The 115,343-nt window shown below is 42.4% G+C and carries 89 protein-coding genes, 5 tRNA genes, 7 pseudogenes and 1 CRISPR repeat array (2 of these 102 running past the window's edge); of the genes and pseudogenes, 63 read left to right on the top strand and 38 right to left on the bottom strand.

Translation table 11 applies throughout. The annotated features are described in order from the left end of the window. Positions 1-1,270: the 3' portion of a DNA helicase IV gene (gene helD, locus ACGF49_RS02690; protein WP_228899389.1), read on the top strand. Its footprint begins 785 nt before the window's first position; the window shows 1,270 of its 2,055 coding nt (coding positions 786-2,055); its start codon lies off the left edge, out of view; the stop codon is at positions 1,268-1,270. 123 nt (positions 1,271-1,393) lie between these two features. Here helD and mgsA read toward each other — a convergent pair whose 3' ends face one another. Further along, on the bottom strand, positions 1,394-1,852 hold the full coding sequence (gene mgsA, locus ACGF49_RS02695) for a methylglyoxal synthase (protein ID WP_113043251.1): 459 nt from the start codon (positions 1,850-1,852) through the stop codon (positions 1,394-1,396). A gap of 123 nt (positions 1,853-1,975) precedes the next feature. Here mgsA and ACGF49_RS02700 point away from each other — a divergent pair, with 123 nt between their 5' ends. After that, positions 1,976-2,389, top strand: a complete 414-nt coding sequence (locus ACGF49_RS02700) for a CoA-binding protein (protein WP_113043252.1) — start codon at positions 1,976-1,978, stop codon at positions 2,387-2,389. Positions 2,390-2,811: 422 nt separating this feature from the next. After that, positions 2,812-3,079: direct repeats of the CRISPR family, unit length 28 nt; unit sequence GTGCACTGCCGCACAGGCAGCTTAGAAA. A 37-nt stretch (positions 3,080-3,116) separates the two neighbouring features. Here the strand turns inward: ACGF49_RS02700 and hspQ are convergent. Then, complete coding sequence (hspQ, locus tag ACGF49_RS02705) at positions 3,117-3,437, bottom strand: heat shock protein HspQ (RefSeq protein ID WP_011146062.1); 321 nt, start codon at positions 3,435-3,437, stop codon at positions 3,117-3,119. A gap of 221 nt (positions 3,438-3,658) precedes the next feature. Here hspQ and yccX point away from each other — a divergent pair, with 221 nt between their 5' ends. Next, positions 3,659-3,937 carry an acylphosphatase gene (yccX, locus tag ACGF49_RS02710; RefSeq protein ID WP_113043253.1) on the top strand — a complete coding sequence of 93 codons (279 nt, stop codon included), beginning with the start codon at positions 3,659-3,661 and terminating at the stop codon, positions 3,935-3,937. 13 nt (positions 3,938-3,950) lie between these two features. On the opposite strand, the gene tusE is transcribed toward yccX, so the two are convergent. Beyond that, positions 3,951-4,280 (bottom strand): sulfurtransferase TusE, encoded by a 330-nt coding sequence (gene tusE / locus ACGF49_RS02715; RefSeq protein WP_036783230.1) that lies wholly within the window; start codon positions 4,278-4,280, stop codon positions 3,951-3,953. A gap of 184 nt (positions 4,281-4,464) precedes the next feature. Between tusE and ACGF49_RS02720 the strand changes: the two genes are divergently transcribed. From ACGF49_RS02720 to cas6f, 19 genes and pseudogenes are all read left to right on the top strand, one after another. Continuing rightward, a tRNA-Ser gene (locus tag ACGF49_RS02720) sits at positions 4,465-4,552 on the top strand. 167 nt (positions 4,553-4,719) lie between these two features. Continuing rightward, positions 4,720-5,245: pseudogene (locus tag ACGF49_RS02725) on the top strand (tyrosine-type recombinase/integrase); the annotation flags it as partial. Next, positions 5,232-5,607 (top strand): annotated as a pseudogene (locus tag ACGF49_RS02730) (primase-like DNA-binding domain-containing protein); the annotation flags it as partial. The pseudogenes ACGF49_RS02725 and ACGF49_RS02730, both read left to right, overlap by 14 nt. Before the next feature lie 615 nt (positions 5,608-6,222). Then, positions 6,223-7,248, top strand: coding sequence for an AAA family ATPase (locus tag ACGF49_RS02735; protein WP_229015576.1), 1,026 nt, complete (start codon positions 6,223-6,225; stop codon positions 7,246-7,248). A gap of 3 nt (positions 7,249-7,251) precedes the next feature. Next, on the top strand, positions 7,252-9,642 hold the full coding sequence (locus tag ACGF49_RS02740; RefSeq protein ID WP_387489511.1) for a S8 family peptidase: 2,391 nt from the start codon (positions 7,252-7,254) through the stop codon (positions 9,640-9,642). 379 nt (positions 9,643-10,021) lie between these two features. Next, the gene (locus tag ACGF49_RS02745) at positions 10,022-10,966 is read left to right on the top strand and encodes an IS1595 family transposase (RefSeq protein ID WP_228899403.1); all 945 of its coding nucleotides are present in this window, start codon (positions 10,022-10,024) and stop codon (positions 10,964-10,966) included. 5 nt (positions 10,967-10,971) lie between these two features. Beyond that, a pseudogene (locus ACGF49_RS02750) lies at positions 10,972-11,109 on the top strand (helix-turn-helix domain-containing protein); the annotation flags it as partial. Positions 11,110-11,302: 193 nt separating this feature from the next. Further along, on the top strand, positions 11,303-12,334 hold the full coding sequence (locus ACGF49_RS02755; RefSeq protein ID WP_113043256.1) for an IS630 family transposase: 1,032 nt from the start codon (positions 11,303-11,305) through the stop codon (positions 12,332-12,334). 198 nt (positions 12,335-12,532) lie between these two features. Then, complete coding sequence (locus tag ACGF49_RS02760) at positions 12,533-12,628, top strand: tail fiber assembly protein (RefSeq protein ID WP_075508992.1); 96 nt, start codon at positions 12,533-12,535, stop codon at positions 12,626-12,628. Between the two features lie 321 nt (positions 12,629-12,949). Further along, positions 12,950-13,846: a phage tail protein gene (locus ACGF49_RS02765; RefSeq protein ID WP_113044391.1), complete on the top strand. Its 897-nt coding sequence runs from the start codon at positions 12,950-12,952 to the stop codon at positions 13,844-13,846. A 963-nt stretch (positions 13,847-14,809) separates the two neighbouring features. Beyond that, positions 14,810-15,001 (top strand): hypothetical protein, encoded by a 192-nt coding sequence (locus ACGF49_RS02770; protein ID WP_146748152.1) that lies wholly within the window; start codon positions 14,810-14,812, stop codon positions 14,999-15,001. An 8-nt stretch (positions 15,002-15,009) separates the two neighbouring features. Further along, entirely contained in the window at positions 15,010-15,366 is a 357-nt protein-coding gene (locus ACGF49_RS02775; RefSeq protein WP_228903013.1) for a hypothetical protein, read from the top strand. A gap of 733 nt (positions 15,367-16,099) precedes the next feature. Beyond that, entirely contained in the window at positions 16,100-16,261 is a 162-nt protein-coding gene (locus ACGF49_RS02780; RefSeq protein ID WP_262977666.1) for a hypothetical protein, read from the top strand. Continuing rightward, positions 16,258-19,539, top strand: coding sequence for a type I-F CRISPR-associated helicase Cas3f (gene cas3f / locus ACGF49_RS02785; RefSeq protein ID WP_228903015.1), 3,282 nt, complete (start codon positions 16,258-16,260; stop codon positions 19,537-19,539). Before ACGF49_RS02780 ends, cas3f begins: the two co-directional genes overlap by 4 nt. A 93-nt stretch (positions 19,540-19,632) precedes the next feature. Then, the gene (locus ACGF49_RS02790; RefSeq protein WP_387489516.1) at positions 19,633-19,893 is read left to right on the top strand and encodes a type II toxin-antitoxin system Phd/YefM family antitoxin; all 261 of its coding nucleotides are present in this window, start codon (positions 19,633-19,635) and stop codon (positions 19,891-19,893) included. Positions 19,894-20,570: 677 nt separating this feature from the next. Then, positions 20,571-21,929, top strand: a complete 1,359-nt coding sequence (gene csy1 / locus ACGF49_RS02795) for a type I-F CRISPR-associated protein Csy1 (protein WP_228902918.1) — start codon at positions 20,571-20,573, stop codon at positions 21,927-21,929. After that, positions 21,926-22,894 carry a type I-F CRISPR-associated protein Csy2 gene (gene csy2 / locus ACGF49_RS02800; protein WP_228902919.1) on the top strand — a complete coding sequence of 323 codons (969 nt, stop codon included), beginning with the start codon at positions 21,926-21,928 and terminating at the stop codon, positions 22,892-22,894. Before csy1 ends, csy2 begins: the two co-directional genes overlap by 4 nt. A gap of 23 nt (positions 22,895-22,917) precedes the next feature. Then, positions 22,918-23,928 carry a type I-F CRISPR-associated protein Csy3 gene (gene csy3 / locus ACGF49_RS02805; RefSeq protein ID WP_387489519.1) on the top strand — a complete coding sequence of 337 codons (1,011 nt, stop codon included), beginning with the start codon at positions 22,918-22,920 and terminating at the stop codon, positions 23,926-23,928. Positions 23,929-23,937: 9 nt separating this feature from the next. Continuing rightward, complete coding sequence (gene cas6f, locus ACGF49_RS02810) at positions 23,938-24,492, top strand: type I-F CRISPR-associated endoribonuclease Cas6/Csy4 (protein WP_349010372.1); 555 nt, start codon at positions 23,938-23,940, stop codon at positions 24,490-24,492. Positions 24,493-24,815: 323 nt separating this feature from the next. Here the strand turns inward: cas6f and iolB are convergent, their stop codons facing one another. From iolB to ACGF49_RS02855, 9 genes are all read right to left on the bottom strand, one after another. Then, a complete protein-coding gene (iolB, locus tag ACGF49_RS02815) occupies positions 24,816-25,643 on the bottom strand; it encodes a 5-deoxy-glucuronate isomerase (RefSeq protein WP_323839970.1) in 828 nt (275 codons plus the stop codon). Positions 25,644-25,690: 47 nt separating this feature from the next. After that, positions 25,691-26,581 carry a myo-inosose-2 dehydratase gene (iolE, locus tag ACGF49_RS02820; RefSeq protein WP_228902196.1) on the bottom strand — a complete coding sequence of 297 codons (891 nt, stop codon included), beginning with the start codon at positions 26,579-26,581 and terminating at the stop codon, positions 25,691-25,693. 29 nt (positions 26,582-26,610) lie between these two features. Then, complete coding sequence (iolC, locus tag ACGF49_RS02825; RefSeq protein WP_387489523.1) at positions 26,611-28,515, bottom strand: 5-dehydro-2-deoxygluconokinase; 1,905 nt, start codon at positions 28,513-28,515, stop codon at positions 26,611-26,613. A 75-nt stretch (positions 28,516-28,590) separates the two neighbouring features. Then, entirely contained in the window at positions 28,591-29,724 is a 1,134-nt protein-coding gene (locus ACGF49_RS02830) for a Gfo/Idh/MocA family protein (protein WP_011146079.1), read from the bottom strand. Between the two features lie 199 nt (positions 29,725-29,923). Further along, on the bottom strand, positions 29,924-30,115 hold the full coding sequence (locus ACGF49_RS02835; protein WP_387489527.1) for a hypothetical protein: 192 nt from the start codon (positions 30,113-30,115) through the stop codon (positions 29,924-29,926). 130 nt (positions 30,116-30,245) lie between these two features. After that, positions 30,246-31,955, bottom strand: coding sequence for a solute:sodium symporter family transporter (locus ACGF49_RS02840; RefSeq protein ID WP_387489530.1), 1,710 nt, complete (start codon positions 31,953-31,955; stop codon positions 30,246-30,248). Positions 31,956-32,071: 116 nt separating this feature from the next. Continuing rightward, positions 32,072-33,058: an inositol 2-dehydrogenase gene (gene iolG / locus ACGF49_RS02845; protein WP_113042058.1), complete on the bottom strand. Its 987-nt coding sequence runs from the start codon at positions 33,056-33,058 to the stop codon at positions 32,072-32,074. Between the two features lie 365 nt (positions 33,059-33,423). After that, on the bottom strand, positions 33,424-35,358 hold the full coding sequence (iolD, locus tag ACGF49_RS02850; RefSeq protein WP_205068545.1) for a 3D-(3,5/4)-trihydroxycyclohexane-1,2-dione acylhydrolase (decyclizing): 1,935 nt from the start codon (positions 35,356-35,358) through the stop codon (positions 33,424-33,426). Positions 35,359-35,374: 16 nt separating this feature from the next. Then, the gene (locus ACGF49_RS02855; RefSeq protein ID WP_271866620.1) at positions 35,375-36,886 is read right to left on the bottom strand and encodes a CoA-acylating methylmalonate-semialdehyde dehydrogenase; all 1,512 of its coding nucleotides are present in this window, start codon (positions 36,884-36,886) and stop codon (positions 35,375-35,377) included. Positions 36,887-37,189: 303 nt separating this feature from the next. Between ACGF49_RS02855 and ACGF49_RS02860 the strand changes: the two genes are divergently transcribed. The 3 genes from ACGF49_RS02860 to ACGF49_RS02870 all read left to right on the top strand — a co-directional run bounded on the left by ACGF49_RS02860 (position 37,190) and on the right by ACGF49_RS02870 (position 38,964). After that, the gene (locus ACGF49_RS02860) at positions 37,190-38,023 is read left to right on the top strand and encodes a MurR/RpiR family transcriptional regulator (protein WP_112877881.1); all 834 of its coding nucleotides are present in this window, start codon (positions 37,190-37,192) and stop codon (positions 38,021-38,023) included. 212 nt (positions 38,024-38,235) lie between these two features. Beyond that, positions 38,236-38,592 (top strand): hypothetical protein, encoded by a 357-nt coding sequence (locus ACGF49_RS02865; protein WP_229015649.1) that lies wholly within the window; start codon positions 38,236-38,238, stop codon positions 38,590-38,592. A gap of 183 nt (positions 38,593-38,775) precedes the next feature. After that, a complete protein-coding gene (locus ACGF49_RS02870; protein ID WP_262977691.1) occupies positions 38,776-38,964 on the top strand; it encodes a helix-turn-helix domain-containing protein in 189 nt (62 codons plus the stop codon). A 153-nt stretch (positions 38,965-39,117) separates the two neighbouring features. Here the strand turns inward: ACGF49_RS02870 and ACGF49_RS02875 are convergent, their stop codons facing one another. Next, positions 39,118-40,656: a peptide MFS transporter gene (locus ACGF49_RS02875; RefSeq protein ID WP_113042054.1), complete on the bottom strand. Its 1,539-nt coding sequence runs from the start codon at positions 40,654-40,656 to the stop codon at positions 39,118-39,120. Positions 40,657-41,269: 613 nt separating this feature from the next. Then, the gene (locus tag ACGF49_RS02880) at positions 41,270-42,211 is read right to left on the bottom strand and encodes a Kdo(2)-lipid IV(A) acyltransferase (protein WP_113042053.1); all 942 of its coding nucleotides are present in this window, start codon (positions 42,209-42,211) and stop codon (positions 41,270-41,272) included. Positions 42,212-42,473: 262 nt separating this feature from the next. On the opposite strand from ACGF49_RS02880, the gene ACGF49_RS02885 reads away from it, so the two are divergent. Next, a complete protein-coding gene (locus ACGF49_RS02885; protein WP_011146092.1) occupies positions 42,474-42,710 on the top strand; it encodes a DinI family protein in 237 nt (78 codons plus the stop codon). A gap of 48 nt (positions 42,711-42,758) precedes the next feature. Here the strand turns inward: ACGF49_RS02885 and ACGF49_RS02890 are convergent, their stop codons facing one another. Continuing rightward, entirely contained in the window at positions 42,759-42,917 is a 159-nt protein-coding gene (locus tag ACGF49_RS02890) for a hypothetical protein (protein WP_158536539.1), read from the bottom strand. Positions 42,918-42,953: 36 nt separating this feature from the next. On the opposite strand from ACGF49_RS02890, the gene ACGF49_RS02895 reads away from it, so the two are divergent. Next, positions 42,954-44,012 (top strand): rhodanese-related sulfurtransferase, encoded by a 1,059-nt coding sequence (locus ACGF49_RS02895; RefSeq protein WP_228902915.1) that lies wholly within the window; start codon positions 42,954-42,956, stop codon positions 44,010-44,012. Positions 44,013-44,062: 50 nt separating this feature from the next. Here the strand turns inward: ACGF49_RS02895 and ACGF49_RS02900 are convergent, their stop codons facing one another. From ACGF49_RS02900 to ACGF49_RS02930, 7 genes are all read right to left on the bottom strand, one after another. Beyond that, positions 44,063-44,665: a response regulator transcription factor gene (locus ACGF49_RS02900; protein ID WP_113042051.1), complete on the bottom strand. Its 603-nt coding sequence runs from the start codon at positions 44,663-44,665 to the stop codon at positions 44,063-44,065. A gap of 203 nt (positions 44,666-44,868) precedes the next feature. Then, positions 44,869-45,123, bottom strand: a complete 255-nt coding sequence (bssS, locus tag ACGF49_RS02905; protein WP_228902916.1) for a biofilm formation regulator BssS — start codon at positions 45,121-45,123, stop codon at positions 44,869-44,871. A 200-nt stretch (positions 45,124-45,323) separates the two neighbouring features. After that, the gene (gene pyrC / locus ACGF49_RS02910; RefSeq protein WP_113042050.1) at positions 45,324-46,376 is read right to left on the bottom strand and encodes a dihydroorotase; all 1,053 of its coding nucleotides are present in this window, start codon (positions 46,374-46,376) and stop codon (positions 45,324-45,326) included. A 216-nt stretch (positions 46,377-46,592) separates the two neighbouring features. Continuing rightward, a tRNA-Asn gene (locus ACGF49_RS02915) sits at positions 46,593-46,668 on the bottom strand. A gap of 258 nt (positions 46,669-46,926) precedes the next feature. Next, positions 46,927-47,002: transfer RNA gene (locus tag ACGF49_RS02920), tRNA-Asn, on the bottom strand. Positions 47,003-47,025: 23 nt separating this feature from the next. After that, entirely contained in the window at positions 47,026-47,154 is a 129-nt protein-coding gene (locus ACGF49_RS02925) for a hypothetical protein (RefSeq protein ID WP_262405135.1), read from the bottom strand. A 137-nt stretch (positions 47,155-47,291) separates the two neighbouring features. Next, positions 47,292-47,367 (bottom strand) — tRNA-Asn (locus ACGF49_RS02930). Positions 47,368-48,079: 712 nt separating this feature from the next. On the opposite strand from ACGF49_RS02930, the gene ACGF49_RS02935 reads away from it, so the two are divergent. Next, positions 48,080-49,156, top strand: coding sequence for a hypothetical protein (locus ACGF49_RS02935; RefSeq protein WP_228902989.1), 1,077 nt, complete (start codon positions 48,080-48,082; stop codon positions 49,154-49,156). 146 nt (positions 49,157-49,302) lie between these two features. On the opposite strand, the gene ACGF49_RS02940 is transcribed toward ACGF49_RS02935, so the two are convergent. Both ACGF49_RS02940 and ACGF49_RS02945 read right to left on the bottom strand, forming a co-directional pair. Continuing rightward, positions 49,303-49,378 (bottom strand) — tRNA-Asn (locus ACGF49_RS02940). A gap of 144 nt (positions 49,379-49,522) precedes the next feature. Next, positions 49,523-50,029 (bottom strand): YlaC family protein, encoded by a 507-nt coding sequence (locus ACGF49_RS02945; protein WP_113042047.1) that lies wholly within the window; start codon positions 50,027-50,029, stop codon positions 49,523-49,525. A 484-nt stretch (positions 50,030-50,513) separates the two neighbouring features. Here ACGF49_RS02945 and cspE point away from each other — a divergent pair, with 484 nt between their 5' ends. From cspE to ACGF49_RS03030, 17 genes and pseudogenes are all read left to right on the top strand, one after another. Continuing rightward, complete coding sequence (gene cspE, locus ACGF49_RS02950) at positions 50,514-50,726, top strand: transcription antiterminator/RNA stability regulator CspE (protein ID WP_011146114.1); 213 nt, start codon at positions 50,514-50,516, stop codon at positions 50,724-50,726. Between the two features lie 454 nt (positions 50,727-51,180). After that, positions 51,181-51,879, top strand: a complete 699-nt coding sequence (locus ACGF49_RS02955; RefSeq protein ID WP_191214824.1) for an MgtC family protein — start codon at positions 51,181-51,183, stop codon at positions 51,877-51,879. A 902-nt stretch (positions 51,880-52,781) separates the two neighbouring features. Then, positions 52,782-53,015, top strand: coding sequence for a hypothetical protein (locus ACGF49_RS02960; RefSeq protein ID WP_113042044.1), 234 nt, complete (start codon positions 52,782-52,784; stop codon positions 53,013-53,015). A 2,353-nt stretch (positions 53,016-55,368) separates the two neighbouring features. Then, on the top strand, positions 55,369-55,719 hold the full coding sequence (flhD, locus tag ACGF49_RS02965; RefSeq protein WP_112895064.1) for a flagellar transcriptional regulator FlhD: 351 nt from the start codon (positions 55,369-55,371) through the stop codon (positions 55,717-55,719). Between the two features lie 3 nt (positions 55,720-55,722). Continuing rightward, positions 55,723-56,304, top strand: a complete 582-nt coding sequence (flhC, locus tag ACGF49_RS02970) for a flagellar transcriptional regulator FlhC (protein WP_112895065.1) — start codon at positions 55,723-55,725, stop codon at positions 56,302-56,304. Positions 56,305-56,440: 136 nt separating this feature from the next. Beyond that, positions 56,441-57,328 (top strand): flagellar motor stator protein MotA, encoded by an 888-nt coding sequence (gene motA / locus ACGF49_RS02975; protein ID WP_113042043.1) that lies wholly within the window; start codon positions 56,441-56,443, stop codon positions 57,326-57,328. Further along, on the top strand, positions 57,325-58,326 hold the full coding sequence (motB, locus tag ACGF49_RS02980) for a flagellar motor protein MotB (RefSeq protein WP_113042042.1): 1,002 nt from the start codon (positions 57,325-57,327) through the stop codon (positions 58,324-58,326). The genes motA and motB overlap by 4 nt, the downstream gene beginning before the upstream one ends. A gap of 2 nt (positions 58,327-58,328) precedes the next feature. Beyond that, a complete protein-coding gene (cheA, locus tag ACGF49_RS02985) occupies positions 58,329-60,368 on the top strand; it encodes a chemotaxis protein CheA (protein WP_387489544.1) in 2,040 nt (679 codons plus the stop codon). A gap of 57 nt (positions 60,369-60,425) precedes the next feature. Beyond that, complete coding sequence (gene cheW, locus ACGF49_RS02990) at positions 60,426-60,923, top strand: chemotaxis protein CheW (RefSeq protein WP_011146122.1); 498 nt, start codon at positions 60,426-60,428, stop codon at positions 60,921-60,923. Between the two features lie 182 nt (positions 60,924-61,105). Continuing rightward, positions 61,106-62,800, top strand: a complete 1,695-nt coding sequence (locus ACGF49_RS02995) for a methyl-accepting chemotaxis protein (RefSeq protein WP_113042039.1) — start codon at positions 61,106-61,108, stop codon at positions 62,798-62,800. 53 nt (positions 62,801-62,853) lie between these two features. After that, the gene (locus tag ACGF49_RS03000) at positions 62,854-64,488 is read left to right on the top strand and encodes a methyl-accepting chemotaxis protein (protein ID WP_113042038.1); all 1,635 of its coding nucleotides are present in this window, start codon (positions 62,854-62,856) and stop codon (positions 64,486-64,488) included. A gap of 6 nt (positions 64,489-64,494) precedes the next feature. Continuing rightward, positions 64,495-65,382, top strand: coding sequence for a protein-glutamate O-methyltransferase CheR (gene cheR / locus ACGF49_RS03005; protein WP_267479077.1), 888 nt, complete (start codon positions 64,495-64,497; stop codon positions 65,380-65,382). After that, entirely contained in the window at positions 65,375-66,427 is a 1,053-nt protein-coding gene (locus tag ACGF49_RS03010) for a chemotaxis response regulator protein-glutamate methylesterase (RefSeq protein ID WP_113042036.1), read from the top strand. Before cheR ends, ACGF49_RS03010 begins: the two co-directional genes overlap by 8 nt. A 196-nt stretch (positions 66,428-66,623) precedes the next feature. Continuing rightward, complete coding sequence (cheY, locus tag ACGF49_RS03015; protein ID WP_011146127.1) at positions 66,624-67,013, top strand: chemotaxis response regulator CheY; 390 nt, start codon at positions 66,624-66,626, stop codon at positions 67,011-67,013. 9 nt (positions 67,014-67,022) lie between these two features. Beyond that, positions 67,023-67,673: a protein phosphatase CheZ gene (cheZ, locus tag ACGF49_RS03020; RefSeq protein ID WP_113042035.1), complete on the top strand. Its 651-nt coding sequence runs from the start codon at positions 67,023-67,025 to the stop codon at positions 67,671-67,673. Between the two features lie 155 nt (positions 67,674-67,828). Beyond that, complete coding sequence (locus ACGF49_RS03025) at positions 67,829-68,614, top strand: trans-aconitate 2-methyltransferase (RefSeq protein WP_228900873.1); 786 nt, start codon at positions 67,829-67,831, stop codon at positions 68,612-68,614. 236 nt (positions 68,615-68,850) lie between these two features. After that, positions 68,851-68,988, top strand: a pseudogene (locus ACGF49_RS03030) (IS630 family transposase); the annotation flags it as partial. Positions 68,989-69,075: 87 nt separating this feature from the next. On the opposite strand, the gene ACGF49_RS03035 reads toward ACGF49_RS03030, so the two are convergent. From ACGF49_RS03035 to ACGF49_RS03060, 6 genes are all read right to left on the bottom strand, one after another. After that, on the bottom strand, positions 69,076-69,435 hold the full coding sequence (locus ACGF49_RS03035; RefSeq protein ID WP_113042033.1) for a nuclear transport factor 2 family protein: 360 nt from the start codon (positions 69,433-69,435) through the stop codon (positions 69,076-69,078). 51 nt (positions 69,436-69,486) lie between these two features. Beyond that, positions 69,487-72,684: an amino acid adenylation domain-containing protein gene (locus ACGF49_RS03040; RefSeq protein WP_387489552.1), complete on the bottom strand. Its 3,198-nt coding sequence runs from the start codon at positions 72,682-72,684 to the stop codon at positions 69,487-69,489. 28 nt (positions 72,685-72,712) lie between these two features. Beyond that, entirely contained in the window at positions 72,713-73,978 is a 1,266-nt protein-coding gene (locus ACGF49_RS03045) for an MFS transporter (RefSeq protein ID WP_113042031.1), read from the bottom strand. Continuing rightward, entirely contained in the window at positions 73,975-86,466 is a 12,492-nt protein-coding gene (locus tag ACGF49_RS03050) for an amino acid adenylation domain-containing protein (protein WP_387489555.1), read from the bottom strand. The genes ACGF49_RS03045 and ACGF49_RS03050 overlap by 4 nt, the downstream gene beginning before the upstream one ends. A gap of 147 nt (positions 86,467-86,613) precedes the next feature. Further along, on the bottom strand, positions 86,614-87,432 hold the full coding sequence (locus tag ACGF49_RS03055) for a 2OG-Fe dioxygenase family protein (protein ID WP_052760888.1): 819 nt from the start codon (positions 87,430-87,432) through the stop codon (positions 86,614-86,616). A gap of 302 nt (positions 87,433-87,734) precedes the next feature. Then, positions 87,735-87,923, bottom strand: coding sequence for a hypothetical protein (locus tag ACGF49_RS03060; protein ID WP_112877907.1), 189 nt, complete (start codon positions 87,921-87,923; stop codon positions 87,735-87,737). Between the two features lie 384 nt (positions 87,924-88,307). On the opposite strand from ACGF49_RS03060, the pseudogene ACGF49_RS03065 reads away from it, so the two are divergent. Beyond that, positions 88,308-88,430: pseudogene (locus ACGF49_RS03065) on the top strand (IS982 family transposase); the annotation flags it as partial. A gap of 119 nt (positions 88,431-88,549) precedes the next feature. Here the strand turns inward: ACGF49_RS03065 and ACGF49_RS03070 are convergent. Continuing rightward, on the bottom strand, positions 88,550-88,714 hold the full coding sequence (locus ACGF49_RS03070) for a hypothetical protein (RefSeq protein ID WP_228900862.1): 165 nt from the start codon (positions 88,712-88,714) through the stop codon (positions 88,550-88,552). Positions 88,715-88,863: 149 nt separating this feature from the next. Beyond that, positions 88,864-90,270, bottom strand: a complete 1,407-nt coding sequence (locus ACGF49_RS03075; protein WP_113042029.1) for a carbohydrate porin — start codon at positions 90,268-90,270, stop codon at positions 88,864-88,866. Positions 90,271-91,438: 1,168 nt separating this feature from the next. On the opposite strand from ACGF49_RS03075, the gene ACGF49_RS03080 reads away from it, so the two are divergent. The 8 genes and pseudogenes from ACGF49_RS03080 (at position 91,439) to ACGF49_RS03115 (ending at position 99,273) form a co-directional block, all read left to right on the top strand. Then, positions 91,439-91,588: a hypothetical protein gene (locus tag ACGF49_RS03080; RefSeq protein ID WP_262977676.1), complete on the top strand. Its 150-nt coding sequence runs from the start codon at positions 91,439-91,441 to the stop codon at positions 91,586-91,588. Between the two features lie 186 nt (positions 91,589-91,774). Then, positions 91,775-93,772 carry an alpha-ketoacid dehydrogenase subunit alpha/beta gene (locus ACGF49_RS03085; RefSeq protein WP_228900291.1) on the top strand — a complete coding sequence of 666 codons (1,998 nt, stop codon included), beginning with the start codon at positions 91,775-91,777 and terminating at the stop codon, positions 93,770-93,772. A gap of 9 nt (positions 93,773-93,781) precedes the next feature. Continuing rightward, complete coding sequence (locus ACGF49_RS03090) at positions 93,782-95,347, top strand: biotin/lipoyl-containing protein (protein WP_387489561.1); 1,566 nt, start codon at positions 93,782-93,784, stop codon at positions 95,345-95,347. Next, complete coding sequence (locus tag ACGF49_RS03095) at positions 95,340-97,190, top strand: type I polyketide synthase (protein WP_113042026.1); 1,851 nt, start codon at positions 95,340-95,342, stop codon at positions 97,188-97,190. The genes ACGF49_RS03090 and ACGF49_RS03095 overlap by 8 nt, the downstream gene beginning before the upstream one ends. Positions 97,191-97,622: 432 nt before the next feature. Then, entirely contained in the window at positions 97,623-98,045 is a 423-nt protein-coding gene (locus tag ACGF49_RS03100; RefSeq protein WP_113042025.1) for a cupin domain-containing protein, read from the top strand. Between the two features lie 690 nt (positions 98,046-98,735). Then, positions 98,736-98,843 (top strand): annotated as a pseudogene (locus tag ACGF49_RS03105) (hypothetical protein); the annotation flags it as partial. 29 nt (positions 98,844-98,872) lie between these two features. Continuing rightward, entirely contained in the window at positions 98,873-99,016 is a 144-nt protein-coding gene (locus ACGF49_RS03110) for a DUF4160 domain-containing protein (protein ID WP_387489566.1), read from the top strand. 5 nt (positions 99,017-99,021) lie between these two features. Further along, a complete protein-coding gene (locus ACGF49_RS03115) occupies positions 99,022-99,273 on the top strand; it encodes a DUF2442 domain-containing protein (protein WP_113042024.1) in 252 nt (83 codons plus the stop codon). A 108-nt stretch (positions 99,274-99,381) separates the two neighbouring features. On the opposite strand, the gene ACGF49_RS03120 is transcribed toward ACGF49_RS03115, so the two are convergent. Then, on the bottom strand, positions 99,382-99,639 hold the full coding sequence (locus ACGF49_RS03120) for a colicin E3-like toxin immunity protein (RefSeq protein ID WP_387489569.1): 258 nt from the start codon (positions 99,637-99,639) through the stop codon (positions 99,382-99,384). An 8-nt stretch (positions 99,640-99,647) separates the two neighbouring features. Further along, a pseudogene (locus ACGF49_RS03125) lies at positions 99,648-100,231 on the bottom strand (colicin E3/pyocin S6 family cytotoxin); the annotation flags it as partial. Between the two features lie 215 nt (positions 100,232-100,446). Here ACGF49_RS03125 and flhB point away from each other — a divergent pair. The 8 genes from flhB (at position 100,447) to ACGF49_RS03165 (ending at position 111,558) form a co-directional block, all read left to right on the top strand. Beyond that, positions 100,447-101,598, top strand: a complete 1,152-nt coding sequence (gene flhB, locus ACGF49_RS03130) for a flagellar biosynthesis protein FlhB (RefSeq protein ID WP_271858804.1) — start codon at positions 100,447-100,449, stop codon at positions 101,596-101,598. After that, on the top strand, positions 101,591-103,672 hold the full coding sequence (flhA, locus tag ACGF49_RS03135; protein WP_113042021.1) for a flagellar biosynthesis protein FlhA: 2,082 nt from the start codon (positions 101,591-101,593) through the stop codon (positions 103,670-103,672). Before flhB ends, flhA begins: the two co-directional genes overlap by 8 nt. Before the next feature lie 854 nt (positions 103,673-104,526). Further along, complete coding sequence (locus tag ACGF49_RS03140) at positions 104,527-104,970, top strand: hypothetical protein (RefSeq protein ID WP_113042020.1); 444 nt, start codon at positions 104,527-104,529, stop codon at positions 104,968-104,970. Between the two features lie 84 nt (positions 104,971-105,054). Beyond that, positions 105,055-106,626, top strand: coding sequence for an FG-GAP repeat protein (locus ACGF49_RS03145; protein WP_271858805.1), 1,572 nt, complete (start codon positions 105,055-105,057; stop codon positions 106,624-106,626). An 18-nt stretch (positions 106,627-106,644) separates the two neighbouring features. Next, positions 106,645-107,088, top strand: coding sequence for a hypothetical protein (locus tag ACGF49_RS03150; protein WP_113042018.1), 444 nt, complete (start codon positions 106,645-106,647; stop codon positions 107,086-107,088). A gap of 32 nt (positions 107,089-107,120) precedes the next feature. Further along, a complete protein-coding gene (locus ACGF49_RS03155; protein ID WP_349010638.1) occupies positions 107,121-108,455 on the top strand; it encodes a hypothetical protein in 1,335 nt (444 codons plus the stop codon). 69 nt (positions 108,456-108,524) lie between these two features. After that, positions 108,525-109,988 carry a hypothetical protein gene (locus ACGF49_RS03160; protein WP_387489575.1) on the top strand — a complete coding sequence of 488 codons (1,464 nt, stop codon included), beginning with the start codon at positions 108,525-108,527 and terminating at the stop codon, positions 109,986-109,988. A 58-nt stretch (positions 109,989-110,046) separates the two neighbouring features. Next, complete coding sequence (locus ACGF49_RS03165; RefSeq protein WP_262977681.1) at positions 110,047-111,558, top strand: hypothetical protein; 1,512 nt, start codon at positions 110,047-110,049, stop codon at positions 111,556-111,558. A gap of 156 nt (positions 111,559-111,714) precedes the next feature. Here the strand turns inward: ACGF49_RS03165 and ACGF49_RS03170 are convergent, their stop codons facing one another. From ACGF49_RS03170 to flgA, 4 genes are all read right to left on the bottom strand, one after another. Next, a complete protein-coding gene (locus ACGF49_RS03170; RefSeq protein WP_113042014.1) occupies positions 111,715-112,845 on the bottom strand; it encodes a hypothetical protein in 1,131 nt (376 codons plus the stop codon). Between the two features lie 346 nt (positions 112,846-113,191). Further along, complete coding sequence (locus ACGF49_RS03175) at positions 113,192-113,632, bottom strand: flagella synthesis protein FlgN (protein ID WP_113042013.1); 441 nt, start codon at positions 113,630-113,632, stop codon at positions 113,192-113,194. An 11-nt stretch (positions 113,633-113,643) separates the two neighbouring features. After that, a complete protein-coding gene (gene flgM / locus ACGF49_RS03180) occupies positions 113,644-113,946 on the bottom strand; it encodes a flagellar biosynthesis anti-sigma factor FlgM (RefSeq protein ID WP_113042012.1) in 303 nt (100 codons plus the stop codon). Between the two features lie 124 nt (positions 113,947-114,070). Further along, complete coding sequence (gene flgA / locus ACGF49_RS03185) at positions 114,071-114,730, bottom strand: flagellar basal body P-ring formation chaperone FlgA (protein ID WP_113042011.1); 660 nt, start codon at positions 114,728-114,730, stop codon at positions 114,071-114,073. A 251-nt stretch (positions 114,731-114,981) separates the two neighbouring features. Between flgA and flgB the strand changes: the two genes are divergently transcribed. Continuing rightward, a protein-coding gene (gene flgB / locus ACGF49_RS03190) for a flagellar basal body rod protein FlgB (RefSeq protein ID WP_113042010.1) crosses the window boundary here: on the top strand, positions 114,982-115,343 show its 5' portion. It continues 52 nt past the right edge of the window; only the first 362 of its 414 coding nucleotides appear in the window; it begins with the start codon at positions 114,982-114,984; its stop codon lies off the right edge, out of view.

Below are 115,343 nucleotides of genomic sequence, written 5' to 3' on the forward strand. Positions count from 1 at the left end.
GACGCGTCTTGGTGTGAATGAGATTAAAGTAAAAACGTTTCATACTTTGGCGTTGCATATCATTCAGCAAGGGAGTAATAAAGCGCCAAAAATCAGCGTGTTGGAAACAGATGGACAAAAAAGAAAAGATTTTCTGATTAAACACTGGCAACAACAATGCAGCGAGAAGAAAGCACAGGCCAAAGGTTGGCGGGAATGGCTGACAGAGGAGTTGAAATGGGAAGTGCCGGAAGGTGAATTTTGGCACGATAAACAGCTTGTTAACCGTTTGTCAGATCGGCTTGAGCGTTGGTTGGGGTTGATGCGTATACATGGTGGTAGTCAGAAAGCAATGATAGAGCAAGTTCAGGAAGAGTACCTGGATCGGTTTCAAAAATGTATTCGCCTGATGGGGCCTTTATTAAAAGCGTGGAAATCTGAATTGAAAACAGAAGGTGCTGTTGATTACTCAGGGTTAATCCATCAGGCTGTAAATATTCTGGATAAAGGGCGGTTTATCAGCCCGTGGAAGCATATTCTGGTCGATGAGCTTCAGGATATTTCACCATTAGGGGCCAAATTGCTCACTGCAATGCGAACCCAAAATAGCCAAAGCTGTCTGTTTGCCGTAGGGGATGACTGGCAGGCAATTTATCGTTTCAGTGGCGCGGAGCTGATGTTGACTACCGCATTTGCTAATTATTTTGGCAAAGGTGCTGAATGTGTACTGGATATCTCTTATCGGTTTAATGATAGGATTGGTGAGATTGCTAACGCGTTTGTGCAACAAAATCCGAATCAGTTAAGGAAGTCACTAAATGGTTTGACTAAAGGTAATAAAAAATCAATTGTTATCTTGCCAGAAGACCAGCTTGAACCTTTATTGAATAAAATGAGTGGCTATGTCACTGAGCAGGAAACGATTTTATTGCTGGCGCGTTATCACTATTTGAAACCTGAATTACTGAAAAAAGCAGCAACTCGCTGGCCTAAATTGAAAATAGAGTTTATGACTATCCATGCATCCAAAGGACAACAAGCGGATTATGTGATTATTCTTGGTCTGCATCAGGGGCAAGATGGTTTTCCTGCACCAGCAAGAGAATCTGTGATGGAGTGGGTTTTATTGCCACAGCCAGAAGATTTTTCGGATGCGGAGGAGCGTCGCCTTTTGTATGTTGCATTAACACGGGCGAAGAAGCAGGTATGGTTGATGCAAGACAAGAAGAATCCATCGGTGTTTGTACGTCAGTTAGAGCAGCTAAGTGTGCCTGTTCAACGTAAACCTTGAGATTTTGCGTTGGCTGAAATATTCAGTGCCATCATGGGATACCTTTCCTGGAAATCCCACTCTGTTTTTTCTAAGGATCTGACGTGGAGAGAGCACGTAGTTACAGGTATATATTATAAAGACTTATTTCAGACGTTCATTCAGGTAATGTTGATAATCAGGCACTTGAATATCTACTGAGTCAGAAAATAGAGGAGAACTAACAATAAAATCCGCAGACGCTAGATTAGTTGCAACAGGGATATTCCATACTGTAGCAAGGCGTAGAAGTGCTTTTACATCAGGATCATGAGGCACGGAATTAAGTGGATCCCAGAAAAATATCAACACATCAATTTTCCCTTTTGAGATTAGAGAACCAATTTGTTGATCTCCACCCATTGGACCACTAAGCATATTGGTAACAGATAATCCGGTTTCGTTCTGAATCAGATTACCGGTTGTGCCGGTAGCGTATAAATGGTGTTTCTTGAGTAAACTTTTATGTTTTTTGGACCAGGCTAGCAGCGAAGTTTTACAGTGGTCATGTGCAATAAGCGCTATATTTTTATAGGGAGACAGCGTACGGGTTGTTAATTCCATGCAGATACCTTTGATAATCGTTATTGTGTTTTCGATCGTAGTGAGTTCAATTGATAACAACGTTTATCATATACATTGCAATAAATAAACAAAGTAAAAATATCGTATTTTAAGGAGTAAAAAATGAGTGATCAGCAAATTGCGGACATACTGAAACGAGTAAAAACTATCGCGTTGGTAGGTGCGAGTGAAAAAACTGCTCGTCCAAGTTATAAAGTTATGGCTTATTTACTGGAACAAGGCTATCAGGTGATTCCTGTCAGCCCGAAGCTTGCCGGACAAACACTGCTTGGGCAACGAGTGTATGCACAATTGGCAGATATTCCACAGGCTGTTGATATGGTTGATGTATTCCGTAATGCTGACGCTGCATATGACATTGCGCAAGAAGCTATAGATATCAAAGCAAAAGTGCTCTGGTTGCAACTTGGTGTTATTAATGAGCAAGCAAAAATATTGGCAGAGGAAGCAGGTCTGGATGTTGTTATGGATCGCTGCCCAAAAATTGAAATTCTAAGATTGGGACTCGAAAAATAATATTTGTCAGCTTGTAATTATTTGGTTTCTAATTAGTGGATGAAGGGCGCCAGGCACCAATATCTAATGCAAACTTAAGGAGTTGGGTGAGAAGTGGTATCCGGGTTCCAAGTGTTCAAATAATGTTTGAGCTGGATATTAAGTTTACTTTTCTAGACATCTTATAAAATCTATTTTTACAGTTATTACAATATATTAAGGCAAGTTTAGTTGCTCTTATGGCTGCTCAATTTTGCCAGAATCTCCACTTTTATTGCTATAAGATATGGTGCTTTTGTTGTGCCCCAGTTTTGACCCTTTTTTATCATCAAAAAATAACCTATTGATTTAAAAGCAAAATAAAATATCTCCTGAAAAAAGGGTTTTTTCATTTTTTATCACTATATTCTTTAACTGTCAGCAACTTAAAGTTAATATGTAACGTGCACTGCCGCACAGGCAGCTTAGAAAATTCGCTGGATTCATAAATGTGAAATTTTCAGGTGCACTGCCGCACAGGCAGCTTAGAAATCCATACGTGCGTGTGCATCCGGTATTACCACGTGCACTGCCGCACAGGCAGCTTAGAAAATTACATATTGAAAGTCATTGATGATAACGATGTGCACTGCCGCACAGGCAGCTTAGAAATGGCATGTCATTCGCTCATATCCAATCACAGTGTGCACTGCCGCACAGGCAGCTTAAAACACGATAACTGCCTAGGTTGTTTGGTATAAATAGAGGATTAATTGCGCAGTCTTGGGGCCAGTAGTTGATGGCGGATGGATTCTGCTAGCTCATCGAGAGAAGGTTGCTCTGGATGTTCATCGGATGTTTCATAGGCTAATTGTGCTTCGGCCAGATAAGTATGTACAGGTTGACCATTGTCGTCTTCCATCACAACGTGATACCAGGGAGCGGAACGCAGGGTAGCATTGGATGCAATGTCATCCTCTTGGGGTTGTTCCAGCGAGTATTCCACATCAATATCCACGATGACTCCCAAATAACCCAGAAGTTTGTGGCGTACTTGTTGGCCGATACCGAATTTGCTGGCGATAATCATAGTCACCTCCAAAGAAGTCTTGTATTGACATTGATATAAGGGCAGTAAGGTGAATTACAAGAGCCGTACCCGTTGGTTGAAGTCTTTTTTTTGCTTTAATTGCGAGTGTGACTCCATCTATTTCAGGTTAGCTGTAGTAAATATAAAACACAACCAACAGTCGTATGCTTAACTATATATGTGAGCGATACCGCAAGGTGATTGGGTTGACAGGGGTAATTATGATTAAATATGGGATAACAATTTGTGTTTATGGACGGGTTCAGGGAGTTGGATTTCGCTATCAAACTTTTCGTTGGGCGAAATTTAATAAGCTGACAGGTTATGTCTGTAATTTGCATGACGGTAGTGTCAAAATCGTAGCTTATGGTGACAGTGAGCAACTAAATAAATTAACCCATTGGTTAGAGCAGGGTGGTCCACCGGGAGCACGAATAGATAATTTTTCATCTCAACCCTGCGCAGTGGAGGATGTTGTAGATTTTAGTGTCCGCCACTGAGCTAGTTTATTAATTAGATACATTTTACCGGTTTCGGCAGCCCGGCAATTTTAGTTGCCTGCTTTGCTGGCCCTTTGGGAAACAGACGGTAAAGATAGCGGCTGTTGCCTTTTTCTTCGCCATACTTTTGTGCGATTGCTTTTACTAACATACGGATAGCCGGGGATGTATTAAACTCCTTATAAAATTCCCGGATAAAACGAATGACTTCCCAATGCTGTTCAGTCAAAGTGATTTCTTCCTGTTCGGCGAGGAGTAAAGCAATTGCTTCCTGCCAGTCACTACTGTTTTTCAGATAACCTTGCGCATCGGTTTCGATTTCTTGACCTTCGAATACCAGCATAATCATTAATAACCATTAAAGAAAAGTAGCCGTAATTTAGCAAAAATCACTTCCATACCCAAGGATGGTATGCACATGTGCGGATAAAATAAGCCAACAACCATGAAAAAGGGTAAATTTACGGCAATCGAACAGAAGGATACTTTACATCTGTCTCGGTGCTGTTTATAGTGCACGCCATTGCGGAGGGGTGGCCGAGCGGCTTAAGGCAGCGGTCTTGAAAACCGCCGATGGGAAACCATCCGAGAGTTCGAATCTCTCCTCCTCCGCCACTTCTACTTCTCATCACGTCTTATAAATTCTACTTTTCCAATAAAATCAAAGAAAGATCCTTGGCAATCTCCATTATTGTTTACTGGCATCTATTCAATGTACCCCCATAGCTGTGAGGTGCAAGGATGCCAGAAATATGAAACTAACAGCTCGATAAGTTGAAACAATAAAACCTCAAGATAAAGATTTTAAGCTATCGGATGGCGGTGGCTTGTATCTGTTGGTAAAGACAACAGGTTCTAAATACTGGCGACTGAAATACCGCACGCATTGTAGGAAAAGAAAAATTACTCGCTCTTGGCACTTTTCCGCTTATCTCTCTGGCAGAGGCCAGAAGAAAACGTAATGAAGCCAAGAAACTGATAACCGAAGGTATTGATCCCAACCAAGATAAAAAACAGAAGAAACTTGTGGCTCAGGGAGAAATCAGTAACACCTTTGAAAGTATTACGCGTGAATGGTGCGAGGGAAGAAAATACAGATGGCCTGTTGGTTATCGTGAAGATATGATGGACGCTTTCGAAAAAGATGTTTTCCCTTATATTGGTCATCGCCCGATTGCTGAAATAAAACCCCTCGAATTATTAGACCTCCTTTCTATTATGGAAAAGAGAGGCTTTACCGATAAATTAAAGAAAGTCCGCCAACGCTGTGGTGAAGTTTGGACATATGCAATTATTACTGGCAGGGCAGCAGAAATCTGCGGAGGCGCTGGATATCAAACGCGGTACAGATCCACTGGTCGATTTTTGCGGTTATCTTAGCTTCCCATGAAGCTGATGGTCTGTTAATCGGCAATGCGGAGATTGTGCCGTTCAACCCTCGTAAGTATCTTTATCACACCTATCTTGCTTATATGAAAGGCAATAACCTGAACAAGCCTGTTTCTGTGACTCGCTTTGGCATGGATATGCTGGGCGCACTGGCAGAGTACAGCCAGCAATACTTACGCAAGAAAAGCAAACAGGGCATTCGTAGCAATCTGAGCCTGAATCTTGATACCGCTATCGAATGGATGCCGAAACTGACAAGGAATAGCCAGCCAGAAGAATAATTTTTTTCTGATGACAGACATTTTTCAAAGAAATATAAAAAAGTGTTCACCACTACAGTTCACCTTTTTTCTGATTGGAGGTGAACGGTTGGGTGAAGAGTAGTGAAGAGTTTAATTCCAACTCATTACCCTTTAACCGAATGAATTTAAATAGAATTATTCAAAGGTGAACAGTTTTATCCATAATTCTTTAATAGGGGGGTAGGTAAAAATGTTTTCTCTGGAAGGTGATCTTTCAGATCTTCGAGTTGCCGGGTTAATGTATTAGCCCGGTAACTCGGAGAAGACAAGCGTAGCGCGTCAGTGTGGGGTTGAACTATTACATCTAAATCATTGGAAATTACCTTTAGCCTGATTCTGGACAAAAGTGAGCTAGTTGTAGCAATTTGATTACCAAATAAGGCTCGATCTGACGCTATTGATGATCTAAATGAAACCTAACCAAATAGGTGGCTTTGTGCCAGGTGTGGACATTATTCATATTAATCTACGGGGGAGAACGTCACAAATATAGGGCGTTTCGAGAGTTCTTTCTAAAAAAACGAAAAAAGTATAACAATTCAAAAAATCTAGATAAAGCTAACTTCTTATAAGGCCGTGGCGATGCTAAACTGAATGCAAGATTTTATGCACGTTGATTTGTTAGGGAAAAAAATGGCAAACGGTAAGGTTCTCAGACAGCTTATAAAAGCTGGGGCGACAGGTGATGTCGTGGCCTTCCGTCGTGTTTCGGAAGTGATCATTGAGGAAGAACGGCAAAAACAGCATCATCTTCTTGCGAATGATCTTGAACATATCCTTTATGGAGATCACGTCGTACAGACCTCCCGTGTGCCTGCTGTTCCCCAGATACCTGTTGATAAAGAGAGATGCCTCCCATTACTGGATATTAAACAGCCAAGCCGTTCTCTGAATGAAATCGTACTACCTAAATCAAGTTCAGATGCGATCGAAGAGATTCTTGAAGAAAATCGCAGAGCTGATGTGCTACGCAGCTATGGAATGAAAGCTGTTAGTAAAGTAATCTTTTTTGGTCCTCCGGGATGTGGTAAAACTCTGGCAGCAGAAGTAGTTGCTTGTGAGTTGGATATGCCCTTGGCAATCGTCAGGCTTGATACTCTTGTTTCTTCTTATCTTGGTGAGACAGCTGCTAACCTGCGCCAAATATTTGATTTTATCTCTCAGTATCCAATGGTTGTACTTTTCGATGAGTTTGATGCTATTGGTAAAGAACGAGGGGATAGTGGGGATCATGGCGAATTAAGACGGGTCGTGAATGCAGTTCTACAGATGATGGATGCATATCAGGGGAAAAGCTTGATTCTTGCGGCAACGAACCATGAGCATATTCTGGATAGCGCTATTTGGAGGCGGTTTGACGATGCAATCGAATTCCAATTGCCCGACAAGCATCAATTATTAGAGTTGATGAAGCTAAAACTTCGTGGCATACGTCGCCAGTTTGAGCTTGAAGATGATGCCGTTCTCTCACTATTTATTGGAAAAAGTGGTGCCGATTTAGAACGGATTGTAAGACGTGCAATCAAAAGAATGATTTTACGTAGCCAAGAGTTTTTAACTCTGAAAGACCTTAAGAATGCACTCTTGCGGGAAAATGTAGATAAAACTCGTCAGGGATAATAAATGACGGAACAATATAAACATCTTAGTATCGCGAAAGAATCTCTTCAGAACCCTAGGCGCACACGTCAGTTTAGCATTCCTACAACATCACGTGCCGATTTGCGTCTGCATGGAAGCATGTTGTCTGAGCAATTACGGGGTATTACGCAATTAGCTACCCCGCAAATTCCAGGAAAAGATAAAGATGGCCGGTACATGCTTAAATTACAATATACTGGGATGTTAGATATTGCTCATCTGGACAGGCATGGTATCGAGTTCGTTAGCCAAGAAGACAAAACGATCTGTATTGCTTTTGCTGATGAACGCGGAATTGCCCTCTTTGAGGAGCATCTGTCACAATTGGGACATGGGCATATTACCTACCAGCAGATCCTAACAGCATTAGACAGTGTTGATATTTGGTCTAGTGAGGATCGCAAAAGCTGGTCAGTCAGGCATTATGGTTTTCCTGAATTAGAATCATTCGGTCTAGATGTTGAACTTTGGCCGATAGAAACCACACGACATCCTTCACGAGAACGGATCTGCGAAGAATTTGAAAACTGGCTTCAGGAAAATATGATTCACTGTTTGGATCGAATTAATCTTGATAGCTTGTTGATGTATCGGGTTCGAGTAAATTGCGAGCAAGCTGAAAAACTACTAACCCATCGTGATGTCCGTATGGTTGATCTGCCTCCTTCAAGCGGTATTTCTTACGAAAAACTGAACAAAGATATCAACATTATTCCTGCAAACATCCCTTCTCCACCTCCTGACGCTGTAAAGATTTGTATCCTTGATAGTGGAATTAATACAGCACACCCATTATTGCGTAGTGCAATAGCTGAAAGCGAAAGCTTTGTGGTTAATGAGGACGAGTTTGACCATTGCGGACATGGTACTGCTGTTGCAGGTATTGCGCTATATGGTGATGTTGAAGCCTGTGATGCCAGTAATTTCTGGCAGCCGTTAGTGTGGTTATATAATGGAAAAATCCTTAATTCTGATGGGGAATTTGATACTTCTACGATCGGAACAACCTTGACTCGGGCAGTAGAATATTTCGTAGATTTAGGATGTCGTATATTTAACTTATCACTTGGTAACGCGAATGCACCATATGATGGTAAGCATATCAGAGGAATTGCTTATGTTCTTGATGTGTTGGTTCGTCGTCATAACATCCTGTTCGTTGTTTCTGCAGGTAACTTTAATGGAAGTAGTGATCCTGAGGTTCCAGAGGAAAGTTGGCGTGCTGAATACCCCAGTTACTTAATCCATAACAGTTCCATTATCATCGATCCAGCCCCTGCACTCAATGTTCTCACGATAGGAAGTTATGCTAAGCACAATGCAACATTTGATGCTCAACGTAGGGCGAATGAAATTAGTCATTTAAGTCCAGCGGGAGAATTTCAACCCTCGCCATTCACACGCCACGGGCCGTCAGTGAAAGGAGCTTTTAAACCGGAAATAGTAGCCCATGGTGGAAATTTCGCTGCACCCATGCGTAATAACGGAGGTCAATGGCGACCATATGCCAGAGGGCTTGGCGTTCTAAGTTGTCACCATCAATTCCAAGGAAGCACACTTTTCTCTGAACAAAGTGGAACTAGTTTTTCTGCACCGTATATAACGTATCTTGCTGGACGTTTACTAAATGAATATCCAGATATGTCAGCCAATATGTTGCGAGCGATGCTGGTCAATCATGCAGTATTGACTCCTCAGATGGAAAATACATTTTCTAGAGAAGTTGTTGAGTGTTATAAAGCAGAGTTAGCAACTCGAAACCGTAGCATTATTCGGGATATTGTTGGATATGGAGTAGTCGAGGAAGACGGTTTATACCGTTCATCAGAAGAAGTAGTTGTTATGATGTGTGAAGAACAAATTGTAAATAATACACATCAATTTTTTGAGCTTCCATTACCCGCTTCCTTTTTAAGAACTCAACGGGCAGTGCGAGAACTGCACATTACTTTAGCTTATTCACCAGCCGTCAGAACGACTAGGCTGGATTATGCGGCTACGCAAATATCCTATAGACTCGTAAAAGGAACATCGTTACAGGATGTCCAGCAGTATTTTAATCATGATGTACAGGATGGCATAAAATCCAGGAATGAAGATGCGACAAGTAACCGTTCTGTTACTGCACAACAACGTGACCACGGTACAGTGCAATCATCTAGTTGGGTATTTAAGCGTCGCTCTCCTAATGAAAAGTGGTTTGTAGTTGTAACCAGAAATGATCGTGAGTGGGGGGCTCCACTCAATAATCAACACGAATCATATGCTTTAGTTGTTACTGCAACGGATAGAGAAAACGCAGAGGCTAATCTTTACACCGAAATTGAGGCCCGAATTCGTGAACAGGAACGTTCTAGAGCACGAGTAAGCTAAATTGAATCCATCTCAGCTAATTTAGACATTTCAGCATGAATGGTTTCTCAGGTATTCGCCCGAAACTGATCAAGGTCTTTCGTATGGGTAGCTCAGTGCCAAATAATAGTCATTCACACCCTGAATGACGATTTTAGGGCAACTAATTCGGTTTATCTATTAATGAAGTATTTTCAAAAATATAACTTACTGATAAATAGAAGTAATATTCTATTGCAAGCACTAGTAAGTGAGTGTAGGTTGTATGTGCGCTTGAGATGATTATTGAAATAGATAGTAAAATATTATGGAGATGTCTATATTAACTTTCCTGATTACCACTTAAATTCAGCTCCCATAGGCGTATACTTAAAATAAGTCTGCGTGGAGGTAAATGAAAATGGCTAAAAATCAGATTCAATTCCAAAAAGGCATTTCTATTCATGAGTTTATTTCATTATATGGTCATGAAGAACAATGCCAGAAACAGGTGTTCGATATGCGCTGGCCTACGGGGTATCACTGCCCTCATTGTGGGCATGATAAGTATTGCCAGTTAAAATCTCGTCTCCTTTATCAGTGCAATCAATGCCATCATCAGACATCTTTGACGGCCGGCACATTGTTTTCTGCGTCAAAATTACCTTTAACTGTGTGGTTTTTGGCGATTTATCTCATGACTCAGGAAAAAAATGGGATTTCTGCACTTGAAATGTCACGTCAACTGGGCATTTCCTACAACGCTGCATGGCGTATGAAACACAAGCTAATGAAAGCGATGAAAGAACGGGATGACGAAAAGCCTCTCGGCGGGTTTATTCAGCTTGACGACGTCTACTGGGGAGGGGCTCAGCATGGTCCCCGAGGGCGAGGGGCAAAAGGGAAATGCCCTTTCGTTGCGGCGGTTTCAATGAATGAAAAGGGCCACTCTATGTTCATGCGTTTCAGCGTTGTGAAAGGGTTTAAGACCGAGGAACTTACTCGTTGGGCTAAAGTGCATCTTAAACCAAAATCCCTTGTTATTTCAGATGGATTAGCTTGCTTTCGGGGGATTGAGCAAGCCGGGACTTTCCATTTGCCCCTCGTCACCGGCGGTGGAGCGCAGAGTGTTAAGCTTCCTTATTTTCAGTGGGTTAACACAATGATTAGTCATGTAAAAAATTCGATACGCGGAACATATCATTCGATTAGCAAAAAGTATTTACCTCGTTATCTTGCCGAATTCTGTTTCAGGTTCAATTGGCGCTTTAACCTTAAAAAAACATTCGAACAGCTTATTTATTCATGTATCCGGGCAGCACCTATACCTGAGTATTTACTCAAGCTAGCTGAGATTCGATGGTAATCAGGTTATCAAATGCACTCAGTAGGCAGTGGATAATTGCGGATTATCTCGGTATACATCCTTCTGAAATTTGGCCTAGCCGTTACTTCGATATGTATGACCGATTAATTGAGCGTAGGGTTCGCGATAAACCACAGGAATAATCCGCTTTAATTTGTGATCTAATTCGTAAAAATGATAAATGTTTATATGAAGCCTTGAGCGTGAAATGGCAGTCAAGTTTGACCATTTTCAAATCTCATGGCTTTTTTGCTTTAACACGATGATTAAACAGTTATATACCAGTGCTCAATGAAGATGCTTGATTTTCTCTGAAATAAGGATCATCCTAACAGTATGACTATTTATCTCAGCGAAGAGCAAAAGCAACAACTCATCAACCTGCATCGGACGTGCAGGGATCGTCATATCTGTGATCGCATACGATGTGTTTTGCTCTCTGCTGATGGATGGTCTCCCGAGATGATCGCCCGTTCGCAACTTATCCACGAAACCACTGTCCGACGTCACCTCAATGACTGGCTTAATGAAGCTAAGCTGAAACCCGAAAATGGCGGCTCTCAGAGCTATCTCAGCGAAACACAGACTCAGGCACTTATCGCTTATCTGACCGCCAATCTTCTGCCCACCACACAGGCGGTTATCCGTCTTGTCGAAGAGTGGTGGAATATCCGTTACACCGTTCCCGGCATGAATAAATGGCTGCACCACAATGGCTTCAGCTATAAAAAACCGACCGGCGTGCCCCACAAGTTCAATGCGGAACAGCAACGGGTTTTTATGGAAGCCTACGGGAAACTGAAGCAGGAAGCCGGAGACCATGAGCCCATCCTGTTCATTGATGGCGTCCATCCCACGCAGGGGACGAAACTCGCTTATGGCTGGATGCGCAAAGGTCAGAAAACCGCGGTGAAAACCACGGGAAGCCGTACCCGTCTGAACCTGATGGGCGCCCTGAATCTGGCCGATATCAGTAAAACGGTGGTGCGCGAATATGACCGTATCGACAGTTATCACATCGCCGAGTTCTTCATTGCCATCCGTGAGACCTATCCGATCAGTCAGAAGGTTCATATTATCCTTGACGGAGCCGGTTACCACCGAAGCAGGCTGGTGAAAGACTGGGCTTATGTAATGAATATTGATCTTCATTACTTGCCGCCATACAGCCCGAATCTGAGCCCGATAGAAAGGCTGTGGAAGGTGATGAATGAACAGGTCAGGAATAACCCTTATTTCGCCTCGACAGCCTTGTTCAGGCAGGCAATACATCGTTTTTTGACGGAAATATTACCGGAACTTGCCGGGAACCTGTCGTGCCGTATTAATGACAACTTCCAGGTTCTGAATCCTGCATCTTCAAGTTAAGCGGGTATAAATCTAATTTCCACGTAAAATCTACTAGGTTTGATGTAGCAAAGTAATGTGGGGGTATTATTGGGTGTATGTAACTTTTTTAATAAAATTAATTTATTAAATATTAATATGCCAGTATTGCGCTCCCTCCCAAGCAAATTAAACACTCTCATTGCTACAAAACTCTGTTGATTTAGAAGTTGTCGCGGAATAGAGAAAGCCTCTCTACTCGAATGGAAAAGATACCGGCTATTACTGATTCGCGTTGACGTTCTGCAAGCGTCTGATGTTCAGAGGTTGGAATAGCCAATAGCCTGAATAAACAGGTCGTTCATACAATGGTTTTGTTGATGTTTGAATTAGGATATTGAAAGAGATTCAGTTTATAACCTGAAATAGAAAAATTATAGTCAGAAATGAAAGAAGAGAGATAATAGTAACTGCTTGATATTGAATTGCTTATTGTAACCAATTATACAAAATTAGTTAACCTTATAAGGAATAAGAACAACACATTATTATTTTTCTAAACTAGACTTTGATTTGCATGAGTTGCAAGGGGATTGTTTTTACAATGATTTAAATATACTGATTATGAAATAATGTTATTTGATTTAAGGAAGGCATATGAATCAAAAAAATGATTTTAAAGCATTTTCTATTAGTGATGATGCTAATGTAGTGAGTCAAGAAAAATATGAAGAAAGTCAGAATTTACAGACGGGGTTTCCACCAGAGAATGTTTCTACTCATGTGTTAAATAAGGTATTACGCCAATCTTCAATAATATCATCTGTTGTAGCTAATTTTATTGCGGAACAATCTGGCGCTGATGTTTTGGATAATGGGGGCATAGCCAAACTTACTGCACAATTAAATCGAGCGTTAGAACAAAAAATTGCAACAAACGTTCCTTGCGCTTCATTAACACAAAAAGGTGCTGTCCAGCTTACAAATGTGATTGGCGATAGTGACACATTGGCAGTTACACAAAAGCTTGCTCAGGAAATAGCAAATTCATTGCGTGAATATACAGATAATCGAATTAAAACCGCCAATGAAGTTCCTGTTGGTTCTCCTATTCCTTGGCCATTGCCCAATCCACCTGTTGGCTATTTCACTTGTAACGGTTCAGCTTTCGATAAATTACAGTACCCAAAGTTAGCAGAAGCTTATCCTGACGGTAAATTGCCCGATTTAAGAGGGGAATTTATTCGAGGTTGGGATGATAAACGAGGTGTTGATAGTGGCCGTAGAATTTTAACTTCTCAGGGGGATGCCATTAGAAATATTGAGGGTTCATTCGCCGGCATGATAGCACCAAACTATCATTTGGCAACAAGAGGGGCTATTTATGCTAGTCAAGTTCTTGGAATAGCCACAGATGGCAGTTTCAAATCAGTAAATATTTCTGACACGGATACTCCATATGGTTTTGGATTCCTGGCGTCAAGGGTTGTTCCTGTAGCCTCAGAGAATCGCCCTCGCAATATCGCATTTAACTACATTGTAAGGGCGGCATAATGATAGGGCCATTTGGCCCTTATTGCTCACAGCGATAGCAGCTTACTTTCCCATTGTTCAATAATTTCTCCCTTTTCTTTCAGATAGTCGTAATTTCATGATGATATTTTTTTATGTGTGGAGATGTGTATGGTTTTATTTTTTTAATTATATTGGAGTGAAATGACAAGGTAGGGATGTAAAATTCACTATTGTTTTAAATTTCAAAGACTTAGCCAGCGTTTATATATAAGATTTATTCTATTTTTCCTTATCATTGCAGTTATTTGGTAATATATATTACAAGCGATTTTATCTGTGAAATTTAATTTAATATTTATTCTGAGTGGTTAAATGTTTAAATTTATTAGTGATGTAAAAGGAGTTTAGTGAATATAATTGGATGTGGAATATATTCATGAACCACCAAATATAATATTTGGTGACTTAATTGATTGGCTCTTAATTAATATATTTAATATTGAAATATGCACGTTGTATACAAAAGTGGTTAATGCTGAGTTGCCTCATAATGAAAAATTGGCGCTTGATAACTGCTTGTTCTATTAATCCTTATGTGCGATAAATATCAAATAATCTTTTTATAATTAATTTTTAATTGGAATGCATGTGATTTTTTAGAATTAAAAACAATGATTTATAGGTTTTTTAATGCAAAGGATTAATTTGATTTCATATGAAAAATTAATTTATTTAAATGATTTTTATTTGCAATAATATGAGTAATTTAAAGTTGTCTTTTTAAAATATCAGGATTTAGTAAAGTTTCTTGTTGATGGATAAATTTATTTATAATCAGGTTAAATAATTGACTATAAAAAATATGGAATGGAAAAACTAATGAATTATTTAAAGGAATATGAAATTATTTATTCATAGAGTAATAATATTGCATTTGTTAGTTAAATCCGAAGTGGTTGAATTCTATTTTCATACAGTAATTATACCAAAGGGGATTGAAACATGATGTATTCAGTTAAAGGTGTTCAATATCAAACGTTGGTAAATATTCCTAAAAATATTGGGTTAGGATATTCGAGATGGAGTGACGGTAAAATTCACCTTGTGGATGGTGAATTCTTATTTTATGGTTCTATACCCTATGGATTTCAATATGCATCACGGTGGCAAGGGGGCGAATCCCCGGGAGCATAGATAACTATGTGACCGGGGTGAGTGAGTGCAGCCAACAAAGAGGCAACTTGAAAGATGACGGGTATATTGATATTAAAGGTGAGAATGGGCCTATCGATAAAGAAATGGAAGTTGATGCTAACTGGACAGTGAAATTTAATGAAATGTCTTGTGATAGTCAGGGTAATATCTTGATCAAATCGTACTGGTTTAGTCCGGCAAGCAATGATAGTTGGCTTATAAAAGACAAAATGCGACTTATGATTCTTTGCTCAAAAGAGCCAACTCATCGATTGATTATTGAGACTGGTGAAATCATTGATAATAAATTTGACAACGATTATCTTCGTAACATGATATTTTCTTACACCATACTACGGCGATAATAGCAAGCAATGCGTTTAATTTAAAAAATGCTCTGATATTTTCAGGGCATTTTCTTAATTATAGAGATAATCCACCATTGTTCAGATGGAGTGAAATATTAGATATATGAGAAAACAACCTGATGTTTTTATTTAATGATAGGAATGGCTGCTGAAATGGTTTATATAAACGATTGATATAATGGTGGTGTATTCTGGAGGTGAATTATTATAGGATTATTAGCTAATAAAATAGATGAATGAAAATAAAATAATTCATGAGTAGATGAGTTTGATTGAATTGGAGACTTGGTAAATTGGGTAACACTGAAACTTTCAATATTTAAATGCATGGTGAAATTAGTGCAACTGTTGGCGTATTGAATGATGTCATTATTGAAAAAGGCTACGAGATAACAGGTGCTAGTTTTTGTTTATGACAGAGTTCAGTGAATGGTTCCATCATAATTGAACATTTTACAGGCAGTAATTCTCACTTACTGTATAGATCTTAGGACATACGACTTAAGTATGTGATGGTATTTTTGTTGCTACCTTATTTTTACCCTTTTTTTGAGGTGAGTTGTAATTGATTGATTTTATGTATAAATTAATTATCTCTTATAAAAAGGGTTTTTCATTTTTTAATAGTTATGCTATTTAAAAATCAACAAGTTAAAGTTAATATGTAACAGTGCACTGCCGTACAGGCAGCTTAGAAATTAGCAAATTCACGCATTGCTGCCTGAGTAATGTGCACTGCCGTACAGGCAGCTTAGAAGCGGCAATGGCTGGAGAAGATGAACAGGAATTTCGCCAACGCTGTATTAGTGGATTTCAGAAAGCTGAGGCATTGGACACTATGATTGATGCCTTGCAAACAACGGCTCAACAACTGAGTCAGGTGGCACGATGAATATTCTTTTAGTCTCTCAATGCAACAAACGTGCGCTAACAGAAACCCGCCGAATTTTGGATCAATTTGCTGAACGTAAAGGTGATAGAACTTGGCAAACGGCTATCACACTGGAAGGTTTAAATACTTTGCGTAAGCTATTGCGTAAAACGGCGTGTCGTAATACGGCGGTGGCTTGCCATTGGATAAAAAGTGGCGGCCAAACTGAGCTGTTATGGATAGTCGGGAATTTGCGGCGCTTTAACTCACGGGGAGTTGTACCCACTAATACGACGCAACGTGATGTGCTGAAAAGTCAGGATGAAAATCACTGGCATAGTGTAGAAGCTATCAGCTTATTGGCAGCGATTGCTGGGTTATTTCATGATTTTGGTAAAGCTAATGCGTTGTTCCAGCAAGGTTTACGAGGAGATGGGCGGTTTCAACCGTATCGACATGAATGGGTATCTCTGCGTTTATTTCAGGCATTTGTTGATAAGCAAGATGATAAGGAGTGGCTGACTTCGTTGAGTCAGATTGAGCCTAGTGATGAGGATAAGATTCTTTCCCGTTTGGTTAAGGATGGTATCGATAAAAAATATACAAACCCTTTTACTAATTTACCGCCATTGGCAACCACTGTCGCTTGGCTAATCCTCTCTCATCATCGTCTGCCTGTTTATCCTTCCTATCACAGTGATTATTCAAACGAGCCGCAACTGGAATACATTGATAATTGGTTGACTAAGCAGTTACAACCGTCGTGGAACTCAGTCAACATGGATAAGAAGGATTGGAGTAATCAGGATAAGAGTGATGTTTGGACATTCCCAAATGGTACACCTATCCGCAGTCAGACTTGGCGTCAGAAAGCACAAAAATTTGCGCGAAGAGCGCTGCAATCAACGTCATTATCGCAATATGGCAATCTGAACCAGCGTTTCACCAGTCATATGTCTCGACTGGTTTTAATGCTGGCCGATCATCATTATTCATCGTTGCCTGCAACTTTGGGTTGGCAGGATGTCAACTATGATGTGTTTGCTAATACTGATAAGACCACCGGTAAGTGCAAGCAGCGATTAGATGAACATAATATTGGTGTTGGGCAGAATGCTTTATTACTAGGGAGAAACTTGCCACATATTCGTAAAACGCTGCCTGCGATTACTCGGCATAAAGGATTTAAACAACGCAGTAAAGATGAAAAATACCGTTGGCAGGATCAGGCGTTCGATATTGCATGTGCTTTACGTGAACGTTCAGTAGAACAGGGCTTTTTTGGTATTAATATGGCTTCTACTGGTTGTGGTAAAACTTTTGCTAATGCACGCATCATGTATGGATTAGCTGATGAAAAACAAGGATGCCGTTTTTCTATCGCGTTAGGATTAAGAACGTTAACGCTACAAACCGGTGATGCATTACGTAAAAGACTACATTTAGAAGAAGATGATTTAGCGGTACTGATTGGTTCGCAGGCAGTGAAAGAATTACATCAACTTCGCCAAAAGGCGCTGGAGCCTGATGTGGGCAGCATATCTGCGGAAGCGTTATTTGCTGAACACCAGTATGTCAGTTATGACGGTAGCTTAGATGATGGGCGTCTGAGTCATTGGCTACGTAAAGATAATAAACTTAATAAGCTGCTTAGCGCACCTGTGTTGGTGGCAACCATCGACCATTTAATTCCCGCCACTGAGGGTATTCGCGGTGGGAAGCAAATCGCACCCATGCTGAGATTACTCACTTCTGATTTGGTGTTGGATGAGCCGGATGATTTTGATATTAACGATTTGTCGGCTTTATGTAGGTTAGTGAACTGGGCAGGGTTATTAGGTTCGCGGGTATTGCTTTCATCTGCCACATTACCGCCTGCATTGATTCAGACATTGTTCAATGCTTATCGGGCTGGACGCCAAGATTATCAATTAGCATGTGGTCAGCCAAATGCCCCGGTGAATATCTGCTGTGCTTGGTTTGATGAATATGATGTGGCGCAACTGGATGTTACCAATGCGCAACAGTTTAAAGATCAGCATGATGCCTTTGTCGTCAAGCGCGTGGGTTGCTTGGAAAAAAAGGTGCCATTATGTAAAGCAAAGTTGGTGCCTGTAACGGCTGAAAAGCATAAAACTGAGGTTGTAATCCAGGCTATAGCAAAGGTAATGCATCGTTCTATGTTGAAACTACGTAGGGGACATCATCAAATTCATCCATCAGGCAAAACTGTTTCTATTGGTTTAATCCGTATGGCAAACATCAACCCATTAGTTGCTGTAACACAGCGGTTGTTGCAGATACCATCTTCTAAAAATGTACATATTCATTATTGTATCTATCACAGCCAGCATCCATTGGCGATACGTTCCCATATTGAACATCGGTTGGATTCCACATTAACGCGTTATGATGAAAAGGCGTTGTGGCAGGTGGCAGAAATCCGCAAGGCATTAGAGGAGATGCCAGAGAAGCACCATATTTTTGTCGTACTTGCTACATCTGTAGCTGAAGTTGGTCGGGATCATGATTACGACTGGTCCATTGCTGAACCCAGTTCAATGCGCTCTCTTATACAACTTGCCGGTCGTATTCAACGTCATCGGCAAAGAGAACCACAGGTACCAAATTTGCATATTCTGGCGAAAAACTATAAGGCACTTAAAGCGATTGATTTAGAACATCCAGTTTATTGTCGGCCAGGGTTTGAATCAACAAGTTATCGCCTTGCCAGCCATGATTTATGTGAATTATTGGAACCTTATCAATATGAGCTAATTAGTGCATTACCTAGGATTAGGGAACGGCATGACGCAGGGGAACGTTCACCTTTTCAGAACTTAGTTGATCTTGAACATCAACGTTTGTGGGATGAACTTCAAGGTGATCCTGATGATGAATATCGTTATTGTGCTGCTTTTTGGTGGCGCGAACAGGTTTCATGGTGTGCAGAATTACAGCGTCATAAGCCATTTCGTCAGTCAGAGCCTGACGAATTACATTATTTGTGGCTTGAGGAAGAGGGTGAAGAAGCGGAGTTTATGGCTCTGGACAGCGGCTTGGCGGGGATAAAAGAAAGCGGAGCGTTTGACTATGTGCCAGAATTAGAGTTCGCACCAGGTGTGAGTGCTTGGATTGAACTTGATACTGAGACGATTTATCAGCATTTGGCTGATACTTATGAAATGGAGTTAAAAGACGTAAGCCAACATTTTGGTGAGATTCGTCTTAGGAAGAAAGATGACGGAGAAGCATGGCGTTACCACCCGTTTTTAGGGGTGTTTAGAGAAGTTAGTTGAATAATATGCGATGTTTTTAGGTAATGATCGTGGTGATTGTCGTTCGATTCGATCAAAATAAGCGAATCGAACGATATTTGCGAGACTACAAATATGTATGCACTTTCTGCCAATGAAGCTAAAACTCACTTTGGTGATATGCTGTTAAGAGCGCAGCGTGCTCCAATCCAGATTAATAAGAACGGCAAGCCTATTGCTGTTGTTCTATCAATAGATGAATATGAAAACATTGAAGCTCTTAAGATTCAGCTTTTGAAATCCAGAGCAATCCAAGCCAAAGCTGATATTGAAGAAGATAACCTAGTTGATGGTGAGGCGTTTTTCGATGAACTAGAGACAGGTAAGTACGACTAATATCGATTCTCTATCGTTTAACACCGGATGCCCAAAGAGATCTGTTCGAAATCCTCCGATTCGAGTGAGAAGTGATTTAATGTGGCTGATTGTTTTGAATTGAGGTTAGAGATGGAAAACATTAAATGTATTTGCCTGTTATCACGTATGGTAGTCGAAGAATTTTATGCTCGTCTGAGCTTAATGCCTATGGATAACGCCCAGTGTTTTGTAGTAAGCCTATTTAGAACGAGCAGTACTATGAAAATTCTATATAAAATTGCGAGTTACCCCTGCAAAAGAACTTAAAATAGGGAGACTTTTTTAAAATAAATTGAACGTTTAAAGAGATAAACTATCCAATGAATATGTCATTGATGATGAAATGTTTCATGGGTATATTCATCTTGAATTGGCAGAAGAAATAATTTTTATTGTTAACCAATACCATGACTTGATTGATACCCTATTTCTCATTACTACAGAGATACATTAGGGTGATTTTTAGGTATTTTGTTGTGGAATATACATAGGCAAAATCTTGGCAAAGGGAATGAACGGAGTAAATTAAAATACCTTGGTTAGGGTGATGAGCTCAAAGCTGAAGTATTTATTAGTTGATGATGTACAAGATCATGTTTTCGCGCTAAATTTAGCAGGCAACCAAGTAATCATTTTGATAAGGTAGGTAAGAGCCTATGAATGAAAATGGATTGAGTCGATTTATTGTCGATTATATTGAAAGCCGTAAACAATCAAAGCTGGAGGCTTTTGATAAAGAGGCTGAAAAAAAATTGTCAAAACTAACCTCTATGGAGGATATTACGCTAGTTAAACAAAAGTTAGCTGAACAGCGTAAGGAATTGGAAGAGCACTATGAAGTTAGAAATTGGCTGGATGATGCGGTTAGCCGAGTAGATCAAATCCGCTTAGTGACACATGTTCTGAAATTTACCCATACTTATGCAAGAGGTAGCAGTATTTTCGCGGTACAATCAAAAGCAAATGTAAAAAAAGATATTAAATATCTTACCACGGCAGCTTTAGACAAACCTGCTATAGATGCGGCGGGAAATGCGGCTGCTCTTGATATTGCGAAATTATTATTAACAGAATATCGAGAAGGTGATTCATTACTGGCAAATATAAATCGGGCAGACTATTCAGCACTAGCTGAACTGGCGAAAAATGAGCAGCAGCTTGAATTATGGGTCAATGGGTTTAGGCAAATTTTATCAGATAAACGACTTTCTTCACATAGACTAGCAAAACAGCTTTATTTTCCTGTCGGCTATGATAAATATCACTTATTAGGCCCACTATTTTCTTCATCTCTGGCGCATACCATGCATCAGCGTATTACTGAAGCACGCTTTGGTGGATTATCTAAAGAAATTAACAAAGCGAGAAAGGAAGAATCTTGGCGTTCTGAAACTATCATGATTTATCCTAATACTGCTGTGCAGTATTTTGGTAGCACTAAGCCACAAATTACCTCTTATCTTAACAATATGCGGGGTGGACGAGTTTATCTTTTGCCATGCTCAGCTCCTGAATGGAAAAATATAACTAAACCACCTATGAAGCACAGGTCTATTTTTGATCTGGGCTGTGAGTTTGTATCATTAGTCCGTAGCACTATTTGGCAGATGCAACGGTATTTGTTGAGTGTACAAAAATATGAAAACACGTTAGAGATCCGGCAATGTCGTCAGGAATATGTTAATGAAATTATTGATATTTTGTTTAACTATGTCGTCGGTATACAAAATTTGATTGAGCTTAAAGGCTGGAGTGCTAATGAAGATTGTGAGTTAGAACGTGCTCAACAACTTTGGCTTGATCCTTATCGTTGTCAGCAAGATGAAACGTTTAAATTTGAACGCGAAGGTGGTGACTGGAAAAAAGAGATAGCCGCAGATTTTAGTTATTGGCTGAATCAGAATTTAAAGCATGAGCGGTTAGAAATGGAATTATCTGAACGTCGTGAGTGGGATTCTGTGTTTAAAGAGCGGCTACGTGAATTTGAGGATGAATTGCCAGAGGTACCGTTATGAGCCATTTAATTATTTTACATCATATTCGAGTAGAGAATGCTAATGCTATTACTGGCTTAACCTATGGTTTTCCGGCAATCACTCATTTTCTTGGCTTTACTCATGCGCTTTCACGTAAGTTGCAACAAAGTCATAATTTAAAATTGGAAAATTGTGGTGTAATTTGCCATAACCACCAACTTCATGCATATCGGTCCGATCCAATTAAAGATAAAGTTTTTGCATTAACTCGCAATCCGTTAACCAAAGAAGCAAAAACGGAAACGATTAATGAAGAAGGTCGTATGCATATGACAGTTTCTTTATTAATAGAATGTTCTGGTGAAATTGCTGGCGATACAGAAGCTGACGTATTGGAACAATATTTACTAGAAATATGTCCAACTCAGAGACTAGCGGGTGGTACTATTACTGAAATTGCTAAAGTTAATGTTATTGCTTTTCCGCAGGAAGGGCAGGCAACCCGTAAATTAATGCGTCGTTTACTGCCGGGGTTTGCTTTGTTGGATCGTTCTGAGTTATTAACTAAACACTACGAAGAATTAAAACAGGATAATCCTCAAGCAGAAATGATTGACGCCTGGCTTGATTTTTCCGCTATTAAAATGCGGGCTATTCCTAAGCAGGATGATAAGCAACCTGAAATTGGTGACCCGGCATATTGGGAGTATGTTCCCAAACCTGCTTCGGGATATTTAGTCCCCTTGATGACAGGTTATCAGGCAATATCGCCGCTATATCCCGCCGGGAAAGTAGATAAAACCCGTGATCCTAATGCTCCATTTTGTTTTGTTGAAGCAATCTACGGAGTAGGTGAATGGAAAAGCCCGCACCGTATTGACGATATTCGCCAGTTACTCTGGTGTTATGACTATCAAGAAGGAGAGGGTGTCTACAGGTGTTGTAATCAACAGACTGCTTCCCGTCAATCCAAACCCAATAAGAAAGTAAGAATAATCGACTGATTAATTTAAAGAAGGATATCTACATGTCTAAATCAACTATTAAAACGGCTTCTGTACTGGCATTTGAGCGTAAACTTTCTAATTCTGATGCTTTAATGTTTGCTGGAAACTGGAAACAAATCGACGGTGAATGGAAACCTATTGCTATTCAGGAAAAAGCTGTTCGGGGGACGATTTCCAACCGCTTGAAAAACGCTTTAACTAGCGATCCAGCTAAGTTGGATGCGGAGATTCAAAAAGCAAACCTGCAACGTGTCGATGTTGCCGCATTGCCTTTTGATGCTGATACTCTAAAAGTCAGTTTTACATTACGGGTCTTAGGTAATCTTTCAACACCATCAGTATGTAATGATCAGGATTATCAAGCTGAACTGGCAAACGTGATCAACGGTTATATTGCTGAACATGGTTTCAAAACGCTTGCAGCACGTTATGCAGAAAACTTGGCTAATGGACGGTTTTTGTGGCGTAACCGGGTTGGAGCAGAAGAAATTAAAGTTCGCGTAAGTGGTAAGAGTGGCAAATGGTGGGAGTTTGATTGTGAAGATTTCAGCTTACGTGAATTTGGTAAGGTAGAAGGTAACTTAGCTAAACTTGCTGCTGAAATTGAGGAAGGATTGTCAGGTAACGGATCAACATTATTCAATGTTGAGGCATTTGTTCGTTTAGGGCATGGGCAGGAAATTTTCCCTTCTCAAGAATTGGTTCTCGACAGTAACAGTAAAAAAAGCAAAGTGTTGTATCAGGTCAATGAGATCGCTGCATTGCATTCGCAAAAAGTGGGTAATGCGCTCCGCACTATTGATACGTGGTATCCAGACGCTACGGAATTGGGTCTTGGCCCAATAGCGGTTGAACCCTATGGTTCTGTCACCAGTCGCGGTAAGGCTTATCGTCAGCCTAAAGTGAAAATGGATTTTTATACTTTGTTAGATAACTGGGTCGTTAAAGGAAAAGCGCCAGAAGTAGAGCAACAACACTATGTTATGGCGATGCTAATTCGTGGCGGTGTTTTTGGTGAAAAAGGTGAATAAGGGGATCAGATGGATTATTACTTTGAAATCCGTGTTCTTCCCGATCTTGAATTTAGCCAGCAAAAACTGTTGGAAGCGCTATTTGCTAAACTGCATCGGGCTTTGGGGCAGTTAAGTAATGGGCAGGTTGGGGTCAGTTTTCCTCGTGCAGGGAAAACGTTGGGGAACACGCTGAGAATGCACGGTTCAAGCGAAGCGCTGAATGATTTACAAGCATTACCGTGGTTAAAAGGGCTCAGGGATTATACTGAGGTGATTGATATCAAGCTGGTACCTAAGGATGCTCGATATCGTCGTGTTAGCCGAGTGCAGGTAAAAAGCAATGTTGATAGGATTCGCCGTCGTTCGATTAAAAAAGGATGGTTAACGGAGGAACAAGCCTTGCAACGCATTCCTATCAGCAAAGAACAACGTACTCATTTACCGTTCTTGTTTCTCAAAAGTTTGTCATCAGGTCAAAGTTTTCTGTTGTTTATCAAACAAGGGCCAATACAAGACAAACCAACTCCGGGAGTTTTTAGCTCATATGGATTAAGTTCATCAGCTACCATCCCTTGGTTTTGACCCTTTTTTAGCGGCTAATTATAACTTATTGATTTATTTAAGGGATTAGCCGCTGCTAATAAAAAGGGTTTTTCTGCTTTTTATCATTATGTTCTTTAATAATCAGTAAATTAAAGGTAGTATCTAACGTTCACTGCCGCACAGGCAGCTTAGAAAGCAATGATTTTGCTAAGAAACTTCATGAGCAAGTTCACTGCCGCACAGGCAGCTTAGAAAGACATCAGGAGTTTTTAGCTCGTATGGATTAAGTTCACTGCCGCACAGGCAGCAGCGCACTTGATTGAGTGCGCTAAAAAAGCAACCTTTTTTCTTCTCGATATGCATCAATTGTTGTGCTTTTGTGCATATTCTTCACTATTAACCCATTGGTGGTCTTTTTCCCAGGTAAATAGCCATTTACGAGTTGGTCCGGCCATTACGTTGAGATAATAGTTGTCGTAACCGGCAATGGTTGCCACTGGGTGGTAGCCTTTGGGCACCATTACCACATCTTTATTGTAAACAGCCATTGATTCATCCAGTGAACGGTCATCGGTATAGACACGTTGCATGCAGAACCCTTGAGAAGGGTTCAGGCGATGGTAATAGGTTTCTTCCAAATAGGTTTCCTGTGGTGCATTGTCGGTATCGTGTTTATGGCTAGGGTAGGAGCTGGTGCAGCCTTCATCGGTAAAGACTTCAACCACCAACAAGCTATCAGCAGGTTTATTATCCGGTAGGATGTTGTGAACATAGCGTCGGTTGTAACCATTGCCACGTTGTTCTGCATCAATATCCTGTGGCGTAATCAGTCGAGTTGGGGAGCTTCCTTTACCCGGTGCTTGGCATACCGCGAGTTCAAGAGCGGTATCGGCAATAATTTCAACAGATTCCCCCGCAGTGATGTAAACAGCATAAGGTTTTTTGCGTTCAAATGGCTGCATGCGATCGCCAATATGCTCAAACCGTTGATGTGGCGTAGTCACTGTGGCTTTGCCTGCCACTAAAACCAGACAGGTTTCATTTTCTGATGCGGGCAAGGTGATTTTTTCACCCGAAGCCAACTCATAAACATCGAAGTGGACATACTTCCAGTTTGCTGATTCCGGCGTGATATGTTGAGTTCGTTTGTTTTGATCCGGTGCATGATATTTTGATAATAATTTGGACATATTATCTACCCTCAGTACTATTTTTGCATGAATCAGATTGTGATTAATTAAAACAATCCGGCATCTCTGGCAAATTTGCGTAAATTGTTATAACCCATCGTGGCGTAGGTCAGTGGGTGAGCAACAGCAGGATCTTGTTCTGCTTCAACTACCAGCCAGCCTTTATAATTTTGTTTTTTCAACACTTGAAAAATTGCCGGATAATCAACACAACCATCTCCCGGTACTGTGAATACACCACTCAGCACAGCATCAAGGAAACTGGTTTTACGGTTTTTTATATCGTTGAGTACGTCAGGACGGATGTCTTTACAGTGAACATGATTAATGCGTTTTGCCCAGCGTTCTGCAACAGCCAATGGATCAGCGCCGGCAAAGGTTAAATGACCGGTATCCAGCAACAATCCAACTTCATCTCCGGTATTTTCCATCAGATGATCAACATCTTTCTCAGTTTCAATAACCGTTCCCATATGGTGGTGATAAGCAATCTGAACACCTTGTTCTTGGGTGTAACGGGCAAATTCAGTCAATTTTTCACCGTATTCTTGCCAGCGGTTAGCTGGAAATTGAGGACGAAGATGGACTGGTTTATTTTGATCGCCGTGAATGCAGTTTGTCACTTCCGCAAATACCATGACATTAGCTCCCAATTCGCGTAGCAGGGTCAGGTGAGATTGTACCGCTTTAATCTCTTCTGCTACTGAACGGGTGAGTAATTCGCCAGAGTACCAGCCAGATACCAGTACGAGATTGTGGGCGGCAAGTATGGGACCCAATACGTTAGCCTGACGAGGGAATTTGTTGCCCAATTCAAAACCGGTAAAACCTGCCTGGCGGCCCTCGGTTAAGCAGGTTTCCAGAGGTGTATCTGCGCCGAGAGTGGGTAAATCATCATTAGTCCAGGTCAGAGGGTTGATACCAAGTTGAACAGCCATGATGGTGCTCCTAGTTGAATAAAATAATGCTATCCGCGCTGACGCCACAGGCTAATCAGGTTGTGATAGTTGGTTTTTATTTTCTGGATCAAACGGTTATCATCAATCTCATTTTTTAGCCATTTTAGGGATGGTTGACCAAATAGGGTTCTTCCGACAGCAAAACCTTTGACGATAGACTTGCCGGCTGCGGCATTAAAGCCCATTTCCAGCTCTTCTTGTGGAGCATCAAGGCCAAGAATAACGACGCCACGGCAATAGGGGTCTCGCTGCTCGATGAGATAGTTAATGTTGTCCCAACTTTCAGAACTGAGAGGTGGGAGTTTCCACCAATCCGGTTTAACGCCAAGGTTATAAAATCGTCTAAGTGCGCGAATATAGAATTCATCTGAGTGTTTCATTTCCGCAGGTAGAATCACTTCCAGTAAAAGTTCGTGACCAGATTTACAGCATGCGGCATAAATTTCCCGAATTTTTTTCTCTTGCTCCAGGCGGAGTGGGTGAGCATCTTCTGGATGGAAAAACACCAGGCATTTGACGATGTGTTCCAGTGGCCAGTCAATAAGTTGGGAACCTATGTTGCCATGTTCCAGACAAAGTGGGCGAGAGCCGGGTAGCTCAATTGGGCGGCCTATCCACCAACCTTGACCGGTAATTTCGTTTAAAACATCCTGACCAAACGTGCTGTCACATAACAGGCCTATTTTTCCTTGTAACCCTGCTTCTGTGGCAACTTCCCGGCTGGCGCGTAATAGAAGTTGTTTTAATGATGAAATACGTTTGATACTGGCATTTGCTTGTCGGGCTAATTCGATAAATTGAATACGATGATCAAATGCCATGACGCACAGTTCGTCCCATTGATTTTTACGGGCGCTGATACGGTGAAGGTGATTAAGTGTTTCATCCAAATCAGGGCGTAGTATTTGATTGGCGCGTGATAGATAGTTATCAAGCTCTGTTTTATCTGGCATTGCCGGTGCGCAGCCATGACGAGAAACAACTAATGCGCCACAGGCATTAGCGTAAGTACAGGCTTTTTCCCAACCTTCGTTATTTAGATAGCCGCGTAGCAGGCCGGACATAAAAGCATCCCCGGCGCCGAGAACGTTAAGCACATCGACAGAAACGCCCTGTATAGTGATGCTGTCATTCAGATCATTAGGGATTTCAGCGGTAAAAACAGAGCATCCCAGTGATCCCCGTTTGCAAACCAATGCAGCAGATGTGAGTTTACGAATGTTGCGTAGTGCTTCGATAGTATCTGTGGAACCACCGGCAATATGGAACTCTTCTTCTGTGCCAACGATGAGGTCAAATAGCGATAATACTTCCTGTAGCTGAGCTGTTACCTGTTCCGATGCGATATAACGTGTTTCACCATCTCCCAAAGAAGTTAACCCCCAAAGTACCGGGCGATAATCAATATCCATGACCGTTTTCACACGGTTACGGCGGGCGTAGTTGAGGGCCGTCAGCACCGCATCGCGAGTGTTAGGATGAGAAAGATGTGTTCCGGTGATAGCCAGACAACGAGCGGATGCAATGTATTCTTCACTGAAATCATCACCGGTAATTGCCATATCGGCGCAGTTATCACGATAGAAGATCAGGGGAAAAGTGGTTTTATCTTTGATTCCTAGCAGCACCAGTGCCGTAAGGCGTTCTTTATCCGTGGTTAGATGGCTGGTATCACAGCCAACACTTTGCAACTCTTCCCTAAGGAAACGTCCCATATGCTCATCACCGACTCTGGCTAGCATGGAGGATTTAAGCCCCTGACGAGCGGTACCATAGGCGACATTACCGGAAGAACCCCCAAGATATTTTGCAAAACTTCCCATGTCTTCCAGACGTGCTCCGATTTGTTGGCCGTAAAGGTCAACGGCGATTCGTCCCATGCAGATGACATCAAATTTTTTTTGCTGCTCCATTGAACAACTCCTTATTAAGTACAACATCAAGCGTTGCTATGATGAGCTCCGACAGTGGAAGATTGATAAAAATAATTAATTAATTTCAGTGACATTCACCCAACGTTGCTCTTGATAAGAATGAGCAATGGCATCCAGAATACGTGAGACTTTCCAACCTTCGGTGAAATCTGGCCATATCGCTTTATTGCTGGCGATGCCATTGATCAAGTCTCTGATTTCCACTGTTTTTTGATCATTGAAGCCGATGCCGTGACCTGCACCGAGACAGAATGGCGCATAGTCAGGATGTTCTGGTCCAATAAGAATAGTTTTAAAGCCTTGGCGGTTTGCTGGTTCATCGTGACGGTAAAGTTTTAGTTCGGCCATTCTTTCTTGTGTAAAGCTCAAAGCACCTTTTGTTCCTGTAATGGTGTAGCTCAAACCCATTTTGCGACCGCAAGCAATACGGGAGGTTTCAATAATACCCCTTGCTCCGCTGTTGAAACGTACCATAGCATGTGCTTGATCTTCGTTTTCTACCGCAACCATAATGCTAGAGCCGGTTTTTTCCGGGCGTTGTTTGATAACAGTGGTCATGTCTGCGCAAACAGTTTGGATATCCCCAACCAGGTACTGCGCCATATTGATGATATGAGCAGCAAGATCGCCTAATGCACCTAATCCAGCTTTATCTTTGAAACAGTGCCAGTGGATAGGAGTGAATGGATCGGCCATATAATCTTCGTTATGAGTGCCGTAGAAGTGAATAACCTCACCTATTTCACCATTCGAAATGATCTCTTTAGCCAGTTGTGCGGTAGGGTTTTTCATATAGTTAAAACCGACTAATGTTTTCACTCTGGCTTTTTTGGCGGCTTCGACCATTAATTTTGCATCATGTGAGTTTAGTGCCAGTGGTTTTTCACAATAAACATGCTTGCCATGTTTGATCGCTTCGAGAGCCATCTCTTTATGAAGGAAATTTGGTGAGCAGATATCAACAACATGAATATCGGGATCTGATACTAATTTGCGCCAATTATCAGTAAAACGCCGGAAACCTAATTGCTCAGACCGTTTTGCGGCGAGTTCAGCAGAAACTTCCGCTACCATTTCACAAACTAGTTTGCCTGCCAGAGGGAAAACAGTCGGCGCTTGTGCGTAAGCAATGGCATGCGTCCGTCCGATGTAACCAGTACCGATTAGGCCGATACGAATCTCTTCCATATAGCTATTTCTCCGAATAGAAGCGTGTTGTTGCAGTAAGTTCTTTAGTGTTTGTTAGTTAGCCTTGGTTGTTGTCGTATACCTGTTATAGGAAATATTTGTTTCATTTTCAACTGAAATAAAAACATTAGTTCCAAGTTGTGATCTGATAAGGATTTTTAGGTAACATCTCGTTATATAGGGTTAATTTTCTAATGAGTTAGGTACTATTCAGAGGTAAGAGCAGAAAAAGTAGAATATTAGAATTTTTGTTCCATTTATGGTTTGGTATATATGAAGTGTGTTGGTTAGCAAAGGGAGTTGTTATATCTCCAGGATTTCCTCTTTCGAATATATACCTGTTATCTTTCAAGTTGCCTCTTTGTTGGCTGCACTCACTCACCCCGGTCACATAGTTATCTATGTTCCCGGGGATTCGCTCCCTTGCCGTCGCGATCCATCTTGAAATCCATTGGGTATAGGGAGCAGGGAAATCCTGGTAGTAGGTTATTCTGATAATAATGTTGGAGTAATAAAGTCAGTTAGTTATCTTTATTAGGTTTTTTTTGCGTACTATTTATTACAAGTTTCCTGAATAGCATTTTACCTATCTGGTATAGCGCATAAGATAGTATTAGTGCAGCAAATAGGTAATAAATAATCATAATTACCTTGGGAACATTATGTGCGAGAAATATGTATATGGAAATTGAACATAATGTAATTAACCATGCAACCGGCTTCACCATAGACCACGGCGTAATATTTACCTGTTCGGTATAAACATCTGTAAATGGTTTAGCTGGAAAAAAGTAGCCAATAGTCAACATGAAAATAACATTGAGAACAAATAAAATACCAACCAGATGAAAAAAGTGCAGGTCAATTTTTAAAATGAAATTACAGATAATGTAGGCGGACATACCAAATAATAGGCCAAGTTTAGCGGCAATAGGCGGCACTCGTTTAGTCATCAGACCAACTAATACCACGCTGAGAATTGGCGCGTTAAAAATCCCCTGTAATTGTTGAATGAGATAGAACAGACCATCCGGTGCATTAGCGACTAACGGTGCGACGATCATAGTGATTAACGCTAGCCCGATCCCCAAATATTTACTCATAGCGACTGTTTGCGTTTCGGTGGCATTTTGGTTGATTCGCTGTTTGTAAATATTGACGATAAACAGTGTTACAGATGAATTAAGTCCGCCGCTGAATGTGGAAAATACCGCACCAACGACCACAGCGGCAAAGAAACCAACCAATACTTCCGGTAGAATTAAATGTACTAATTCTGGGTAAGCGTTATCTGGATTATCTATTTGTCCTTTGAAAATATGGAAAGCAATAATGCCCGGTAGAATAATAATAGACGGCATGATGAGTTTAAGTAAAGCACACAACATGACGCCTTTTTGTCCTTCTGCTAGATTTTTCGCACCAAGGGCTTTCTGAACAATGGATTGGTTGGTACACCAAAAAAACATATTGGAAACAATTAGGCCGGTAAATAGCGTAGAGAAAGGAACCAGAGAATCTTCACTGCCGATGGAGTTAAATTTATCAGGATTAGATTGATAAACTTCAACTAATCCTTGCCAGGCATTGCCATTGCCAACATAGAGTAGGGAAAAAATAGTTACCATTAATCCGCCAACGATTAAGCCAATGCCGTTAATAGTATCCGCGGCAGCAATGGCTTTAATACCGCCAAAGATGGCATAGACCGCACCTAATCCACCAACGCCCCAAACCATAACCCATAGCGCTGTAGTTTTATCAATCCTGAATACATTGGAAACCTGGAATAGACTTTCCAATGCAATTGCACCGGTATACAGCACAATGGGGAGTAGTGAAATGATATACATAGCCAGGAAAAGAATTGAGGTAATGAGCAGCGTATTTTTATCAAATCGGCGTTCAAGATATTCCGGGATGGTTGAAATACCAAGTCTCAGATATTTAGGCAGGAAATAAATAGCGAATAGAACGATTGTCACAGCGGCTATTACTTCCCAAGCCATAACGATAAATCCGGTTCGGAATGCTAATCCATTCAAACCGATTAAATGTTCTGTGGACAGGTTCATCAATAACATAGAGCTACCAATATAAACACCTGTGAGAGATCGTCCGCCAAGAAAATAGCCTTCAGTAGATTCTGTCAGACGAGCATTATGGGTTTTGTAATAAGCGAAGCCAGCCACTAATAGGGTAAAACCAATAAATGAGAGAAAAGCTAACATACTATCCTCCAAGCCTGATTGACTGTTTTCAGGCAGCAATATGCTGACGGGAAAGTGGCCTTTCCCGTTTTTAGGGTGAAAATAAATGTGAGTTAGTTAGAGATAATAGGGCTGCTTTATAATCTGATTTCTTTACCTGAATGTAGGGATTCGAGAGCTTTATCGGCCAGATAAAGTGCCTGTTCGCCATCAGCGCCACTGCATTCTGGTGTGGCGCGACCAGCCATGACATCGACAAAATGATCCCATTCAGCAATGTAGGCTTCCCGGTAACGTTGCAGGAAGAAATGCTCTGGCTTGGCGGTTAAACAACCGCTGTTTTCCCAAAGCTCAACGCTGTTTTCTTTGATGTTACCGGCGCTAAGCAGCCCTTTTTCACCATGTAATTCAATCCGTTGGTCATAGCCATACCCGGAACGGCGGCTGTTGGTAATGGTTGCCATTGCTCCTGATGGGAATTTCATAACAATAAAGGCAGTATCGATATCACCTGCTTGCCCGATAGCTGGATCAACCAGGTTACTGCCTTGGGCGTAGATCGAGCAGGGTTCCTCACCGATAATAAAACGCGCCATATCGAAGTCATGTATTGTCATATCCCGGAACATACCACCAGAAACTTTGACGTATTCAGTGGGGGGAGGAGAGGGATCGCGGGAAATAATCAGCAAAGATTCAGCTTTTCCTATCGTACCAGCATCAAATAGGGTTTTTACTCGACGGAATTGCGGATCATAACGACGGTTAAAGCCAACAAATAGAGGCACCTGATATTGTTTAACGGTTTCAAGGCAATGACGAATACGTTCAATATCAAGATGAACCGGTTTTTCACAGAAGATTTTTTTATGATGTTTTGCTGCGAGTTCAATTAGGTCTGCATGAGTGTCTGTTGCTGAGGCAATAAGAACACCATCTATTTCAGGGTCAGACATTGCCTGTTCAATAGTTTGTCTTTTTGTTTGGTATTGCTGTACTAAAAGTTCAGCACTTTTCTGATCGGGATCGACAACCGAATAAAGACAAGTTTTTTTATGATGAGAGATATTCACTGCGTGTACTTGCCCAATTCGTCCCGCGCCAAATAATGCAATATTGAACATGGATGCTCCTTGATACCTAAGTATCTGCTTATGAGATACTTTAAAATATATCAAATAAAATATTTATTTCAAATTATCAATATTTGGAAATTATGTTTTTGAGTGCGGCGTAGCATTTTGTTAATAACAATATTAAATTTGTGTTAATTAGATCACGTAAAGTAAGATTGATACTGGATGGAATGGAATATTTGTCCTTTAAAAACAAATTATAATATGCATTCGACTAAGTATATGGTTACGCTTAGTGATAGAGATTAATGAAAGGAAAAGAGTCACTTATTTTCAGAATAAAAATTTCAAAAATGGCATTGAAAACGATGAGGAAAGGGAAAATGGCCTGCAAGATAACAGGCCACCAATTTCTAGTACTGACGTACTTTGGTTGCAACCATCTCCTTTATTTTCTTTGCGGCAGATTCTATAGCTGGGTTTTCCGCGACTTGTGCTGTGCCTACTCGCCACCATGATTCATAATCATGCGTCATTGTTTTAGGTAACACTTTGATATCTATGAGTACTGGTACCGTCTGTTTTTGGGCTTCCTGTAACGCACAAAGCAGTTGTTGCTCATCGTGGACTCGGTAACTTTTGCAGCCGTAGCTTTCTGCATTTTTGGCGAAGTCGACTTTAATCAGTTTGCCATCCATGTTGCCGCTTTCTGGGTTACGATAACGATTTTCTGTTCCGAAACTGCCCATCCCTTGGCTCATTTGCAGATTATTGATGCAGCCAAATCCCGCGTTATCAAATAGCAACACGGTGATTTTGATATTTTCCTGTACTGCGGTTTGCAGCTCTGAATGAAGCATCATATAAGCGCCATCACCGACTATGGCATAAACCGGTTGGTTGGGGCAGGCTAGTTTAGCGCCAATAGCAGCGGCTATTTCATAGCCCATACAGGAATAGCCATACTCAAGATGATAGGTATCCGGTTGTTTGGGTTGCCATAATCGCTGTAAATCGCCAGGGAGGGAACCTGATGCGCCAACAATAATCGCTTCGGGCTCAAGATATTTGTCTAATAATCCCAATACGCTAGTTTGTGTCAGGCGGGTTTGTAATGTTTGGCTGTACTCTTCCAATTTATCATCGAGATGACCGGGAATTTCTGGTGTGAAATCTACCTGATACTCAATGTTGAACAGACGATTTAACTCTTTTCTCCATGTTTCCCGTGCCTGATGAATCTCATCTTGATAACCACTGCGATAATTCAATTGAATAAGTTGTTCTGCAATAGCGTTTAACCCTGCTTGGGCGTCTGATACAACGGGTATTGCATCCAGTTTGCAGGCGTCGAATTCCGCTACATTGATAGTGAGAAATTCAACTTCTGGGTGCTGAAATAGCGATTTGGATGCAGTGGTGAAATCAGTAAACCGGGTGCCAACGCCAATAATCAAATCGGCCTCTTTGGCGATCAGGTTGGCCGCAAGACAGCCTGTTGTGCCTAAGCCACCACAATTAAGGGGATGGTCGGCAATTACGGCGCTTTTACCTGCTTGTGTTTCAGCAAAAGGAATATTGAAGTGTTCTGCGAACTGACGAAAAGCGTTATGAGCTTCTGAATAGCGCACTCCACCACCACAGATAAGTAAAGGTTTTTTCTTGCGGTTTATGAGTGCCACCGCATCGTTAATCATGGCGACAGAAGCAGGACGGCGTTCAATGCGGTGAATTCGTTTTTGGAAGAAATAGTCAGGAAAATCCCAAATCTCGCCTTGAACGTCTTGTGGTAGGCAAATTGTGACGGCACCAGTATCGGCTGGATCGGTCAGAACTCGCATCGCATTAATCATAGCGCTCATTAGCTGTTCTGGTCTGGAGATACGATCCCAATAACGAGAAACAGGGCGGAAACAGTCATTGGTGCTGATAGTATGGTCGTGGAACTGTTCAACCTGTTGTAAGACTGGATCAGGTTGACGGCAGGCGAAGAGATCACCGGGTAATAACAGCAGAGGAATGCGATTAGCTGTGGCAGTTGCCGCAGCGGTTACCATATTGGCGGAGCCAGGGCCAACAGAGGAGGTTACGGCAAAAATCTGTTTGCGCTTTTTCTGTTTAGCAAAACCTGTGGCGATATGGGCCATACCTTGCTCATTGCATCCTTGGTAAACGGTCAAGTGACCAGGATCTTGCTCCAGTGCTTGCCCCAATCCAACAACATTACCGTGACCAAAAATGGTAAAGATTCCTCTGATGAATGGGTATTGCTCTCCGTCTGCTTCCACATATTGCTGGTTCAGGAATTTCACCAATGCTTGAGCTGCTGTCATTGTTGATTTGTTCATGTTACAGGACTCCATTTTATTCCATTGTTGGCATCACAAAATTGCTGGAATGATGTTCTAGCCTGATACTTGCTGGCCAGCGGCTGGTAACAGTTTTCATGCGGGTGTAGAAGCGAACGCTATCATTACCGTGAACGTTAAGTGGGCCAAAAATTGAGCGTTTCCAGCCCCCGAAGCTGTGGAAGGCCATTGGTACCGGAATGGGAATATTGATGCCTACCATACCCGCTTGTACATCTTCGCTAAACTGGCGAGCTGTTTCTCCGTCGCGGGTGAATATCGCGGTACCATTACCATATTGATGGCAGTTAATTAATGTTAGCGCGGTGGCATAATCGGGTACACGGACAATTGACAGAACAGGACCGAAGATCTCTTCTTGATAGATTTTCATCTCTGGCGTGACATTATCGAACAGCGTCGGGCCAATAAAATAGCCATTTTCATAACCGGGAACCTTGAGTTGACGGCCATCAATTAACAAGCTGGCCCCCTGTTTTTCGCCACTATCGATGTAATCACAGATTTTAGCTTGGTGTTGGGCGGAGATAACGGGACCCATATCGTTTTCTGTAGTTGCGACAATACCGGGACCGACAGATATTTTGTTGATCTGTTGACGTAATTTTTCAATTAATGCATTTGCCGTTTCATCCCCAACCGCTAATACAACAGACAGTGCCATGCAACGTTCACCTGCTGCACCAAATGCTGCACCTGCAAGAGCACTGCTAGCCATATCGAGATCGGCATCTGGCATCAGAATACAGTGATTTTTTGCGCCTCCCAACGCCTGACAGCGTTTCCCGTGAGCTGAGGCGGTAGTGTAGATATATTCAGCGACAGGCGTTGAACCCACAAAGCTGACAGCTTGCACGTGTGGATCTGTTAGTAGTATATCGACGGCTTCTTTATCGCCGTTGATAACATTAAATACGCCATTGGGTAAACCGGATTGTTTAAGTAGTGATGCTAATTCAAGCGCGAGAGAGGGATCTTTTTCTGAAGGTTTCAATACGAAAGTATTCCCTGTCGCTAATGCAATAGGAAACATCCACATAGGAACCATTGCCGGGAAGTTGAAAGGGGTAATGCCAACACAAACGCCTAAAGGCTGCATTAATGAATGGCTGTCCACTCCTGTCCCGGTATTCGCGGAATGTTCACCTTTTTGTAGATGAGGGATGCCACAGGCAAACTCAACGACTTCCAGACCACGAGTTAATTCACCGATAGCATCTGAATAGATTTTTCCGTGTTCTTCTGAAATCAATCGTGCCAGTTTGTCTATATTAGCTTCCAGTAATGTTTTGAACTGGAACATGACACGAGCACGTTTCAGTGGTGATATTTTAGACCATTCTCTGTAAGCTTGATGAGCGATTTCAATTGCCTGTTCAACTTCATGGGCTGTGCTTAGTGCTACCTGACGTATCTGTTTTCCTGTTGCTGGATTGAAAACCGGCGAAAAACGGGTGCTATAACTGGGAATAAGTTGCCCATTAACATAATTCTGTACCTGTTCCATTCTGAGCCTCTTTTGCGGATTTGATGTTAGTACTGAATCGGAAACTTTGATAATAGATATATGAAATATATGTTTTATTTTCAATATGATTTGGAACAAAAGGCAATTAATGTGATCGGCGTAAAGTTTCTATGAATTACCGATAATTAGGTGACTAATTAGATGTTAATCAATATAGTGGTAATAATAAATCATTACAATGAATGGATTATGTATTTCATTTTTAACTATAAAAATGAAATATGATTCAGCTTATACGGTAAAACGATTACAATTGCGGGCGATAAATTTTATGGGGGATTTATGTCTGTCGCATCGAATCTGAATGAATTTCAAGAACAAGTCCGTTCACGCTATAGTGAATTGAGTAAACGCCTGCAACAAGTAGCTCGATATGTGCTGGATAATACCAATAGTGTCGCTTTTGATACTGTTGCTGTGATTGCCAGAGAAGCTGATGTTCCTCCATCAACATTAATTCGTTTTGCTAATGCGTTTGATTTCAGTGGTTTTAATGAAATGAAACAGCTATTTCGTATGCATATGGTGGAAGAAACCGCCAGTTATGCAGACCGGGCCAGATTATTTAGAGAACTGGATGGCGAACAGGAACTGCCAGAAGACCCTCAGCATATTTTGCAGGAATTTGCTCGTTCAAATGTGCAGGCTATGCAACAGTTAGCTGCCAGAACAGCCCCCGAAGATTTAAGGAACGCGGTAGACTTATTGGCTCAAGCTAAGAATATTTACATTATTGGGCTGCGTCGTTCTTTTAGTGTGGCGGCTTATCTTTCTTATACATTGAATCACCTGGAATGTCGCCCTTTACTCGTGGATGGTTTGGGGGGAATGTTCAGGGAACAGATTAATTTAATTGGGGAAGAAGATGTTGTTGTTTCAATCAGTTTTACCCCTTATGCAGAAGAGACACTGATGGTCAGTGAACGGGCGGCAAAAGCCGGGGCAAAACAGATTGTGATTACAGATAGCCAGATTAGCCCGCTTGCCAGTTTTAGTGATGTTTGTTTTGTGGTTAAAGAAGCACAGGTGGAAGCATTCCGTTCTCAGTCTGCTACTTTGTGTTTAGTGCAATCTTTGGCGGTTTCTCTGGCTTATCGGCAAGGAAACTTGATTTAATTGTGTATATTCCCGATGAACCTCTAATGACTATTGACCCGCAAATTACGGCGGGTTAATGCTTTATCAGGTCAGTAGAAAGCACATAATTTAAATAGAGTGTAAACCTGATATTGATAACTGGTTTGTTAGACATAAATGTTGTTGATTCTTATTGGTGATAATTATTTAATAATTATTCTGAGTTATGGTTTTGAAAAGGGATCAATATGATGAGTAAAGGATCGCGTTATATTTTTGTCATTCTATCTGCAATTTCTTTCCAGGCATTTGCCTCAAATTTTGACTACAAAAGTGATATTCCTGCTGATAATAAGCCATCTGCGGAATATTTGAAGAAACGGGAAAATCTTCAACCTAAGCATTGGGATGTGGATAAACTCATTACGGATAATAATGCGGTGGAGAAGCGGGAACTGGCAAGACAGATGAAAGAAGATGAACTTAATCGGAAGAGCCGAGAGTTTAATGATCGTGTCAATGAGAAAATCCGTCAGGATCTTGAGCGTACTGCGCGTATTAAAGAGAATAACGGTATGACCAGAAGTAACTTTTTTGATCGGGAATAACCGTGACTTAAAGCAACTCGACAGTGAATTGAATCCTAAAGCTAGCAAGCCTGCCTATAAATTACAAATTGATCTTGGCGTGTTGGGCGTTAAAAGCTCAAGCGCCCAGATAACTGTGCATTACACACCTGAATAATTTTAATGCAACAGGGATGACCAATGGCTTATTTGAAAACGTGTCGGATGGAATTTGCCTACAATTTGTTGGCTTACAGTGATAGGACTTTGGCTGACATTGCTTTTCTGTCTGGTTATGCCTCCCAGTCAGCTTTTACCTTTGCATTTAGTCAACATTATGGTTGTATTCCAGCAATGTATGTGTTTCTAAGAACACGAAATTTACGCGTTGAAATACGTAAAGCCATCTTATGATGAGATGGCTTTACGTGAGTGATATACCCAATGGATTTCAAGATGCATCGCGACGGCAAAGGAGCGAATCCCCGGGAGCATAGAGAACTATGTAACCGGGGTGAGTGAGTGCAGCCAACAAAGAGGCAACTTGAAAGATAACGGGTATAAATATTATTGAGCTTTCGCTTCTGATTTATCAGCACTATTCAGCAGGCGTCGAATAGGGACAATTAATACCATTAATACGGCTGCACAAATAACCAGAGCAAAAGATACACGGGAGAATAGATCAGGTAGGTTGTCCAGTTGGTCAGCGCGCACATGTCCACCAATTAAGCCGGCAGCTAGATTACCCAAAGCACTTGCACAAAACCACAAGCCCATGACCTGACCACGCATTCGGGATGGGGCCAGTAGCGTCATCGTTGCGAGCCCAATGGGGCTAAGGCACAGCTCACCGAGTGTCAGAAACAGAATACTTGCGACCAGCCAGAGTGGAGAAACAGCTTCACCTGTTGCTAATACATTCTGGGCCGCTAGGATCATTAGACCAAAACCACCGGCACCGAACAGAATACCAATAATGAATTTACTGATACTGCTTGGGTTAATATTACTTTTGGCCAACGCAGGCCAGAGCCAACTGAATACGGGGGCCAGTAGGACAATGAATAGTGCGTTGATTGATTGGAACCATACTGTTGGGATCTCAAATCCCATCACTAAGCGATTAGTATAATCATTGGCAAACAGGTTAAATGAGGTTGGTTTTTGCTCGAATGCAGACCAAAAGAAAGCAGCAGATACCAACAGAATAAAACAAACTAACAGGCGGGAACGGTCACTACTACTCAAACCAGCAAACAGGAACAGATAGATAAAGTAAAGTGTTACACAGGATGAGATGACATAGACCATCGTGCTGGCTACGGCCACTGGATTAAATGGAATGATACCGAGGGCAAGTAGGGCAATGATCGCCATCATAGCGAGAATAGCGGTAAAAACCCATTTGCCGACATTTTTACGTTTGACTGTAGGGCGATCCCAGTTTGAATCCAATCCACCCTCTTTGTCATAACGGCGCATCAGGGGAACCGCGTAGAAGCGGAATATCAGTAGAGCAACTAGCATTCCTAGCCCACCAATACCAAAACCCCAATGCCAGCCATAGTCTTGAATTAATAAGCCGGTAATTAATGGAGAGATAAAGGAGCCGAGATTAATCCCCATGTAGAATAGGGAAAAACCGCCATCACGGCGTGGATCATCTTTTTTATATAGTGTGCCGACCATCACGGTGATACAGGTTTTAAATAGTCCTGTTCCTAATACGATCAGTAGTAAACCGATAAAAAACAGGTGATGACTCAAGAAAGCGGAAAGAGCGATAGACAAGTGCCCTAGTGCAATAATGATTGAACCATACCAGACTGATTGACGTTGACCTAACCAATTATCCGCCAGCCAACCACCGGGTAGTGCAGTCAGATAAACACTGCCTGCAAAGATGCCGACAATGGCAGCGGCCTGTTCACGAGGAATACCCATACCACCATCATAGATGGTTGCAGCCATGAATAAGATCAGCAGTGGACGAATGCCGTAGTAAGAGAAACGTTCCCACATTTCTGTGAAGAACAAAGAACTTAATGGATAAGGATGCCCAAAGAAAGTTCTGGTTTTCGTATTGTTAATGGAAGATTGCATCTAAGTTTTCCTATAAGACTACACTCTAAGAGTGCAGTGTGTTTGACAAGTAAAGCTTTTAACAAGCTCTTTCAAATTTAGGTTTAGAGCAAACAAAAAAGCCACGTTTTTATTAAATGATGTCCTGTTTTGTTAATATGTTTTTAACATATTTTTCGGCCAATTTTATTAACAATTAAGATATCTCTTACTTTATATTTCATTTTTCAGAGCAAAATCCGACATAAATCTCATTTCTCATCATTGATTGGTTAAAATTAGGATAAGACCTATTGACTTACTTCTATTTATATTTGATGTCTTTTTATGGGGAAAATATTTTAAAATAATAAATTAAGTAATAACTATAATAATATATAAGACATCTTTTCAAAGGCTAGATATTAACGGTGATAGTGAAAGGTAAGAAAAATAACGTGATTTGATTGTCAACTTGGTGTTTATTTTTAAATTCTAGATTAATCTTTGTTTTTTATATAAAAATTGGAAAGAAATTAAATTAAATTAAATTAAAAAGTATAATCTCAGCATTGAAATGAGATAGTCAGTTATTGGGTTGTATGCGAAAGCAATTATGGCTGTTTCCTGGATGAAGAAACAGCCATGAATAAATTTAATGGACTTTATCAGCTTGTCCGTACAGAGAAGGCATACCCTTAGGCCGGGTTTTAAAGCGACGATGCAACCACATATATTGATCAGGTGCCTGTAAAATTTCCTGTTCGACAACTCTATTCATGAAAGCAGCCGCTTTCACTTCATCATCTTTTGGAAATCCTGCCACTGCCGGTTGAATAATCAGTTCATAACCTTTTCCATCAGGCAGACGACGGGGAGTAAATGGGATCATTGCCGGATCAGCGAGGCGCACAAGTATCGATGTGCCTGTGGTGGTTGCAGCGTGTTCTACAGCAAATAGTGGTGCAAATACGCTTTTTCGTGGGCCGTAATCATGATCGGGGGCGTACCAGACAACTTCGCCATTTTTCAGACAGCGGATCATGCCTTTGACATCTTTTCTATCCAGCATATATTTGTTGGAGCGCAGTCGTCCCCATGTTTGTAGCCAATCCATAGCTGGATTATCATTTGGTCGGTAGACTCCAATTCCAGGATTGAGCAAACCGAGAATGCGGGCACCGAGTTCCAGCGTCAGGAAATGGATACCAATAACAATAATTCCTTGCCCGGTAGTTTGAATTTTCTGAATGTTTTCTCGCCCAGTAACTTTAAACCAGCGTTCTATCCGCCAGTCAGGCCAAAACCAAGCCATACCCGTTTCAAATATTCCCATTCCGACGGATTCAAAGTTTTTTATTAATAGCGCGTTGCGCTCCTCTTGTGGCATATCAGGAAAACATAGCTCAAGATTTCTTTCGGCAACTTTGGCACGTTTTTTCAGAAAGCGCATAGAAAATCTGCCCAGACGAGTGCCTATCCGGTAAATAATGGGGTAGGGGAGCAGAACCAGTAAGTAAAGCAGACCGATACCAAACCACGTAGGCCAATAACGGGGATGAAGTAGTGAACGTTGAAAAGAAGGTGCTTGTATCATGGATTCTCAGGTTTTTATAGTTCCAATAAGATGGACAAAACAATTTCCTTATTGTGACATTTTTTGACGGGATATCGAAGTTTTCAAGTATGAAATGTTTATGATCTCGATTTTAGTGCACTTAGCTTTTGTCATTGGTAAAGAATGATAGCTCATAATTTACTGATAAATAAAAATTAAAATAGTTTTACAGCGCTATTTACAATTCATGTAGATAATATTACTGTTTATATGAACAGTATTGTTTGTGGAGGGAAAAATTATGCATGTAGAAGTCACTATCGATAAATCTAAAAAACTGCCAAAAGGTGCTGTCCCTGCGCTTGCTGTAGAACTGGATAACCGTCTTAAACGTCGCTGGCCTGATATTAAAACCAATGTGAAGTTGGCAAGTCATGATGGGCTATCTGTTCGTGGTGGCACTCCTGATGACAGGAAAGCCGTTGAAGAGATTCTACAAGAAACATGGGAAAGCGCTGATGATTGGTTCCAGCCTTGATAGAGAGTTACAAATGACTACTCGTTGAAAATCATTTTCGTTATCATATTACGCTTGATAGCGGAGGCTATCACTTATATACCCGTTATCTTTCAAGTTGCCTCTTTGTTGGCTGCACGCGCTTACCCCGGTCACATAGTTCGCTATGCTCCCGGGGATTCGCTCCCTTGCCGTCGCGATGCATCTTGAAATCCATAGGGTATACATCCCTATTTTATGACTTGAAATTCAGGAAAGTACACCATGCCAGTGTTACACAACCGCATTTCTAATAAAGAGCTGAAAGCACGTATGTTGGCGGAGACCCAACCTCGTACGACCATCTCTTTTTACAAATATTTTAACATTTTAGATCCTCTGGTTTTTCGCAACAGCTTGTATCAACAATTTACTGATCTTTCAGTATTTGGCCGGGTTTATATTGCTAAAGAGGGCATTAATGCTCAGATAAGTTTACCAACTCATAATTTAGAAGCATTTAAAGCTTTGCTGTACAGCGTTGATCCTGCATTGGATAATTTGAGGCTGAATATTGCGCTTGATGATGATGGGAAATCTTTCTGGGTTTTGCGTATGAAAGTACGTGACCGCGTAGTGGCTGATGGGATTGAAGATGAAACTTTTGATCCATCAAAAACCGGCGAGTACCTTAAAGCTGAGCAGGTCAACCAGATGCTGGATGATCCTGATACGCTATTTGTTGATATGCGCAATCACTATGAATATGAAGTCGGGCATTTTGAAAATGCAATCGAAATTCCTTCTGATACATTCCGTGAACAGCTGCCAATGGCTGCGGAAATGTTGCAGGATAATAAGGATAAAAATATTGTAATGTACTGCACCGGTGGTATTCGCTGTGAAAAAGCCAGTGCTTATATGCTGCACAATGGCTTTAAAAACGTCTATCACGTAGAGGGCGGTATTATCGAATATGCCCGTAAAGCGAGAGAACAGGGATTACCGGTACGTTTTATTGGTAAAAACTTTGTCTTTGATGAGCGGATGGGAGAGCGTATTTCAGACGATGTGATTGCTCATTGCCATCAATGTGGTGTGTCTTGCGACAGTCATACTAATTGTAAAAACGAAGGTTGCCACTTGCTATTTATTCAGTGTCCAGAGTGTGCAACTAAATTTGAAGGCTGTTGTAGTGAAATGTGCAGAGAAGAAGTCAGGTTACCGGAAACCGAGCAGCGTGCTCGCCGTACCGGTCGTGAAAATGGAGCAAAAATATTTAATAAATCCCGGCATCGTCTACAGGATGGGTTGAACAGTACTTCACTACAGTCTGTTGAATAACGAGATTAATCGCTGGCACAGAAATCAATGTGCCAGTTTATTTGATTTAGTTAATAGAGATATTTAAATACATTGTAAATAAAGCAGAGTTCAATTCTATTACGCACATTGATTTTTTCAGTAATGTGTCTTTTATGAGAATAGACTGTGCTATTACTGATTTTTAACTTTTGGGATATCTGGTAATTAGGGATTTCTTTCATCCAGTAATCGATAACTTTATGCTCTTGAGGGCTGAAAATAGAACAACATTGGTCGAATGTTGCTCTGTGTCTCTGAATTTCTTTCAATGTAGTTTTGCTAAGTTTATTAAGCAGATAGGTAAGATTTCTCTTTGCCAGAATAACAGCATTATCTTTCAATGTAATATAATTGTCACAATAAGGATAGGCGCTATTAAGGTATATATAAATACGAGTGTTATCTATAAGAGTTATAAATTTCTGTAAATCGGAACAGTAACTGGCATGATGACAATAATGTGTCAAATTAGCTAAAACGATATCAGGAGCAAAATGAGTTACAATATTTATAGCCTCATTAATTGACGGTGAGTCAACAATTTCAAGATCTTCGGCATTATCATTTTTCTTTAAAAACTCTCTGATACCTGAACGGGTATAATAGCACTCTTCAACAATCAAGATTTTCATTATTGCACATCCCTGTTCCTGTTTGGCCAAACTCACAATAAACGCCCTATCTATCAGTAGTCAACTCGGCAAATTTGATGATTAAGTTAGCTTAATCCGAAATTATTATATAGTGATATGGTATTTCAGACAAAATCTTTGAGATGAATCGATGTGTCTCCTAACCGGACACCCATTTATACGGGTGTCCGGGTTTAAGATTATTAATGTTTTGTATGGTTTAGATCACTGTATTCTGAAGATTCGATCTTTTCAATTCCTGCTTGGAGGATGTATATCAATTGCTTTGCAATGTCAGTTGTCAACCATAGGGTTCGATCTACCATGACAAGTTCTGGTGTTTGATCTTGGGAGGACAAATAGTGAAGGCGTAGCATCACTGCATCATATGTATCAACGGTACAGACATCCCAACCTACTACAGGATGCGTTTGAATAACCTCATCTTTACTGCCCATAAAACCTCCTAATCAGATCACTGCATTATTTATTAATATCATTGACTAAGAGCAAACTACCTCATTCTTGAATGAGTCATTAGTTAGTATATGCTTTTTAATGAAAGTAAGAAGGTTTTTTGTTAGGAATTGTAAGTCAATTTGTTGGTGTGTTGATAACTATGCAAATTAATGGGGATGATGACCATCCCCATGTTATATCAGTCTACTACTTTCACATCCCAGCGGGCATCTTCGCCAGCCAAAAATGGAATAAGTTTTTCATTATTGCAATCAATGTGTTCAATTACGGTAGAAGGTTTGCGAGTCAGTTCGATAAAGTCTTCATTGACAGGTAGCCCGTAAAATTTAGGGCCATTAAGTGAACAGAACGCTTCAAAATGCGGTAATGCATTCATCTCCTCAAACACTGTTGCATAAGCAGGCAACGCTGATGGTGCGTTAAAGACGCCGGCACAACCACAGGAGGATTCTTTCTTGTGTTGTGCATGTGGCGCTGAGTCTGTGCCTAGAAAGAAGCGATCACAGCCACTGGCGACGGCTGCCCGTAAAGCCTCTTGATGCACATTGCGTTTCAGTACAGGCAGACAATATAGGTGTGGCCGAATCCCACCAACCAGCATATGGTTGCGGTTGAACATGAGATGCTGTGGAGTTAATGTCGCTGCCAGATTGTCATCGCTTTCCAGCACATATTGTGCAGCTTCTTTAGTAGTTATGTGCTCAAACACAACTTTCAGTGCAGGGAACTGATTACGTAGTGGTTCCATAACTTGTTCAATAAAACAGGCTTCTCGATCAAAAATATCAATATGAGAAGCAGTAACCTCACCGTGGACGAGCAGAGGCATCCCCAGTTTTTCCATCACGGCTAATAGTGGATAAATATTCTTTATATCAGAGACGCCGTGACTTGAATTGGTTGTGGCATTGGCAGGGTAGAGCTTACAGGCGGTAAAAATGCCTTCTTTATAACCCATTTCTATCTGAGAGCTTTCAGTAGTGTCAGTAAGATAACAGGTCATCAGGGGCTGGAAGTTATGCCCTTCGGGAATGGCTACCAATATTCTGTCTCTATAGGCCTTGGCTCTGACCACTTCTGTAATCGGCGTAAGCAGATTAGGCATGACGATAGCTCGGCCAAAGTAATGACTGGTGTAGGGAACGACAGTTTTTAGCATTTCACCATCACGAAAATGGATGTGCCAGTCATCAGGGCGGCGGATTTTTATTGTGTATGATTCAGTGGTCATGAGAAACCGGCTCCAGTATATATGATAGGAACGAAGATGCTGAGTTCAGCATATCCAGGCCGGGAATGGATGATAAAGCTAAAATGGTTGAATAGCTATTAATGAATATAATTTTTAGAAAAAAACTCAGCCAAATCAACTAGATTAGGGTAGTCAGAGGTGGATTTTCTTACAACAAAGGAAAAATGAAACATGAGGGTAAAAAAGAGATGAAGTTGGCTCCTCCAACTGGACTTGAACCAGTGACATACGGATTAACAGTCCGCCGTTCTACCGACTGAACTATGGAGGAACTCCTTCACAACGGGGCGTATATTAGTGATATGTTTCGGCTTTGTCAAAGTAGAAAACAATAAAAAAAGTTTGTTTGCTGGCAAAATGCACGTGTTGTTATATTTTTATGCTAATTACTTGAGATTTGATGGAATTTTATTCCATTAACGTAAGTTGAATAGAACTACCGTGCTTATGTTATGAGTAAATAGTTGGGAGAATTAAGTAAAGACGTCAGAATAGCAAAAATCCCGCATTAAGCGGGATTTTCATAATTTGGCTCCTCCAACTGGACTTGAACCAGTGACATACGGATTAACAGTCCGCCGTTCTACCGACTGAACTATGGAGGAATTCCTTCACAACGGGGTGAATATTAACGATATGCTTTTGCTTTGTCAAAGCAGAAAATAACAAAAATGGTCTGTTTGCTGTCAAACCGAACTTGTTGATCTATTTTTATGCAGAATAAGGCTTGTTTGCTGCACTCTCTCACCCCGGTCACATCGTTATCTATGCTCCCGGGGATTCGTTCCCTTGCCGTCGCGATGCATCTTGAAATCCATAGGGTATATTACGTTGTAAGTGACTGGTGGAATTAGGAATGCAAAAAGCCCGCATTTGGCGGGCTTCTTATGAATTTGGCTCCTCCAACTGGACTCGAACCAGTGACATACGGATTAACAGTCCGCCGTTCTACCGACTGAACTATGGAGGAATTGTCCTTGACAACGAGGCGGATAATATCTTGGTATTTTGGGCTTGTCAAAGGGGAAAAGTAAAAATTGAGTTTGATTGGTTAACTGATGTTCAATAATGATGTTTTTTACCATTTTTTATCAATTAAATTTTTCAGCTCAAGAATCGCGAGAGTTAACTGATATTTACCCATGATAATTAGATGGTGAAAATACCATCTATATTTTTATTTAGAAAATAATTAATCATGAGCATTAAAAATATAATTAAATATATATTAGATAATTTTTTCTTTGTGTTATTTATGACATTTTTATATTTCATGGTAATTTTCCTATTTTATCTGTTTTAACAGATCACTTATTGTATTTTGATATTTATTAGCGGATTTACTCGTCTATAATTATTAACTGAAAAAGTAATTTGTTATTTGATATCTGGTTTGGCAAACATGATATTAATCCACGCCAAAGCGAATGATAAAGAGTTTGCCATTAATAATGAAATCTCATTTTCTGCTAGTATACTAAGATATTCTCGATCTAATAATATATTTGTATATGCATATAAAATGCAATGAAATGAATAAAAACCATTTCAGAAAATATTTTAAATTAAATAATTGGTAAGGAGGTGGAAATAATTTTAAATATAAAATAAGCAGATAATATTTCCCCCGAAAAGAGTGGTTAATTTTCTGGTGATTTTTATAAAATAGATGAGGAAAAGTCATGAAGTTTTTAATTAATACTGATGTAACTAATTGGGTTTCACATAAAGACTGGTTTAACGTTCCATTACGATTGTTTGTAGTTCTACAGGATGATGATGGTTCTGTATCATTAGAAAATTACAAAAGTAAAATCGTGGTGAATGGCTTGAATGAGGGCGAATATGAAATCGTAAATAACAATAGCATATTTGATCCCATTAGTAGAGCATCTGAAATATTAGTAAAAATCAAGACAGATCAGAGAGTTAATGCAACAATTGGTTTTGATGCTGAAGTAACGGATGCGAGTGGTGGTGTGGTAGCGAAAGCCGCTCTAAGTCGATTTAAACTAAAGTCAGTAGGATTGGCAGCACCTGTATATCCGGCACATTATGATAATGTTATTAGCGGTGATGATATAAAAGCAGGAGTTAGAGTACTTTTTACTGATTCTAATATTTTAGATAAATATGAACTGAAATTTGTTTTTGATAATGATAATGTTGAAGTTGTTCCTGGTGTACAAAATAGCGGTGATATTCGTAGTTTGCCGGTGAAAAATGATCTCCTTACTGAAGGTAAACATGATAGTCTTTATTATACTATTAGCGAAAGCGGTACTGCTAGATTTTCTGCTATTCAACGTGTACTTGTAGAGCTTGATAAAGATTCTGCAACAGTCCAGGTCCGTCGTGATTTAGAAGTGCCTTATATTGAAGAGTATGATGAAAATAGGGGCCGACCAATTGGTGAGAGTATTATTGATTATGACATCAATATTTTGGTCAACGATGTAAAACTTAAAGATAAGGAGTTGAAAAAAGGTACAGTACATATAAGAGGGTATTCTGCTGACAATCGAGATACAGGGGAATTAGTATTAAAGATAGATTCTTTACAAGGTAGTGAAGATAATATTTTTCGGTTAACTATAATTAAGCCTGAAGAAAATGCAGATGGTCAACCGGGTGGAGTTGATTTCTTTAATTATATAGGTAATGGTCAGGTAAGAATTCACTACGAAATATCATTTGTTGGTGAAGTGAATATATTGCATAAATCTAAAGAGAAGATTTATAAGGTAGTTCTGGATTGATTATTTTGGTGTCGGCGAATGTGTTGTTGCTTGCATAGAAAAAAAGCCCAATTCTTATTGGGCTTTTTTGCATGCTAGCCATATTTTTGTATACTAGCTATTCCATGCGTACTAGAGATTCTTTTTAGTATCTCCAGGCTTGAATTTGGCTCCTCCAACTGGATTTGAACCAGTGACATACGGATTAACAGTCCGCCGTTCTACCGACTGAACTATGGAGGAATCGTTCTTGAGAACGGGGCGGATATTAGCGATCAATTGAAACACTGTCAACGCAAAAAAGCTTACTAGTTTATTATTTGCTTGCCATATGAGCGTATTGTCTTATAACTGTGCTATTTCACTGAAATTGAGTACTTTTGTTCATTATCGGCTATTCATGATCGGTAACGATGTTGCTATATGTGATTGTTCAGGAAACACCATGATATAAACGTCATAAAAATGAATTTCACCTTTCATTTGTATAATGCGCTTGATTTCATCTTTTATTACCAATGGAACATGAGGGTGGGAACAAAGCTCTTTGATTGCACCGTCTGAGATTTTTTCGCTGACGAACCATTCGCCGTTGTAACATACCCGTAGATCAAGTACGCCGATATCGTCAAACCGATACACAGGTTTGATTTCGAGTAATAAAACCGCCGACATAATAATGAAGAGTACTGTAAAAGCTAGCAGTGAAAGTAAACTAAAATATGGGGCGTACCAGATAAGTGCAGCGAGAAACAGGTAGGATACAAGCATAGCCAGGCAGAGATAAGGATGGTTGCTGATAAATTGGCTGTTAAAACGGGGTTTACCATCACGTTGTTCTTCGATGTTGATTCGTTCAAGATCCTGAATCAGTATCTGTTTAATGATATTCATATATTGACCTGATTAAGCAAAAGAAAAGTGAAATATTTTCATAACTATATTGCTCTTAAGGTTAGCATGGGGGAGGTGATCTTACGTAGATCAGTTGTTTTATTTTAATCTGCAAATTGTTATTGATTAAGATTAACTCTAATGCTTTCATTAAGATAAAGGTTGAATAAATCAAAAAAATTTGTAACTAATGACATTGTTTGTTAAATTATTGCATTAATAATGAGCATAAATATTTTTTTTAAAACACCAATGCATAAAAAGGTTGCTATTCCTTTTCTATCATGAGTTAATGCAGCCGGCCTGATAAACAGACCTACTTTATGTACGACATCTTGAGTTAATGAGTTATGTGTAAGTGTTATCCTCAGATAGCCTTTGTTGACGCGTTTCCTTCTTAGTGCCTCCATAAGTAATAGCTGATATAACTGGCCAATACATGCCCAATGGTGGCAAAATTTTTTTGATATATAGGAAAGTCACAATGTCTGACAAAATGAAAGGTCAAGTGAAGTGGTTCAACGAGTCTAAAGGCTTCGGTTTCATCACCCCAGCTGACGGTAGCAAAGACGTATTCGTTCACTTCTCTGCCATTCAGGGTAACGGTTTCAAAACTTTAGCAGAAGGCCAGAACGTAGAATTCACCATTGAAAATGGTGCTAAAGGTCCAGCAGCAGCAAACGTAATGGCTATCTAATTGCTTGGATGATTTTGAAGCCCGTCACTATTTTCCCCATAGTGGCGGGCTTTTTGTTTGCTAAAGTCATATCTTTCTTTACTTATTAATTACTCCTGATTATACTTTGTACGAATTTTATTGGAGAGATAGCCATTGGATAGTCAAAGTTTTCAGCTAAATAGACAATAAAACGGCAAGCTATTTATTTCCTTTCGATTTGCTGCTTGCCAAATAAAGCGGGCAGTACCACTCAAAATATCTGAGCTGTACTTACTCAAAGAATGGTGTTATCCGGTACTTGGTCAAGTAGCCGGGATAGTATATTGGGTTTTTATTATGCTGTTATATATTTACGCTTTGTTACCTCCTGGTATGGACAGAAAGTAGGGCTGAATTAAACATTCAGCATACGTTTCTGTGTGCAAAATAAATGCACATGATTATTTATCCATTCTGTTGTATGGAGAATGTCATGTTAATAACTCCTTTTGTCTTTCATTTATTATCGGCTATGTGCTTTGGCGCATTAATTGGTGCTGAGCGCCAATGGCGTCAACGTATGGCAGGTTTAAGAACCAATGCATTAGTTGCGACCGGTGCAGCAGTTTTTATCCTCAGTTCAATAACAACTTCACCCGATAGTGCGGGTCGTATTGCTGCACAAGTTGTTTCAGGCATTGGTTTCCTTGGTGCGGGTGTCATTATGCGGGAAGGTATGAACATTCGTGGATTAAATACCGCAGCAACCTTATGGTGTTCTGCTGGAATTGGTGTGCTGTGTGGTCTTGGGCAATATTGGCTAGCTGCGATAGCAACTGCCATTATTCTTTGTGCAAATATATTGTTACGTGAGGCAGCCCAACGTATTAATTTACAACCCAGGCAGCAGGCTATTGATCAAGTACAGTGTTATAAAATTCACGTAGTGTGTGACAATGATGACGAAATTCTGGTGAGAACTTTGGTATTACAGGCTCTCAATGGAGTAGCTGTGAGGTTAAAATCACTGAGTTTCGCTGATAGAGTTCAATCTGGAAAATTTGAAGTGTGCGTTGAAGTGTTAGCAACACTGGATAAGCAAAATGAGATAGAAGCAATTGTTTGTCGTATAAGTCTGGAAAAGAGCGTTAGCTCAATAAACTGGAAAATTGCTTCTGAACTACCGATCTGAAAATCTTTTGTGTAAAACAGTAATCACTAGTTTGATAAGGAATCACCGTTGACGAATGGCGTTTCGTCATAAGAAACAAACAAAACGTTGCCTATGGTGTGTTCTTTCGGTTAGGCAACGTCAATTAAGAAATCATTTAGCACTGTGTTGTAATTTTGCAGATCCTGGTACTAAGAATGACTGATCGAATATCTTGTACCAGGAGAGATGATGTTCTTGCTGATTAACGCTTCTCTAGGTAAAAATCGTTCGATGCGGTATTTTTAGCCTTGGTTTTGTCACTGGACTGATTGTTGAACATTGCTATTCTCATATCAGAATTTAGCCGTGGTAAACCTGATATAGGTATCATACGTGGGTACAGAAAAATTGATGAGTTGATATTTAATTTGGTTCTCCATCAGTTGTTCATTATTGTTCAGAATTTTCAGTGAAAATATCAATTATTTTCAAAGGTTAAGTAGAAGAAGTGATCTAAGTTTGTTCTTATATAAGAGTAAAATAGATAATAATTCTGCTTGATGGAGAATGTCGTGAAAAAATAATGGAAGTGGCTGATGGTTACCATCAGACAAAATTTTAGAGTATTAATTTAACAGTTCGATATTTATCCGATGATAAAGTAAAAACGTTTGTCATCTTTATGGTGATGAAAGAGTGATGATATTACAGGAGTTGCTAACTTTTCGTGATCCAGTGGAGGGGAGTGTGGTCCCTATTATTTCTGTATTAAGAAAGGGTAACACAGCAGCAGGAGTTCTTACCGGGGATAATTCTGCTATTACCGTCAGGATTTGTCATGATGTAGGGTTAGAATTCAAAGTTATTTTAGCATTCTAACAAACAGAGTTGATGGTGACTGAAATCTTGAGAAATGAAATCAGATTGGTATTTAGCAAATTGTGTATCGTAAAAATCCTGTATTGCAAAAGAAACGGGCATACAGTTGGTTTCTTGATGATAACGTTAATGGTGCTGTGGTATTGAGATACGCTGATGTAGGATTTTTTGTTAGCAAAGGTACAGATAGTGCAAAAAAAGCGATAGATATTACTAGGCTTGATAAGAATTTAGGGGTGTCAAATGAAGGGCCGTTAAGAGAAGAGAGGCGAGTGGGAGTATTATCAACTGCTTGAATATAACGGCAAGTTTGAATTTTGGAATGTTTTTTCAATGTTGGTTACCAGAGCCTTTATTCCATTCTTTTTGGCGCAAAATATTCATTTACTAGTACAAGATCTGATATGTGATATTTCTTGGTTTTTTTACATTGAGGTAAAATGGATTAAACCGTTCCTGAGAAGATCATTATAAATGAGGTATTAAAAATGTTGGATATTCTATGGCACTGGTGGAGCTAGTTTGTTTCATTTTTATTTTATAGATATATATGTTGATATTTATAATTTTTTAGTGAAAAATTTTGTTCATTAGGTTTTATTTTAGCCAGATTAGTGTATTGAATTGTTATTTTTTCAGGTATCTTTTGTTTATATATTGTTCATATAAAGGATGTGTTTTGTCCAAAAAACAGATACATTTCCAGTGTTATTGATTACATAATTGATAATGATTCTCGATAGCTATATTCCTTCTTGTTTGATGAACTATTGGGTTTAGTGCCTTTGTTCTGAGAGTGTTTCTGTGATTAGGTTAGGTTGTAATCTGTTGTTGCATTAACTGTCATATTTGAGGAATAGTTATAATTACTCGGAAAATTATCACTATTATTTATATGGTAAAATAAATTTCTTATCAAAATCCTATTTTTTTCATCTTTTTTATGGAATATCAGGATATTTATATCACCAATGATTATTGATTTCATTATTCTGGCAGGAAATGATATTGATTTTTATCTCTATTCCTATTAGTTATTTCTGCGGTAAATCTCAATTAATTATTTTGTTCCTATAGAGTTAATTGTTTTATCTATTCTTATCATTTAAGAAAATGACGTTTTTGATATATGTTAATGACATTATTAGCTATGTTTTTTATGTGTATAAATAATGTTTTTGGGATGATGGTCGTAAATATTACATGAAATAATGAAAAATGGAAAAAATAACTTTTAATATTTCACTTGATTTGTATCATAAGAATATGAATTAGGAAATAGCGTGTGTTTTTATTTAAATATTAATGTGTAAACTATTCATTTCTTGTATTATATAAAGAGTGGTAATTTAATTTATGATAGATATTTAACAAAGTTATATATTTATGTGGGTTGGAAGTTTTATTTCTGGAATTGTATCTCTTATAGAATTTTAAAGCAGATTGTAAGGATAATAAATCACATTCAATTAGTTTAAAATACCTAATATATTTAAAATATACCGAATGAACTTCAAGATGCTTGAGTCGTCAGATATAAAAACATTTAAATTCAACAACATAATCGTTTTTCAAACATGCACTTTGAAGTATCTTGAGTATATATATATTGCCAATGTGTGAATTTAATTAATGATTAATTTGAGGTATGAAGACTAAAGATGAAAAAGATAAAGTAATCAATAGAGGGGTTTTGCGTATTATTATATTATGAGATACAACATTTGATAAGTTTTTCTAATTAATTTTATTGCTATTTGGGTTGTCAGGAGTCGAAATAGACCAATTTTTCTGGCTATCTCTATGCTGGATATTGATTGTTATGTAATCAATAAAATGTTGTTATAGTTGTTTTTTTATTCATTATCTTACTGTATTTTATGCTATTTTTGTATGGTTAGTGTTATCTGTGCATGGTGGTATGCATTTTCAGTTAAGCCTTTTGGTTAAAAAAGGTACAAATCTAAACGAAAAGTGATCATACCAGTATCTTTTTTGCAACCAAATTTTACATAAACTTAATCTGTTTTATCGTACAAGCGGAGATGCTGAATCTCAGAATAAGATTATTGTTTACACTTATTACTCAGGGATAAAACTGTCTTTTTTAGTGTTAGTTTGACTCAGGATAGGATTTTTTATCGTTATTTTAAATTTATAAGTTTAATAGATCGTATAAAATCAAAAAATATATCTAATATTTTTATTTAGATAATTTAACTTATTAAAATTGAGAATTCGGATTTTATTTAATTGTTTGAATAGTTAATGAGCAATTTATCGATTAAATGCATATTAAAAGCCCTTGTTTTTGTGAGTTATGTCACATAGTATTTAAAATTGCGCCCTCTTTCCGTTGTATAAGTTGATGATTCAGGAGTAAAGTTGTTCTGCATTAAGAATATTCTTAATCGCTAATGAAAAATGTTATATCAGGTAACGCAATAATACTTTTTCAACTCACTACCGTAATATTTTTGAAGTAAGATGAATCAAAAGTAATACAAAGGATGGTTACTGCTCTGACTAAGCCTGTATATTTTAGTTATGTAAGAGATTATTAATCCCTAAGCTATTTTAGGAATTTTGTCACGAGTGGTTTTTCGAACACTTAACTGATTTTTTAATGTAATCGGACGGGATAGAGAAATGAGTACGGTTGAATTGCTCAAACATATTTATGACATAAATTTATCGTATTTGCTTTTAGCTCAGCGATTAATTAACCATGAAAAAGCGTCAGCGATGTTCCGTTTAGGTATTAGCGATTCTATGGCTGATACGTTGTCTGAATTGACATTACCTCAGTTGGTCAAGCTCGCTGAGACTAATCAATTAGTCTGTAATTTCCGGTTCGAAGACAGTGAAACTATTCAGCAGCTTACTAGGGAATCTCGAGTGGATGATTTACAACAAATACATACAGGCATTTTGTTATCTACTCATTTGTTTCAGAAGTTATTTTCGAAAGACGATACGTCAGTGAAAAAAAGAGCATAAAAGATGGCCGAGAAAAGTATAGTTCAAGAAGCTAAGGATATACAATTGGCGATGGAACTCATCACTTTGGGGGCACGGTTACAAATGCTTGAAAGTGAAACACAATTGAGCAGAGGGCGACTAATTAAGCTTTATAAAGAATTGAGGGGGAGTCCCCCGCCCAAAGGGATGCTGCCTTTTTCAACAGATTGGTTTATGACGTGGGAACAGAATATTCATTCATCGATGTTCTATAATGCCTATCGTTTTTTACTCAAGAGTGGTTATTGTGGAGGTGTAGAGGCTGTTGTTAAAGCGTATCGACTCTATCTTGAACAATGTCCTCCTGTTGAAGGGGACGCACCGGTTTTGGCGTTGACTCGTGCCTGGACGTTGGTACGTTTTGTGGACAGTGGCATGTTGCAACCTTCACAATGTCGGACCTGTGGTGGAACTTTTATTACTCATGCTCATCAACCTGTGAATAGCTTTGTTTGTAGCCTTTGCCAACCTCCATCACGTGCAGTAAAAAAACGTAAACTTTCCTTTGAGTCTGCCGATACTAATTCACAACTGCTGGATGGACTTGCTCAGCACGCAGTGTGAATTTAAATGGGAAAATTATTCCTACAGGTTACAGATTTTACTTTTTCCTCCTGTAACCTGTATTGAAACCACAACCATTCTGGATTCAAACTGCTCAACTTCCCATCCGCTCACCAACTTAGCTAAAGGATATCGCGTGTTAGTACTTTTAGGATATATCGTAGTTTTTGGTGCGGTAATCGGTGGTTACCTGATTGTAGGTGGTCATTTGGGCGCACTTTATCAACCCGCTGAATTTTTAATTATCACTGGTGCTGGTATCGGTGCTTTCATTGTTGGTAACAACGGAAAAGCGATTAAGGCAACATTACGTGTTTTGCCAAAGGTAATGCGTAGATCTAAATATAACAAGGTGATGTATATGGATCTGATGGCGTTGCTTTTTCGGTTGTTAGCAAAATCTCGCATGCATGGTCTTTTAGCATTAGAGCGAGATATCGAACATCCTCAGCAGAGTGATATTTTCACCCAGTATCCGCGTTTGCTTAAGGATAAGCATTTGATGGATTTTATCACTGACTACATGCGATTGATTGTGAGTGGCAATATGAATCCCCATGAAATTGAAGCTTTGATGGATGAAGAAATTGAAACTTATGAGCAGGAAAGCGAGATTCCGGCAACCAGCTTGATGATGGTTGGAGATTCTCTTCCTGCTTTTGGTATTGTCGCTGCTGTTATGGGGGTTGTTAATGCTTTGGGTTCGGCAGATCGCCCGGCAGGAGAACTTGGCGTGCTGATTGCTCATGCAATGGTTGGGACATTCCTCGGTATTTTGCTGGCATATGGTTTTATCTCGCCATTGGCAACATTGTTACGTCAGCGCAGCGGTGAACATCTTAAAATGATGCAATGCATTAAAGTGACATTATTATCCAGCCTGAATGGTTATGCTCCACAAATTGCGGTTGAATTTGGCCGTAAGACACTGTACCTCACAGATCGCCCTTCTTTCACTGAGTTGGAAGAACATGTTCGCCGGGTAAAATCACCTGTTCAACAAGAAACTGAAGAACAGGTATGAAGGCGCGTAACGTCTCTGTCATTAGGGTAAAAAGACGTAAAAGGAATGGCATCAAACATCATGGTGGTTCATGGAAAATTGCTTATGCTGATTTTATGACCGCCATGATGGCATTTTTTCTGGTTATGTGGCTGTTGGCAATTTCCAGTCCACAAGAATTGACTCGAATTGCAGAATATTTCCGTACCCCGTTACAAGTTGCAATTAATAAAGGGGAGCGTAGCAGTGATAGCTCGAATCCTATTCCAGGAGGAGGGGAAGATGTGCTTCATCAGGAAGGCGATATTCTGCGTCAGGTTGAAGTTGTTGAAGCTAATGATGAGGCTCGCAAATTAAATAGGCTGCGTGAGCAACTTGATCAATTGATCATTACGGATCCTCGCCTTAAAGCATTACGTCCACATCTGTTGATTGACATGATGGATGAAGGGTTATGTATCCAGATTATTGACCGGGAAAACCGGCCAATGTTTATGGTTGGCAGTGCAAAAGTTGAAAGCTACATGAGTGACATTTTGCGGGCTATTGCACCAATCTTGAACGATATTCCCAATAAAATCAGCCTATCAGGTCATACCGATGACTTGAAATATGCTAATGGTGAGCGTGGTTACAGTAACTGGGAACTCTCCGCAGATCGGGCGAATGCATCAAGGAGAGAGCTGTTGATAGGTGGGCTGGATGAAGTAAAGATATTGCGGGTGGTTGGTATGGCTTCAACGGTTCGTCTGAAACAGGAAGATGCCAGTGCACCGGTTAACCGTCGCATCAGTATTTTAGTGCTCAATAAACAAGCGGAAGAGCGGATTGAACAGCAAAACACCGGCAGCGATTCCTTGATTATTAATGATAGTAAGGAAATTCACGAGGTGATTGGAAAGGATTCGGCTGAAAGTAGGCCAACACAACAGTCCAATGAAATCACAGTATTGGCCCAGCCAACACCAGCATCGCTGGGTGCTGAGCCTAATCGTGTACCGACCAAGGTGACAAAGTAACGATGGATATTACCGCGTTTTATCAGACTTTTTTTGATGAAGCAGACGAATTGCTGGAGGATATGGAGCAGCATCTATTGCAGCTCGATCCTGATGCGCCAGATCAGGAGCAATTGAATGCTATTTTTCGTAGTGCTCACTCAATAAAAGGTGGCGCTGCGACTTTTGGTTTTATCAAACTACAGCAAACTACGCATGTTCTGGAAAATTTGCTGGACAGCGCCAGACGAGATGAAATGAGTCTGACGACTGATATTATCAACCTGTTTTTAGAAGCGAAAGATATTATGCAGCAACAGTTGGATGCCTATAAAAGTTCTCAGGAGCCGGATGAAAGTGCGTTTACCTACATCTGTGAGACTTTGCGCCAGCTTGCATTGGAAGTACAGAGAGAGAATGAAGGCGAGGTTGAGTCTGTCATAGATGCGGTGATGCCAGAGGTGACTGAATCTGAACCAGAATTAAAATCGGAGCCTATTGCGACTGAAAATCAGCAAGGTAGAGTTCGGGTTCATCTTTCTGGTCTGAAAGAGCGTGAAGTTTCTCTGATGCTTGATGAGCTGAGTAATCTGGGGGAGGTTTATGATGCTGAACAGACTAGGGATAGTGTTGAAGCATCATTGGTAACATCAGCCACAGAGGATGATATCACGGCAGTTCTCTGTTTTGTTATTGAACCGGAACAGATCACTTTCTTGCCGGTAGCTGAACCCAAAGGCAAAGTTAAAAATAAAGATACAGCTAAAGTCGTTAAAACAACTACGCCGGAGAAAGGTTCCACATCGCCTGCCGGGCGTCCTGCGCCGATACCACCGGCTGGATCGCCACGTCAACGGGCAGAATCTTCCAGTATTCGGGTTGCGGTTGAGAAGGTTGATCAACTGATAAACCTGGTTGGTGAATTGGTTATTACCCAATCTATGTTGGCTCAGCACTGTAACGTTCTTGAACCGACTTTGCATGGCGATTTGCTAAATTGCATGGTTCAGTTACAGAGAAATTCCAGAGATTTGCAAGAATCTGTGATGTCTATCCGTATGATGCCGATGGAATATGTGTTCAGCCGTTACCCGCGTTTAGTCAGGGATCTTGCTAGCAAGCTGAATAAAAAAGTGGATCTAACTTTGGTTGGCAATTCCACTGAATTGGATAAGAGTTTAATCGAGCGCATTATTGATCCGCTGACTCATCTAGTCCGTAACAGTCTAGATCATGGTATTGAAGAACCAGAAGCTCGGCTTGCTGTGGGCAAATCTGAAACGGGCAACTTGACACTTTCTGCTGAACATCAGGGCGGGAATATTTGTATTGAAGTTGTGGATGATGGCGCCGGGTTGAACCGTGAAAAGATTCTGGCCAAAGCGACATCACAAGGGCTATCAGTCAGTGAAAACATGAGTAACGAAGAGGTTGCGATGTTGATTTTCGCGCCTGGTTTTTCCACGGCTGAAGTTGTAACAGATGTATCTGGCCGCGGTGTAGGAATGGACGTAGTTAAGCGAAATATTCAGGAAATGGGAGGGCAAATCCAGATTAACTTCCAAGCAGGTAAAGGGACAGTAACGCGGATTTTGTTACCTCTGACACTGGCAATCCTTGATGGTATGTCAGTGAAAGTGAATGACGAAGTGTTTATTTTGCCGTTAAGTGCGGTAGTAAGTTCTCTTCAACCGCAGGAAGAAGATATTTATCCCTTGGCGGGAGATGAAAAATTATTGCATGTCAGAGGAGAATACTTGCCACTCATTAAGTTATATCGAGTTTTTGATATTCCTGATGCAAAAACAGATCCGACGAAAGGGATTATTGTGATTGTACAAAGTGCTGGCCGTCGTTATGCCTTGCTGGTTGATCAATTAGTTGGGCAGCATCAGGTGGTTGTGAAAAATATCGAAAGTAACTATCGCAAGGTACCCGGGATCTCCGCTGCCACAATTATGGGTGATGGCAGTGTGGCGTTGATTATTGATGTTTCTGCCTTGCAGCAACTCAATCATGACCAATTGGCATTCAACAAAGCTGAGTTATTAGCAAAAAAATAAGCACTGAATGGGGGAGCCCCATGAAAAATCGTCAATCTCACAGTAAAAGGTAAGATCATGTCGGCCATAGAAGCGTTTAATAAATTGTCAGGAGAAACTGCCGGGGAAGGATATTTAGTTTTTACCCTAGGTGATGAAGAGTATGGTATCGAAATACTGAAAGTACAGGAGATACGGGGCTATGATCAGGTTACCCGTATTGCAAATACGCCGGCATTCATTAAAGGGATAACCAATCTGCGTGGCGTTATTGTGCCTATTATTGACCTGAGAATTAAATTTGCTCAGGAAACGGTAACCTATAATGATAATACCGTTGTTATTGTTTTGAATCTGTTAAACCGGGTGGTGGGTATTGTAGTTGATGGTGTTTCGGATGTTTTATCGCTCAAAGCTGAGCAAATCTGTCCGGCACCTGAATTTGCAGTAACATTATCTACCGAATATCTAACAGGATTGGGTTCACTTGATGATCGCATGCTGATTTTGGTGGATATTGAGAAGCTGCTTAACAGTGAAGAGATGGCTCTGGTAGATTCAGTAGCTAAAAGTTAATCATTAAATATCACTGCCATCATCGACATCGACATCGACATCGACAGATGGCAGCTACTTTTTGTCTATCCCTCGTTAATTTCATCAGAAAAAATATTCAAATTTATTTTATACGACCAGTAAAGTTTCCTTTGATGATGCCGATAACAGAGCCATGCTGATCTATTGTAAAAAGGGAAAACATGTTTAACCGAATGAAAATAGTGACCGGACTGATGGCGGTCATCATATTATTTGGTGCTCTGCAATTTATATCTGGAGGGCTTTTCTTCCATGAGTTGAAAAGTAACAAGGAAAATCTAGAAATACTGGATAAAATGCGGGAACAGCAGACATTTTTGAATGACACTTGGGTTAATTTGTTACAGGCCCGTAACAACTTGAACCGTGCTGGCATTCGTTACATGATGAAAAAAGATGAGGGAGTCGATAATTACTACACATTGGAGCAGTTACTGACAGATGCCAGAAGTAACCTCTCTATCGCAGAGCAGCGTTTTGAACAATACGAACAGACCGCTAAATTGCCTATTCATGAATCAGAAAGTCTTAATCGCCTTAAAAAAGCCTATGATGTTTATATTTCAGCGCTTCATGAACTTATTGTTCTGCTTGAACATGATCGGGCGGTAGAATTTTTCAACCAGCCAACGGGCAAATATCAGAGTGCTTTTGAGGAAGAATATAACTTCTATTTGACCCAAAACGATCATCTCTATTCTGATGTGGTATTTGATGCAAGTATCTCTTACAGAAATGCGGTGATTATGTTGGGTATTATCATGCTGATTCTGGTTTCAGCCATGATTTTTAGTTGGGTTAGCATTAAACATAGTTTGCTGAATCCGTTAAACAAATTATTGGAGAACATTAAGGCACTTTCTACCGGTGATTTGACACAAAATGTGACTGTTTCAGGCAGAAATGAGATGAGTACGCTGGCTGTTGGCTTGAAGCATATGCAAAAAGAATTTATCACTACTGTCAGTAGTGTTCGTCAAAGCAGTGAAAGTATTTATAACGGAACCAGCGAAATTGCTGCTGGAAATAATGATCTTTCTTCTCGCACTGAGGAACAGGTTGCTTCTTTGGAAGAAACCGCCGCCAGTATGGAGCAATTGACAGCAACTGTACGCCAAAATGCGGAAAATGCTCGTCAGGCAAGTAACTTAGCTGATAGTGCTTCTGAAGTTGCACGCCAGGGTGGAAAAGTCGTGGCGAATGTTGTACAGACAATGCGTGAAATTGCCGGTAGTTCTCAGAAGATTTCCGATATTACCAGTGTTATTGATGCTATTGCGTTCCAGACTAACATTTTGGCGCTGAATGCCGCAGTGGAAGCAGCACGTGCCGGTGAACATGGGCGAGGTTTTGCTGTTGTGGCAGGAGAAGTGCGTAACCTTGCACAGCGTAGTGCCGAGGCAGCAAAAGAGATCAAAACATTAATAGAAGATTCAGTAAGCCGCGCAGATACCGGTTCTGTCTTGGTTGAAAGCGCCGGTGAAACAATGAATAACATTGTCAGTTCGGTCACCCGTGTAACTGACATTATGGGTGAAATTGCATCTGCATCCGATGAACAAAGCAGAGGGATAACTCAGGTTGGTCTGGCTATCTCCGAAATGGATCGTGTAACACAGCAAAATGCTGCTTTAGTTGAGCAATCCGCGGCTGCTGCTGCTGCACTGGAAGATCAAGCTGCTGGATTGAAGAAACTAGTTTCTCTGTTCCAATTGCCGAATCTTGACAATAAATCTCAACCCGAAATGAAAATTGAGCATTTGCCTGTGGCTAAGACTTCTCCTGCTAAATCGAATCCACTGGTGTTGAAGAAAGCCAACAATGTGGAAGAACAAGCTAATTGGGAAACATTTTAAAACACTAAGCGATAACTACGGCTGCACATGCAGCCGTTAACAGAGGTGATTACATGTTAGGCAGGCTTCGTATATCAACCAGTTTATATCTGTTACTGATGATGTTTTGTGTAATGCAGATAATCTCAAGTGGTTTATCACTTGGAATCATTCGCGCAGATCAGTCTTATATTGAACGGATTGATCTGGGAACACAGAAGAGGGATACCTTAGGGTTGAGCTGGGCAGCTTTGCTGCAATCGCGTAATACACTTAATCGAATCGCTGTGGGGAAAACGCTGCAACAATCTGAGGATCATATTGGCAGTATGGTTGCTAATGTTAAGGAGACCTTAGATAGGGCTGAGATGCATTTTGCTGAGTTTATTGCGCTGCCTAAATTGAATGACGAGGATGGTAGTAGTGTATTGCTGGCCTCGGTAGAAACCAGTTATAAGGAATATATCAAAGCCCTTAGAGAACTCTCGGTTTTTTTAGAAAGTGGTAATTATGATGCATTCTTAGACCAGCCGACAGAAAAGTATCAGCAGCAACTTGAATCTGATTTCAATCATTATATGCAATATATCGGTGAGGAGATTACAACCGCCGTTCAAGATGGTCGTCTTTATTACCAAATTTCAGTTGCCATGTTTGCAGGTGCGATATTAATGGTACTGGTTGTTGCCTGGGCGGCTCATTGGTGGTTGAAAAAGAATCTGCTCAGACCTTTTGCCAATATGCGTAGCCACTTCCAGAATGTTGCGGAAGGAAAACTCAATAAAGAAGTTTCTGTTTTCACTCAAGATGAAATTGGTGAAGTGTTCCTAAAATTACGTGAAATGCAACGTTCACTGGTTAATTCCATTACTTTGGTAAAAGAGAATACTAACTTGATGTATAACGGTATTCAGGAAATTACTCAGGGTAATACCGATCTCTCTTCCCGCACTGAAGAGCAAGCTGCATCACTGGAAGAAACGGCAGCCAGTATGGAACAACTGACTGCAACTGTGCGTCAGAATGCGGAAAATGCTCGCCAGGCCAGTGAATTGGCGGTATCTGCATCGAAAACAGCCTCTAAAGGGGGCGAACTGACAGTTGATGTTGTGGAAACAATGGATGCAATTGCCAATAGCTCACAGAAAATCAGTGCCATTATCAGCGTCATTGATGGTATTGCATTTCAGACCAACATCTTGGCATTGAATGCGGCAGTAGAAGCCGCACGGGCAGGTGAACAAGGCCGAGGTTTCTCTGTTGTTGCTGGTGAAGTGAGGGATCTCGCTCAGCGAAGTGCTGAAGCAGCGAAAGAGATTAAGACATTAATTAGTGAATCCGTTCAGCGGGTAAGCCAAGGTTCCGAGTTGGTTAGTCATGCAGGGAAGACCATGAATGAATTGGTCGTTTCTGTAAATCAGGTCACGGATCTGATGGCTGAAATTGCTGCGGCATCTGATGAACAAAGCCGGGGAATTCATCAAGTAGCACAAGCTGTTACACAGATGGATCAGGTTACTCAGCAGAACGCGGCATTGGTTGAACAGTCTGCGGCGGCGGCGGCGGCACTTGAAGATCAGGCCGATATTTTGGTGCAAATAGTGGCACAATTTGAGTTACCCAATAATTCAGAAAATAAGCTTGAAAATGAACTTTCACTGACGCTGAAGTCTGCGGATAGTGAAGGGGCAGTCAATCAGACTCGCTGAGGCCAGATGAAATCAAATTTAATTGCTTCAGTGACAAGTTTGCCATCTTCGCCACTGCATCACATGATTCAGCGTTACACCATGTCAGATGCGCATTTTGAGCGCATCTGCCAGCTCATATATCAACGTGCGGGTATTGTGCTGGCTGCACATAAACGGGAGATGGTTTACAACCGTTTAATTCGGCGTTTGCGTACCCTTGAAATACGTGATTTTGGGCAATACCTGTTCGTTCTTGAAAATGACATGAATAGTGAGGAGTGGCAGGAATTTATCAATGCATTGACAACTAACCTGACGGCGTTTTTCAGGGAAGCTCATCATTTTCCTCTGTTAGCTAAACATGCAAGTAAAAAAAATGGATCGTACCGGGTATGGAGTGCAGCGGCATCGACAGGAGAAGAGCCATATTCGATTGCAATGACGCTAAGTGATGCCTTAGGGGAGCGCTTTCACCGGGCAAAAATTATTGCCAGTGATATTGATACCCATGTTTTGGAAAAAGCACGCAAAGGGGTTTATCGACTGGATGAGTTGCGTCAACTGACCGATCAACAGAGAAAACGTTACTTTTTTAAAGGTATTGGATCTTATGAGGGTTATGCTCGTGTCCGGCCCCAACTTGCTGACATGGTGACATTCCAGCATCTAAACCTGTTAGATCCCAATTGGCCATTTGAAGAGAAGTTTGATGCCATCTTTTGCCGTAATGTTATGATTTATTTTGATAAAAAGACGCAGGAACGGATACTGCGCCATTTTGTTGCTTTGTTAAAACCCGATGGATTGCTCTTTGCAGGGCATTCTGAAAATGTCACTCAAATAAGCCGGGAATTCTACTTGCAAGGACAGACCGTTTACGGTGTAGGCCGGGCAAGGAGAGGTCATGAATAAAATAACTGTTCTTTGTGTCGATGATTCAGCGCTTATGCGTCAAATCATGCGAGAGATCATCAATAGTCACCCGGATATGGAGGTAGTGGCTTGTGCGCCAGATCCACTGGTAGCACGTGATCTCATTAAAAAGCATAATCCACAAGTACTCACACTGGATGTTGAAATGCCACGCATGGATGGTATTGATTTTCTGGAAAAATTAATGCGCTTACGGCCAATGCCGGTGGTTATGATCTCTTCCCTAACAGCCAAAGGTTCTGAAATCACATTAAGGGCATTGGAACTTGGTGCTGTTGATTTTGTAACCAAACCTCAATTGGGTATTCGTGAAGGCATGCTGGCTTACAGTGAACTTATCGCGGAGAAAATACGGACAGCAGCACAGGCTAAATTATCTGTACCAGTAATCACACCCGTAAGTTCTGCTCCTTTAAGTTTTAAACCTTTGTTATCCAGTGAAAAACTGATAGCAGTAGGCGCTTCTACTGGAGGAACGGAAGCAATAAAGAATTTGTTGCAACCGTTACCTGTCACTAGCCCGGCACTACTTATTACTCAACATATGCCACCTGGTTTTACCCGTTCTTTTGCTGAACGACTGAATAAACTTAGCCAAATTACCGTAAAAGAGGCTGAAAATGGTGAACGGATTTTGCCGGGGCATGCTTACATTGCTCCGGGTGATCGCCATATGGAACTATGTCGTAATGGTGCTGATTACCAGGTTCTGATCTCCGATGCACCAGCTGTTAATCGTCATCGTCCGTCTGTAGATGTGTTGTTTCGATCAATTGCTAAATTTGCCGGGAAGAATGCTGTCGGAGTGTTACTGACCGGCATGGGCAGTGATGGCGCAGCGGGTTTACTAGAGATGAAGCAAGCGGGAGCGTACACATTGGCGCAGGATGAAGCAAGTTGTGTGGTATTTGGTATGCCAAGAGCGGCAATACAAATGGGGGCGGTAGATGAGGTGATGGATATACTCAAAATGAGCAAGAGAATGCTGGCAAAAATAAGCTCGGGGCAAGCTGTCCGTATTTAACGGCTATCGGATATACACTAAAGATTTCAAGATGCATCGCGACGGCAAGGGAGTGAATCCCCGGGAGCATAGCAAACTATGTGACTGGGGTGAGCGAGTGCAGCCAACAAAGAGGCAACTTGAAAGATAACGGGTATAAATTTAATATTTTTTAAGCGGCTCTGTGCTGACTGGTAAATAATTTCAAGGAGTTTTTATGGCGAATAAGGATCTGAGATTTTTGGTGGTTGATGATTTTTCAACCATGCGTCGCATCGTTCGTAACCTTTTAAAAGAATTGGGCTTTAATAATGTAGAAGAAGCTCAAGATGGGGCAGAAGCTCTGGCTAAGATTCGTGCATCGCAATTTGACTTTATCATCTCTGATTGGAATATGCCCAATATGGATGGTTTAGAGTTGCTAAAAATCATTCGTGAAGATGCCCAATTGGCTAAGATACCGGTTTTGATGGTGACCGCAGAAGCGAAGAAAGAAAATATCATTGCAGCCGCACAAGCCGGGGCCAGTGGCTATGTTGTTAAACCTTTTACCGCAGCTACTCTGGAAGAAAAGCTCAACAAAATATTTGAAAAACTGGGCCTCTAAGGAGACATAATGAGTGTAAATCCAGTCATGCCAAGGGATGAGACCATTAGTGCCAGTGAAATTATCAGCCGTATCGGCCAGCTTACGCGTATGTTGCGTGATAGTTTACGTGAATTGGGATTGGATCAAACCATTGCCCAAGCTGCTGAGGCAATACCCGATGCGAGAGAACGCCTGGACTATGTTGTGCAGATGACAGCGCAGGCGGCGGAAAGGGCGCTTAATTGCGTTGAAGCGGCGCAACCTCGTCAGAATGAGTTAGAGTCATCGGCAATATTACTGAAAAAACGTTGGGATGAGTGGTTTGAAAACCCAGTTGAGATGCCTGTGGCACGCTCGTTGGTTATGGATACCCGGAATTACCTCAATTCGGTACCTGAACATACTGCTTTCACTAATGCTCAACTGCTGGAGATCATGATGGCACAAGACTTTCAGGATCTTACCGGTCAAGTTATCAAGCGGATGATGGATGTTATTCAGGAAATAGAAAAACAGTTGGTGATGGTATTAATGGAAAACATACCGGCTGACCAGATGGCGAAAACTAAGAAAGAGGCTGACAGCTTACTAAATGGTCCGCAGGTGAACCAAAACGGCGTGGGCGTTATTGCTAATCAGGCTCAGGTTGATGATCTACTGGATAGCTTAGGTTTCTGAATAAACGTGGCAAGAGGCCGCTGAATACATGTACACTGAGCCAGCTCAACTGGCTCTTCATCTGTTTGAAAACCGGTTTACTGAGTTTGTCTCAATTACATTTTTAATCAATTGCCCGAAACTCCATCACTCAAAGAGAAGGAGCAGAGGATAATATGACACAGCATAAAGAAAAATTTGATGGTTTGGCTAAAGGTTATGATCGCTACCGCCCTCGTTACCCGCAGGCACTTTTCCGTGAAATTTGCCACTGGCTGCCTAAAGACAGGGCACTGTCTGTTGTCGATATTGGTGCTGGAACCGGCATTGCTCTCGGGGGGCTGGCAAATCTGCTTGGTCAGCAACACCACTACACTGCCATTGATATTTCGCAGGATATGATCGACACCGGTAAACAGAAACTGCCATGGGTCAGTTGGTTACATGGCAGTGCTGAACAGCATCTCGCCAATGTAGGTAATCTTGACCTGATCATGGCAGCACAATCTTTTCAATGGATGGATCGGGTAACGGTATTAAATCTGGTCAGAAACAGTTTGGCGGATAATGGCATCATAGCGATCCTGCAAAATAACCGAGATTACCGGCATAGTGAATTTCTGAATGAGTATGAAAATCTGCTGGAAGAATTAAGCCCTAACTATAGCCGTCACTATCGGGATTTTGACTATGCGCAGGAATTGAATACGGCATTCCTGCATGAAAATGCCCTCCGTATTACACTCAATACCCATTGGAGTATGCCTATTCCTAGCGAAGCTTTTATCGGGATGAGTCGTTCATCGACTCAAGTGCAACGTGCTTTAGCTGTTCACGGTGAGTTATTTATCGAAAGATTAAAAATGCTGGTGGATAAATATCAATTTGAGGGGAAATTGGCAATTTTATATGAAAGCCAACTGTTTATGGTTGTTAAGCAGGTTAATTCTGGAAACGAATAATGTCAGAAATAGCGATCAGCTTCTCTATACCAACTGAGGAAGATATCAAGGGAGTATTATTTTGCAGGCTTTTCAGGAACACCCCTGGTTATTGAATTTATTAACTCATGCACAAAGCCGAAAACTTAATGAGTATCAACTTGAAGATACACATCAGTGGGAAAATGTACATGTTTATGATAATTATACAAAGATGCAGCGGTATTGATCGATATTAATCTTATTCTCTCTGACGGAATAAAATAGAATGGTTGTGGTTATCTTTGCATGAAACGGTTACACTCAATCATCCATGTTATTACATGTGGCAACTGTTACTAAAGGTGAAACAGCTTATAGCCGCTGTTTCACCTTCTCCTTGCAAGCCAGACTAATACTAATAAAACAAGAGAGTAGCGATAATATCTAAACCAAATACAATATCCAGAGTGCTCCAAATTTTTATTACAGCGATATCCTACTTAATGAGGCACTTCAAATTTAAAGTAATCGCTGAGGAGAACTATTTTGTCGTCCATAATTTCTATTAATGTTACGCCCATATTGCTATAAATATCACTATTTTTACGACGCCCTTCATTTTCCCAAATAACGCAAGCCTGGCTATTACTAGCAATGAAACCAGTTTGCCTAAAATGTAAATATTCAAAATTTGAGAAAAGTTTCTTGAGAAAAATAATCGACATCTTTTTACCTACCATTGGTGGAAGGCCCGGATAATAAAGTGAAATATCTTCAGAAAAAATATTATCCAGTCGTTTAAGGTCATACTGATTCATTGAGCTAAGAAGTTCTGCGGTTAACTCATCTATTCGGTTCATTATGTTTTGTCCTCTGTTTTATTTACTTGCCAGCATAATCGCGTTAAAAATTTAGGTCTGGCTGATGACTTCATTTTCCTGCTGCAAAACGTTTAATCGTTGCGCCAGTTGACGGACCCTCGGTGCGTTAAATAGATCGCGTAACGTTATTTCAACGCCGAAGTCACTACGCACTCTTGCTATTACCCGCATTGCAACTAAAGATTCGCCGCCGAGCTCAAAGAAATTATCCTCTGGAGAGATATTTTCTAATCCCAATAACTCGGCAAACAGACGACAAAGCGAGAGTTCTTGTGGGCTGGAGGCACCACTTTCATTGACTACTACACTGTTCCACGTGGGTTTCGGTAACGCTTTACGATCTAACTTTCCGTTAATGGTCAACGGGAAGTGATCAAGCTGCACTATTGCCGCTGGAATCATCGCTTCCGGCAAGCATGTGGTCAGACTGGACCGTATTAACTGTGGTTCAAGCGTAATACCTTTATGAGCAATGACATAACCCACCAACCGCTTCTGTTGACCTTCATCTTCACGCACAATGACCTCAGACTGCACGATATCAGGGTGCGCATTTAACGCTGCCGCCACCTCGCCCAATTCAATACGGAAACCGCGGATTTTAACCTGATCATCAGTACGGCCAAGGAAGTCCAATACCCCATCCCGACGCAATCTTGCCAGGTCACCCGTGCGATACATACGCGCATCTGTGCCGATAAAAGGATCAGCAATAAAGCGTTCAGCAATGAGTTCAGGACGATTCAGATAACCACACGTTACCCCTGCACCGCCCACATATATCTCACCCACAAAACCTACCGGAACCGGGCACTGAGCCTCATCAAGAATATAAATACCGAGATCATCAATAGGTTCACCAATAAGACTTGAAGCAGGCTGAGCAACGACTTCACGTGAAAGAGGGAAATAGGTCACATGTACAGTGGTTTCAGTAATACCATACATGTTGATCAACTGAGGTGCGTTGTCATCGTGCCTTTGATACCACTCCTCCAGAATATGCGCATTCAGCGCTTCTCCGCCAAAAATCACCGTGCGTAGCACCAAACTCTGCCCAAGCTCAGGGGCTTCGCGATCAGCATGGATCAGCGCCTGAAACGCTGAAGGTGTCTGATTTAACACCGTCACTTTTTCGCTAACCAAAAGCTGCAAAAAATCTGTAGGTGAACGGCTGACTTCCCAGGGAACGATCACCAATCTTCCGCCATTCAACAATGCTCCCCAACACTCCCAGACAGCAAAATCAAAAGCATAAGAGTGAAACATTGTCCAACAATCAGTTTCAGAGAAATTAAACCAGCGCTGAGTACTTTGTAGCAAACGCATCACATTATGATGAGTCACTACTACGCCTTTGGGCACACCGGTGGAGCCAGAAGTGTAAATGATATAGGCAGGATGTGCTGAAATCAGCGGTTGCAAGCGCTCTTTGTCAGACAGATCAGCAACACTTTGCATTTCCAGATGGGTGATCAATTTGGGATCATCTAGCAATACCATGGGGGTATTGGTTGTCAGGCGTTGCGCAATTTCACTGGTGGTGATCACACAAGCAGGTTCTGCATCGTCAATCATAAAATCAAGACGACTTTGCGGATAATCCGCCTCCACTGGCACGTAAGCAGCACCAGCCTTGATGATAGCCAGCAGTGTCACCATCATCTCAATAGAACGAGGTAAGCAGACCATAACACGTTGTTCCGGGCCTATTTGCCGTGATACCAGATAGCGCGCCAGTTGGTTAGCACGTTGGTTCAATACCGTATAACTAATATTCTCCTGCCGATAAGTCAGCGCCACACTATCTGGCTTTGCAATTGTTTGTTGTTCAAAGCGCGAGGTCAGAGTTTCCTCATTTAATACTGTGCGCCGTGCAGGTAATAGGCTGCCTCCTATGTGCCAACCTGGCAATGTTAGTTCACCAATGGGACGTGATATATCCGCCAGCAATTCAGTGATGAAATGCTGAAAAAGAGATTTTTGAAGGTTAATATCGTGGGGAGTGTAGAGGTTATCATTGGTATCGAGCGTAAACTGCAAACTGTCGCCTTCGCCATGATAATAAATGGTTACAGTGAGGTCCTCTACCGGTCCACTGGACAAATTTTTGGTACGCCCAAAATTACCCGCAAAGCTCACATTGCTGTTAAACAGCATCACATTGATATTCTGGGCAAACAAGCGGGGGGCAGAACCATTTCGCTGTAAATCACGATAGATATCTTCAGAACGATACTGCTGATGTTTGAGTAACTGGCGGATTTCTTGGCTGACCTGCTTACTAATGTCACCTATGGAATGAGCAGGATCTATTGTCAGACGCAGAGGTAATACATTGGATACCATACCTGGAATACTACGTAACATACGCCCTGAACGCGCAGTTACTGGCATACCCAAAGTAATATCCTGCTTATCGGTCATACGAGAAATCCAGGAAGCAACGATTGCAATAATAATTTGAGCCATACTACTTCCACTCTCTTCACTCAGAGTACGCAGAATATCATTGACCTTTGCCGGGATTTCACACTGAGTGCAACTGAACGAACCCAAGTCGGCAAACTGACCGGGTTTCGCCCCTACGGCAAGGCTCTGTGGCTCACTTCGGCCTGCCATATACTGTGACCACCACTGACGGTCATGTTGAAAATTTTCCGAGCGGCGGTACTCTTCATCAAAAGCCAACAGATCACTAAGAGGCCCGAAAGGATTTTCCAGCTCAGCAGCGCCAGTCAATTTCTGGGTATACAGTTCAGCAAGCCGCTGAATCAGCAGTGTAGTGCCAAAAGCATCACTAGCCAGATGATGGACACGGATAAACAAAAAATAGTGGTCATCACTGATTTTTAGCAGCGCAAAACCAAACAACGGCCCCTGTGTTAACTCCATCGGCTGCACCAATTCAGCCTTCATCCAGATTTCAACTTCTGTTACCGCATCCACATGGTTAGATAAATCAATAAGCGGACATTTCCATTGCAGGTTGGTAACAATCTGTTGTTGTAGTTCTTGTGGGTGCGGTACAACCACCACTCGTAAACATTCAGCTTCATCTATCAATTGGGACAATGCCGAGTTAAGTGTCTCAATATCGATAGCGCCTGAAATATCAATATAACAACCAGTGTTATAAATTCCTGCGCTTACATTTAATTGTTCAGCCAGCCAAATTTCCTGCTGTGCTGCGGTCAGGGGGTAATAGCTCCCTTGATGTTGTTTCATAATTAATCCTCACAGGCTGGTGATATTTTTATTTATATAAATTGCGTAATGTGATGTCTGCCTGAGAACCACGCAGCAAAATCAATATGGCGCAGAAGCAAACAACGACAGCAATAACAAAGGGAAGCCCTTGAAAATAGAGAGATTGTCCCTGGCGAGATGAAAAATGCAGCAATAACGCCCCCAACAGCGGTGAAGCAGTGATAGCCAGACCCAACATACAGTTCTGTGCTCCCAGATATTCCCCTTGTCGCTCATTGCCTGCACGCAATGAAATCAAAGCACGAAGCGTTGAATCGCTGATCAACGCCAGTGCATGTAAAGCAATTGCACCAGCAACAATAAGTGGTGATACCGCCAGGCTATAAGCGATAAACGCCAACATATAGAGTCCGTAACCGATGATCGCTGTGCGGTATTCGTTACAGTGCGCCACGAACATTTTTAGCAACCAAGTTTGCGTTATGATGATCCCGACGCCGAGCCCGGTGAGAGCCAGACCGTTTTCACGTGGTCCCCAGCCCAAACGCATTTCATTGAGTAAGACAAAACAGGCCAGAAAAATGCCATAAGCCACCATGCCAAGAGCCGAAGCATAAACCAGTCGTCTCAGTACCCCATCCGTCGCCAGTAGTTTCAGGCTGCCCAAAGGGTTGGCACGGCGCCAGTCGAACGAACGCCGGTTCTCCTTGGTCAGACTTTCGTTCAGAACGAACATAGCGGCAATAGCGTTCACGGCTGCCAGTGAGCCAGCAATCACAAACGGAAGGCGCGGTGCAATCATGCCCAATAGCCCTCCGAAGGCTGGCCCGGCAACCATGCCGAAGCCAAGAACACCGCTGACCAGACCGAAACGCGCTGCCCGCTGTGCTTCTGGTGTCACATCTGCTACGTAAGCTGATGCAGCGGAAGTACTGGCGGCAGTGGAGCCTGAAAGAAATATACCGGCCACCAGCCATCCTAATGACGGTGCTGTCGCCACCAGCGTATAGCTCAGCGCTGTGCCAAACAGTGTTGAAAGTAATACCGGCCGCCTTCCCCAAGCGTCGCTAAGCGCCCCTAACAACGGGGCGAAAAGGAACTGTGCAAAAGCATATAGTGAGACAAATAACCCGATTAACGGCACACCCGCTTCCGGTGGTTGAGGGGCAATCTCCCGCAACAGATCGGGTAAAACCGGGAGTACAATCCCGATACCCAAAGCATCCACAGCCAATGTCATTAGGATCACGGCCAATCGGCGTTTATGCTGGCGGTTTTCAGGAAGGTGAACCGTTGGGGAAGAATCACTCATACCTGTCCTCCTTTTATTATTGACGGAAAGTGATGGATTATCGCCTGCGATACATGTGCTACGTGCTCTTCCATCAGACAGCTATAATGATTCCCCGGCACTTCTGCGATACGAATGGGAAGGCTGGAGAACTTCTCCCAACCCCAGGCATTGGTCTCCCGGATCTCCGGCACAACAACCCCTTTCGGTAAGGGTTCTACCGCTTTTACTAACAGCATAGGAATTGGCAACTGTACGGGTATTGGACGATATTTCGGTGACATATCCGACGCAGCCCGATAGACATTGAACAATCCGTTAATTGAGCCCATATCATTCTGCGCCTGAATCAACGAGAAACGTTTTAGCTGCTCTTTGATATAGCTTAGTAACGCCTCGCGGGGTAATGCACGCATTTCATCGTCATCCAAGCTGTCGATCATTTCCAGTCGGTCAGTGTAGTAGGCAAAAATACCAAGAATAACTTTGGCAATATCAGCATCTTCCTGATACGGAACTGGTGCATAGGGTGGCGCGGCAGAGTCGAGTAGCACTAGAGAACCGATGCTTTCTCCTTCAGCATGAAGCTGCCGTGCCATTTCATAAGCTACTTTTCCACCTAATGAATGACCGCCGATATGATATGGTCCCTGCTGCTGAACCGATCGCAAACAGGCAATATAATGTGTTGCTATCTCTGCCACCGATTGGTGCGGCGCAGTTTTTCCATCAAGTCCCAAATATTGCATACCGATAAATGGCAGTTCTCGTGGTAATGCCGCGGCCAGGGGCATAAATTGGGTAACATTGCCACCCATACCCGGCACACAAAAGAAGGGTGAATAATTACCATTACCGCCGTGATTAATTGGCACCAGGCAGTAGCGGATGTGGGCATTCTCAGGAGCCAGGCTCTTTTTATCGTCAGATAGTGAACGGACAACACGTGCCATTGTCGGCTGTTCGAGAAACTCCGCCAGCGTCAGACAGTACTGGAAATGGTCACGCAAACGGGAGATCATCTGTGTTGCCAACAGTGAATGACCGCCCAGTTCGAAGAAATCATCTTCCAGGTTAATCGTCTCTTCACCTAGTAACTCATACCACAATTGACGAACGGCTTCCTCTGGGCTGGCGGAATCAGATATCACTGATAAATCCTGTAATTGTGTGCGCCGAACAGGAGTAAATTTACTGACAACGATCTGTGCTTCCATTCCGGCGATAGCCAGATCGAAAATAGCGCAGCCCTCTTGATTACTGAGACCAATCACACTTTCTTGACGGCGTGCAGCATAATCCACGGCCATTCCCACTTCTGCCCAGGTATCCCAATTAACTGACGTTACCGGTATAGCCTGCTGTCGCCAGTAGTGTGCCACGGCATCAAGATAACGGTTCGCCGCCGCATAGTCTGCCTGACCCATTCCACCTACCAATGAGGCAAGTGAAGAGCACAACAGAACAAAGTCGACAGAGTCCTGACTCATCGCCGTCATCAGTTGCTGTGTACCACTGACTTTTGCCGCCATCACATGCCGCCAGTCCTGCGACGTGCCATGCTCCAGCAATCCACTGGCTTCAATACCTGCTGAATGAATCACACCGTTGATAGCACCAAATCTTGCTCGCATCTGTGCCAGTGCTTCATTTAATGCCACACCGTCAGCAACATCAGCGCACAACATCATGACTTCAGCACCAGATTTCTGTAACACATCGAGTAAAGCTTCACTTGCCGCATTAGTTCCCCGGCGGCTCAAAATACCGAGTTTAACCTTACTGCATTTATTGCTGATGTGACGCGCCAGTGACTGACCGATACCTCCCAGCCCACCAGTAATTAGATAAACACCGCCATCACGCAGAATTTGCTGGTGCGGGATCTCATCAAGTTCAGTCAATGTCTGCAATTCACGCTCACCTTGCTTAAGCGTAATGCTGGTAACCGGTATTCCTTCTGCTGCTTCTTCCGGTTGCATATCCGTATACAGTTCCGCAATCAGCGATTGATATGTAGCAAAAGTGTCATCATCCAGATCGATATGACGTGCAGAACACCCCGGATACTCGGCCGCCAATATTCCGAGCAAACCAAGCGCGGGTGCGGCATTACAGGCTTCCAACACTCTGGCTGCCTGTAACCCACGGGAAATTAGGGTAATATTAAAAACCCTGTGATGACCGGTAAGCGCTTTAATTGCAGCCGCCAGTTGTTCAAACGCGGCCTCTGGTTGAGAAATCCCTGCCGCAGTCCAGCACCAGATGATACGTTCTGGTAGCATTTGTTGCTGTATCAGGCAATCTATCAGCCGTTGATAATCTTCGGGCTGATCCTTACGCAAACGAAAGCGGTAGGTACTCTGTTGCAGAAATTCATCAGCATCTTCAACAACGATACTGCCGGGCGCTGCTGCTTGCCATAAATCACTCAGTTCAGCGGCTTGGGCACCAAAAATCAACCACGGCGCACGATTCTGTTTTGCTTCACCTAGAGGCTTCGGTAACCATCGAGGGTAACGACACCACCGTACTACATTCGACTCACTTGCTGGCTGGAATGGTAAGGAATTGAACTGGCGTAAATTGTAACCGTGGATTTCAACCAGCACCTGCTTGCAATTCTGGCTCTCGTCCCAACTAAATAGCGTTATGTCATAAGTCCGTGGAGCCGTTTCAACCGCCAGACTGTAAAATTCGGCACATAATGGCTGGTGCAGCGTCAGCGAACCGTAATGGAATGGTATTGAAGCATCACCCGGCAACAGACAGGCATGTAGGAACACCGTGCCCAAGTCGAGTAAAGCCGGATGTAATGCAATATCAGGCAAATCATCGATAAATGCCTGGTTGAGTCGCAACTGCGCCAACGCACAGCGATCACCCATCCACACACCTGCAATGCATTGCCAACGCGGTCCATAGTCAGCAAATGCCTGATTGAAACGCTCCGGCGCCTCTGCAACTTCTTCAAGCTGCAAATTCCGACGTAGCTCATAAGGTGAAACAATCTCTGCTGGTGGAGAGCATATGGCAGTAATATTGCCGTTTGCATGGAGTTGCCACATGTCATTACCATCGTCGCGAGACTCCAGCGTAAAGGCAAAGCTGCGATCAATGGCGGTCAAGCTGATGCGTATCTGACGCTCAACACCTGACGATAGTACCAATGGTGAGGGGAAGTAAACTTCACTGAAAGTAGCTGTGCCACCGGGTTGCAATTCGTTAAAAGTACGACGCACTAATTCCAGACAACCTGTGCCCGGTAATACACCTTGCCCTGCGAAAATGCGATGTTCATCAATAAACCAGACATTATCATCTAGCTTACAAGTAAATTGTGTGACCCCCTCTCTATCCGATAACTGTGTGAAAATCGGTAGTTTTCTCTGTTGTGTACTTATAACCGTGGCTGATGTAGTGACAGGATGTTCCAACCAGAGATGTTGGCGTTGGAGGGGATGCACTGGCAGCATAACCCGATGTAATTTGTGTGAATGACTAAATGCAGCCCAATCGATAGCGACACCTTGCTGCCATAACTGCCCGACAGCATTGAACAATACCTCTTCATCCAGTTTCTGCTGGTGAGTATGGCGCATCGTGGTTAGTATCTGAGCCTGGCCTTTCTGCTGTAGATCTTTCAGCATGCTGCTCAGTGCACGCCCTGGACCGACTTCAAGCAGGATTGGATTGTCATAATGGTTCAGCAACGTAAGAATACCATCATAAAAGCGTACTGGCCGACGCAGATGATCTCCCCAATAACCAGAATTATCGCGATCTTGTTCACTGAACCAACTACCACTGATATTGGATATTATCGGAATGGTACTGGATTGTAGCGTGAAGCCTGCGCTGAATTCCCGCATCTGTTGTGCGGCAGCATCCATCAATGAACTATGAAATGCATGTGATGTCGTTAGTCGCCGGCAAGAAATACCTGCCTTGTTGCATTGCTCTTCCAGTATCGCAATATTGTCATGGCTGCCAGTTATCACGCACTGTTCAGGCCCGTTGAGCGCTGCAAATTCACACTCTGGTGCCAGCGAAACCATACGTTCAGATGATGCCTGTACCGCCAGCATTGCCCCTGTGGGCTGGCGCTGCATGATTGCAGCTCGATTTGCTACCAATGCCAGTGTATCTTCCAGTTCAAGCATACCCCCTACACAGGCCGCAACCAGTTCACCGAGGCTATGACCAATCATTGCTTGGGGGGTAATACCCCAAGCTTGTAGCTGGCAGGCCAGTGCATACTCAACAGTGAACAGCGCAGGCTGAGTATAACGTGTAGCATTTAACCGGCTGACAGCATTGTCGCGTTCCGATTGCGGATAAATTAACTGCCTGATATCCAGTTTGATGTGTGGCTGTAGCAGTTCGGCACAGCGATCAAATTGCTGGCGGAATACACCATCACGCAGATAGAGCGATTGACCCATTTCAATAGACTGACTGCCTTGTCCCGGAAACATAAAAATCACCGATCGAGGCTGTTGTTTGCGACTCATAGTCTTAGTCTGTGGTGATAGTCGGCGTAGTTGATTAATTAATTGCTCCCGATCTCTTCCCACAACAAAAGCACGCTCACTGAAAGCGCTGCGTCCTTGTTGCAAAGTCCCGGCAATATCCGCCAATGGCTCATTACCGGTAGTCAGTGCGACTGCCAAGCGTTCCACTTGCTGAATTAACGCTTGTGGCGTTTTCGCTGAAATCGGCAGCAGATGCCAGAGCTCGTCATCTAATATACGGACATCTTGCTGGCGCGGAGCTTCTTCCAGAATAAGGTGCGCGTTAGTGCCACCAATGCCGAAAGAACTTACACCGGCACGACGTGGCTTACTTGTTTGCGGCCACGGGCATGCTGTATTGATTACAGAAAACGGGGTCTGTTCGAAGTGGATTGCAGGATTGGTTTGATGATAGTGAATACTTGGCGGCAAAGTCTGGTGACGTAGCGCCAACACGGTTTTGATTACACCGGCTATACCGGCAGCCGCATCAATATGTCCTATGTTTCCTTTCACAGAACCTATTGCACAACTCCCTACAGGTAATACTTCACCATCAGATTGCTCCAGGAAAGCCTGAGTCAGCGCACGTATTTCTACTGGATCGCCTAAAGAGGTCGCCGTACCATGTGCTTCGATATAACTGATGCTGGCAGGCGATACCCCGGCATTACGCAGCGCGTCTTTGATCACTGAAGATTGACCGTCAATACTTGGTGCCGTGTAACTCACCTTCTGTGCACCATCATTATTGACAGCAGAACCTTTAATTACCGCATGGATGGTATCGCCATCCTCCAAAGCAGCGGACAGACGTTTTAGTAATATCATCCCACCGCCGCTGCCGCTGGCTGTACCGTTGGCCGCCGCATCAAATGGTCGGCAAAGGCCATCTGGAGACATAATTCCACCACTGACATGGACAAAGCCAACCTGTTGCGGGTCCAGCGCTACAGCACCTGCCAATGCCATACCACATTCACCACGCCGTAGGCTTTCGCAGGCAAAGTGAATAGCGGTGAGTGATGACGAACAGGCGGTGCCAATACTGACAGCCGGTCCGCTAAGGTTCAGCTTGTAAGCAGTACGTGTAGCGATAAAATCCTTGTCATTACCTATTTGCCACTGACCGGGGTCGAGGTGCATCCGGTCTTTATTTGGCATGACGTTTTCCAGCAGGTAATAATTGAAGCCACTGCTACCAAAGACTCCCACTGAACGCGGTGTACTATCATTGCCATAGCCAGATAGTTCCAGCGTTTCCCATGCCATTTCAAGAAACAACCGCTGTTGCGGGTCCATCACCTGCGCTTCACGTGATGAATAACCAAAGAAACGTGCATCAAACTCCGCACACCTCTCCAGCAAACGTGCGCGTCTGACAAACTGTGGGTGACTTAACAGCGCTGGATCGACGCCACGTTGTAACAATTCCTCGTCAGACAACTCCACACTAGCATCGTAACCCGCCAACAACCTCTGCCAAAAAGTGTCGAGATCTGGCGCTTGTGGGAAGCGGCCCGTCATACCAATAATTGCAATAGCATTGCTATCCAGAGTCGAAACATCCAACGTTGGTCTTGCTCTCTTTTCAGTGACTATCAGCGGTGTGGCTGCAACAGGTGTTTTTTGCTGCGACAGCGCATCCAGTAGTTGAGCCTGTTGTCGAATGGTGGGATGAGCGAAAATATCGGTCACAGACAAGCCTCCACCAAACGCCTCATTCAATTGCTGGAATAGCGCCATAACCCGTAGTGAGTGGCCGCCAGCATCGAAAAAGTTTTCGTCATAACCGATCTCATCCCTCTCCAGCAGTTCACGCCAGATAGCTTCAACGCGACTGAGTGATGACACAACTTTGGCTGGCAAAGGAGAAGATTGATGCTGACCGGCACGTGTCAGTTTCATTTCAGCCAACGCTTTCAGATCGATTTTTCCCGTAATACCGGTAGGCAGAGCATCAAGGAAGAACAGCGCTGTCGGCACCATCACTTCATTAACCTGTTGGCGTAATTCGCTCAGGATCTCACTGCGGCTGGTTTCGCCGACAATGTATCCCGCCAACTCTTTATTCCCTTTGCTATCGGTGATCGCCAGCGCTTCGGCCTGACGTACACCCGGTAACGCACTTAGGGCGGCACGCACAGCATTCAGTTCAATTCGGTGACCACGGATTTTTACCTGACGGTCAACCCGACCAACAAACTCCAGTGCGCCATCCATGCGTTGGCGCACCATGTCGCCGGTACGGTACATACGAGCTTTTAATTGTGGTGCAAAGCTATCGGGTAAAAACACCTCAGCGGTTTTTTCATCCATACCCAGATAGCCCTGTGCAACACAGGTTCCCGCTAAATAAAGTTCACCCATTTCCCCCGGTGCCACGGGCTTTCTCTGTTCATCAAGCAGATGGAAGCGAACATCGCCCATTGGACGCAGCACTAGATTTTGTCCTTCGGCATGATAATCGGTAAGGGATACCACAATCGCACATTCAGTAGGGCCGTATCCATTCATCAGCCTACGCCCTACAGACCAGCGTTGGGCGACTTCGGGCATACAAGGTTCACCGGTTACGATAAGCACCTGGAGATTAGGCAGCGGTACTAACGGCACTATCGTCAACGCGGAAGGTACAATCCACATATGCGTAATCTGTTTATGTGCCAGCCACTCTGTCAGATCACTGCCAGGCAACAGTTGCTGTTTCTTACCGAAGACCACACAAGCACCCGCTACAAGCGCTGGAAAAATTTCTCCCAACATCACATCAAACACGGGCGAGGAGTACTGCACTATGCGAGAAGAAGGTTCAAGCCTCAGCTCATCGCGGATTGCCAGAATGTTATGGCAGACACTGCGGTGGGTGACAGCAACACCTTTCGGTTTACCCGTTGAGCCAGAAGTGTAAATAACGTAAGCACAATCATCCGGCTGACAGATCGCCGCCATAGTCATATAGGGTGCATTGGCTATATCTAACTCATCGATATTAATTGCCGCCAGACCAAGACGCTGGCACAGAGGCGCTGTTTCATTTCGGCACAATATCGCTTTTACTTCCGCATTATCAATCACATACCGATTTGCTGGTTCGGCGTTATCAGGAGCCAATGGCACAAACACCGCACCAATCCGGTTAATTGCCAGCATTGCCGTGACATTATGTGGATGGTGCCCCATCAGAATGCCAACTCGATCACCTCGGCTTACATCTACTTGTTGAAGTTGCTGCGCTACATATGCGGTCAATGTATCAAGCTGCTGATAACTCAGACTTAATTCATCACTTTCCAGTGCCACATGTCCGCCATACCGGGACAGGTTCTGTTGAAACAACTGAAACAATCCCTGTGGCTTATCAGCCATGAGTTCTGGTTGAGTACTACGGCCAGCATTAACCGTCAACAAATCCGCCAATGCAATATCTGGTTTTTCAATGAGTTGTGGCAACATAGCCAGTAAATACTCACTCATCCGTCCTAGAGTGGCGGCAGATAATCCCCCCGGCATTGCCATAAAATGAGCGTAAACCTGACCATTTACACGATTAATAGCCAGCTCCAAATCAATTTTGGCGCGATAGTCCCCCAACTCAACGTCTGAAACCTTCATGTCTCCTAATGTTGCATCGTTTGGTTGATCCAGTTCACAGGAGAAAATAGTTTGGAAAGCAGGATTTTTACCCGCCACACGTGGCAAATTAAGTGTTTGTACCAAATAATCGAACGGTAAATCACGATTTTCAAGGATGTCGAGACTAACCTGTCGCGTATGCATTAAGAGTTGCTGAAAAGTGTGTAACTCACGGCTATTGATACGTACCGGCAAAGTGTTAGCAAAGTAGCCAATCAGCGCATCCCATGCAGGTATGGTGCGCAGCGACACCGGTGTTCCGACTATAAGATCCTGCTCATTACTTTGCTGGCGCAGCAGGAGTGCAAATAAACTCAACCAGACCATAAACGGTGTACAGTTTTGCTCGCGAGCCAATTTCTCTACACCTTCAACATACACTTGGGGAACAACACAACTTATTGCAGCCGCTTCGTCAGTTGGTGCAGCCATCTCATTCAGTATCAGAGTAGCTGGCGCATCCGCCAATTGTTGACGCCAGAAATGAATCTGTTGCTGTACCGCCGGTTCAGTCAGTCGAGTGCGCTGCCAGGTAATGAAATGCCCATAGTTTGCTGCCAACACGGGTAGCATGGGTGCTTTACCGGCCAGACGTACCTGATAGCAGTGCCGTAACTCATCAAAAAGTATTGCCAGCGAGCGGCCATCGGAAATAATGTGATGCAGAGTAATACAAAGCACATGCTCTTGCGGAGACAATGTAAACAGTACCGCACGGATGAGTGGTCCATTGGCGAGATCGAAACTTGCCATCATTTCTTCTCGCAACTTCGATGCCAGCGCAGATTCGCCGCCGGAGATATTCTGTTGGCGCAGGGTTAGCGTTAATTCAGGCGAAACCTGATAACTGGGTTCAAAACTGGATGTTCCATCCGGCTTGTTTACTTTGCTGACTTGACTGGAGAATGTGGTACGCAATACATCATGACGTTGCACTACATCATTCAGCGCCTGCATTAACGCATTAAAATGCAGATTACCATGCAGACGCCATGTGACAGGTACGTTGTAACTGCAATCATCCGGCCGTTGCATGGCAATCAACCACAAACTGCGCTGGCCGAATGAGAGTAAATCACTGGCCTGCGAAACGTGCTGCACAGCAACACTCTGTTTCGTACTGCTCTTTTCAACGCTGTCCTTTTCAATACCGTCCAGTAACGAGGCCAACCCGGCGATAGTTGGATGATTGAAAATAGCGGAAAGTTTAAGCTGAACACCAAATGTCTTATTGATCTGCGTAATCAGATTGGCAGCAATTAATGAATTGCCACCACAATAGAAGAAATTATCTTCCGTACCGATAACCTGAACCCCTAATGCCGTTCTCCATAATGCCAGCAATTGTTCTTCACGAGCGTTAGCCGGTTCTGTCATAGATTCCTGATTTTCTGGTAGCGAAAAATCTGGAACCTGCAAGCGCTTGCGATCAACCTTCCCATTGGGGGTAGTTGGTAATTTATCGAGAAACACGAAAGCACGCGGCATCATATGTTCGGGTAGCCGCAGGGACAAATAACCACGTAACTTGTCAGTATCAGCCGATGACACAACATAGGCGACCAACACTTTATTATTTGTACTGTCATTACAGGCGACAACCGCGCACTGGCGCACATCTGCGTGTTCCAATAGCGCGCTCTCCACCTCGCCTAACTCGACGCGAAAACCGCGAATTTTAACCTGATGATCACTGCGTCCCATGAAATCAATAGTACCGTCAGCCAGGAAACAACAAATGTCCGAGGTGCGATAGAATCGCGTACTACTATTATTGTTATTGTCTGCCACAAAACTGTCTGCCACAAAACGGCCTTGGTTATCGAATTTGCCGGTAATAAATTTCTCTGCCGTGAGTTGAGGATTATTGAGATATCCTTTTGCTACGGTAACACCTGCAATCAACAATTCACCACTAATGCCAATCGGCACTTGTTGCAGGTGTTTATCAACAATGAATAGCTCACAGCTAGCCAGCGGCCTACCTAATGGAATTACTCGCCCGGCCTCCAATGGATGTGTTTCCGGATCAAAAACAGTGCTATCAATGGTTGCTTCAGTTACACCGTAAGAACCCAGAATACGCGCGTCTGGGCGGCACAGCGCTTGTGCTGCGTGCAGCTCATGACCAAACCAGACATCAGCCCCACATACCAGTGTTGATAATCCATCCAGACGTTTCCCATTATCCTGACAGAACTGAATTAATTGACGCAGTACCACAGGAGGAAAATCACCGAAGGTCACGCCTTCGCTCATCATTAAGCGGTGCATTTCAGCTGCATCTAGCAACCACTCACGCGGACACATAACCAAGCATCCACCACAGCCCAGAGTACGACTGAAATCCCCTATACTGAGATCGAAAATCGGTGCAGCAAGTTGTAGTGATACCGGCTCCCCGGGTTGGGTGAAACGATAGTCATGGCACCAGGCATGGAACGATGCATGCAGACTACCGTGGCTTACCTCTACTCCTTTTGGATTACCGGTTGAACCAGAAGTGTAAATAACATAGGCTGAGTCACTCTCCTGAACTGACCAGATTGGCGGCACATCCGGCGGCGCTGGTTGACGAAACAGCCTATCAACTTCCAGCACAATGGCATGAAAATCAAGCAAACCAACAGCATCCTGTTCACTGGTGAGGATCAGTACTGGCTGTGCATCATTTATCTTATCGGCGAAGCGAGGATCAGAGGGGGACAACGGCACATAAACCGCACCGGCAGAGAGAATAGCGTAAAAAGAGATGACAATTTCTGGCCGGTAGCTCATCAATACGGCAACCCGGCTACCCGGCCCAACGCCACACTGGCGCATCTTCGCGAGCAGGCATTGTGCGTACTCATCCAGTTGAGCATAGGTGAAACGTTGATTACGCCAAACAATAGCTCGTGCATCTGGATTATTATGCACTTGTGACTTGATGCGCTCAGCTACTGAAATAAACGCCAATACCGGCAGAGGTTCTGCTGGCCGGGAGAAGCGAGCCAGTGTTTCCAGCTCTTCTGGTGGCAACATGCTACATTTGGCGACAGAACGCTCAGGTTCACTTAACAATGCATCCAACAATTTCTCATAGTGATTCACCATGCGAGTAATGGTGAGGTTATCAAACAAATCGGTATCAAATTCAACCAGACAGAGTAGTGAATTCGGGGATTCTTCTATCGATAACGTCAAATCATATTTAGCAGTACCAGAATGGATAAATTGTACTTCTGCTGCTAACCCATCCAGTTGTAATGCTTGTCCCGGACTCTTCAAATAATCAAACATAATCTGAAAAACAGGGGGATGACTCAGAGAACGCAGGGGTTGTACCACATTGACAATCTCATCAAACGGCAAATCAGCATTTTCATATGCATCAAGCAATATATCGCGCGCTTGAACCAATAGATCACTGAAACTTATCCCTTCGTTAAAGCGAAAACGCAACGGTAATAAATTGATAAAAAAGCCAAGGCGGACATGTTCATCAATATTGTGACGATTCGCAAATGGACTGCCAATAACGATGTCGTCATCATGTGAATAACGATTCAGCAATACTGCAAAAGCGGAAATTGCCACCATATAAGGTGTCAATCCATAACGTTGGCAGATTTTAGAAATACGTCCAACGAGAGATAAAGGAAGTGACTTCTGATATACCGCGCCCCGTCCCCGTTGTTCTAATAGCCGTGGTCGATCGGTGGGTAATTTATGTAGTTCAGGCAATTCCGCCAGCTGTTTTCCCCAATAATCGCGTAAGCGTTGCCGACGAGCGCTATTCGTATGAATATCTATTACAGAGTCACTGGCATGCGGGTAGGTAATTGTCGCCAACTTAGGCTGTTGGCCTACTTTATACTGGTTATAGGCATGGCTAAAATCATTAAGAAAAACGTGAGTCGACCAATCATCAAATACGATATGGTGAAGTGTAAATATCAACTGATGATCGTTCTCTTGCCGGCGAAGCAGTAAATAACGAAAAGGCAAATCGTTATTGAGATTAAAACAATATCTGGCTTCGTTATCACAGATAGACTGTACTTTGGTTTCGCGTTCCTCCGGGGAATAATCGCTGAGATCACTGATACGTAATTCAGGCCACTGCGGATTCAATGCTATCTGCAATTCTCCATTGAGAACATGAAATTGTGAACGCAACACCGGATGGCGCTCAATCATAAAAATAATAGCTTGTTCAAGCGCTTCCTTATTTAACAAACCATGCAAACGTAACGAAAATGGTACGTTATATAATGCTAAGTCCATATTTCCTTGGCTGATGAACCATAGCCTGCGTTGAGCAGGCGTTGGCAATAAGAATGGAACATTCGATAAGGTGTTTGAATAATTACTCACAAAATTTTTCCTAAGATAAAAAGATTTTTGCAGCTTAGTGATTGCCGTAACAACTATCATTTCTGGCACTCCTGGCACTCCTGGCACTCCTGGCACTCCTGGCACTCCTGGCACTCCTGGTTGTCAGCTACTTTCATGGCAAAAGAGCTATTGGGAACGCCTATCACTCTGTTCTAGCGGGGTGAAATCAATCAGAATGATAGTGCGAACGCCAACGCTGGCATTTTCATCGCAAGTTACGGGATTGATATAATGACAAATCGCTGCATCATCGATGATGTAGCTATCAAGGGGATCATTAAGGAGAAAACGAGTTATCTCATGAGCAGGGACTTCTTCAAGCTGGCAATTTGCATAAGAAGGCGGTGCGATATGTGTTGCACCGCCTTCGACATTATAACGTTCAATCAAATGTACAGCGGTGAACGGCTGACCGTCACGATGAAAACAGTTAGGCGTAATTTTTGCCGGTTTACCCGGTAGTGCCTGCATTCGGATTAGATGCACCCCACACAGCAAACGGGAATAATGCTCTGCCATGCCGGTTAGACTCAGATCGTGCCAAATGAGTTTATTAAGTAGCCCTTTATTAAGTATCTCATCAGACATGCGCAGGAATTTGCGTACTACACCACCAAATTCAGGTTGATATTCACTTCCCTGATGATAATCAATCTCTATGCTATCATCGGGCTGCGGATAACCTGTTTTCCAATGAATAGTTTCTGTTTCACGGCTCCATACTCCTTCACAATAACTGCGGTGACGACCATCTTCACCAAATCGATCTAACGGCAGTGACTTCGATAATTCACACAGAGAGATAAGATCGATTTTTTCACTGTCAGAAAGGTCAAGATCGGTGGCATTGAAAGTGGCAAACCCTTGTTGCTGCAAGCTGTTGTGGATATGTGCGGTAGTAAGACGGTAACTATTTGGTGCGTTAATAAATATATTCCAGCCCATTGTAATATCTCTTTATTAGGGTGAACTACAATGACATCGTATTAAATTAATTACGATATCTTAGGAAAAACCAGTTAATACTAATTAACTCAAAAAATTATTTAGTTATATTTAATGATTTTAAAAAACACCTATAAATAAGAATATCTCGATTTTGCATAGTCAGTGCAACAACATTGCCATGCTTTTTGTCGATCTACAAAATCAATCAATCAATTTCTGACAAGTCAGATAGTAAAGAATATTGCTAGATAAATGAGAGAGATAATTTTAAATCAATAGGCCATTAGACCATTAGACCATTAGACAAATCTACTATAGTATAACAACCGTTTTTTGAGTGAATTAATCACCTCAATAGCATTGCCTTTCTTGCTGGGTGAAACAATCGCATCCTCCGACAATACTTTGACATCCATCTTTCCTTTATCATCCCTGGCTAGCAGCGCATAAGGATTAGTAAAGTCAATTTTTTTATCTAAATTCTTCACTGATCATTTCATGACTAAAAAATTCTAATCCATTATTAAACATCATTATTTTAACCCTTTTTTAATGAGTGAAACGCCTTTACTGTAACTTCCGCCAATCATATAAACAGCCTAACAATAAAAATATTTTCACTAAAATTTAATTAGAAAATAGATCGCAGAGTATACAATGTCAACTTGGGGTTTTATTTTTTATTTGGCAAAGAAATTTTACATATAAAGAGGCATCAGAATATTAAATTTAATTGATTTTAAATCTAGTATATTATCAACCGCTTTTATTGATTCGGCCAAAATTGCCGTTTGTCACAACCTCTATATACCCAATGGATTTCAAGATGCATCGCGGCGGCAAGGGAACGAATCCCCGGGAGCATAGATAACGATGTGACCGGGGTGAGTGAGTGCAGCCAACAAAGAGGCAACTTGAAAGATGACGGGTATATTCCCCGTCATAGAGTATTTGAGAGAGTTGCGCAGCGAGGAAAAACGAGTATGGGCTGGTTTTTATGACTTTTTAAACGAAACCGAGGTTAATTAAGACAAAGTGCCGGAAAAAAAACAGCACTTTGTCAATGAGTTGAAGAAAATCCGTAGAGCGGGTTTTCTTCCTTAAAGGTAGAAAGCTATGCGCTTACCTGTTGGAAGACGGCCAATTCTGCTTGTGAAATTTTTAGCTCATCACGCAGTTGGCTAAGGGCGAGCTGGATACTGGCTTCTTCGACCCGTTCCGCGACTCGTGCCTGCATTTCAGGACTTTCTTTAGCCAACAGTTCTCTGTAAGTAGCCATGATTATTTCTCCAGTTTCGCAAGATGTTTACGGTACTCGGAATCAGCCAGCTGAGTCATATTCCTTCATAGAAGCGTTTCTCATTTAATTCCGTTGTGGATAGTTGGAGACATTGCTCGTCTTGGTCCTGCACACCCATTAGTTTGCAATTAGAAAAGAAATTTAAATCTGGCGCGTGCGCCGTAGCGTCGGTCATTATTACTGTTGGCAATTTTGTTGTTGGCATTTGCCTCCAGCATAGAGACGTAGGCGCCAAGATAGAGATTAAAGTTTTTCATATTCATAATATTAGGAATCTGATATGACATATGGATGGTATTTATATCGTATTTACCCGGTTCATTGAATGGGTGATTAATATATGCGGTTGTATCGTCAGTATTGAACGTTTTGATATTGTTATGGGCATAGATATAACCCAGTTCGAAACGATGCCACATCACATTAATGCCGGTAGTGAAATTATGTTCATCTGAGGCATCCAGATAGGCGGTATTCAGGTTAGCAACAATGCCATCATCAGGATCGGCCTCCAGACCGTTCCAACTTAATGTCATGCCGTAACCATTGCGTCTGGATTGATCGACCCATTGCCCTTGATTATTCTGGTAGCCATAGGCGTTATTGACGACATTACTCTCCATCGCTATGGCTGCACTAAATTGATCTTTTTTCCAGGCTGCTACCGGGCGCAAATAGGCGACATTTTTTTTATTTTCCAGTGTGTTGCCGTGGTAAGTGTTATCTCGGAATAGTGAAGTGCCATCTTCAAGTAGGGTATTGAGTTCGAAATACCAGTTACCTGCGTATTTGCTCAGCATCAAGTTACCACCGCTGTTACTGCGGCCACGTCCTTCTTTCATCATGTAGATATAGCCGAAACCGTCGGCATACAAATCATTGGCGGTATTACCAGAATACTGAATAAAAGTATCTTGGTTGAGTGGGAACATATCGTAAGCTTCAAAACGCCCGATTTTTACCTGCCAGTTTTTCTCATTGCCGAAAAAGAAAGCGGCGTCGTCAAGATTCATTTTGCCAGTCATGTCTGCTAATGGTTGCACTCTAAAGCCGGCAAAGTTGTTGTTTTGATCACGGCGGTAACCGTCCAGTCCGATCAAAATGCGGCCATTAACATTCCAACGCTCTTTGTCGCCAGGTTTCCAGTCTTTATTATCGCTGGTTTTAAGTGAAGTAAGCTGACCGGTTCGGCTGGCGCTATCGAGATTGAATTCTACATCGCCGTATAATTTTAGATCGCCAAAATCATTCAATTTCAAGTTGTTGGTTGATGAAGCACTGTTTTCCAGCGGAGTGGTGCTTTGTGCTATTTGTATGGTCTGTTGTTTGGTTTCGATAGCGTGCTGTTCTAGTTGCTGCGCGCGTTGCTCGGCGGCAGTGGCTCGTGCTTCAGCTTGGGCAGCCCGCTGTTCTGCTTGTTGCAGTCGCTGCTCCAGTGCATCCAGGCGTGCTTCGATGCTATTGGTGGGTGAAGCGAGGGCAGAGGCTGAAAATATTAATCCTGGTGTGACAATCAGATAGTGAAGGTTTTTCATGATATGCTACCCTTTTGGGATATGAGTTATTATATCGTAGTTAAATTATCAAGCTGGTTTTTGGGCTAAAAGATAATTGAGTTGATTAGCAGATCGCAATCAACTCTACTCACCAGATAAAGCTATTGTGATCGAATACTCAAATTCGGTATGAAAGATAAGTAACGGTGGAATGGATTTCCACCACCGGGGTGGTCAGGGTTGCGTTTTCAAGATCAACAGGAATGATTGGCATGGTACGAAAGTGTTGGAATTGTTTGTCAATGTTAAACAAAGGGGGCTGTCAAAGTTGTTGTTATTTGAAATGAGAAAGAGTATCTGAAGTAGAAATAATTGCATGAATTAATCATCTTTCGAAGTATGAAAATGACGCATTTAATTCTATTATTTATAGAGATAAATTCATTAAAATCAATCTGTTGGGAATTATATTTTATCTTATCATTTTTTTAATTTACTATTTAAATGATTGGTAATATATTCAAAAGGTTATGAAATATATTTTTATATGTTGATATCCTACTAATTGCATTATAATATCAGCGTTGTTTGGGATGATAACTTCATAATAATCATATAGTTAAATTTTTTGCTACCCTTTTTGTGATCATTCCCGCATTACTACAGTTTTTTTTATGATAAAACATAAGAGATAATAAGCTAAATTTTTATAAAATATCAGGATTGATGCTGGATGACGTCGTCAATTCAGCTATATCTATTGTTTGATATGAGGAGGTCATTATTGATATTCATCACAAAACATAATGAATTCTAATGTGAGCATAAAGGCTCAAGTTCGATTGATATAATACGTGTTATTATTTAGGCTATGTCTTGGTTAAACATAAAAATACCTAATGAAGAGCTTGTCGAAAAAATCTGATTATCAAAATAATTTAGCAAAGTAATGAATTATTCCTATGTCTTATCATTGCAGGACTCAAAGATATAGGTAACAACCTGTTTTTTAATTGTATTGTGATTATATTGTATTGTAATCATGTAAATGCTGGTGCTTGTTGGCCCTACTCTATAACGAATGGCTGTTGTTCATCGGTTGGAGTTTTTTAAATGGTGTCACATTATGTTCAGGACAATGCTAAAAATTTAGGGAATACCATGACAGCCGAAGCCATTTATGGTTATGGAGATAATTTTTCCCTCCATGTTAGGTGCATATACACTATGGATTTCAAGATGCATCGTGACGGCAAGGGAGCGAATCCCCGGGAGCATAGGTAACTATGTGACCGGGGTGAGCGAGTGCAGCCAACAAAGAGGCAACTTGAAAGATGACGGGTATAAACGTAATTAAAAATTGTGACCGTATACCTCTATCTTTTGCAATTCGTGTAGGCAATAGCCCTACATTCACTTCTTATATCGGGATCTATAGTCTCTCAAGTAATCATGAACGGGACTACCCCGTATTCGCTTTTTTATCAAGCATTAAGCGCAATAACGACAACTACCACGTTAACTATTTGTGAGGAAAAAGAGAGTGATAGACGTACAGATCAATGAAGTACCTCTTAAGGAACACAGCCCTTCAATTAATGATTGTTTGGATGAGCAAAAGTTACTTTATGACATGCTGCTGTCACGGGAATTTGATAATCGTAGTGCGATAGTCACACGACAAGGTCGAGCTTGGTTCCATGTGTCGGCTGCTGGACATGAAGGGTTGGCTGTGTTGCCTCAGCTTATGGAAAAGAATGATGTACTGGTTCCTTACTATCGTGATCGGGCATTAGTATTAGCGCGTGGTATGTCTATTGTTGAAATGACAAGGGAACTTATGGGTAAGGCCACTTCTCACTCGGCCGGCCGAACCATGTCGAATCATTTCTGCTCCAAAGAGCATAATATCTTCTCGGTAGTCAGCTTGACCGGAACCCAATGTATTCCCGCGGCTGGAGCCGCCTGGGCAAGCGTGTTGGACAATAAAAATGGGCTTGTCGTGTGTGGTGTCGGCGATGCGGCGACCCGGCAGGGAGAATTTTATGAAGCGGTCAGCTTTGCAGTTGAAAGGCGTTTGCCGGTAGTCTTTGTGGTTTCCGATAATAAATTGGGTATTAGTACCTCAACGGAGAAGATGGCTCCGTATCGGTTGGGAATATTTAACGAGTGTTTGATTCGCCGCGTTGATGCCCGCAAACCGGAAACTTTGTTTCCTGTTGCACAGGAGGTATTCAATAAGGCGAGATTTGAGCGGACTCCTTGCATATTGGTTTGTCGTATGGATCGGTTAGATTCTCATTCCAATTCAGATTCTCACAAACTGTACCGTACCCCGGATGAGCTGGAGGTGCTACAGGACCCTATTGAAAATTATGTCGCTTATTTAAAGGAAAAAGGAGCGATTACCGAGCAAGCTCTGGCTGAACAAAAAGAGCGCATTAAAGCGGATGTCGCGGAAATATTTGAGCGTGTTTACCACGAAGAAGAGCCTGATCCTGCAAGTGTCAGTACCTATTTATGCAATCGTGAAGGAACGCCTACCGTACATGTTGAGATGGAAGCCGAAGAGACACAGGTCAAAGCGGTAAATCAGGTTTTGGACGAGGCATTGAGTCAGCATCCGAATGTGCTGTTATTTGGTGAGGATATTGAAGATCCTAAAGGTGGTGTTTTTGGTTTCACCCGTGGTTTATCCACTCGCTATCCTGATCGTGTTATTAATGCTCCCCTTTCAGAAGCCACGATTATTGGCTCGTCTGTTGGATTGTCCGCCTGTGGTTGGCGTCCGATTGTTGAACTGCAATTTATTGACTTTGTTGGGCTAGGTCTCAATCAATTACAATCACAACTTGGCACTTTAAGTTGGAGAACGGTAGGAAAATGGCGTTGCCCGGTGGTGATATATGCTCCTTATGGCGCTTATCTCCCTGGTGGTGGTATATGGCACAGCCAAAGCTCGGACGGTATCCTGGCGCATATTCCCGGTATTAACGTTCTTGTTCCAACGACACCGGCTGATACCGTCGCGTTGTTCCGTACCGCGTTAAGTCTGGACATGCCGAGTCTGATCCTGATCCCTAAACACCTTATGAGAGAGCGCCATGAGCGTCGGTTAGTGAGTCCAGTGTCGCTTGGGCAGGCAAATATTGTCAGGGCAGGAAAGGATATTACACTGGTTGCTTGGGGAAATACGATTCAGCTTGCGACTATGGCGGCTCTTCAGGCGGAAAAAGACAATATTGACATTGAAGTGATTGAATTACGTAGTCTGGTACCTTGGGATAAACAACGGATTGCGGAATCTTTACGCAAAACCGGGCGGCTTATCGTTGTACAGGAGGATACCCGGACGGCCAGTGTTGGTGCATCCATTATTGCTGATATTTTGGATGAGAATGACAATTTCTTCTCTTTATTGGCACCTCCGCGTTTGGTGACGCGTGAAGATATTCATATTCCTTTTAATCCTTGTTTAGAGAAAGCTGTTTTACCCGGTACGGATGACATTTTGGCCTCCGTCTATGCGGTAATGAGCTAAGGAGAACTTATGGCACAGTTGCTTATTCCCCCGATGGGAGAAGGAACCACTGAAGTCGTCATCATCCAGTTACTTAAGCAGGTGGGGGATCATGTCAAGCGTGATGAACCTGTTTATGAAATGGAGACGGATAAGGCCGCCTTTACTATTGAGTCTGATGTTGAGGGGATCTTGGAAAAATGGTTGGCGGCGGAAAATGATATTATCCCTGTTGGATCGCCTATTGCAGTCATCAGAGCTGTTGGCGAGATAGCAGAGCCTTCCCCTGTCAGTGAAGAGTTAACGCCTCCGCCGGAGAAAATGGAGAGAGTGGCGGAGGAGGTAGAAAAAATAGAGAAAGTGGAGGCGGCTCCTGAAGTATCTGCTCCTCCTGCGCGTATTCCGCCAAAAACCCGTCAGTACGCACAAGAACACCAAATTGAGCCGCACATTCTTAGCCAACTGGCGGAAAAACATGGGACATTATTGCCTGGTCATATAGATGATTACCTCCAGCAATACCGTGAAATTAAGATATCAGAAGAAACCAGGCCGTCAGAAAAGAGCAATGCAGAAAATGACAATGTGGGTTTTCTGTCCAGAGATCAGCAGCGTCTTAATCGGGCAATACGGTTAAATAGTGCTGCGGTACAACCTTGTTGGGCAGCTAAACCACTACCGATTGAGCTTGTTGATAACGCCATTCATCATTTAACGGAAACCTCCGGGCAACAGGCGTGGATAACGCCATTTCAGGTCATCACTTATGCGATTTCTCAGGCATTGAAAAAATTCCCGATGTTGCGTTCGAGACCGCTTGATCAAGAGCGTTATCACACTTATACGGATATCAACCTGGGTATTGCTTTTCTGGATGAAAAAGGCGATTTGAGTTCGTTAAAAGTACCGGGAACGCAGACCATGAGCTTTTTTGAGTTCAGGCAACACTTGAATGGTGTACTTGATCCCGATGCGGAAAAACTGCCCGTTGATATTGATGTTCCTATGATGATCTCATATACCGGCAACGATGGTGCTACCTTTGCTGTACCTCTTATTGTGCCACCATCTCAGTCAACATTGTTCATCGGTGCGCCTCACAACAAAGAGATGAACCTCGTTCTGGCATTTAATCACTATCTGCTCAATGGGGTAGAGGCGTCTGAATTTATTACCGAGATTATTGTTCAGGTTCGTGTTCTGTCTGGGCCACGATCTACCGTGCATCAGATAGAAGGTAAATCAGGTAAATCGGTTTCCGGGCAATTACGCACGCTGTTGGCGGATTTCCTGAATTGGGACGAAGATTTTACTGAATCAATGATGCAGCGCACTTGGGCTGATTTGGGCATTGATTCGCTCAAGGCAGTAAAACTTGCAGAGTTGATGTCGGCGCATTTTCGTCGAAAATTATCGCCGACGCTGTTCTGGCGTTATAGCTCGCCGCATCGATTGATTGAATATCTTGACACTGCCAAAACTGAACTGACTGAGAATAAACATTCCTTAGATGACTTTATTAATGCGATGCGTAGTCTTGATGGCGAAGCAGCATTAAGGTTACAGCGCCTCATAGAAGGAGGAAAGCATGGATAATCTGTATCACATATATCATTCGCTTAGTCCGAATGAACAACGGATAGCTAAATCTGCCTTGTTGGAGCATTTAAGTTCCATTACTCCCTCAGTAAGTAGTGCGGGTGATACGAAACAGATGCCTATTGCTATTGTGGGCATGGCTTTCCGACTTCCTGGGGCGGAAGATTCTCCAGAGCAGATGTGGGAGATCTTAAGATCTGGACGCAGTGTGATAGAAGAGATGCCAGAGCAGCGGTTTGCATCAGGAAAACCTTACGTCATTCCGTTACCTAAAAAAGCCCTGAAAGCGGGGTTACTCGATAGTATTGATGGTTTTGATGCGCCATTCTTTGGTATTTCTCCGCGAGTTGCGGCCATGATGGATCCGCAACAGAGAATGCTATTAGAGCTGACCTGGCAAGCGATCGAAGATAGCGGCGCCAATCCGCTTGGCTATTCAGGATCAAAGACGGGTGTTTTTATTGGTTCGTGCAGTAATGATTATCGTGAACTTGTTGCGGCCGATATGGCGATGGCAAATGCTTATGCAACGACAGGGACACTGAATTGCCTTCTGGCTAACAGATTGTCATTTTATTACAACTTTATTGGCCCAAGTTTGCAAATTGATACTGCGTGTTCAAGTGGATTGACGGCACTGACTCAAGCGGTGAATTCATTGCGTTCGGGGGAATGCCAACAGGCGATAGTTGGCAGCGTTAACCTATTGAGCAACACATTCAACATGGCTGCTTATTACCGGTCGGGAATGTTATCTAAAGATGGCTGTTGTAGGGTTTTTGACGCGGATGCTAATGGTTTTGTCCGTGGTGAAGGGGCTGTCTGTCTATTCTTGAAAACGCAAAAACAGGCCTTAGAGGATCGGGATCCGATTTATGGATACGTTCGAGCATCGGCGGTCAATCATGGTGGACGTGCTAATTCATTGACTTCGCCTAACCCTGAGCAGCAAATTGCGTTGGTTAAAGATTGCTTGCTACAGGCTGGAATTTCTGCGGAACAAATCAGTTACCTTGAAGCACATGGAACGGGAACCTCGTTGGGTGATCCTATAGAATTTAATGCGCTTAATGAGGTCTTTAATCATGATGAATCAGGAGAAGCGCTACAACCTTGCTATATTGGTTCAGTAAAAGCCAACATTGGGCATTTAGAAGGCGCTGCGGGGTTAGCTGGCATCGTTAAAGTTTTATTAATGTTGCAGCATAAATCTATTGTACCTAGCGCCGCGTTTCAGCGTTTGAATCCTGAAATTGACAGTGTGGATTCACGTTTACAACTGGCTACAGAGGAAAATTCTTGGCGAGTGGGGGCAGGGCAAAAGCGTTTCGCTGGACTCAGCTCTTTTGGATTGGGGGGCAGCAATTCTCATGTCATTTTAGAGGAGGCGCCAACTCAAGCGCAGCAACAGATTAAAGCCAATTTGGAGGGGTATTATTATCCCATTTCGGCTAATAGCCTGGTATCGTTACAAAAAATGGTGACTATGCTAGGGGATTTTATCGAGAACGATGAAAGCATTGAACTGCCAGCGGTTAGCTGGACATTACAGTTTGGTAGGGCAGCGTTATCCTATCGGGCACTGTTTGTTGCAACATCACGGCAGGATCTTTTGAAGCAGTTACGGGATTTTGCTTCGTCTACTTCAACGAAAGAAGATCAATGGCTACATATGGCAGAAGACGACTCTCGATTTTTATGGTTACGAGGTCAGGATATAGATTGGCGTACTTGCTGGCCTTCCGGGCAGAAACCGCTGCGTATTCGATTGCCCAAATATGCTTTTGAACATCGGCGTTACTGGTTACCTCACAATGAATCCGTGGTTGCAAAACAGTAGGCAGTGAAGCGAGACAGGAAAACCAGAGAGCATGGTGGAAACCCCACAATCTCTTACGAGATTGTGGGGTGTCTTTTGTTTGTCTTATGTTTTCGTTTGTATTGAAAGAAGGTCCTCGGCGGATTTGGCTAACCTAATTTTGGGATAATATCATTTTAAACTGGGGTTATCTTTACAAAGATATTTAAAATGAGCGTTTTACAGTGATTGTTGTCACAAAGTGAATATTTGTAAAATACTACTATGGAATTACATATTTCTGTTTGATATATTGTTAATAACCAGTTAGTTTATTTGTCTATATAATTTTGTGATGATTAAATTTTACTGGGAAATATTATTTACTTGATAGAGAGATAGTATTATTTCAATTAATAAAGAGAGATGATAGTTACTTTAAAATTTTATTTATAGAGATAAAAGGAAGGTAATATGGAATTTATTAAAAATAGATTTTGTCACTGGAATGGTGAACATCTCGTTGTCGATACAATGGCTAGAAGTCATAAAATGGTTAACAGTATGGGAACGGGTGAGGGATTAGTTTCGTTTGATGGCTTTGGTGCTGATCTAATTCGTTTCAGTAAAAATGAAGGGATGCAGAATCATACTCACTTAGGGCATCATATCTTATTTGTACTCTCAGGAACGGGTTATGTTATTTATGCTGGTGAAAAGCATGAAATAGAGCCTGGAGTTTGTTATTTTGTGAATGGACAAATAGATCACGCGATTAAAGCAACTAGCGATTTGGTCATGGTTGTTGTCGGTAATAATCATTGTGCGGTTGATTCGCAAGATAGGACGACGCTGGTGCCATATAGAGAGGGAACCCCAGAAGAATTAAAGGTTTAACTTGGGATAAATTGAATTAAACATGTGCTAGTGCTTGGTGAATTGCGAAAATGCCATGATATTCTGCCAGAGATAAAGTATCTAACATTATATTCATGAAGATAATTATAAATCAGGAGAAGTAATTGGAGTGATAAAAGGATGATATAAGATTTTTTCAATCAATATATATGATCATCTCATGAAGGGGATCAGGTACTAGCCGATGAAACATTAGATTTACTGTAAATAAAATGGAGAAATATATTAGAGATAATATTCTATTGTAATAATAAAGGTGGGAAGGACTATTGAAATTATTTAAATATAATATTTAAATTGGAAAATAATTTAAATGGGTGGTGATAATGCATTTCTGAATGGAAATTAACTTAAATAACCTGAGTTCTGGTTAAGCCGTTACTAACATATCCATTTCTAAGCAGGAAATATTCAGTGATTTTGTTCTCTTTGAGACAATAAGCTATCTGTCCCCTAATACATTTAACATTAATCCTTGCACACTACAGTGTCGTGAATGTTCTATTTGAGAAATATTGGGTATCTGTATTTAGGGATTGATGAACCAACTAAAGGATTCCCTTTCTCGATATTTATATCTCGTATTTCATGATTGAGTAGTGTCAATCTTAGTGCTACTGTAAATGGTATTACGTGATTGGTGAATCATTGTTTCTCAGGCCATTACAAATGCCAACTATCAGTGAGTTTTTTGGCATCCTGATCCGGATGTACTACGACGACCATAATCCGCTTCATTTCCATGCTTATTTCCATGCTTACTACGGTGAACATGAGGCTATTATCTCAATTGAAACCTTGAGACCTTGGAAGTCATGGAAGGCTCATTGCCCAAACGAGCAAGGGCTCTGGTCATCGAATGGGCGGTTGAGCACAGGCAGGATCTGCTGAATGACTGGCAACTGGCTGAGCAGCATCAGCCTCTCAACAAGATTGAACCGCTGGAGTGATTATCATGCGCAGAGTAACGAAAGTGGAAATAAAGCCAGAATACACCCTGGCGGTGACGTTCGATGATGGCACCTATGGAGAGGTGTGCATCGCGGATCGGTTGTTCGGACCCATGTTCGAGCCACTGAAAGAGCAGAAATTCTTTGCCCAAGCGCGTGTTGATGAGTGTGGCGCAGTGTGCTGGCCGAATAATGCTGATCTGGCACCCGACGCACTCTACAAAAAGCTTAAATCCCACTTAAGGGGTAATATATGACTGAACTGTTTGCATTGCTTGCGTTTTTTGGCGTGTATGGAACGAAAACCTAGTTAAACACGGATAGCGGTTTATTGATCATTATCCCACTATCCGCTGAATCTCTGTTTACCACAAATCTCGATAATCAAAAGAGATTTGATAATCATAAGCTGATAAATCAATTTGATGCCTGAAATGGGGCTGTAGAATACTCACCCATTTAGATTCCACATCAAAGCCGCCGTTATTTATATTATCTTCTGTTGATATGCCTAATCCACTAACCATAACATCAGCATTATCTTCAAAATCTTTAGAATATTCACATCCTTCCCCTAATTCTGTTTGTTTATCAAACCATTCCAATCTTAATTTTAATCCCATTATATACCTCACAAATATTGTTTAATGTTTCGCCCTTTGATAGCAGGTTTTAGCTCTTTTCCAGTCTTATAATCTATAGAGCAAAGGTGCTCACCATCACTTACTCGGTAAACTTCCAATTCACCATGCTGAGAGTCCCATTCATAAATTCTTCGGCCTTTACTATCTACCCATCTATCCCGTTTACCACCCCCATTTTGTTTTGGAGTTTTTTTCTTAGCTGACCGTAACCCAGAAACCCCAGTAATTTCCTCTGTTTTTGGGCAGGATAATAATTGTGTCCATCTTGTGGCAATCCACTTCTAGGCTTACTCAAATACACATACACCGGTGGCATATTAGGGATGGGGAGTATCAGAATATAATCCCGAAAATCCTTCTCTTCCGGCATTGGCAACGATTCAATATCGCTGCCGACTTTATCCGGGATCGGTAACACGGTTATCTGCGATGGAATAAACGGCTGTTCCTCATTCCCGGTATGGGGTGGAACTTTGAATTCCTGCTCGTTTGGTGTCCATAAAATTGTTGGCTGGTATTCTCCCGGTTCCCAGAACTCATAATCACCGGTGACCGGATTCCGTTTCATCATAAGATCGAATTTTTTGCTTTTAGCTCTGATGCTAAGTGGATAACAGTTTGATTAGTTGTATTGAACCACTTACTGTTATTGAACTTGATCCCGCAAATACCCGGTCAAATTTCTCATTGTTCCAGCCATCGGATTTTTTCTCTTTTGTCATGCTAACCGCCATTTGATTCCATATTTTCTGATTGATAGCGTTTGAAAATCTGACAAGGAAAGCCGTGGCTGAAGATAGCGATCTTGAGAAAACAGAAGAACCCACGTCCCATAAGCGGGAAAAAGCGCGAAAAGAGGGGCAGGTAGCCCGCTCCAGAGAACTGAGTTCTATCTTGATGTTGACCAGTGGTTTAAGTTTGCTCTGGATGAGCGGTCAGTCAATGACGCATGAATTGTCGTTGATGGTGTTTGAAGGGTTTAACTTTGATCACAGTATGGTCAGCAATGATAAGCAGATGGTTCAACAGATTGGTAGGTTGCTGCAACAGGCTGTTTTGGCCCTGCTGCCAGTTTTTGCTGGATTAGTGTTAGTTGCATTAAGTGCCCCGGCGCTATTGGGTGGATTAGTGTTCAGTACCAAATCCATCAAATTTGATCCGAAAAAATTGAACCCCATTTCTGGCCTGAAACGTATTTTTTCAATGAATGCGTTGGCGGAATTATTCAAAGCGCTACTTAAAGCGGGATTTGTCGGTATTGGTGCTGCTTTGTTCCTTTGGATGAACTGGCCTGCCATGTTACGGCTCATAGCTCAACCGCCACTGTTGGCACTGGATGATGCTATGCAAATGCTGATATTCGCCGGTTATGTGGTGGTTTTCATGTTGATACCGATGGTGGCTTTCGATGTTGTTTACCAGATATACAGCCATTTGAAAAAACTGAGAATGACCCGGCAGGAAATAAAGGATGAATTTAAAGAACAAGAGGGGGACCCACATGTTAAAGCGCGTATCCGTCAGCAACAACGGGCGGCTGCTCGTCAGCGTATGATGGCGGATGTACCGAAAGCGGATGTCATTGTTACCAACCCAACTCACTATGCTGTTGCTCTGAAATATGATGAAAAAGCGATGAGTGCGCCAAAAGTATTGGCGAAAGGGGCGGGGATTATTGCATTACGGATTAAAGAGATAGGTACAGAAAACCGCATTCCATTACTTGAGGCGCCGCCACTTGCCAGGGCACTTTATCGCCATAGTGAAGTTGGCGGGCAAATTCCCGCGACACTTTATGCGGCAGTCGCGGAAGTCCTTGCTTGGGTCTACCAATTGAAACGTTGGAAACGGGAAGGCGGCTTGAAGCCGAAGAAACCTGAAAATCTGCCAGTGCCGCCAGCACTGGATTTTGCTGGAGAAAATAATCGTCATGGCTAATCTGGCCTCTATACTTCGTTTACCGGGCAATATGAAAGGCTCGCAATGGCAAATGCTTGCCGGGCCGGTATTGATCCTCTTGATTTTGTCGATGATGGTATTGCCATTGCCGCCATTCATGCTCGATTTGCTGTTTACGTTTAACATAGCGCTATCAATCATGGTGTTGCTGGTGGCGATGTTTACCCGGCGTACGCTAGATTTTGCTGCATTTCCGACCATTTTGCTGTTTTCCACGTTATTGCGCTTATCTCTTAACGTAGCTTCAACCCGTATCATTTTGTTGGAAGGGCACACGGGTTCTGCGGCAGCGGGGCACGTTGTAGAGGCATTTGGTCATTTTCTGGTTGGTGGCAACTTCGCTATCGGTATTGTGGTATTTATCATCTTGGTATTGATTAACTTTATGGTCATTACTAAAGGTGCGGGGCGGATTGCCGAAGTGGGCGCCCGTTTTGTGTTGGATGGCATGCCAGGTAAACAGATGGCAATTGATGCCGATTTAAATGCCGGATTAATTGGTGAAGAAGAAGCGAAGAAACGCCGTACTGAGGTGACACAAGAATCGGATTTTTATGGTTCGATGGATGGTGCCAGTAAGTTTGTGCGTGGCGATGCGATTGCGGGATTGATGATCTTAGTTATCAACGTCGTTGGTGGCTTAATTGTTGGTGTGGCTCAACATGGTATGAGTTTGGGGGATGCGGGAGAAGCGTATACCCTGTTAACCATTGGTGATGGTTTGGTTGCACAGTTACCTGCTCTCATTATTTCTACTGCGGCGGGTGTTATTGTTACCCGTGTAGCAACGGATCAGGACGTTGGTCAGCAGATGGTGACTCAACTGTTCAACAATCCCAGAGTGATGATGTTGAGTGCGGGTGTTCTCGGATTGTTGGGCATGGTACCGGGAATGCCCAATTTTGTTTTCCTGTTATTTACCGCGGCATTGGCTGGTCTTGGCTGGTATCTATATTGCCGTACTGATGCGCCGGCAATAAATACAGAAAAACCAAAAATAGAAGAGCAGCAACAGACATCAGAAGCTTCATGGTCCGATGTTCAGCTTGAAGATCCTTTGGGTATGGAAGTGGGATATCGCCTGATCCCGATGGTTGATTTTCGGCAAAATGGTGAGTTATTGGGGAGAATCAGCGGAATTCGTAAGAAATTTGCCCAAGAGATGGGATACTTACCGCCGGTTGTTCATATCCGGGATAACCTTGAACTGGCCCCAGCGGGCTACCGTATTTTGATGAAAGGAGTGGAAATTGGTCGTGGTGAAGCGCATCCGGGGCGCTGGCTGGCGATTAATCCCGGTGGTGCAGTGGGGGAATTGCCAGGTGATATCACGAAAGATCCCGCTTTTGGCCTGTCTGCGGTTTGGATTGATGATAGCCTCAGAGAGCAAGCTCAGGTTCAGGGGTACACGGTGGTTGCCGCCAGTACGGTTGTTGCGACCCATATGAATCATCTGTTGACGCAATATGCCAATGAATTGTTTGGTCGTCAGGAAGCCCAGCAACTGTTTGAGCGAGTCAGCCAAGAGATGCCTAAACTGACGGAGGACTTTATTCCTGATGTTGTTAATCTGACAACCTTGCATAAGGTGCTTCAAAATCTGTTGTCCGAACAAGTGCCGATTCGAGACATGCGGACAATTATTGAAACCTTGGCTGAACATGCACCTGGACAAACTGATCCCTATGAATTGACATCTTTGGTTAGAATTGCGCTTGGTCGGGCAATTGCTCAACAGTGGTTCCCCGGAGCGCAGGAAATTCAGGTCATCGGATTGGATGCGGGCCTTGAGCGCTTGTTAATTCAGGCGTTACAAAATGGCGGTGGTTTGGAACCCGGATTGGCGGATAACTTGCAACGGCAAGCAACGGAAGCACTACAACGTCAGGAAATGTTGGGCGCGCCTCCGGTACTGTTGGTCAATCATGCATTACGCCCGCTGTTATCGCGTTTCTTGCGTAGGGCTTTGCCTCAATTAGTGGTTTTATCTAATCTTGAAATCAGTGATAACCGTCAAATTCGTATGACTGCGACCATTGGTGGTAATGGATAGCGAGTGACTTGCTCCCGCCGCTCAGTCATAGGTGACTCTGGCGGGGGCTGCTTAATTCTCTTTTCAGGGCTTAAATCTTGCCACATTAACCGTTTTATCCCTTGTTGATTGCGTTATTTTTATAGTTTTCTGCGTAAAATAACCTCGATAAAACACCGGAGTACGGGGTTTTAAATGGTTATGGCTGGGTAGATAAATGTAAAATCAGCGGAAGATAGTTTCAGATCTTTTACCTGCTTTAAAAAATCTTTAATCGCTTTTTTTATCTTTATTGATTAAAGTTTTTACCTGTTTTTACCTTATGCGTTTGTCCTTTTTTCCAGAGTTTAAAAACACGCTGACAGACAAAAAACGATTTCTCTTAACTGCTGTTTTATCACTTTCATATTCTGAATTATTTAATGTGGATAATTATAATTTTGGTGTTATTTAAGTGTGCGCGATATTTTCTTGATTATTAAAGTGAAATGTTTTTATTATGTGGCAATGAAATAGCTCGGTGTAAATACGTAACATTTATAAGTATCATTGATTATTATGTTTTTTCTAATAAAACTCTTGGTTGATTAAATTAAATCTAATTAAATAAATAGTTATTGCGATACCAATGGAATATTGTTTAAACGATATCTTTTTATGTGATATTTTTAAAAAAAAGTAATTAAAATTTTATTAAATGGCTGGCAAAAATTCACTTTTCTATAATGCTTAAATATAGCTGATTGTTTCAAACGAAAAACGAAAAACGAATAACGTAGTCAAGTTAAATATTAAATAAGTGTTATCGGGAGCGAGTTTTCCGAGGGCTGTATCAACTATACCAAGGTCTGACTTTATTAATGGGGGGGAACATTATGTCCACTGAACCGCCGCTACATCAGGAAGATATTGTCGTGATACATGTTGCCACACCCGATGATTTGGCAAAGTTTGCTGATCAATCACTCTTCTGGAATAAAGAAACTTATGAGCAGATGAAAACTGCGGAGGTATTGTTTACACCAGCAGGAGAGACTCCACTTGGTCTTGGAATTAAATATGTCGCTACGCCTGATGATTTGGCGAAGTTTGTCGATGAAGAAGGCTATTGGAATGAGAAAACCTACGAACAGATGGAGGTTAAGAGGGTGTTATTTATACCAGCAGAAAAAATACGCGGGGTGGGGATTAAACATGTTGCTACGCCCGACGATTTGGCGAAGTTTGCCGATGAAGAGCTCTTCTGGCGTAAGAAAGACTACGAGCAGCTAAAAGCCGCAGAGGTGCTGTTTGTACCAAGAGAAGGAATGCCTGGTTAGGGGGGATTGTTTATCCAGAAAGTAAAAGAATAGAACGGCGTGTAACAACGTTAATTTATTTGTCATTCTGCATTGGAGGTATTAATGGCTCACAACAAGATATTTACATCCAGAGAGAATAATTTGTTGGATAAAGAGGAAGTTAAATCCTGGTTTAAATTATATTCCATGCCGAAAAGTGAAAATTATACTCAATTGGTGCAAATCGCGGCGGAAGCTCGGCGTTTAGCCGGGCTGGACCCTGGTCAGATCGATAATAGTCCAGGCGCAGGATTGAACCGAGATCTGGATGAGGTGAATTTACTCTTGGTGAATCCCGGTGAAGGGGTGCATATCGGAGAAGACCGTGAAATTGCGGTTAATATTAATAAGGACAGCGGCTTACAGTTTATTAATGGCGAATTGGGATTACGCTCCGACTTTAAATTGTCGCTGGAATTATTTGAGAGTTTTACGGAGGAACAACAAAGAGAACTTTACCGTTGGCTGATTCATGCTGGGGAGATGGCAGCGAGTAAAGTGCAGTTGCCCGCGTTTGATTTGCCGGCTAACGGTAACAATAAAAACCTTGGCTCTGTTGTCAGTGTCAGCGGTGATGGGAAAACTATCGCGCTTAGTGGGGCAGAAGGAAAGGAACCTGTATATCTATTTTCTTATACCGATAACGGCTGGCGGCAGCAATTCGCTGATTACGTCAGTGGTTATGGCGGCAGAGCACTAAGCCTGAATCGAAACGGTAATGTTCTCGCGGTGGGTATTGATAATCGGAGCAGTGATGGTGGGCATGGTTCAGTGTTCGTTTATCACAGATTGGCAAATGGTGTGTGGGAGAAATCGGCCAAACTTTGGCTGAGTGAGGCGAACGTTCAGCAGCATTTCGGTTGTTCTGTGAGCCTGAGCGCAGACGGCACCCTATTAGCAGTAGGTGCTTATGGCTGGGGATCGGGTTCACTGGCTAATTGTGGTGCAGTGTATCTTTATCAGTATGACGGAAAGAAATGGTCACAGCTTGGTGAGCGTCTGACCTTAGCTTCTCCGGCACAGGGCGATATGTTTGGCGTCAAACTGAGCTTGAGTGCAGATGGTTCAACCTTAGCAGTGGCAGCAACGGGGCGTAACGGTAATAACGGTGAAGTGACGCTATTTCATCGTCACGGGGAATATTGGCAGCCGCAACCGCCACTCAGTTCGCAGACCTCTCCTTCACTCAAGAGCAGTGACAGCTTTGGTGCTAGTCTCAGCCTGAACGATAGCGGCGATATTTTGGCGGTGGGGTGTCCGGGAGAGAAGGGCAATGTTGGTGCGGTCTATTTGTACCAGCGTTACCGTAATGCATGGCAATCCATGGGGATACTGAGAGAAGCGGTGACTGCCGGGGAAAGGTTTGGCAGTGAGCTGTCTTTGAGTAGTGACGGTCAGATACTGGTGGTGTCAACACCTGTTGGTAAAGATAACACTGGTGTGCAAACCGGTGCAGGATGGTGGTTTAGTTATCAGGATGAACAATGGATTACGCAGGGCAGATTACTGGCAGTGGATGGGGAATTAAACCATAAATTTGGTGCCGGCATTTGTCTTAGCGGTGACGGCAATACGTTGGCGATTGGCGCCAGTGGCTGGAAGAGTGGAGAAGGGAAAGTTTACCTTTACGACTAGCTAAATGAGGAAAAAACGATGGCGAAAGAGATAACAGATGAAACGGTTAGCCAGCTTAGTGCTCACTTCGCCCCTGGCAAGATCCCGACTGAGGCGGCATTTTATTCACTGATTGATTGGGCCATATTGTGGCGACAGCTTTTTGGTTGGCGGGATAGTGATCAAACTTATCATCCGGGAGTTGGATTGCAGGTTATCGACAACCGTTTGGCGGTTAAGATTGGTGATGGCATCTCGTTGGAACCGAAAGGGCTTGCGTTAAAGCTACAGCTCGATGGGGGATTGATGTTAGATAAATCCGGGGTGCTGTCGGTGGATGGGACTGTAGCGGTTTCGGCCCAAGCTTTTAAATTGCTTCCTGAGGAGACGCAGAAACAAATTGCCAAGTTGTTATTGGATGCGGGCACAGGAGGTAGAAAACAGATGACAGATGACAGAGAACAGAAGACAGAGAATAGATGACGGTGACTGTCTAATATGGCTTTTGAGGAAATATTATGACTGATAAAGAAATTAGTTCTGTTGACTCATTGAAAGCGAGTTTTAAGTCCGGTGTTCCGCCCGCACCTGAAGCCTTTTTCCATTTGATTGATGAGGCATATAAGGCATATGAAATCATTGATGGCGGTAAGGGTGATGGCCCAGCCGCAGGGCTGAAACGAGATGATAAAGGAAAACTGGCTCTCAACACTCACCTTTCTGGCGGGTTAAACCTTGAACAGGGGGCTTTAGCCTTATCACTGAAACCAGAAGGTGGATTCTCTTTTGATGGAGGAAGGCGTCTGAGATTGGATGCCGATCGGCAGGTTCAGTTTGCGGATTTCTTCAGTTTATCGCGGTGGGAACGGATGGAGATCACGCAGTTGTTGGGTTTTAAACGTGCCATGATGGCGCGTATGGTTTCTCCTTCCCCTAAAGCGAATGAACATTTTGGCACTTCTGTGAGCCTGAACGCGGCGGGAGACTGCTTAGCGGTTGGGATGGATAATAAAGTCTGTGTGTATACGGGCCGGAAGGGTGAGTGGAATATAAACGCTCCCACTGTGTTTGAGGATGATCAAGATCAATCTCGTCGTTCTTTATGGGATGTCAGTTTGAATGCGGTAGGAGATTGCCTGGCGGTGGGATATTTAATTGATGTTATTCCAAAAGTGAAGGCTTGTGTGTATACGCGCACGAATGGCGTCTGGGATACCAAAAATCCCATTGTGTTTCCGCTGGAAGATCAACGTGGATACGCTGGTGGTCACAATGTCAGCTTGAGCGCCACAGGAGACTGTCTGGCGGTGGCGGGCGACGCTTGGTCCTACATATATACACGCACGAATGGGATTTGGGATAAAGAAAACCCCATTAAGTTCATGGCTGCTAAAGATCGTTCATCCAATTTTAATCGGATTTTTAGCCTAAATGCAGAGGGAGATCGTCTGGCGGTGGGGGTAGATTATGATGTCCCCACTAAGGGAAAGGTTTATCTGTATACGCGCACGAACGGGATCTGGGATACAGAGAGTCCCATTAAGTTTTCGGCTCCTGCAAGTGACGTAACGTATTTTGGCAGTGCTATCAAACTGAATGATGTAGGAAACCGTCTGGTCGTGGGGGCAGCTTCCCGGGTGTATGTGTACACCTGTCTAAATAATAAGTGGAATATGGAAACACCTATCGAGATTTTGGACCCTTCAGGCAATTTAGACAATTTAAATGGTTTTGGTAAGGCTGTCAGTTTGAATAGGTGGGAGACGAATTTGGCGGTTGGTGCAGTTTCAGCCGAGGTTGGTTCTGTGTCTGAAGCTGGTGCAGTCTATGTCTTTGAGAATGTCAAATGATGACCGTATAGAAGACAGAGAACAGAAGGCAGATGGCAGCGACTGTTTAATACAGCTTTCGAGGAAATTATGATGACTGATAAAGAAATTAGTACTGTGGACTCATTGAAAGCGAGTTTTAAATCTGGTGTGCGGCTCATGCCGGAAGCCTTTTCCCATTTGATTGATGAAGCATATAAAGCATATGAAATCATTGATGGCGCTCAGGGTGATGGCCCAACCGCGGGGCTGAAACGAGATAGCAAAGGAAAACTGACCCTCAACACTCAGCATTCTGGCGGGTTAAACCCTGAACAGGGAGCTTTGGCCTTATCACTGAAACCAGAAGGGGGACTCTCTTTTGATGGGGGAGGATATCTGAAATTGGATGCCGCTCGGCAGATTCAGTTTGCGGATTTTTTCAGTTTATCGCGGGGAGCACGGATGGAGATCACGCAGTTGTTGGGTTTGAAACGTACTCTGATAACGCGAATTGTTTCTCCTTCCCCCATAGAAGATGAGTACTTTGGTAGCTCTGTTAGTCTGAACGCGGCGGGAGACTGCTTAGCGGTTGGGTCGAATCGTAAAGTCTGTGTGTATACTCGTCGGAAGAGTGGTGAGTGGAATATAAGCAAGCCGATAGTGTTTGAGGATACTGAACCTGGATATGGTCTATCTTCATGGCGTGTTGGTCTGGATGCGGCGGGAGATTGTCTGGCGTTGGGAGAGATATGGCAAGAAGTGGTGCATGTATATACACGCACGAAGGGCGTTTGGGATACAAAGCATCCCATTGTGTTTCCGCGGGTTGCTGTAAAATTTGGTGAGAATGTCAGCTTGAACGCCGCAGGAGACTGTCTGGTGGCTGGGGGCCAATACTCCTCTCCGTTCCGTATGTTTATACGCACGAATGGGATCTGGGATACAAAAAACCCCATTCTGTTTCCGGCCCCTTCAGGTTCTTATGCGTTTGGCGCGATTGCCCACCTGAGTGCTGCGGGAAACCGTTTGGCGGTGTGTGATGATTACATTTCCGTGATTTATGTGTATACACGCACAAATGGGGTTTGGGATACAGAAAACCCCATTGAGTTCAGTCACCCTAAAGGTGGATCATCTAGTTTTAGCGGGGTTTTTAGCCTGAATGCAGAGGGAGATCGCTTGGCGGTGGGTACGAATTTTTATGGACTCTCTGATAGGGCGGTTTATCTGTATACGTGCACGAATGGGATCTGGGATAGAGAAAATCCCCTTAAGTTTTCGGTTCCTGCAAGTGACGTAAAGCATTTTGGCGGTTCTCTCGAACTGAATGACGCGGGAGATCGTCTGGCAGTGGGAACGTCTTCCAGGGTGTATGTATATACCTGTCTGAATAATAAGTGGAATATGGAAACACCGATGGAGATTTTGAACCCTTCAGACAATTTAAATGGTTTTGGTGGACCTGTTGGCCTGAATAAGGCGGGAACGAGTTTGGTTGTTGGGGCAACGTCAGAAGGTGTTGATTCTAAATCCAAAGCCGGTGCAGTTTATATCTTTGAGAATATCAATTGATGCCCATACAGAAAACAGGTGACGGTGACTGTCTAATACGGCTGGCTTTTGAGGAAATATGATGACTGATAAAGAAATTAGTACTGTTGACTCATTGAAAGCGAGTTTTAAGTCTGGTGTTCGGCTCATGCCGGAAGCCTTTTCCCATTTGATTGATGAGGCATATAAGGTATATGAAATCATTGATGGCGCTCAGGGTAATGGCCCAACCACAGGGCTGAAACGAGATGGCAAAGGAAAACTGACCCTCAACACGCGCCATTCTGGTGGGCTAAACCTCGAACAAGGCGCTTTGGCGCTATCACTGAAACCAGGAGGACTCTCTTTTGATGGGGGAGGATATCTGAAATTGGATGCCGATCGGCAGATTCAGTTTGCGGATTTTTTCAGTTTATCGCGGCGTGAGCGGATGGAGATCACGCAGGTGTTGGGTTTGAAACGCACCATGATAACGCGAATTGTTTCTCCCTTCCCCAAAGAGAAGGAGTACTTTGGTAGCTCTGTTAGTCTGAACGCGGCGGGAGATTGTTTAGCGGTTGGGATGATTAATAAAGTCTATGTATATACGCGCCGGAAGAGTGGTGAGTGGAATATAAGCAAGCCTATTGTGTTTGAGGCTTATGAAGATGAATATCATAGATCTTCATGGGATGTCTCTCTGGATGCGGCTGGCGATACCCTGGCGTTGGGAAACATGTTGCCGTATCCCACTTATAACCGAGGGCGGGTTTGTGTGTATACGCGCACGAAGGGCGTTTGGGATACAAAACATCCCGTTGTGTTTCTGATTATAGGTGAATACTTTGGTGTGAATGTCAGCTTGAGCGGAGCAGGAGACTGTTTGGTGGGTGGGGCCAGATACTACTCTCCGTTCCGTATATTTATGCGTCGGAATGGGATCTGGGATACAGAAAACCCCATTAAGCTTCCGCTCCCTCCTAATTTTTATGAGTTTGGCTGGATTGCCCACTTGAGTGCCGCGGGAAACTGTCTGGCGGTGCATTGTCACGATTCTTCTTCTGGTCCCACAATAAGCACGATTTTTGTGTATACACGCACAAATGGGATCTGGGATGGAGAAAACCCCATTAAGTTTAGTCACCCTGAAGGTGAATCATCTAGTTTTAGCCAGACTTTTAGCCTGAATGCAGAGGGAGATCGTCTGGTGGTGGGTACAGAGTTTTATAAATCCACAGATGGGGAGGTTTATCTGTATACGCGCACGAATGGGATCTGGGATAGAGAAAATCCCATTAAGTTTTCGGCCCCTGCAAGTGGCGTATATTTTGGTAGCTCCCTCGAACTGAATGATGCGGGAGATCGTCTGGCAGTAGGAGCGTCTTACAGGGTGTATCTGTATACCTGTCTGAATAATAAGTGGAATATGGAAACACCGATGGAGATTTTGAACCCTTCAAACAATTCAGACAATTTAAATGGTTTTGGTGGATCTGTCGGCCTGAATAAGGCGGGAACGAGTTTGGCAGTTGGTGCAACGATAGAGAATGTCGATTCTAAATCCAAAGCCGGTGCAGTTTATGTTTTTGAGAATGTTAAAATAATATCATAGTCACTCAGCTGAACATCCTCCTCGGCACTTCGCCCACAAACGTGGGCTATTACAGCGTAGCAGCACCCTATTCTTCGCGATGCATCTTGAAATCCATAGGGGATACCCTTGAGCCTGATGTGTAAGCCGCTGAAATTTCCGCCATACTCAGCGGATTCAATGTTGTTTGAAAAGATAGTCGATAATTTCCTGTTCAAATTCTAAGACATTACGTCGTTCCGCAAGGTAGCTTTTTAGTACGGTGAGTGAGCGTAGGCTTTCGCGTAGTTGGATTTCGTTTTCTATATGTTGCCGCAATTTTTTGCAGTGTTCGCGGAGGTTATTTTCTATTGCCTTCGATGTCTCACCTCCCAGTGTGCGCCAAATCATACCCGGTAACGAATCAGATTTTTTTAGCTGATTAAGCTCATCGGCCAATATGTCTATACGTGCTTTAAGCAATTTATTGATGTTGGATATATCCCGGCTATTAAAACTGAAAGTTGGATCAATGTACTTGTGGTACATGTCTATGATCGTCCAGACATCATTATCTTTCTTGGCTTTTGATAACTGTACCATCAACTGGTTTTTTTTCTTCTTCTCATCCAAATCTTGTTCACGATCCGGATGTAATACCTTGGCTATTTTTCTATACATTTGGCTCACTTCCTGCGATTTAAATAAAGAATCCAGTTTTTTCTGGTCTTCTTCCGCAGGGTCGAAGTCAATGGTCTCTTCTGCATCATATTCATCGTAGAAATGTTCTGATTCCCGTTGAAAATGTTGCTCTAAGGTGGCACGCATTTTTTCAGGACTTCTGATCATTTCAAGTAATTCTTCATCAGATATTTCTTCATTAAAATCAAAATATTCATCAAAAGTCTGCCGGATATCAGCCATCTGTTCTGGTGTCGGAATTTCCTCTTCTTTCAACGCATGAAGATTGGAAAAGTGATCGGTCAACTTATTGAGATCAAGGTTTTCGTTAAAGGGGTAAGTACATAACTCAGCAAGCTCTTCTTCTATCCAGAAAAATAATTCTCTCCGTTGGGTTTTCCCCAGCGATTTTTTATCGGCAAATGAAAGCAACCGTGCCGCTTTATCATATCTGGACTGCATATATTGATGTTCTACCGGTAAGATCTCCTGTTGAAAGCGCATGAACAATTCGTCTTGTTGCTGTTGTAGCTTGGCGATCTTCAACTGGTATTTTTCGATGGACTTCCAGTAAGTTTTGAATTGTTGCTGAGGCGTTTTTGGTATCTGTTGTCCGCTCGATTTTCTTTTTTTTAGTTGCTTGTGCATCAATGTATGGTTCCCAAGGTAGGTTAATGAAATGAAGGATGTTCTCGCTGTTAATTTTGATAATTACCCATTGTTGCTTATTCCTATTTTGCAATATATTTTCGTAACACGCAAAACATTATAGTTGTGCAATTGTTATATTGACTTACAAATGGTGATTTTTGCTAATCCGTTCTTCCCTGATTGCAACAACTGTTTCACAGTACATTGCGTTTCGTTTGAATTATTCATGCTTGAGGACTCCGTGAGCAGCGGCGAAGCTCGGTTTGAACGGGAAGGTGGTGCTGACAAATACTATCAAAACAATAAAAAGTAGCACTACCGCAATGGGCGGTAATGCACTGAATCAAACCTGAACTTTGTGGCCGGAAAGCATGCTGTAACGGGCAGCCTGGCCGTCTGAACCGTAAAGAGAGGGGCTATGATGACTTTTTAGGAAAGCAATGGCTTTACTATTTAAATCAAGATGCTGGGTTAACAACGAACCATTATGGGTGTTTAAATCACGAACCCGGATAATCGCTTTGCCGATCTGTTGCCATAATGTGGCCAGCAAAGGTTGCTTATCATAAGGCGCAATGATGTTTAATGCTTTGCTCAAATTAAGACGTTGCTGTTCTGAATGGCTAAGCGCGGACAACAGGAAAATTTTTCGTTCTGTTATCTGGTGCAAATCTCGCGCTTCAATAAAACCTTCGCGCAAAATACGTTGTTCTTCCGCCATAGTTTGGGTCAGCGAGGTCAAATAGGTCACTTGCTGTTTGAGTAGTTGTTGAAGTTCTTCCATAGCGGGTTTAATTATTTCTTATCGTATTGAAAGTTTTCGGCGGCTTCTTTGAGCAGAGCGTCTGCTATTTTACCGCTGTTCATTTTTAAGGTTCCGTGAGCAATAGCTTCTTTCAACTTTTGCACCTTTTGGATATTGATATCCTGGCTGCTTGGTTGAACCAGTTTTGTTTGTGCTTCGCTCAGTTTCACTTGTGCATCGCTGCTTTGTAAGGTAACGCCGGCGGTTTTTCGGGTGCTCTGGGCGCTTTCATTAGTAGGTCGCTGTTGAACAGCAGCGATAGCTAATAAGGGGTGAGTGCGTTCGATACTCATAATCATTATCCTTTATGGCCAGGCATAGGTTCACCTATGGATCGGAGCAGGTTACATGCCATTTGCATACCTGCAAATCGTGCTCTGCTGGTTATATCGGCACAGTGAACGAAAACTTTAGAACTTATAACATGATTTTCACATTGCCGTTTTCTAATGCCTGGCCGGTTATAACATGTCCTGAATTTATTCGAACCCTGACTTTATCAGAAATAGCGGCGTTATTAATAGCTTTCCCTTCGTTGCGTATCTGGAAGCCATTTCCCTGTATAATCACCGCCACACTCTGGCCTGACCGTACAACCCACGGGCGGCGTAACATATTATGAGTAATCGCCTGCCCCGCCGGGATGTTACGTATCGCAATACTATTTTTTATCTCATTTTTGTTAATGACCAGATCATGCGGTAGTCTTTCCAGTAATCCACTTCTGACCTGAAAATCTTTATCTGATAAAACATCATTACGCGAGATAGCTCGGCGAGTAACCAGATAATTCCCTGTCACACTGACAGAGACTTGAATGAATTTGCGTTGTTGATGGCAGATCACAGGTAAAGAGAGATTTCCCCAGTTTTGACCACCGATAGCGGGTTGAATTTCTGGCCGTTCACACTGGGGCCATTGTTGTTCAGGGGTTTTGATGTTAACAGAAACTTTATGATGATTATCCCGGTGTATCTGCTGGAAATAGTGCTCTATAGCTTGGGGTAAATTATTGCCCCATGCCATCGAAGTGATAAAGAAAAATGCGAACAGCCCGATAATATTTATAGCTTGCATCTTCTCGCTCTCGTTATTTCTATAGGTCAATACGCTGCCGTTTAGTCGCGTACATTTAGTCGTGTACATTTCATTGTATATAAGTGTACCTACATTGAATATCGGCCAATGGGATAAATAGCAATCCAATTAGCGTCTATTCATCCGATAGGCTTTTCCTTCTGCGTTTATTCTGTTTACTGCGAATTTCGCGATCGCGAAAAGCGCTATTAAGGTTCACAACACAAGTCAGTCACATCAGAGGGAGGAATATGCTCGATAAATTAGATGCAGCCTTTCATTTTCAGCAGGAAGCCCTGTCATTGCGATCACGGCGGCAAGAAATATTGTCCGCTAACATCGCCAATGCGGATACGCCCGGTTATCAAGCGCGGGATATTGATTTCGCCACACAACTGAAAAAAACCATTGCACACGGTCGGGTCACCGGAAACGGGATCGGGCTGACGCTGACATCCGATCGGCATATTCCTATTCAGCCTCAGAAGAGAATGGAGATGGACTTACTGTATCGGGTGCCTCATCAGACAGCGATGGATGGCAACACGGTGGATATGGATATGGAACGCAGCAATTTTATGGATAACAGCTTGAAATATCAGGCTGAACTGAC

Source organism: Photorhabdus sp. RM96S, assembly GCF_042879335.1.
GTDB classification, from domain to species: Bacteria; Pseudomonadota; Gammaproteobacteria; order Enterobacterales; family Enterobacteriaceae; genus Photorhabdus; species Photorhabdus kayaii.

What these genes read in the sequence shown, in the direction of transcription:
- mgsA (WP_113043251.1), bottom strand. Translation starts at nt 1,852, where the DNA reads ATGGAATTAACAACCCGTACGCTGTCTCCCTATAAAAATATAGCGCTT.
- ACGF49_RS02700 (WP_113043252.1), top strand. Translation starts at nt 1,976, where the DNA reads ATGAGTGATCAGCAAATTGCGGACATACTGAAACGAGTAAAAACTATC.
- hspQ (WP_011146062.1), bottom strand. Translation starts at nt 3,437, where the DNA reads ATGATTATCGCCAGCAAATTCGGTATCGGCCAACAAGTACGCCACAAA.
- yccX (WP_113043253.1), top strand. Translation starts at nt 3,659, where the DNA reads ATGATTAAATATGGGATAACAATTTGTGTTTATGGACGGGTTCAGGGA.
- tusE (WP_036783230.1), bottom strand. Translation starts at nt 4,280, where the DNA reads ATGCTGGTATTCGAAGGTCAAGAAATCGAAACCGATGCGCAAGGTTAT.
- ACGF49_RS02735 (WP_229015576.1), top strand. Translation starts at nt 6,223, where the DNA reads ATGCAAGATTTTATGCACGTTGATTTGTTAGGGAAAAAAATGGCAAAC.
- ACGF49_RS02740 (WP_387489511.1), top strand. Translation starts at nt 7,252, where the DNA reads ATGACGGAACAATATAAACATCTTAGTATCGCGAAAGAATCTCTTCAG.
- ACGF49_RS02745 (WP_228899403.1), top strand. Translation starts at nt 10,022, where the DNA reads ATGGCTAAAAATCAGATTCAATTCCAAAAAGGCATTTCTATTCATGAG.
- ACGF49_RS02755 (WP_113043256.1), top strand. Translation starts at nt 11,303, where the DNA reads ATGACTATTTATCTCAGCGAAGAGCAAAAGCAACAACTCATCAACCTG.
- ACGF49_RS02765 (WP_113044391.1), top strand. Translation starts at nt 12,950, where the DNA reads ATGAATCAAAAAAATGATTTTAAAGCATTTTCTATTAGTGATGATGCT.
- ACGF49_RS02770 (WP_146748152.1), top strand. Translation starts at nt 14,810, where the DNA reads ATGATGTATTCAGTTAAAGGTGTTCAATATCAAACGTTGGTAAATATT.
- cas3f (WP_228903015.1), top strand. Translation starts at nt 16,258, where the DNA reads ATGAATATTCTTTTAGTCTCTCAATGCAACAAACGTGCGCTAACAGAA.
- ACGF49_RS02790 (WP_387489516.1), top strand. Translation starts at nt 19,633, where the DNA reads ATGTATGCACTTTCTGCCAATGAAGCTAAAACTCACTTTGGTGATATG.
- csy1 (WP_228902918.1), top strand. Translation starts at nt 20,571, where the DNA reads ATGAATGAAAATGGATTGAGTCGATTTATTGTCGATTATATTGAAAGC.
- csy2 (WP_228902919.1), top strand. Translation starts at nt 21,926, where the DNA reads ATGAGCCATTTAATTATTTTACATCATATTCGAGTAGAGAATGCTAAT.
- csy3 (WP_387489519.1), top strand. Translation starts at nt 22,918, where the DNA reads ATGTCTAAATCAACTATTAAAACGGCTTCTGTACTGGCATTTGAGCGT.
- cas6f (WP_349010372.1), top strand. Translation starts at nt 23,938, where the DNA reads ATGGATTATTACTTTGAAATCCGTGTTCTTCCCGATCTTGAATTTAGC.
- iolB (WP_323839970.1), bottom strand. Translation starts at nt 25,643, where the DNA reads ATGTCCAAATTATTATCAAAATATCATGCACCGGATCAAAACAAACGA.
- iolE (WP_228902196.1), bottom strand. Translation starts at nt 26,581, where the DNA reads ATGGCTGTTCAACTTGGTATCAACCCTCTGACCTGGACTAATGATGAT.
- iolC (WP_387489523.1), bottom strand. Translation starts at nt 28,515, where the DNA reads ATGGAGCAGCAAAAAAAATTTGATGTCATCTGCATGGGACGAATCGCC.
- ACGF49_RS02830 (WP_011146079.1), bottom strand. Translation starts at nt 29,724, where the DNA reads ATGGAAGAGATTCGTATCGGCCTAATCGGTACTGGTTACATCGGACGG.
- ACGF49_RS02840 (WP_387489530.1), bottom strand. Translation starts at nt 31,955, where the DNA reads ATGTTAGCTTTTCTCTCATTTATTGGTTTTACCCTATTAGTGGCTGGC.
- iolG (WP_113042058.1), bottom strand. Translation starts at nt 33,058, where the DNA reads ATGTTCAATATTGCATTATTTGGCGCGGGACGAATTGGGCAAGTACAC.
- iolD (WP_205068545.1), bottom strand. Translation starts at nt 35,358, where the DNA reads ATGAACAAATCAACAATGACAGCAGCTCAAGCATTGGTGAAATTCCTG.
- ACGF49_RS02855 (WP_271866620.1), bottom strand. Translation starts at nt 36,886, where the DNA reads ATGGAACAGGTACAGAATTATGTTAATGGGCAACTTATTCCCAGTTAT.
- ACGF49_RS02860 (WP_112877881.1), top strand. Translation starts at nt 37,190, where the DNA reads ATGTCTGTCGCATCGAATCTGAATGAATTTCAAGAACAAGTCCGTTCA.
- ACGF49_RS02865 (WP_229015649.1), top strand. Translation starts at nt 38,236, where the DNA reads ATGAGTAAAGGATCGCGTTATATTTTTGTCATTCTATCTGCAATTTCT.
- ACGF49_RS02870 (WP_262977691.1), top strand. Translation starts at nt 38,776, where the DNA reads ATGGAATTTGCCTACAATTTGTTGGCTTACAGTGATAGGACTTTGGCT.
- ACGF49_RS02875 (WP_113042054.1), bottom strand. Translation starts at nt 40,656, where the DNA reads ATGCAATCTTCCATTAACAATACGAAAACCAGAACTTTCTTTGGGCAT.
- ACGF49_RS02880 (WP_113042053.1), bottom strand. Translation starts at nt 42,211, where the DNA reads ATGATACAAGCACCTTCTTTTCAACGTTCACTACTTCATCCCCGTTAT.
- ACGF49_RS02885 (WP_011146092.1), top strand. Translation starts at nt 42,474, where the DNA reads ATGCATGTAGAAGTCACTATCGATAAATCTAAAAAACTGCCAAAAGGT.
- ACGF49_RS02890 (WP_158536539.1), bottom strand. Translation starts at nt 42,917, where the DNA reads ATGTATACCCTATGGATTTCAAGATGCATCGCGACGGCAAGGGAGCGA.
- ACGF49_RS02895 (WP_228902915.1), top strand. Translation starts at nt 42,954, where the DNA reads ATGCCAGTGTTACACAACCGCATTTCTAATAAAGAGCTGAAAGCACGT.
- ACGF49_RS02900 (WP_113042051.1), bottom strand. Translation starts at nt 44,665, where the DNA reads ATGAAAATCTTGATTGTTGAAGAGTGCTATTATACCCGTTCAGGTATC.
- bssS (WP_228902916.1), bottom strand. Translation starts at nt 45,123, where the DNA reads ATGGGCAGTAAAGATGAGGTTATTCAAACGCATCCTGTAGTAGGTTGG.
- pyrC (WP_113042050.1), bottom strand. Translation starts at nt 46,376, where the DNA reads ATGACCACTGAATCATACACAATAAAAATCCGCCGCCCTGATGACTGG.
- ACGF49_RS02935 (WP_228902989.1), top strand. Translation starts at nt 48,080, where the DNA reads ATGAAGTTTTTAATTAATACTGATGTAACTAATTGGGTTTCACATAAA.
- ACGF49_RS02945 (WP_113042047.1), bottom strand. Translation starts at nt 50,029, where the DNA reads ATGAATATCATTAAACAGATACTGATTCAGGATCTTGAACGAATCAAC.
- cspE (WP_011146114.1), top strand. Translation starts at nt 50,514, where the DNA reads ATGTCTGACAAAATGAAAGGTCAAGTGAAGTGGTTCAACGAGTCTAAA.
- ACGF49_RS02955 (WP_191214824.1), top strand. Translation starts at nt 51,181, where the DNA reads ATGTTAATAACTCCTTTTGTCTTTCATTTATTATCGGCTATGTGCTTT.
- flhD (WP_112895064.1), top strand. Translation starts at nt 55,369, where the DNA reads ATGAGTACGGTTGAATTGCTCAAACATATTTATGACATAAATTTATCG.
- flhC (WP_112895065.1), top strand. Translation starts at nt 55,723, where the DNA reads ATGGCCGAGAAAAGTATAGTTCAAGAAGCTAAGGATATACAATTGGCG.
- motB (WP_113042042.1), top strand. Translation starts at nt 57,325, where the DNA reads ATGAAGGCGCGTAACGTCTCTGTCATTAGGGTAAAAAGACGTAAAAGG.
- cheA (WP_387489544.1), top strand. Translation starts at nt 58,329, where the DNA reads ATGGATATTACCGCGTTTTATCAGACTTTTTTTGATGAAGCAGACGAA.
- cheW (WP_011146122.1), top strand. Translation starts at nt 60,426, where the DNA reads ATGTCGGCCATAGAAGCGTTTAATAAATTGTCAGGAGAAACTGCCGGG.
- ACGF49_RS02995 (WP_113042039.1), top strand. Translation starts at nt 61,106, where the DNA reads ATGTTTAACCGAATGAAAATAGTGACCGGACTGATGGCGGTCATCATA.
- ACGF49_RS03000 (WP_113042038.1), top strand. Translation starts at nt 62,854, where the DNA reads ATGTTAGGCAGGCTTCGTATATCAACCAGTTTATATCTGTTACTGATG.
- cheR (WP_267479077.1), top strand. Translation starts at nt 64,495, where the DNA reads ATGAAATCAAATTTAATTGCTTCAGTGACAAGTTTGCCATCTTCGCCA.
- ACGF49_RS03010 (WP_113042036.1), top strand. Translation starts at nt 65,375, where the DNA reads ATGAATAAAATAACTGTTCTTTGTGTCGATGATTCAGCGCTTATGCGT.
- cheY (WP_011146127.1), top strand. Translation starts at nt 66,624, where the DNA reads ATGGCGAATAAGGATCTGAGATTTTTGGTGGTTGATGATTTTTCAACC.
- cheZ (WP_113042035.1), top strand. Translation starts at nt 67,023, where the DNA reads ATGAGTGTAAATCCAGTCATGCCAAGGGATGAGACCATTAGTGCCAGT.
- ACGF49_RS03025 (WP_228900873.1), top strand. Translation starts at nt 67,829, where the DNA reads ATGACACAGCATAAAGAAAAATTTGATGGTTTGGCTAAAGGTTATGAT.
- ACGF49_RS03035 (WP_113042033.1), bottom strand. Translation starts at nt 69,435, where the DNA reads ATGAACCGAATAGATGAGTTAACCGCAGAACTTCTTAGCTCAATGAAT.
- ACGF49_RS03040 (WP_387489552.1), bottom strand. Translation starts at nt 72,684, where the DNA reads ATGAAACAACATCAAGGGAGCTATTACCCCCTGACCGCAGCACAGCAG.
- ACGF49_RS03045 (WP_113042031.1), bottom strand. Translation starts at nt 73,978, where the DNA reads ATGAGTGATTCTTCCCCAACGGTTCACCTTCCTGAAAACCGCCAGCAT.
- ACGF49_RS03055 (WP_052760888.1), bottom strand. Translation starts at nt 87,432, where the DNA reads ATGGGCTGGAATATATTTATTAACGCACCAAATAGTTACCGTCTTACT.
- ACGF49_RS03070 (WP_228900862.1), bottom strand. Translation starts at nt 88,714, where the DNA reads ATGGCTACTTACAGAGAACTGTTGGCTAAAGAAAGTCCTGAAATGCAG.
- ACGF49_RS03075 (WP_113042029.1), bottom strand. Translation starts at nt 90,270, where the DNA reads ATGAAAAACCTTCACTATCTGATTGTCACACCAGGATTAATATTTTCA.
- ACGF49_RS03080 (WP_262977676.1), top strand. Translation starts at nt 91,439, where the DNA reads ATGTTAGGTGCATATACACTATGGATTTCAAGATGCATCGTGACGGCA.
- ACGF49_RS03090 (WP_387489561.1), top strand. Translation starts at nt 93,782, where the DNA reads ATGGCACAGTTGCTTATTCCCCCGATGGGAGAAGGAACCACTGAAGTC.
- ACGF49_RS03095 (WP_113042026.1), top strand. Translation starts at nt 95,340, where the DNA reads ATGGATAATCTGTATCACATATATCATTCGCTTAGTCCGAATGAACAA.
- ACGF49_RS03100 (WP_113042025.1), top strand. Translation starts at nt 97,623, where the DNA reads ATGGAATTTATTAAAAATAGATTTTGTCACTGGAATGGTGAACATCTC.
- ACGF49_RS03115 (WP_113042024.1), top strand. Translation starts at nt 99,022, where the DNA reads ATGCGCAGAGTAACGAAAGTGGAAATAAAGCCAGAATACACCCTGGCG.
- ACGF49_RS03120 (WP_387489569.1), bottom strand. Translation starts at nt 99,639, where the DNA reads ATGGGATTAAAATTAAGATTGGAATGGTTTGATAAACAAACAGAATTA.
- flhA (WP_113042021.1), top strand. Translation starts at nt 101,591, where the DNA reads ATGGCTAATCTGGCCTCTATACTTCGTTTACCGGGCAATATGAAAGGC.
- ACGF49_RS03140 (WP_113042020.1), top strand. Translation starts at nt 104,527, where the DNA reads ATGTCCACTGAACCGCCGCTACATCAGGAAGATATTGTCGTGATACAT.
- ACGF49_RS03145 (WP_271858805.1), top strand. Translation starts at nt 105,055, where the DNA reads ATGGCTCACAACAAGATATTTACATCCAGAGAGAATAATTTGTTGGAT.
- ACGF49_RS03150 (WP_113042018.1), top strand. Translation starts at nt 106,645, where the DNA reads ATGGCGAAAGAGATAACAGATGAAACGGTTAGCCAGCTTAGTGCTCAC.
- ACGF49_RS03160 (WP_387489575.1), top strand. Translation starts at nt 108,525, where the DNA reads ATGATGACTGATAAAGAAATTAGTACTGTGGACTCATTGAAAGCGAGT.
- ACGF49_RS03165 (WP_262977681.1), top strand. Translation starts at nt 110,047, where the DNA reads ATGATGACTGATAAAGAAATTAGTACTGTTGACTCATTGAAAGCGAGT.
- ACGF49_RS03170 (WP_113042014.1), bottom strand. Translation starts at nt 112,845, where the DNA reads ATGCACAAGCAACTAAAAAAAAGAAAATCGAGCGGACAACAGATACCA.
- ACGF49_RS03175 (WP_113042013.1), bottom strand. Translation starts at nt 113,632, where the DNA reads ATGGAAGAACTTCAACAACTACTCAAACAGCAAGTGACCTATTTGACC.
- flgM (WP_113042012.1), bottom strand. Translation starts at nt 113,946, where the DNA reads ATGAGTATCGAACGCACTCACCCCTTATTAGCTATCGCTGCTGTTCAA.
- flgA (WP_113042011.1), bottom strand. Translation starts at nt 114,730, where the DNA reads ATGCAAGCTATAAATATTATCGGGCTGTTCGCATTTTTCTTTATCACT.